Consider the following 115,343-nt stretch of genomic DNA (forward strand, 5'->3'; position numbering starts at 1 on the left):
GGAAATCAAATCGGGCTACGGCCTGGATTTGACGACAGAAGAGAAAATTTTACGCGTCGTGGCTGCGCTGGCGGCAGAAAACACCGTCGAAATAAGCCCAACGCTGTTAGCTGCACATGCCACACCGGCGCAGTATCGCGATGATCCCGATAGCTATATTACGCTGGTGTGCGAGACGATTTTGCCGCAGTTGTGGGAACAGGGTTTGTTTGAAACCGTAGACCTGTTCTGTGAAACCGTGGGCTTTACGCTGGCGCAGAGCGAACGCGTATTTCAGGCCGCGCAGGCGTTGGGCATCCCGGTTAAAGGTCATGTCGAACAACTGTCATTACTGGGCGGGGCGCAACTGGTTAGCCGCTACCACGGATTATCAGCCGATCACATTGAATATCTGGATGAAGCGGGCGTAGCGGCGATGAGCCAAAACGGTACGGTCGGTGTGCTATTGCCCGGCGCTTTTTATTTCCTCAAAGAGAAACAGCGTCCGCCAGTCGAGTTACTACGTCAGTATCAGGTTCCGATGGCGGTGGCGACCGACTACAACCCAGGCACCAGCCCGTTTATTAGCCTGCACTGGGCGATGAATATGGCCTGTGTACAGTTTGGCTTAACGCCGGAAGAGGCATGGGCGGGCGTAACCCGTCATGCGGCCCGGGCGCTGGGGCGCCATGCCACTCACGGACAACTGAAAGCCGGGTTTGTGGCCGATTTTGTGGTGTGGGATGCCGAACTCCCGGTAGAGATCCTCTATGAGCCAGGGCGTAACCCGCTCTACCAACGTGTATTTAAAGGACAACCAGCATGACTAACTGGCAACCTGCTTCTCCTGCGCTCTGGCAGGGGCGTGATGACCGCGCCGAGTCGCCGACTGCGCTACGCCTGTTTCAGACCATTTCGCTTAGCCCGGCATTTACACCGGAAATGTACTCTGAGCAGATAGCACTGCTTGGTTTTGCCTGTGATGAAGGCGTTAAACGTAATCAGGGACGCACGGGAGCCGCCGGCGCACCGGACGCGCTGCGTAAAGCACTGGCCAATTTAGCCAGTCACGCGGGCCATCAACGGCTGGTCGATTTGGGAAACATTGTGGCCCAGGCACCCGACCTTGAAGGTGCTCAGCAGGCGCTGCGTACAGCGGTGCAGCGTTGCCTGCAGGCGGATATGCGTACCTTCGTGTTGGGCGGGGGACACGAAACGGCATTTGCGCATGGTGCAGGAGTGTTGGATGCATTCCCGCAGGCAAAAGTGGGGATCGTCAACCTCGATGCACACCTGGATCTACGCTACGCCGAACAACCCACATCCGGTACGCCGTTTCGTCAACTGGCGCACCTCTGTGAGCAACAGCAGCGTGAATTTCATTACGCCTGCGTGGGCGTCAGTCGGGCTGCGAATACCCAGGCTTTGTGGGATGAGGCGCAACGGCTGGGGGTCATCGTGGTGGAAGATCTGCACTGTCATACGGCTCAGACTCAGCTGGCGCAATTTGTTGCAAACATGGATGTCATCTATCTGACTATCGATCTTGACGTATTACCGGTATGGGAAATGCCGGCCGTATCCGCGCCTGCCGCGTTGGGGGTCCCGCTGGCGACGTTGTTGGGGCTCATTGAACCCCTTTGTCGCAGCGGTAAATTACAGGCGGTGGATATGGTTGAGTTTAACCCGCGTTTTGATGATGATGGCAGGGCGGCGCGCGTTGCGGCACGATTGGGTTGGCAAATTGCGCACTGGTGGCACTGATATGCCTAAGGGAATTGCGCTTATCAGGTCCGGGTTATACCTGTAAACTGCACTTATTAAAATTCTCAGCTTAAGGAAGGCTAACGAATGCACCGAACCCGCCCCCAAACTGCTCCGGCTCCTTTTTACGAAAAGGTCAAAATGGAGATCAGTGAGAAGATTTCCAGCGGTATTTGGCAACCTCACGATCGTATCCCATCGGAGGCGGAACTGGTGGCGCAGTATGGCTTTAGCCGTATGACGATCAACCGGGCGCTACGTGAGCTAACGGATGAAGGATTGCTGGTGCGTTTGCAAGGGGTGGGAACATTTGTCGCCGAACCTAAAGGTCAATCCGCGCTGTTCGAAATTCGCAGCATCGCGGATGAAATTAATGCGCGCCAGCATCAGCATCGATGTGAGGTCCTGACGCTGGAAAGAACCCGGGCAAATGCTCAGCAAGCCACGGCGTTAAACGTCAAAGAAGGCACCCCCATTTTTCACTCCATCATGGTGCACTATGAGAACGAGCTGCCGGTGCAGATTGAAGATCGCTGCGTGAATGCGGAGATTGTGCCGGAGTATCTGTTGCAGGATTACAGCCAGACCACGCCGCATGCTTACCTGTCACTCATCGCCCCTTTGACGGAAGGGGAACATATTGTCGAAGCGGTACGCGCCAGCGCGGAAGAGTGTGCGCTGTTGCATATCAAGGAGCACGATCCCTGCCTGTTGATCCGCCGGAAGACCTGGTCGGCGTCTTCTATTGTCTCTCATGCCCGCTTACTTTTCCCTGGTTCCCGCTATCGTCTGCAAGGGCGATTTATGTCCTGAAAATCGTGATTGCTGCCGCAGTATGGCAAAAATGTAGCTCAGTTGTTAATCTCGATCTTGCGCCTGATTGTATAGACAAGTATATACTTTTAGCTAATGTGATCGTTAATCGTAGGCCTGATAAGACGCGTTAGCGTCGCCATCAGGCGCTGTGCCGGATGGCGGCATACACGCCTGATCCGGCCTACATTCAGCCTGAGGAGTTTTTGTCATGTCTCACAGCAAGTATCGTCAGCAGGATGTGCGTGCCCCACGCGGCACTACCTTAACGGCCAAAAGCTGGCTGACCGAAGCGCCGCTGCGCATGTTAATGAACAATCTGGATCCTGATGTGGCGGAAAACCCGCATGAGTTGGTGGTGTACGGTGGGATTGGCCGTGCAGCGCGTGACTGGGAATGCTATGACGCCATCGTCAAGGCACTGACCGAACTGGAATCTGATGAAACTCTGCTGGTTCAGTCCGGGAAACCGGTCGGCGTGTTCAAAACTCATGACAATGCGCCGCGTGTGTTGATTGCCAACTCCAACCTGGTGCCGCACTGGGCTACCTGGGAACACTTCAACGAACTGGACGCCAAAGGTCTGGCGATGTATGGCCAGATGACTGCGGGGAGCTGGATCTACATCGGCAGTCAGGGCATCGTACAGGGCACTTATGAAACCTTCGTTGAGGCCGGACGTCAGCATTATCAGGGTAACCTGAGTGGACGCTGGGTTCTGACCGCCGGGCTGGGCGGCATGGGCGGTGCGCAACCGCTCGCAGCTACGCTTGCGGGCGCGTGTTCTCTGAATATTGAATGTCAGCAAAGCCGCATTGATTTCCGCCTGCGTACCCGTTACGTGGATGAGCAGGCCACCTCACTGGACGACGCTTTGGCGCGTATCGACAAATACACCCGCGAAGGTAAAGCGGTGTCCATTGCATTGTGCGCGAACGCAGCCGACATTGTACCGGAACTGGTTAAGCGCGGCGTACGCCCGGATATGGTCACTGACCAGACCAGCGCCCATGACCCACTGCACGGTTATCTGCCGTCCGGCTGGAGTTGGGAAGAGTATCAGGCGAAAGCGGTATCCGATCCGCAAGGTACGGTACAGGCGGCAAAACGTTCAATGGCGACGCATGTTGAGGCGATGCTAGCGTTTAGCAAAATGGGTGTACCGACGTTTGATTACGGCAATAACATTCGCCAGATGGCCAAAGAGATGGGGGTGGAAAACGCCTTTGATTTCCCAGGGTTTGTGCCTGCTTATATTCGTCCGTTGTTCTGCCGCGGCATTGGTCCGTTCCGCTGGGTAGCGCTTTCCGGCGATCCGCAGGATATTTATAAAACCGATGCCAAAGTGAAAGAGATCGTGGCTGATGATAAGCATCTGCATCACTGGCTGGACATGGCACGTGAGCGGATCAACTTCCAGGGCTTACCGGCACGTATCTGTTGGGTTGGTCTGGAATGGCGACAAAAGCTGGGCCTGGCATTTAACGAGATGGTGCGCAGCGGTGAAGTATCTGCGCCGATTGTTATCGGCCGTGACCATCTGGATTCAGGCTCTGTTGCCAGCCCGAACCGCGAAACCGAAGCGATGCGCGACGGTTCTGACGCGGTATCCGACTGGCCGTTGCTTAATGCGCTGCTTAATACCGCCAGTGGTGCGACCTGGGTATCACTGCACCACGGTGGTGGCGTTGGAATGGGGTTCTCCCAACATGCCGGCATGGTGATTGTTTGTGATGGCTCTGATGAAGCTGCTGCACGTATTGCCCGGGTATTACATAACGATCCGGCGACAGGTGTCATGCGCCATGCCGATGCCGGGTATGACATTGCAGTGGAATGTGCCGTCGAAGAAGGGCTGAATTTGCCGATGATTGCCGCCACGCAGGGGAAACGCTGATATGAACACAATTACCTTAACGCCTGGCCACCTTAGCTTTGCGCAGTTGCGCGATATCTGGCAACAGCCGGTTCAACTGAGCCTCGATGCCAGTGCGATTGACGCAATTAATGCCAGCGTCGCCTGCGTCAATAGCATTGTCGCGGAAGGCCGCACGGCGTATGGCATTAATACCGGGTTTGGGCTGCTGGCTCAGACACGTATCGCGACTGACGATCTGCAAAATTTACAGCGCTCGCTGGTATTGTCTCATGCAGCAGGTGTAGGCGAAGCGTTAGATGATGCGATGGTGCGCCTGATTATGGTGCTGAAAATTAACAGCCTGGCGCGTGGTTTTTCCGGTATTCGCCTGAACGTCATTGAAGCGCTGATTGCGCTGGTCAACGCCGGGGTGTACCCGCTCATTCCGGCGAAAGGATCGGTGGGGGCATCGGGCGACCTGGCTCCGCTGGCGCATATGTCCCTGACACTGTTGGGAGAAGGCAAGGCGCGCTGGCAGGGAGAATGGCTCCCGGCGGCAGACGCGCTGAAGAAGGCCGGGCTGGAGCCGATTACTCTGGAAGCGAAGGAAGGGTTGGCGCTGCTGAATGGCACCCAGGCTTCCACCGCCTTTGCATTACGTGGGTTGATTGAGGCGCAGGAGCTGTTTGCTTCCGCGACGGTGTGCGGGGCGCTGACCACCGAAGCGGTATTAGGCTCGCGTCGTCCATTTGATGCCCGTATTCATGCGGCACGAGGACAGCGTGGACAAATTGATGCCGCGACGCTGTATCGCCATGTGCTGACCGATTCCAGCGCACTTTCACAGTCGCATCACAACTGTGAAAAAGTGCAGGACCCCTATTCTCTGCGCTGCCAGCCTCAGGTCATGGGAGCCTGTCTGACACAAATGCGCCAGGTCATGGAGGTGTTGCTGGTGGAGGCCAACGCCGTTTCGGACAACCCGCTGGTGTTTGCCGAAGAAGGTGATGTTATTTCTGGTGGTAACTTCCATGCTGAACCGGTGGCAATGGCAGCGGATAATCTGGCGCTGGCGATTGCCGAAATCGGGGCGTTATCCGAGCGACGTATTGCGTTGATGATGGATAAACATATGTCGCAACTGCCGCCTTTCCTGGTGAAAAATGGCGGGGTTAACTCCGGCTTTATGATTGCTCAGGTGACTGCAGCTGCGCTGGCGAGCGAGAATAAAGCCCTCGCGCACCCACACAGCGTGGATAGTTTACCCACGTCAGCAAATCAGGAAGATCATGTCTCAATGGCACCTGCAGCAGGTCGTAGACTGTGGGAGATGGCGGCGAATACGCGTGGCGTGATTGCTGTGGAGTGGCTGGCGGCTTGTCAGGGGATTGATCTACGTGAAGGATTAACCTCAAGTCCGCTACTGGAGCAGGCGCGCCAGACGCTGCGTGAGCAGGTTGCGCACTATACGCAGGACCGTTTTTTCGCCCCGGATATTGAATGTGCGACCGAACTGTTAGCGCAGGGTGCGTTGTTAAAATTGTTGCCTGAGTTTCTGTAATACCCTGCCGGATGCGCTGACGCTTATCCGGCCTACAAAACCAGGAAACCCGTAGGCCGGATGAGGCGAAGCCGATATCCGGCGCTGCGTTTAACTAAACATCGCAGTAATCGATGCGCTGGCGAGCGAATGAAAATGGACGTTAAATCCGACCATCGCGCCGCTGGCGCTCTCATCGACATCAATCCGTTCCACATCCAGCGCGTGAACCGTAAATATATAGCGATGGGTTTCGCCTTTCGGTGGTGCCGCACCGCCATAGCCCGCTTTGCCGAAATCTGTTCGGGTTTGAATGACTCCATCCGGCAGGGCAACCCGTCCGGAGCCATACCCTTGCGGTAGTGCGCGGGTATCAGCCGGCAGATTGACCACTACCCAATGCCACCAGCCGGAGCCGGTAGGCGCATCAGGATCATAGCAGGTCACGACAAAGCTTTTAGCTCCGGCGGGCACATCATCCCATGCCAGATGTGGCGAAAGATTATCCCCGTCGTACCCCATGCCGTTAAAGACATGGCGATGTGGTAGCTTTTCCCCATCGCGCAGATCGTTGCTGATTAATTTCATGCTGACTCCTCTCGTTAGCCAAAAAGTGTAGCCAGAAACTGCAGAGCTTACCGCTGATTAATCGCTAAAAAATGTTGCCTGGCGCACAGCCTCATTGACGGCCTGCGTCAGGCGGCGCAACTGCTCGGGCTGAATAATGTACGGCGGCATCAGATAGATCAGCTTGCCAAACGGTCGTACCCACACGCCCTGTTCGACAAAGAACTTCTGTAATGCGGCCATATTCACCGGACGCGTAGTTTCAATGACGCCAATAGCGCCAAGCACGCGCACGTCGGCGACATAGTCGGAATCCGCTGCGGGGGTGAGTTCTTCACGCAACTGCGTTTCAATGGCCGCGACCTGTGAGCGCCACTCGCCGGTGTTGAGCAGCGACAGGCTGGCCGAGGCGACGGCGCAGGCCAGCGGATTACCCATAAAGGTCGGGCCGTGCATAAAGCAGCCAGCATCACCGTTGCTGATGGTTTCTGCGACCAGGCGGGTGGTCAGGGTCGCGGAAAGGGTCATCGTGCCGCCCGTTAACGCTTTGCCGAGGCACAAAATATCCGGTGTAATACCAGCATGTTCACAGGCAAACAGTTTACCTGTACGACCAAATCCGGTGGCGATTTCATCGGCAATCAACAGGATACCTTCACGGTCACACATCTTACGAATACGCTTCAGCCATTCGGGATGATACATGCGCATACCGCCAGCGCCTTGCACAATAGGCTCAAGGATCACCGCTGCTATCTCGTGGCGATGCGCGGCCATCAGGCGGGCGAACGGTACCATATCCAGTTCGTCCCACTCGCCGCCCATGCGGCTTTGCGGGGCGGGCGCAAACAGGTTTTCTGGCAGATAACCCTTCCACAGGCTGTGCATTGAGTTGTCGGGATCGCAGACCGACATGGCGCCGAAGGTGTCACCGTGATAGCCGTTACGAAACGTCAGGAAACGCTGACGCGCTTCGCCTTTTGCCTGCCAGTATTGCAGCGCCATTTTCATTGCCACTTCGACGGCAACCGAACCTGAATCCGCGAGAAAAACGCACTCCAGCGCCTTGGGTGTCATGTCCACCAACTGGCGACACAATGTAATGGCCGGGGCATGGGTAATACCGCCAAACATCACATGCGACATGGCATCAATCTGCGTTTTCATCGCGGCGTTCAACTGCGGGTGATTGTAGCCATGGATCGCCGCCCACCAGGATGACATGCCGTCAATCAGTCTCTCACCGCTGGCTAAAATCAGTTCGCAACCTTCGGCGCGAGCCACCGGGTAAACCGGCAAAGGAGAGGTCATCGAGGTGTATGGATGCCAGATATGGCGTTGGTCAAAAGCAAGATCGTCCGTTGTCATAATCGACTTGTAAACCAAATTAAAAAGATTTAGGTTTACGAGTCTACACCAAACTTACAACGAAACGTATATCAATATGGCTCACACTTCTCGCTGGACAATGTCGCAAGTCACCGAATTATTTGAAAAACCGCTGCTGGATCTGCTGTTTGAAGCGCAACAGGTGCACCGTCAGCATTTTGATCCGCGGCAGGTACAGGTGAGTACGCTGCTGTCGATTAAAACCGGTGCTTGTCCGGAAGATTGCAAATACTGCCCGCAAAGTTCACGCTATAAAACCGGTCTGGAAACCGAGCGCCTGATGGAAGTTGAGCAGGTTCTGGATTCCGCGCGTAAGGCGAAACAGGCCGGTTCAACGCGATTTTGCATGGGGGCGGCGTGGAAGAATCCGCATGAGCGCGATATGCCTTACCTGGAACAGATGGTCCAGGGCGTAAAAGAACTGGGGCTGGAAGCCTGCATGACGCTGGGCACGCTCAATGAAACGCAGGCTCAGCGTCTGGCCAGTGCGGGTCTGGACTACTACAACCACAACCTCGACACCTCGCCGGAGTTCTACGGCAATATCATCACCACCCGTTCCTACCAGGAGCGACTTGATACGCTGGACAAAGTGCGCGAGGCGGGGATTAAAGTCTGCTCTGGCGGTATCGTGGGGTTAGGTGAAACGGTTACCGATCGCGCTGGTTTATTGCTGCAGTTAGCGAATTTGCCAACACCGCCGGAAAGCGTGCCGATCAACATGCTGGTGAAAGTAAAAGGCACGCCGCTGGCAGATAACGACGATGTCGATGCGTTTGATTTTATTCGCACTATCGCTGTGGCCCGCATCATGATGCCAACGTCATACGTGCGTCTTTCTGCCGGGCGTGAGCAGATGAACGAACAGACTCAGGCAATGTGTTTTATGGCCGGGGCCAACTCGATTTTCTACGGCTGCAAGCTGCTGACTACACCCAACCCGAACGAAGACAAAGATCTGCTTTTATTCCGCAAGCTCGGTCTGAATCCGCAACAAACGGCGGTGCTGGCGGGGGATAACGAACAGCAGCAACGTCTGGAGCAGGCGTTGCGTACCCCGGATACAGACGACTACTACAACGCGGCAACCGTATGACCTGGCAGCAAAAAATTGACGATGCGCTAACGGCGCGTCGTTGTGCTGATGCCCTGCGTCGCCGTTATGCGGTGACGCAGGGGGCAGGGCGCTGGTTGTTGGCCGAGGGGCGTCAGTATCTGAATTTTTCCAGTAACGATTATCTGGGGTTAAGTCACCATCCGCAGATAGTCTGTGCCTGGCAGCAGGGGGCTGAACGTTTTGGCGTCGGTAGCGGAGGGTCAGGCCATGTTAGCGGCTATTCCATCGCGCATCAGGCGCTCGAAGACGAACTGGCGCAATGGCTGGGTTATTCACGAGCATTGCTGTTCATCTCCGGCTTTGCTGCCAACCAGGCGGTGATCGCCGCGTTGATGGGAAAAGAGGATCGGATTGTCGCCGACCGCCTCAGCCATGCGTCGTTGCTGGAAGCGGCCAGCCTGAGTCCCGCCGTGTTACGCCGTTTTACCCATAACGACCCGCAACATCTGGCTCGTCTGCTGTCTGCCCCCTGTCCGGGGCAGCAGTTAGTAGTTACCGAAGGCGTGTTCAGCATGGATGGCGATAGCGCACCGCTGGCGGATATCCATGCCGCAGCGCAACGCCAGGCGGCCTGGTTGCTGGTGGATGATGCGCACGGTATCGGCGTGTGTGGTGAGGAAGGGCGCGGCTCGTGCTCCCGACAGCAGGTCAAACCTGAACTGCTGGTGGTGACATTTGGTAAGGGATTTGGCGTCAGCGGTGCGGCAATACTGTGTTCTGACAGCGTGGCTGATTATCTGCTGCAGTTTGCCCGTCATCTGATTTACAGCACCAGCATGCCGCCAGCGCAGGCGCAGGCATTGCGTGCCGCGCTGGCAGTGATCCGCAGTCGTGAGGGGGATGAACGCCGGGAAAAACTGGCGATGTTGATCCAACGTTTTCGTGCGGGCCTGGATACGCCGGATTTCACGCTGGCAAATTCAGACAGTGCCATCCAGCCATTGATCGTGGGCGATAACCATAAAGCGCTGCAACTGGCGGAGGCTTTACGCGCTCAGGGTTGTTGGGTGACCGCCATCCGGCCTCCTACTGTACCGGTCGGCACAGCCAGATTACGGCTGACGCTGACGCAGGCTCATGAATGCCAGGATATCGACCGTTTACTGGAGGTGCTGCATGGCGCAGGTCAATAAACAGGCCATTGCTGCCGCATTTGGACGCGCCGCTTCCCACTATGAACAACATGCCGGGCTACAGTGCCAAAGCGCCGATGCCTTGCTGACGCTGCTTGGTGAACGGGATTATGCACGGGTACTGGATGCGGGGTGCGGCCCTGGGCGCATGAGTCGCTACTGGCGTGAGCAGGGAAGCGAAGTCAGCGCACTGGATCTTTCTGAACAAATGCTGGCAGAGGCACAGCGGCAAAATGCCGCCCACCATTATCTGCTGGCGGATATTGAAGCCATCCCACAAAACACCGCCACCTTTGACCTGGCCTGGAGCAATCTGGCGGTTCAGTGGTGCGATAATTTACGCGGGGCGCTAAACGAGCTTTGCCGGGTTGTGCGTCCCGGAGGCACGGTGGCGTTTAGTACGTTGGCACATGGATCGATGCCGGAATTACGTCGGGCGTGGCAAGCGGTAGATGACCGGGAGCACACCAACCGTTTCTTGCCCGTGGAGCAACTTGAAAAGGCGCTGCATGGCTGGGACGTCGAGTATCAGCTTCATACGGTGACACTGTGGTTTGACGACGCGCTGAGCGCCATGCGCTCGCTCAAAGGGATCGGTGCGACGCATCTCCATGATGGACGCGAACAGCGCGTACTGACCCGTTCACAACTGCAGCAGTTACAGTTAGCCTGGCCCTCCGTGCAGGGAAAATACCCGCTGACGTATCAACTTTTTTTAGGAGTAATTCAACGTGACCAGAACGTATTTTGTCACCGGGACGGACACTGAGGTCGGTAAAACAATTGCCAGCTGTGCGCTACTGCAGGCAGCGGGACAATTGGGTTATCGAACGGTCGGCTATAAGCCCGTCGCCTCTGGGAGTGAAATGACGGCAGATGGTCTGCGAAACTCTGATGCCCTTGCCCTGCAGCGCAACAGCGCTGTGGCAGTGAACTATACGGCAATCAATCCCTATACCTTTGCCGAACCCACGTCACCGCATATCATCAGCGCTGATGAAGGGCGACCGATTCTGGCTTCAGTGATGTCTGCGGGTTTACAGGCGCTGCAAATGCAGGCCGACTGGGTGCTGGTGGAGGGCGCTGGCGGTTGGTTTACGCCGCTTTCACCCACGCTGAGTTTTTCTGACTGGGTACAGACGGAACAACTGCCGGTTATTCTGGTGGTTGGCGTCAAGCTTGGCTGCATCAACCATGCCATTCTGACTGCGCAAGCGGTACAACAGGCTGGGTTGACGCTGGCGGGGTGGGTCGCCAATGATGTGACTCCGCCAGGGAAACGCCATGCTGAATATATGGCAACGCTGAAACGCGCGATTCCGGCCCCGCTGCTGGGGGAAATCCCCTGGCTGGAAGACGAGCCAGAACGCGCAACGACAGGGCACTATCTTGACCTTAGCGTTTTGCCTCTGGCACCATCCAGGCGTTAAGAAACGGGTCGTTGAACTGCGTCAGTTGTCCCTGGGCCACATTGCGTCCGCGATGTAACAGGCAATAGCAATCAGCGACCCGACGAATAAACGGCAGGCTTTGCTCTGCGAGCATAATCGCGATGCCCAACTCCTGGCTTAGCCTCACAATCAGGTTCCCCAGCTTGTGGATATACGCCTGGCCCGTGCCTCGCGTAGGCTCATCAAGGATCAGCAGGCGTGGGCGTGTAACCAGTGCGCTGGCGAGTGCGAGTTGGTGCTGATCATCCTCTGATAAGACGCCCCCTTTGGCCTGACGCAGACTGTACAACTGTGGGAAGAGGCGGTATATATCGCTGCTGTTCATCGTTTCGCTTTCTTCAACCGCCTGACGCGCAATATGCAGATTTTCCTCGACTGTCAGCTGCGAAAAAATTCGTCTCTCTTGTGAAACGGCGTTAATACCCAGTGCAATGCGATTTGCCGCCGGGATCGGACTCAGATCGCACGGTGGCGCGCCTGCCTGATGCCAGACCATCGTACCGCTTTCGATAGGCAAATTGCCGATGATGCAATTGGCCAGCGTCGTTTTCCCCATCCCTGGAAGTCCCAGCACGCCGGTACACTTGCCGGGCTGCAGGTCGAGATCCACATTCCATAGCGTGTGCTGGTTGCCGTAATAGTGATTCACTGCGCGAAGACTCAACATCGATTTTCTCCATCATGAAGTTATTCGCCCGACAGGCCGGGAAGCAGAAGAAAATTGCAAATCTCTTGCCAGAAAAGGGAAATACGCGAAAAACAGCGGGATAGCGTGATCCACCGGCAGCGATGTCTGGATTTTAACGATCCGGGTTAATTTTGCGCACACTGCCAGTGCCTGGTCGCGTCGGGATGGTGCAGGCAGGTAAATGGTGAAAATGCGAGCAAGATCTCGACCGTCTCCAGGGCTTCGTTGGCTGATAAATATAAAAAAATGCCGATAATTTTTTTTTATCCCACCCGAAAAGGGCAAGTCGGTGTTTTTGCCAGGCGGCAGTCAGCACGGGCTGGAGGCAGTTATCCACTATTCCTGTGGATAACCTTGTGTATTAGAGTTAGAAAACACAATGTAAGCGAGAGAAGACGCGGCCTGCGACTAAATTGATGCGAAAGACGGCTTGAGAGAATAGTCATTGAAATACAGAATGTTAGATAAAAGCAATGGCTGTCACAGAAGCGTCATGCGTTGCCATAAAACTTTCATCTGCCGTCTTGACAAATGTTAAAAAAGTCATTGGTTTGGGGATAACACATTTTTGCTGGTGTTTTATCTCGCCAGTGCCAAAATTTTAGCCTGCTATGACGGGCTTTCTGATGGCGTAACAGAAATATTCTGGTGCGTTACTGTTTTTTCATCCAGTATATTTTACTGGCAAAATATACTGCTGCGAGTAAAATTACACACCTGCCCGCCCATTGCTTCAGGTAGCTGCTCATGAGTAAACCGTTCAAACTGAATTCCGCTTTTAAACCCTCTGGCGATCAGCCTGAGGCGATTCGTCGCCTGGAAGAAGGGCTGGAGGATGGTCTGGCGCATCAGACGCTGCTCGGGGTGACGGGGTCGGGGAAGACATTCACTATCGCCAACGTGATTGCGGACTTACAGCGTCCGACGATGGTGCTGGCCCCTAACAAGACCCTCGCAGCCCAGTTGTACGGCGAGATGAAAGAGTTCTTCCCGGATAACGCGGTGGAATATTTCGTTTCCTACTACGACTATTATCAGCCGGAAGCTTATGTCCCGAGCTCTGATACTTTTATCGAGAAAGATGCGTCGGTAAACGAACACATTGAACAGATGCGTTTGTCGGCGACCAAAGCCCTGCTTGAACGGCGGGATGTGGTGGTTGTGGCCTCGGTTTCCGCGATCTACGGTCTGGGCGATCCGGATCTGTATCTGAAGATGATGTTGCACCTGACGGTGGGGATGATTATCGACCAGCGCGCGATCCTGCGCCGGCTTGCTGAGCTGCAATACACGCGTAACGATCAGGCATTCCAGCGCGGGACGTTCCGTGTGCGTGGTGAGGTGATCGACATCTTTCCGGCCGAATCTGACGATATCGCACTGCGCGTCGAGTTGTTTGATGAAGAAGTTGAGCGCTTATCGCTGTTCGACCCGCTAACCGGGCAGGTTGAATCCACTATTTCGCGCTTCACCATTTACCCGAAAACTCACTACGTGACGCCGCGCGAACGTATTGTGCAGGCAATGGAAGAAATTAAAGTCGAGCTGGCGGAGCGCCGCAAAATCCTGCTGGCGAATAACAAGCTGGTGGAAGAACAGCGTTTAAGCCAGCGTACGCAGTTCGATCTGGAAATGATGAACGAGCTGGGTTACTGCTCGGGTATTGAAAACTATTCACGCTATCTGTCCGGACGCGGTCCGGGCGAGCCGCCGCCGACGCTGTTTGATTACCTGCCCGCCGATGGCCTGTTGGTGGTGGATGAATCCCACGTTACGATTCCGCAAATTGGTGGGATGTACCGCGGCGACCGGGCACGAAAAGAGACGCTGGTTGAATATGGATTCCGTCTGCCGTCGGCGCTGGATAACCGTCCGCTGAAGTTTGAAGAGTTCGAGGCGCTGGCACCGCAAACCATTTATGTTTCAGCGACGCCGGGCAATTATGAGCTGGAGAAATCCGGTGATGATGTGGTCGATCAGGTGGTGCGACCCACCGGGCTGCTGGACCCGGTCATTGAAGTTCGTCCGGTCGCGACGCAGGTTGATGACCTGCTGTCTGAGATCCGCATTCGCGCGGCGATTAACGAACGCGTGCTGGTGACGACACTCACGAAACGGATGGCGGAGGATCTCACCGAATATCTCGAAGAACACGGCGAGCGGGTACGCTATTTGCACTCCGACATTGATACCGTCGAACGCATGGAAATCATTCGTGATTTGCGCCTGGGCGAGTTTGACGTGCTGGTGGGTATCAACCTGTTACGAGAAGGTCTGGACATGCCAGAGGTCTCTCTGGTGGCGATTCTGGATGCAGACAAAGAAGGGTTCCTGCGTTCGGAACGATCGCTTATCCAGACCATCGGTCGAGCCGCGCGTAACATCAACGGTAAAGCGATTCTCTACGGCGATAAAATTACCGCATCGATGGCGAAGGCCATTGGTGAAACCGAACGTCGTCGCGAGAAGCAGCAACTGTATAACGAAGAGCACGGTATTACGCCACAGGGGCTGAACAAGAAAGTCGTTGATATCCTGGCGTTGGGTCAGAATATTGCGAAGACCAAAGCGAAAGGTAAAGGGAAGTCGCGTGCTGGGGCGAAATCCGAGGTGGTTGAGCTGGATATGACGCCGAAAGCGTTGCAGCAGAAGATTCACGAGTTAGAAGGTCAGATGATGCAGCATGCGCAGAACCTTGAGTTCGAAGAGGCCGCGCAGATCCGTGACCAGTTGCATCAGTTGCGCGAGTTGTTTATCGCGGCATCGTAAGTGTGTGCCGGATGCGGGATAAACCCCTTATCCGGCCTACATGCGCACCTGTAGGCCTTATGCGCGGCGTATCAGATAGCGGATGGCGGTGCAGCGCGTTTTGTAGGCCTGATAAGCGCAGCGCATCAGGCAGCGTTTGGTGCCGGATGGCAGAGCAGCGCGTTTTTGTATGCCGAATAAGCGCAGCGCATCAGACGGCGTTTGGTGCCCGATGGCAGTGCAGCGCGTTTTGTAGGCCTGATAAGCGCAGCGCATCAGACAGCGTTTGGTGCCCGATGGCAGTGCAGCGCGTTTTGTAGGCCTGATAAGCGCAGCGCATCAGGCAAAGACGTTCACCCTAACGCCTGCACCGCTTTCTCCAGCGCGCTATGCAGCAACTGACGGTCATGACGATAGGGGATATCGCTGGCTTCCAGTTCATCCTGAATCACAATGCGGTCGGTCACGGCCGAAACATCGACTTTTGGCCCCACAATCACCGCATCAATCACTTTCTTACCAACATATTGCTCAATGATAGCCAGCTTATCGGCAAGGGTCAGGCTGGCGGCAGGCAGGCTAAGTTCGCGTCCCAGATTGCCGATATAAACCATTGGCGCCGGTGTGCGACGTAATGCCTGCGCCATTTCGTCAAGCAGTAATAGCGGCATCAGGCTGGTATAAAAACTCCCCGGTCCTATCAGGATCAGATCCGCTTCCGCGATGGTTTCAATCGCCTCTCGCGTGGCGGGAACTTTAGGTGAGAGCATTAATTCTTGCGGCAGGGTAGTGAGCTGGTCGATATTGACTTCGCCATACACTTCATGTCCCTGATCGTCGAGCGCCATCAGGTCCACCGGCAGTTCTGACATGGGAATTAAATGTGCATCAACTTTTAGCAGGCTGCGAATTAAATTGATGGCTTCCAGAGGCCGCACGCTGAGGTGATCGAGCGCCTTTAACATCAGATTTCCGAGGTTATGACCGGAAAGTTCGCCATTACCGCCAAAACGGTACTCAAACATCGCCGATGCAACGCTTGGTTGGGTAATTAATTGGTTAAGGCAGTTCCGCATGTCTCCCCAGGCAATACCGCCTTCTGAACGGCGAATTCGCCCCGTGGAACCGCCGTTATCGGTGGTCGTGACGATGCCCGTCAGGCGTGAACCTAAAGAGGAAAGTGACGACAGAACGCGTCCTAATCCATGCCCTCCGCCGAGAGCGACAACGCGATCCAGATCTGCCAGCGTACGAGTGCGCATAGTTATTCCTGATATCAATTGATCGGCGCTACAGTAACGTAAATAGCGTGTTTTCAGCAATTATCCAGTCGCCATCGGCAGAAAATAATTTTCTGCGATCTACCCCTTTCTGACGACATCCACCTGATAGCAAGATGATGTATATCAATGCAAAACCATGGCTTTTGCTTATTCTGTAGCGAAATTGCACGATCATGTCGCTATATACATATTTATACAGCGAAAGTGTACATGGCAAAAGTGTCATTTACACGCTAGTATCGGCATAACCACAATGTACTCGAAGCATGACGAGTATAAACACTCTAGCCTCTGCACCTGGGTCAAACGATACGGTGCTTTGGCCGTGACGATACGTGAATACGATTGTCACCAGGGCGCAGGAAGAAATGACTTCGCCTCCCGTATTTGGAAAGGTGTACATGGGCTCTCAACTTACCGATGCATTCGCGCGTAAGTTTTACTACTTGCGTTTGTCGATTACCGATGTGTGTAACTTTCGTTGCACCTACTGTCTGCCAGATGGCTATAAGCCAGGTGGTGTGACTAATAACGGCTTTTTGACCGTTGATGAAATTCGCCGCGTCACACGTGCGTTCGCCAGTCTGGGAACGGAAAAGGTGCGTCTGACAGGTGGCGAACCGTCACTGCGTCGCGATTTTACCGACATTATTGCTGCCGTACGTGAAAACGACGCGATTCGTCAGATTGCGGTAACCACCAATGGTTATCGTCTGGCGCGCGATGCTGCTGCATGGCGCGATGCCGGGTTGACGGCACTTAACGTCAGCGTCGACAGCCTCGATGCCCGTCAGTTTCACGCCATTACCGGGCAGGATAAGTTTCAGCAGGTGATGGCGGGGATTGACGCCGCCTTCGATGCCGGTTTTGAAAAAGTGAAAGTCAACACCGTGCTGATGCGCGATGTAAACCATCATCAACTGGACACCTTCCTGGCCTGGGTTCAACCGCGGCCAATTCAGCTACGTTTTATTGAACTGATGGAAACGGGTGAGGGCAGTTCTCTCTTCCGCAAACACCATATCTCCGGGCAGGTACTGCGCGATGAACTGCTTAAGCGCGGCTGGATCCACCAGTTACGCCAGCGCAGCGACGGTCCGGCTCAGGTTTTCTGCCATCCTGATTATGCCGGTGAAATTGGTCTGATCATGCCTTATGAGAAAGACTTCTGCGCCACCTGCAATCGCCTGCGTGTTTCATCCGTCGGCAAACTTCATCTGTGTTTATTTGGTGAAGGCGGGGTGAACTTGCGTGATTTGCTGACCGACGACGCCCAGCAGGCTGCGCTTGAAGAACGTATCTCTGCCGCGTTGCTGGAGAAAAAGCAGACCCATTTCCTGCATCAGAACAATACCGGTATTACGCAAAACTTATCTTACATTGGCGGCTGATCGCTAAAAGGAGTTTCTCATGAGTCAGGTAAGCGCTGAATTTATCCCGACACGCATTGCTATTCTTACCGTTTCCAACCGTCGTGGCGAAGAAGATGACACTTCCGGCCATTATCTGCGTGATTCGGCGCAAGAAGCGGGTCATCAGATTGTTGATAAGGCGATTGTCAAAGAGAACCGCTATGCGATTCGCGCTCAGGTTTCTGCGTGGATTGCCAGTGACGATGTGCAAGTCGTGCTCATTACTGGCGGTACCGGTTTAACCGAAGGCGATCAAGCACCGGAAGCGCTGCTGCCGCTGTTTGACAGAGAAGTCGAAGGCTTCGGCGAAGTATTTCGCATGCTCTCCTTTGAGGAGATTGGTACGGCGACGCTGCAGTCTCGTGCGGTTGCCGGGGTGGCAAATAAGACGCTGATTTTCGCCATGCCGGGGTCGACCAAAGCGTGTCGTACCGCCTGGGAAAATATTATTGCGCCGCAGCTCGATGCCCGTACACGTCCGTGTAACTTCCACCCACATTTGAAGAAATAAGTATGTCGCAATTAACCCATATTAATGCCGCTGGTGAAGCGCACATGGTGGATGTTTCTGCCAAAGCAGAGACGGTACGCGAGGCGCGAGCTGAAGCATTCGTGACCATGCGCAGTGAAACGCTGGCGATGATTATTGATGGCAGCCATCATAAAGGTGATGTTTTCGCTACGGCCCGCATTGCGGGTATTCAGGCGGCTAAACGCACGTGGGATCTGATCCCGCTGTGCCATCCGCTGATGCTCAGCAAGGTTGAAGTCAATCTGCAGGCCGAACCGGAACACAACCGTGTCCGCATCGAAACGCTATGTCGGCTGACGGGAAAAACCGGTGTTGAAATGGAAGCATTAACGGCGGCTTCCGTAGCGGCGTTGACCATTTACGACATGTGCAAAGCAGTACAAAAGGATATGGTGATTGGTCCGGTACGTCTGCTGGCAAAAAGCGGCGGCAAGTCGGGGGATTTTAAGGTGGATGCACATGATTAAGGTTCTTTTCTTTGCCCAGGTGCGAGAATTGGTCAACACCGATGCGCTAGAGGTGACGGCTGAGTTTCCAACGGTAGAAGCACTGCGCCAGCATCTGGCGGGCAAAAGCGATCGTTGGGCACTGGCGCTGGAAGATGGCAAGCTGCTGGCGGCGGTAAACCAGACGCTGGTTAGCTTTGATCATCCTCTCAGGGCGGGTGATGAAGTGGCTTTCTTCCCGCCAGTGACCGGAGGCTAAAATGGCTGAAACGCGAATTGTTGTTGGGCATGCACCATTCAGCGTCGGTGACGAATACCCCTGGCTTGCCGAGCGCGATGAAGACGGCGCAGTGGTCACCTTCACCGGTAAAGTCCGCAATCATAATCTGGGTGACAGCGTGCAGGCATTGACGCTGGAACACTATCCGGGGATGACTGAAAAAGCGCTGGCGGAAATCGTCGACGAAGCGCGTACGCGCTGGCCGCTGGGCCGGGTAACGGTGATCCATCGCATTGGCGAACTGTGGCCGGGCGATGAAATTGTTTTTGTCGGTGTGACCAGCGCACACCGTAGTAGCGCGTTTGATGCCGGGCAGTTCATTATGGATTACCTGAAAACGCGCGCGCCGTTCTGGAAACGCGAAGCCACGCCAGAAGGTGAACGTTGGGTCGACGCCCGCGACAGCGATAAGCAAGCAGCAAAACGCTGGTAGAGTACAATTGGTTTAGGCACATACTGACTCAGGAGATTGTCATGGACCGATTCCCACGATCCGATTCTATTGTGCAGGCCCGTTCCGGCCTGCAAACCTACATGGCGCAGGTCTACGGCTGGATGACCTGTGGGTTGTTACTGACGGCGTTTATTGCATGGTATGCGGCGAATACGCCTGCGGTGATGATGTTTGTCTTTTCCAGCAAAATTACCTTCTTTGGGCTGATCATTGCACAACTGGTGCTGGTATTTGTCCTGTCGGGAATGGTGCAAAAGCTCAGTGCCGGAATGGCAACGACGCTGTTTATGCTCTATTCGGCGTTAACCGGGCTGACGCTATCGAGTATTTTTATCGTTTATACCTACTCGTCTATCGCCAGCACCTTCGTGGTCACCGGCGGGATGTTCGGTATCATGAGCCTGTACGGATACACCACTAAACGTGATCTCAGCGGCTTGGGTAACATGCTGTTTATGGCGTTAATTGGTATCGTTCTGGCCTCGTTGGTTAACTTCTGGCTGAAGAGCGAAGCGCTGATGTGGGCGGTGACCTACATTGGGGTGATCGTGTTTGTCGGCCTGACGGCCTACGATACGCAAAAGCTGAAAAACATCGGTGAGCAGATCGACTTGCGTGATAGTTCGAATCTGCGCAAGTATGCGATCCTCGGCGCGTTAACGCTGTATCTGGACTTCATCAACCTGTTCCTGATGTTGCTGCGTATCTTCGGCAATCGTCGATAATGCTTGTCGCCGGATGGCGCTGCGCCTGTCCGGCCTTGAAAGTAGGCCGGATAAGGCGTTAAGACGCATCCGGCACTAAAGTCATGATGATTTAGCCATCGCCTCCTCGTTTGATACCCGCAACTTTTTCACCCGACGTCGCCATCAGTTTTTTCCTCCTGCATCCCCGGTTTGAATGCGATCTTGTGTTTCGAGCGCAGGTTGTGCCGGCGGCTCCACTTCAGTCAGGCGTGGAGTGTGTGCCGGTAGCCAACCGACCAGTGCCGGGAAGTGGCGTAAAAAGTGAAATGCCAATACGCTTTTGGTCAGGTTCCACCAGGTTCGTTTTGGCAGCATTGATTCGTCAACCCGCTTGCAGTCCTGCGCAATAATAGGGTTCAGGTTGTCGCGCAGTATCTGATTAAAAGCACGGTCATGAATAATGAGATTGGCTTCCAGATTCAGCGACAGACTGAGCGGGTCAAGATTGCTGGAGCCGACGGTAGCCCAGTGATCGTCCATCAGCGCCACTTTGCCATGCAGCGGCTTGCGGTGATATTCATAGACGTGGACGCCCCCTTTGACCAGATAGTTATACAGCAGCCGGGCACCCACTTTCACAATGGGTATATCAGGCTCGCCCTGAACGATGAGTTTTACCCGTACGCCGCGTCGCGCCGCTTTACGTAGTGCATGCAATAGACGATAACCGGGGAAGAAATAGGCATTGGCAATAATCACTTCCCGCTTTGCCTGCGCGAGCATTTTCAAATAATGGCGTTCAATATCATCGCGATGTTCCTCGTTATCACGCCAGATGAACAGCACCTGCGCTTCACCGGGGCGATGATTTTCGACGGCCCGGTGATGCCGCCGCCACCAGCGGCGTACGGCGCTTTGTCCCGGCAGGCTCTCCAGCACGAAGGTAAGAATATCGACCACAATCGGGCCTTCAACACGCACAGCGTAATCTTGCTTGGCTTCCGGCCCGTAGTCAGACATGTGTTCGGCGGAGTAATTAATGCCGCCGACGAAGGCGATGCGATCGTCAATGACCACAATTTTGCGATGCATCCGGCGAAACAGATTGGTGCGCATCCCGAACAGACGTGGGCGCGGATCGTAATAACGGAAAACAATACCCGCCGCGGTTAACTCTTCGACAAAGCGATCGCTGAGATCTGGTGAGCCATAGCCGTCCAGCAACACCTCTGCGGCGATCCCGCGGTGCGCGGCAGCGAGCAGCGCGGCATGTAGCTGTTTTCCTACCGCATCTTCAAACCAGATAAAGGTCTCCAGAATGATTTTTTGCTCCGCGTGTTCAATCGCGTGAAATACGGCGGGATAGTACTGATCGCCGTTTTCCAGTAGCTGAATTTGATTGCCTTCACGCCAGCCTGTTTTCATACACAAATCTCCGCGCTCAGGGGGGCATGATCGGACAAATGTCGCCAGTGTCGCAGCGCCAGCGCGGTTGGCATACTGGCGTTAGCATTTTTTACATAGATCCTGTCGAGGCGCAGTAGAGGACATCGCACCGGGAACGTTCGTGCCGGGCGACCGTGAGCGCGAGTAAAAATCTCGTCAAGACCGGACTGGCTCTTTAACGGATAATTTGCCTGTTGTCGCCAGTCGTTAAAATCGCCAGCAACTACCACGGGTTCCGTGTCGGGCAGGGCATTGACCCAATTTGTCAGCATGCTGAGCTGTGCCTGGCGATGGGCCTCACGCAAACCGAGGTGGACGCACATCACATGAATCGGACGGGAAAGCATCGGCGGCACAATGCGGCAGTAAAGCACACCACGCTTTTCACTCGTGCCAACGGATACATCACGGTTTTCATAATGTTCAATGGGGTAACGCGATAGCACGGCGTTGCCGTGATGTCCTTGTGGATACACGGCATTGCGCCCGTAGGCGAAATCGCTCCACATGCTGTCGGCCATAAACTCATAGTGGCTGGTATCCGGCCAGTTTTCTATCTGCAGTGCGTGTACGTCGTGAGCGCCCAGCACTTCCTGCAGGCACACAATATCTGCGCCAACTGCCCTGACGGCATCCCGCAGCTCGGGCAAAATAAAGCGTCTGTTAAAGGCGGTGAAACCCTTGTGAGTATTAATGGTGAGCACATTGAATGAAAATCGGTCTGCGGATTCGCTCATGATTCTCCCGTTGGCGTCACTTTCCTGACTCTCTCCGTCATCCTTCGGGATGCGGGGGTTTTGACCGTATCGCGAATTCTGTGGCGAAATAAATAGTGTAGTCGCCGTCACAAAAAGATGCGGTGTTGCGGAATTTTCCGTAAAGTCCGGTACTCTGAATAATTAGTTAAAAATCCTTCAGGAGAAAAGCCATGAGGTGGCAACAACGTGTTCGTGTCGCAACGGGTCTAAGTTGCTGGCAGATTGTGTTGCATTTACTGGTAGTGGCGTTGCTGGTAATGGGCTGGATGAGTGGCAAGTTGGTGCACGTCGGCCTGGGATTATGCGTCGTGTATGGCGTAACGGTTATCTTAATGCTGGCATTGCAACGTCACCATGAACAGCGCTGGCGTGATGTGGCTGACGTGCTGGAAGAGCTGACGACCACGTGGTATTTCGGTGCGGCAATGATCGTACTGTGGCTGCTGTCGCGTGTACTGCAAAACAACGTGTTACTGGCGCTGGCGGGGCTGGCGATCCTTGCCGGACCCGCAGTGGTCTCGCTGTTGGCGAAAGACAAAAAGTTACATCACTTTGCGTCTAAACATCGCATACGCCGCTGAGCCTGTTGTGGCCGCTATCACCAATAGCGGCCACAAACTTCCCCAGACAATCTTCAGACTCGCATCCTTCAGGTAAATCTGTTTTGTGATGTCCGTAAAGTGACGGATCGGGTTTATCCATGTCAGATTCTGCAACCATACCGGCATATTTTCGACCGGAGAGACATATCCGGACAGCAAAATCGCCGGCATCATAAAGACAAAGACGCCGATAAATGCCTGCTGCTGTGTCGCGCACAATGACGAAATCAGCAAGCCAAATCCCACCAGCGATAACCCGTAAATCACCATGGTGAAGTAGAACAAACCCAGTGAACCGGCAAACGGGATGTGATAGGCCCAGATGCCGATGGCCAGTACGATGGTGGCCTGAAAGGTGGCAACAATCAGTGCGGGCACCGCTTTACCGATGAAAATCTGCCAGGTCGTCAGCGGGGAAACCAGCAGCTGATCGAGCGTGCCCTGTTCGCGCTCGCGGGCGACCGACAGTGAGGTGACGATCATCACGCCGATGGTGGTGATCATGGCGATCAGCGACGGAACCACGAACCATTTGTAATCCAGATTAGGGTTATACCAGTTACGCACGACCAGCTCGCTGTTGTTCGGTTTCGGCTTGCCGTCCATCAGCTCCTGCTGATACGCCTTAACGATCTGCTGCAGATAATTCGCGGCAATCTGCGCGCTGTTGGAGTTGCGCCCATCGAGAATGAGCTGCATGGGCGCCTGCTGGAAAGTATCCAGATTACGCGAGAAGTCTGCCGGGAAGCGCACCAGCAACAGTGCTTTTTGCGTGTCGATGGTGGGTTGGATTTCCTGTGGGCTTTTTAGCAGCAGAATATGGGTAAAGGCGCTGGCACGGGCAAAACGCTGGGTTAATTCCACCGAATGTTTACCGTTATCTTCGTTATAGATAGCGATAGTGGCGTTAGTGACTTCCAGTGTTGCGGCGAACGGGAACAGAATGACCTGAATCAGTACCGGTAAAATCAGAATGGCCCGCGTCTGCGGCTCACGCAGCAGCGATTGCAGCTCTTTGCGAATTAATGTCCATAAGCGATGAAACATGCCAGTCCCCTTAATCCAGCCGACGTTTGGTTTTAAGCCACGTCAGGCCAATAAACATCACCGCCGAAGCGATTAAAAACAACACGTTGATAATCAGCACCACCGGAATATTTCCCGCCAGAAACAGGCTTTGCAACGTGCTGACGAAGTAGCGTGCGGGAATAATGTAAGTCACCGCGCGGATAATCGCCGGCATGCTGTCTATCTGGAAGATAAATCCCGACAACATAATTGAGGGCAGGAAGGCGGCGTTCAGCGCCACCTGTGCGGCGTTAAACTGATTGCGGGTGATGGTGGAAATCAGTAAACCCATACCGAGCGTGCTGAGCAGAAACAAGCTGGTAATGAAAAACAGGATCAGTAACGAACCGCGATACGGCACGCCCAGAATAAATACCGAAACCAACATACACAGCAGCATCGCCAGCATGCCAAGAAAGTAATAGGGGATAAGCTTACACAGCAGCAACTCCACGCGGGTCACTTCGGTTGACAGCAACGCTTCCATGGTTCCACGCTCCCACTCACGCGCTACCACAAGCGAAGTGAGGATTGCGCCAATGACCGTCATAATGATAGTGACCGCCCCGGGAATAATAAAATGCTGGCTGATGGCCGCCGGGTTAAACCAGTACCGGGTCTGCACATCGATCAGTGGCTCGAACGATTCACCGCGGTCTTCTGCCCGTTGCTTTTGCCAAATCTGCCAAATACCTTCGACATAACCCTGCACGAAGTTAGCCGTGTTTGGCTCACTGCCGTCGGTGATGACCTGAATGGGCGCTACGTCGTTGGGGCGCGCCATCTGTTGGGCAAAATCTACCGGGATCACCACCAGGCCGCGAATGCGTCCGGCCTGCATTTTCTCAATCAATTCCTGACGGTTATCGCTGATGGTGGCATCAATATAGGGCGAGCCGGTCATGGTATGGGTAAAGTCCAGCGCCTCTTTGCTTTGCTGTTCAAGCAAAATCCCCACCCGCAGCTTGCTGGAGTCGAGGTTGATCCCGTAGCCGAAGATAAACAGCAGCAGTAGCGGGATCACTACCGCAATTAGCCAGCTACTGGGATCGCGGACGATCTGGCGTGTTTCTTTCACGCACAATGCCCGCACGCGCCGCCAGGAGAGAGAGTGGCTACTCATGCGTATGCTCCTTATCCCAGTCATTGATAAGTGTAATAAACGCCTGCTCCATAGTCGGGTCCGGCGTGTCGCTATCGGCTGCTTGTGCTTTCAGGTCATCAGGTGTGCCGCTGGCAATCAGCTTGCCGCGATACACCAGCCCGATACGGTCACAGTATTCCGCCTCGTCCATAAAGTGGGTGGTGACCATCACCGTAACCCCTTTCTCTACCATGCTGTTGATATGCAGCCAGAACTCCCGACGGGTGAGGGGATCGACCCCGGAAGTGGGTTCGTCAAGGAACAGGATATCGGGTTCATGCATCAGCGAGCAGGCCAGTGCCAGGCGCTGCTTAAAGCCCAGCGGCAGATCGTCGGTGGCGTGAGACGCGATGCTTTTCAGGCCGAATGCCTCGCTCATACTCCCAATTTTGTCTTTCTGCGCACGGCCGCGCAGACCGTAGACGCCAGAGAAAAAGCGCAGGTTCTGCTCAACCGTCAGGTTGCCGTACAGGGAGAATTTTTGCGCCATATAACCCAGATGCTGGCGCGCTTTGCCGGAGCTGACTTTCAGATCCATATCCAGCACCAGCGCTTTGCCGGAGGTGGGGACCAACAGACCGCACATCATTTTAAAGGTGGTGGATTTACCGGCACCGTTCGGCCCAAGCAGGCCAAAAATCTCACCACGTTGTACGGCAAAATCCACATGATCGGTGGCCGCAAAATCACCAAATTTCTTGGTCAGTGCTTTGGCTTCGATCACCGTTTCACCAGGCGTTCCTTCCACCGTATGCAGGATCGCGCCCAGTGGGGATTCCGACGTACCAGCCCCCCCCAGTAAATCAATGAAGGCATCCTCGAAGCGGGGAGTCGTTTCGCTGATGTTAATCTCCGGCATCCCGTCGGCCCGACGAATATCGTCCGCAGTGGCTGCTTTTTTCAGGATCAAACGTACCGATTTCCCCTGAATCATCCCGTCGCTGACCTGCGGTAGTTTTAATGCCCGCTGCAGCAACCGACGGTTGTTTTCCTGCGGACTGCTCATCAGGAAACTGCGGCCCGCCATGGTTTGCGTCAGTTGCGTCGGTTCTCCCTGATACAACAGTTCGCCTTCGTTCATCAGCAGCACATCGCGGCACTGCTCTGCTTCATCCAGATACGAGGTACTCCAGAGGATCAGCATGCCGTCCCCGGCCAGTTCGTGCACCATTTGCCACAGTTCACGACGGGAGATGGGATCGACGCCGACACCCGGCTCATCAAGCAACAATACTTTGGGCTCGCCGACCAGCGTACAGGCCAGCCCCAGCTTCTGTTTCATCCCACCGGAAAGTTTGCCAGCCAGACGCCCGGTAAATGGCCCCAACGAGGTAAATTCCAGCAGGCGGGCAAACGTTTTTTCTCGCGCTTCGCCGGTGACACTGCGCAAATCGGCATAGAGATTGAGGTTCTCCATGACGGTTAAATCTTCATACAGGCCAAATTTCTGTGGCATATAACCGAGTACCGCATGCAGCGCACTGTCGTCCTTGATGGGGTCGAAGCCGATCACTGTGGCGCTGCCGTCATCAGGTTTTAGCAGACCCGCAAGCATCCGCATTAGCGTGGTTTTCCCGGCACCATCAGGCCCGACAAGCCCAGTAACGTAGCCTGCATGAATGGTGCAGTCGAGTGGGGCGACTGCCGGTTTTTCCATCCCGGCAAAGCGTTTCGTCAGACCATTCAGCGTAATGACGGCGTCATTCATGCCGCGCCTCGGTACCGAATTTTACCGTCACCGGCATTCCCTGGCGTAGCGCGTCGTCTGCGTCGGTCACGACAATACGCAGACGGTAAACCAGGTCAGTACGCAGGTCCGGGGTTTCCACCGTTTTCGGGGTAAATTCTGCAGTAGGTGACACGAAGCCAATTTTACCGTGATACGGTTTGTCCGGCCGACCGTCGGTGTAGAGCAAAATTTCACGTCCCGGCTGCGCCTGGCTCAGATTACGCTCGTCAACATAGGCGCGCACCCAGACCGGGCGGGTGAGCGACAGCGTCAGTACCGTACCGCCTGCGCTTAGCATACTGCCGGGTTCGACCGCACGGGTAAGCAGCGTACCGTCAGACGGCGAGGCCAGCGTGGTGTCATGCAAATTAAGCTCAGCCTGTGCCAGCTCAGCCTGAGCCTGTTCGAGCGTGGCTTTTGCCTGCGCAATATCCTGCACACGGTTGCCGCTGCGATATTGCGTGAGTTTATCTTGCGCGGATTTTAACGATGCCAGCGCCTGGTCACGCGATGAACGGGCATTTTCCAGATCGTTGGCGGAGATGGTGCGACTTTTCCACAATCCTACCTGGCGATTATAAAAATTCTGCGCGTAATCATAAGCCGCCTGCGCCTGTTTTACCGCCGCGGCAGTTTGCGCGATTTCTTCTTCCCGATAACCTGCCAGCATCAGGTCGTACTGTGCCTGGGCGGCGGCAACATTGGCTTTCGCCTGCATCAGCGCGTTCTCATACGGAGCGTGATCCAGTTCACCCAGCACCTGGCCTGCGGTAATGGCATCGCCTTCGTCAACCGCCAGCGAGGCCAGTCGACCACCGACGCGAAAACTCAGGTTGACGCTACGGATGTCGACGTTGCCGTACAGCGTCAGGCCGTTATCTTGCTGACTTTGATACCACCACGTTCCACCGGCAATCACGGCAACGAGGGCCGCGATAACCAGCCCAAGAACGACAGGTTTTTTCATGACTCCAGACTCCTTTGCGTTAAACCTTGCAGAATAAGATCGATATGACAGGTGACCGTTTGGTAAATCAGCGCGGTTTTATCCTCATCAAATTGTGACCAGCCCGTACGTAACAGAATCGTTTCTTTACCCAGGCGAAAGGCCAGCACTTCGCCAAGTATGGCGTGGGTGTGCAGGATCATTTGGGTATCATGGGCATCGCAGCCAGTATAGGCGGCGATCAGGCGTGTCAGGTGGGTATGCAGTGGATCGATAACCTGGTCATGCACCAGTTGATACGCGGCGGTAGGGGAAAGCTGCTCGCGTGAAATAAATTTGCTCAGGTTAACCGTGTCGTCCTGGGTTAACAGCATGATCATATTTTTGCAGGCGCGCAGGATAAGTTCGCGCATCGCGGCCCGGTCTGGCTTTGGCTGAGAAAACAGTCGCTCTGCTTCCTCCGCGTGAGGGCGAAACTGCGAGCCGATAAAATCAGCAATCCACTGAGCACAGGCGAGATATAAATCCTCTTTTGAGCCAAAATAGTAGGTGATGGCCGCAATGTTTTGTCCGGCCTGAGCCGCAATATCACGCGTAGTGGCGTGCAGGCCGTACTCGCCAAATTGCGCCAGTGCGGCGGCAATGAGCTGATTTTTCGCCTGTTCACCTTTGGTTGTCATGGTGGGTGTATTCATTGCGCGACTCTGAACTTAATCAATCGATTGATTAAGATTATGACTCATACGTCACCTTGTCCAGTCTGTCGACGTATTTTCCGTGGGCGGGAAATTTATGCGGTATATCACAAAAACTGCTACACTCCGCCCCTTCATGACATTGTGGTTTTTGTCATCTCTATTATATGTATCTCCCTGAAAACGACACCGGTAACGGTCAGGGTGGTTCGGAGTTGTTATGTCTTTTGATTCCCTTGGTTTAAACCCTGATATTTTACGTGCCGTTGCCGAGCAGGGTTACCGTGAACCTACCCCTATTCAGCAGCAGGCGATCCCTGCCGTGCTGGAAGGTCGCGATCTGATGGCCAGCGCCCAGACCGGCACGGGTAAAACGGCAGGTTTTACCCTGCCACTGTTACAACATCTCATTACCCATCAGCCGCATGGCAAAAGCCGTCGTCCGGTACGTGCGCTGATCCTCACGCCAACCCGCGAACTGGCGGCTCAGATTGGCGAAAACGTGCGTGATTACAGTAAGTATCTGAATATTCGCTCGCTGGTGGTTTTTGGCGGCGTCAGCATTAACCCGCAGATGATGAAACTGCGCGGTGGTGTGGATGTACTGATTGCAACGCCGGGGCGCTTGCTCGATCTGGAACACCAAAATGCGGTGAAGCTGGATCAGGTTGAGATCCTGGTGCTGGATGAAGCCGACCGCATGCTGGATATGGGTTTTATCCATGATATTCGTCGCGTACTGGCTAAACTGCCGGCAAAACGTCAGAACCTGCTGTTCTCGGCTACGTTCTCTGACGACATTAAATCGCTGGCCGAAAAGCTGCTGCACAACCCGCTGGAAATTGAAGTGGCGCGTCGTAATACCGCGTCAGAGCAGGTGACTCAGCATGTGCATTTCGTTGATAAAAAACGTAAACGTGAACTGCTGTCGCAGATGATTGGTCAGGGTAACTGGCAGCAGGTGCTGGTATTTACCCGTACTAAACACGGCGCGAACCATCTGGCAGAACAGCTGAACAAAGACGGTATTCGTAGTGCGGCGATCCACGGCAATAAATCTCAGGGTGCGCGTACGCGTGCGCTGGCTGATTTTAAATCCGGGGATATTCGCGTGCTGGTGGCGACCGACATTGCGGCACGCGGGCTGGATATCGAAGAGTTGCCGCATGTTGTGAACTACGAGTTGCCAAACGTACCGGAAGATTACGTGCACCGTATTGGCCGTACCGGCCGTGCAGCGGCAACCGGTGAAGCGTTGTCGCTGGTGTGCGTTGATGAACACAAGTTGCTGCGCGATATCGAGAAACTGCTGAAAAAAGAGATCCCGCGTATTGCGATCCCGGGCTATGAGCCAGACCCGTCAATCAAAGCTGAGCCGATCCAGAACGGACGTCAGCAGCGTGGCGGCGGTGGTCGTGGTCAGGGTGGTGCGGGTCGTGGGCAGCAGCCGCGTCGTCAGGATGGCGGTGCGCCAAAAGCGAAACCGCGTAGCAGCGAAGGCAAACCGGCGGGCGATAAGCCTCGTCCACCACGTCGTCCGCGCAAACCTTCGTCTGCACAGTAAGTTACGTTACCGGATGGCAGCGTAAACATGTTATCCGGCCTGCCTGTCGCGTAGGTCGGATACACAATGCATCATTCCCCAGAACTTTGCGATTTCAGCACGATTGAGCAGGTATAGCGTCCTGCCGGATGAATCGAAATCGTCGTTTCAAATACCTTTCCTTCCCTGTCCAGATAGCGACGCACAATTCTCATCGCCGGAGAATCAGGTGCGACGTTAAGGATTTTTGCTATTTTCCTGGGCACGCCGACGGCCGTGATCGTCTGGTGAACTTCATGGCTTTTAATGCCGTAATGCGTTTCGATCAGATCGCTAATTAACGAGTGCGGGTCGTCGCGGATGTACGTGCGCAGCTTGGCGTAATCCGTACTGGCGTAACTGTCGGTCCAGCAGATTGGCGCATCCGGGTTCTGCGCATCTTCACGCGTACTGGCAATGTGCAGCCAGCGGGAGCCTGGCGGGCAGCCAATCATCTGGGAAAGCTCAATATCCGCCACAATCTCGTCGATTTTCTTAATCACGCGCAGGTTGTTTTTTGCCAGCAGTAACAGATCTTCCAGATGCGATAGCGGGTGATTAACACCGTTTGCCTGTGGTTCGCAAACGCGTGTTCCTGCACCTTTACGCCGTGAAATCAGCCCCTGTTCTGTTAATTCCCTCAACGCCTCCCTTATGGTGTGTCGGCTGACCTGCCACGTTTCACACAGCTCCATTTCTGTGGGAAACAGCGAGCCGGGAGCAAAGGTACCCACCGAAATTTGCTGTGCCAGTTCACGTGCTATTCGCTTGTACAGAGATTCTTTCATCGCGGTTTCATCAAAAAATTAATGATCTTCATCACAAAAATATGTACGGACTATTCCATACATTTCTCATGAATACTATAAATGTCCGTACATTTGAATGTACGGACATTTGAATATGTCTGGACATTGAAGCGGTCTTTGTTCATCCAACAAACGACCCGAAACACGCATCTTATCATTATCAGATTTTCCAGGGGGATTTATGGCTTCGAATGTACTTGATTCTGTTCTGTTCAGGGATTCTTTCGGCACACCGGCGATGCGCGCGGTGTTTGACGATCGCGAGCTGGTACGCAAATACGTGGAAGTGGAAGTGGCCTTAGCCAAAGCCCAGGCACGCTGCGGTGTGATACCCGAGGCTGCGGCGCAGGAAATTGCCGAGAAATGTAATGCCGATACGCTGGATTTCGATTTGCTGCGCCATGAAACCGAGATTGTGGGTTATCCCATCCTGCCGTTGGTACACCAGATTTCGAAACAAGCCGGGGAATCTGGTGGTTATGTGCACTGGGGCGCAACCACGCAGGACATCATGGACACCGCGGTCGTTCTGCAAATTCGTGATGCGTTTGCGTTAATTGAAACCGATATGGATAAACTTCGTGCGACGCTCGCTGACCTCGCGCGCCGTTACCGCGATACGCCAATGGCGGGAAGAACCCATCTGCAGCAAGCGCTGCCAGTGACCTTTGGTTATAAAGTCGCTATTTGGCTGGATATGTTCGAACGTCACGCTGAACGTCTTGCCCAGGCGCGTCCGCGTGTGCTGGTTGGCGAGTTTGCGGGTGCGGCCGGTACGCTGGCATCGCTGGGGGATAAAGGGCTGGCGGTACAAAAAGCCATGATGGAAGAGTTAGGGCTCAATGTACCGACCTCCACCTGGCACGTTGCACGTGATGGTTTTGCAGAAGCCGTAAACCTGCTGGCGGTGATGACCGGTTCGCTGGGCAAAATTGCGTATGACGTGATGCTGATGGCATCAAACGAGTTTGGTGAGCTGTATGAACCGTTTGTCAAAGGCCGCGGAGCCAGCAGTACTATGCCGCAGAAACGTAACCCTATTTCCAGCGAGTTGATGCTGGCCTGTGCGAAAGGCGTACGTCAGCAAGCGGGACTGATGCTGGATGCGATGGTGCAGGATTTGGAGCGGGCGACCGGGCCGTGGCATGCGGAATGGATTGCTATCCCGGAAAGTTTCGTCCTCAGCGCCGGGGCGTTGCATCAGGCCAACTTTATGCTAGCGGGGCTGGTGGTTGATGAAGCGGCGATGAAACGTAACCTCGGCATGACCAACGGACTGATTGTGGCTGAAGCGGTCATGATGGGACTGGCACCGTATATCGGTCGTCAGGATGCGCATGATGTCGTGTATGACGCCTGCCGTATCGTCAATGAACACGGGGGGCGACTGGCGGATGTGCTGAATGCGATGCCATCCGTCTCTGAACGACTGGATCCGCAGTTGATTGAAGAACTGACCGACCCGGCGAATTACCTGGGAATGGCTCCTGCAATGGTCGATCAGGTGCTGGCCAAATATCTGTCGCAGAAATGATGGTTCTCGGGTTAACGGAATAAGGATATTTTTATGTCAACGAATTCTGTCGCGGGAAAATCCATTCTGTCGTTCCTGATACCGCTGGTCATTGGGGGGATCATTTGGTTTTATCCCGTACCTGATGGTCTGACGCCTCAGGCCTGGCATATGTTTGCCATTTTTGCCGCGACCATTGCCGCTATTCTTACCCAACCGCTCCCTTCGGGGGCGGTAATGTTGATTGCGCTTTGCGTGGTCATTTTTACCAAAACCTTGCCAGAGGCAAAAGCGCTTTCCGGGTTTGCTTCTGGCACGGTATGGCTTATCTTCTGCGCCTATGTCCTTTCTCTGGGGTTTGTTACCTCAGGGCTTGGGAAACGTATCGCGTACAAAATGCTGTCGCTTTTTGGCGGCAGCAGCCTGGGTATCGCTTACTCGCTGGGGGTGTCCGATCTGATTATGGCCCCGGCAATGCCGTCGGTTACTGCCCGCTCCGGGGGGATTATTTTTCCCATCACCCGTTCAATCAATGACGTACTGGGCTCGGCGCCTGGAGTAACCGGCAAGCGCATCGGTGATTTCTTAACCATGGTGTGCTTTCAGTTTACACCGATAACCGGAGCGATATTCCTGACCGGGATGGCGGCGAATCCGCTGGTGGCCAGTCTGGCAAAATCCTCGTTAGGCGTTGAGATAACCTGGGGGGGATGGTTTATTTCCGCGGTGGTTCCGGCGATGGTCTGTTTCTGCCTGATGCCGCTTCTGGTCTATAAATTGCTGGACCCTGAGCTTAAGCGTACGCCAGAAGCAAAAGCGATGGGCAAGCAGGCGCTGGGTGAACTCGGTGCGATGAGCAGCAACGAGAAAAAGGTCGCCTTTGGTTTTGTGCTGGCGTTGGTTGGTTGGGGCACCAGCTTGATCACGGGATTATCAGCGACCTCTGTCGGGCTGGGGCTGGCCGCGTATCTGTTCGCCTCTGGCGCAGTCAGTTGGAAAAGCCTGCTCAATGATCACGCGGCCTGGGATACGGTGATTTGGTTTAGCGTCATTATTAGCCTCGCGACCGGACTTGCCGATCTGGGCTTTATTAAATGGATGACGATAAAACTGGGCAGCGGTATTCAGGGGTTTGGCGCGATAGAATCCTTTATCATGCTGGGGATTCTTTATATTTACGTTCATTATCTCTTTGCCACGGCGACCGGGCATGTCGCTGCACTGTATGCCCCTTTTGCGGCAACGGCGATCGCAGCAGGCGCGCCGCCGATGATGGTTGCTATCTGCTTTGGTATCTTCAGTAACCTGATGTGGGGTAATACGGAGTACGGTGGTGGGCCAGGCCCGATCTATTTTGCCCAAGGGTATTTTGAACGTCCGCGCTTTTACAAAATCAACCTCTGCGTGGTGACGGCGAATGTGATTATCATTTTTGCCGTGGGCATGCTGTGGTGGAAGTTGTTGGGGTACTATTAACCGACATCCTTATTCGGCCTGCAATGTCCCTCACTGTAGGCCGAATAAGACGCGAACCCGGATGTAGACCGGATAAGGTGTGTAAGCCGCCATCCGGCAGTTTAGGCCGGTGCTGCGAGCCGCTTTCCAGAATGGGGGAAAAAGGTACATTGAGCGTCTGAAATGTGCCACAATGGTGGCTGTTTATACAGTATTTCAGGTTTTCTCATGGCATTAACCGCGGCGCTAAAAGCGCAAATAGCCGCCTGGTACAAGGCGCTTCAGGAACAGATCCCCGACTTTATTCCCCGTGCACCGCAGCGACAGATGATTGCCGATGTCGCGAAAACGTTGGCAGGGGAAGAGGGGCGGCATCTGGCGATTGAAGCACCGACCGGTGTAGGGAAAACGTTATCTTACCTGATCCCCGGTATCGCCATTGCGCGTGAAGAACAGAAAACGTTGGTGGTCAGTACCGCTAACGTAGCGCTGCAGGATCAGATCTACAGCAAAGACCTGCCGTTGCTGCGGAAAATCATCCCCGATCTGCGTTTTACCGCTGCTTTTGGTCGTGGTCGTTATGTCTGCCCGCGCAATTTAGCCGCACTGGCGAGTACCGAACCCAATCAACAGGATCTGCTGGCTTTTCTCGACGATGATCTGACACCCAATAATCAGGAAGAACAAAAGCGCTGCGCCAGGCTGAAAGGCGATCTCGACAGCTATAAATGGGACGGGTTGCGCGATCACACTGATATCGCTATTGACGACGGACTCTGGCAGCGTTTGAGCACCGATAAAGCGAGCTGCCTGAACCGTAACTGCCACTACTATCGTGAATGTCCTTTTTTTGTCGCCCGCCGCGAGATTCAGGAAGCCGAAGTCGTGGTGGCGAACCACGCGTTGGTGATGGCGGCCATGGAAAGCGAAGCCGTACTGCCAGAGCCGAAAAACCTGCTGTTAGTTCTTGATGAAGGCCATCATTTGCCGGATGTCGCCCGCGATGCGCTGGAGATGAGTGCGGAAATCAGCGCCCCCTGGTATCGACTTCAACTGGACCTGTTCTGCAAATTAGTGGCGACCTGCATGGAGCAGTTCCGCCCGAAAACCACGCCGCCGCTGGCGAACGCCGAGCGGTTGAATGGTCACTGTGAAGAGCTATATGAACTGATCGCTTCACTTAATAATATCCTCAATCTCTATATGCCCGCCACGCAGGAAGCGGAACACCGCTTTGCAATGGGAGAACTGCCTGGTGAAGTGATGGAAATCTGCCAGCGACTGGCGAAACTGACGGAAATGCTGCGTGGCCTGGCAGAACTGTTCCTCAACGATCTCAGTGAAAAAACCGGTACCCACGATATCGTGCGTCTGCATCGGGTTATTTTGCAGATGAACCGGGCATTGGGCATGTTTGAGGCGCAAAGCAAATTGTGGCGTCTGGCGTCGCTGGCGCAGTCGTCAGGCGCGCCGGTGAGTAAATGGGCGACGCGCGAGGTGCGCGATGGGCAGATCCATGTCTGGTTCCATTGTGTCGGGATCCGCGTGAGCGATCAGCTCGAACGACTGCTGTGGCGTAGCGTACCGCATATTATTGTGACCTCTGCCACGCTCCGTTCTCTCAATAGCTTCTCGCGTCTGCAGGAGATGAGCGGTCTGAAAGAAAAAGCGGGAGACCGCTTTGTCGCGCTGGATTCACCGTTTAACCATGTCGAGCAAGGCAAAATCGTCATTCCAAAGATGCGTTACGAACCGTTGATGGAGAACGAAGAGCAGCATATTGCGGAAATGGCGGCCTATTTCCGCGAGCAACTGGAAAGTAAAAAGCATCAGGGCATGCTGGTGCTTTTTGCCAGCGGGCGGGCGATGCAGCGTTTTCTTGAGCATGTTACCGATCTGCGCTTGCTGCTGCTGGTACAGGGTGACCAGCCGCGCTATCGTCTGGTGGAGTTACACCGAAAGCGGGTAGAAAACGGCGAACGCAGCGTACTGGTCGGACTGCAATCTTTTGCCGAAGGTCTGGATTTGAAAGGTGAATTGCTGACCCAGGTACATATCCACAAAATCGCGTTTCCGCCCATCGACAGCCCGGTAGTGATCACCGAGGGCGAATGGTTGAAAAGCCTGAACCGCTACCCTTTTGAGGTGCAAAGCTTACCGGCAGCGTCGTTCAATTTGATCCAGCAAGTTGGGCGACTCATTCGTAGCCATGGCTGCTGGGGTGAAGTCGTGATCTACGATAAGCGGTTGTTGACCAAAAACTATGGCAAGCGTTTACTGAATGCGTTACCCATTTTTCCGATAGAGCAACCTGCTGTGCCAGACGTTATAGTAAAACCAAAAGAAAAAGCGAAACCCACGCGCCGCCGTCGGCGTTAACGATGCGAGCAACAGGAAAGGAGTTATCGATGGATTACCGCAAAATCATCAAAGAGATTGGGCGAGGTAAAAATCACGCGCGTGACCTGGACCAGGATACTGCTCGCGGACTGTATACCCATATGTTGAATGGCGATGTCCCTGACCTTGAGATGGGCGGCGTGCTGATTGCGCTGCGTATTAAAGGCGAGGGAGAAGCGGAGATGCTGGGCTTTTATGAAGCGATGCAAAACCATACCATTCGCCTGACGCCGCCTGTTGCCAAACCCATGCCTATTGTGATCCCCAGTTACAATGGCGCGCGAAAGCAAGCCAATCTGACACCGCTGCTGGCTATTTTACTGCATAAACTGGGATTCCCGGTGCTGGTACACGGCGTCAGCGAAGATCCAACCCGCGTGCTGACAGAAACCATTTTTGAACTGATGGGGATCATGCCCACGCTGCATGCCGGCCAGGCACAGGCAAAACTGGATGGCCATGAACCGGTGTTTATTCCGGTGCGCGCGCTGTGTCCGCCGCTGGAGACGCAACTGGCGATGCGCTGGAGAATGGGCGTTCGCAACAGTGCACATACGCTGGCGAAGCTGGCCACACCGTTTGCAGAAGATGCCGCGCTGCGTCTTGCCAGTGTTTCTCATCCCGAATATGTCTCGCGAGTGGCGAAATTTTTCGGCGACATCGGCGGCCGTGGTCTGCTGATGCATGGAACGGAAGGCGAAGTGTATGCCAACCCGCAACGTTGCCCGCAGATTAGCCTGATAGACCCGACGGGAGTGCGTGTGCTACAGGACCGCCAGAGTGAGATGCCTGACGAGCCAGTCCCACTGCCGGTAGCAAAAGATCCGGAAACGACCGCCCGCTGGATAGAACGCTGTCTGGCCGGAAGCGAGCCGATACCGGCCTCATTGAAAATTCAGATGGCTTGCTGTCTGGTGGCCACCGGGGAATCCGCCACGCTGGCAGACGGGCTTGCTCGCGTCGATCATAGCTTCTGACCCTTTCGTCATCCCGACGGGCCTGTCATCTGGCCCGTCAGTCGTTCCTGTCCTGTACCCTCTGCAACGTGAAATTTCTGCACGTTTATTGACCTCCTGGCTACCGTAGCGCAGCATAGTTTGTTGAAAAATAAGAAACACAACAAACACGCAACACAACAGGAGATTACAATGAACAGTGGACATCGCTTTCACGCGCCAACGCTGCATGCGTTTATTCAGGCCGTTTTCCGCCAGATGGGGAGCGACGAGCAGGAAGCGCAGTTGGTGGCCGATCATCTGATTGCCTCAAACCTCGCCGGCCATGATTCACACGGTATTGGGATGATCCCAAGCTACATTCGCTCATTCACGCAGGGGCATTTGCAGATCAATCGTCATGCGAAAGTGGTGAAAGAGGCGGGGGCAGTGGTTACGCTGGATGGGGATTGCGCATTTGGTCAGGTAGCCGCGCATGAAGCTATCGCGCTGGGGATTGAGAAAGCACAGCAGTACGGAATTGCTGCGGTAGCACTGCATAATTCTCACCATATTGGACGCATTGGCTACTGGGCGGAGCAGTGTGCGGAGGCGGGCTTTGTCTCTATACACTTTGTGAATGTGGTGGGGATTCCGATGGTTGCGCCGTTCCATGGTCGTGATAGCCGTTTTGGCACCAACCCTTTCTGCGTTGTGTTTCCACGTAAAAATGATTTCCCGTTGCTGTTGGACTACGCGACCAGCGCCATTGCTTTCGGTAAAACGCGCGTGGCGTGGCACAAAGGTGAGCCGGTTGCGCCGGGCTGTCTGATTGATGCCCTGGGGGCTCCTACCACCGATCCTGCTGTTATGCAGGAATCACCATTGGGCTCGCTGCTCACCTTCGCTCAGCATAAAGGCTATGCGCTGGCGGCAATGTGTGAAATCCTGGGCGGTGCGCTCTCTGGCGGTAAAACGACCCACGAAGCCAGTTTGCAGAACAGTGCAGATGCCATTATTAACTGCATGACCACGATCATCATTAACCCAACACTCTTCGGTGCCCCGGACTGTGACAATCAGGTTTCGGCATTTGCTGAATGGGTCAAAGCGTCGCCGCATGCTGAGGATGCGCCCATCCTGTTACCGGGCGAGTGGGAAGTGAATACCCGTGAAGAGCGGCTGGCGCAGGGTATCCCGCTTGATGCCGGAAGCTGGCAAGCGATATGTGAGGCGGCACGGCAAATCGGTATGCCGGATGCGGTATTGCAGGCGTTTCGCCAACGGCTTGAGCGTTAGATAAAAAAAAGCCCGTCCAGTGGCGGACGGGCAAACAAGGGTAACAAACAGGGTCAATGAGGGTTGGAGCATTGGGTCGTACAGGAATTCTGTTGGTTATTTGTAGATAACCGCGGTGCCGCTCATTTTGTCGTTGCCGACAGCGGAGGTGATGCTGTAACCACTTGCACCAGCAGCAGCTGCTTTTTCAGCCAGTTTTGCTTCCAGGCCGTCCAGCGTGGTGGCGCCATCAGCAGATACCACACCCATTTTATTCATGCTTTGTGCCTGAGTGGAGGTGACCGGCTCAGCAGCGAAAACACCAAATGACAGGGTAGACAGGGCGATAGCAGCAACAGCAAATTTAATGTTTTTCATGATTTTTCTCTCGCAGGTTTATTCGGTTAGTCGATGTTCTGTTCAGTAGACGTTGTTCTGTCGATGTGAGAAGTATCACGTTTTTTTCGGTGAGAGAAAATCGAATAGAATTGACGACATCAATCAAAAAAATTGAATGACAAATAACTTATTGAATATTAATAAATTCAGAAGAGGGATTTACAGTTCTTGTCATTGCGCTTTACAGAGAAAGTGACAACGGCACATTTTGCTACACCGTGAGTGAAAAAGCGTGCTCGTAAAGGAAATCGTATGCGCTGAAACTTTTGGTAAAGATGAGTCAACGTAGCTGGCTGTCTTTCGAACCTCTGCGATTATATCCTGAAAATGCAGAGTTATGTGAATCTTTGTCCTGTTGGCAGGAGATGCACAAACGCACGCCAGGTACCGCTTCACGGCGCGCCTGCGGGATAGGATTGCCACATTCTTCACATTCATGCAGACTTTCTCCCGTGGGTAACTCGCCACGGGCACGGGCAACAGCATCTTCAATCGTATTGTTGATCTGTTCGTTCACGGCGTCGTCATTTGCCCAGCCGGATGCCATGTGTGCCTCCTGTCATTCGTTTTATAGAATTCGTTTATAGAATAATTATAGCGAATGAGATGGGGGAAAAACGAGCGCCTACAGGCGTATCAGATTTCGGACCACTCGCGCAGCAGGTTATGGTAAAGATTAAGCAACGACAGGATCTCTGCACTTTCTCCGTGGCGCGCTTTCAGTGATTGAATGTTCTTATCCAGTTCAAACAGCATGGCGCGTTTTTTGTCATCACGGATCATCGACTGGACCCACATAAACGATGCCACACGGGTTCCACGGGTAACCGGCGTGACGCAGTGCAGACTGCTGGAGGGGTAAAGTACCAGATCGCCAGCCGGAAGCTTCACCGTATGTTGCCCGTAAGTATCATTTACCCGGAGCTCCCCACCGTCATAGCTGTCGGGATGGCTTAAAAACAAGGTCGCGGAAAGGTCAGTTCGCATCCAGCCGTTTTCCGGGTGACTACGCACCGCGCCATCAACGTGAAAACCGTAGGTTTCGTTGTTCTGATAACGATTGAACAGCGGTGTAGAGAGGGTTTTCGGCAGTGCGGCAGCGAAAAACAACGCGCTGTTGTTCACGGCGTTCTGCACCGCTTGTTGCAATGCCATATAGCGCTCGCTTCGCGTGTCAACCTGCTGGTTATTTTTAACCTGTGCTCCCTGAGCGCCCGTTGTGACACGGCCATCAACCCAGTCTATGGTTTCCAGTTGTTCGCGAAACCAGACTACATCCTGCGCCGACAGGACGCCGGGAATGTGGTACATCATCAGAGTTTCTCCTGAAAGTGGGGCTTGCGCCCCACGCGATGGATTAGAAATGCATATTCGCGGTGAGCAGGAAGGTTCTTGGCTCGCCCGGATGGTAACGGTATCCACTTTTGTTAATGGAGGATACGTATTGGGTGTCAAACAGGTTGTAGACGTTCAACTGGAAATCGAGATTGCGGTTTACGCGATAGCCTAACTTGGCATCCGCCACCCAGTAGCCTTCGGTATAGGATGGCGTCCCAACGGCGCCGTCCGAACCGCGATGCATGCTGCCCACGTAACGAGCACCGGCACCAACGGAAACATCATCAGTAGCCTGATACTGACTCCAGAGTGTGAAGGCATGTTCCGGCGTATACGGCAGGGAAGACGAACCATCCTGCGCGACGTCTTGACCGCTATGCACCGTGGCGCGCTGTTGGGTATAACCGCCAATCACCTGCCATGCCGGGGTAATATTTCCTGCCACGGAGAGCTCGTAGCCTTCAACACGTTTTTCGCCATACTGGGAGTATGTCCCGTCATCGTTCTGTTCAACTTCGTTCTCGATATCCGTGCGGAAAACGGCGGCGGTCAACAGCAGGCGTTTATCCAGTACCTCCCATTTCGTCCCGATTTCGCTGGTCTTTGCCTTTTGCGGTTTAAAGTCGGTACGGTTGGCGCTGTTACCGGTCCCACTTTGAGCAAGGGCAAAATTACTGCCACCCGGCGGTTGCTGGGAAACCGCATAGTTGATGTAAACGTTGCCGTTCTCGGTCAAATGGTACAGTGCACCTGCTTTCCAGTTCACCAGATTACCGGATTTCGCGGTGTTGACGGTGGTGACCGGAGAACCTTTGGCAGCGCCTGTTGGGCACGCGACGGCACCGCGACCAGAAGCGCCGCACGCGGTTGCACTGTCATACTGGGTACGGTAGTTATCCAGACGAATACCACCGTTCAGTTCAATATCACGCGTAATTTGCAGAGTATCGAAGGCGTAAATACCGAAGGTATCGGTCTGTCCGTTGGCGTTAGCGCCATTACGGGATAATCCGCCAATGTTTACGTTGCTGTTCGGTGAGTAAATATTGACCGGTGGCGGTGTGAGTGGCGCTACGCCATAGTTGGTCTGTGTTTCACGGGTCAACTCCACGCCGGTACTGATGTCATGTCCGACAGCACCGGTATAAAATTTTGACGTCAGGTTGGTCTGGTTGGTGAGGATTTTGTTGCTGACATCTTTGGTATTCGCCACCCGTGACCAGCTCCAGGTATCGACGTTGCGGGTTGGCTGCGTGATGTTTGATGCGCCGCCCATGACTGCGGTCATCAGATAATCCTGTTTAATGCGCGACCAGCGCGTGGTGTTGCGAAGGGTCGTGCTGTCACTCAGGTCATGCTCGAAACGCATTGTCGCGGTATCGGTCGTCGAGTCGTCGTAATCGGAGTCGGTACCATAGAAATTATGCGTATCTACTTTTCCTGAATGGTTCAGGGCCGATGTTCCAGCAGACGGCGCTGAGTAGCCAGGCAGACCAATAGTCGGAATTCCTCCGTCCGGTGTGTTGTGCTGGGTGACGTGTAGATAGTTCAGATACAGTCGGTTTTCGGTGCCTAAACCAAAGGCAATAGAGGGGGCCACGCCGTAGCGTTCATTTTTAATATTATCGCGTCCGGCATCATGCGTTTTCTCACCCATCAGGTTTAAGCGTGCCGCGGTGGTGTCACCGATGACCTGATTGATATCCAGCGTTCCCCGGCGTAACCAGGCGCTACCGACGCTGGCTGAGGCGTCAATACCTGAATCGGTGCGCGGCTGCTTGCTGATCATATTGATGGAGCCTGTGGGGGCACTGCGACCATAGTCGGTGCCGGAAGGCCCTTTAATCACTTCAACCTGTTCCGTATTGAAGGTGTCACGCGTGACGCTACCAATATCACGAATACCGTCGATATAAATGCTGTTTGAGGTGTCAGCTCCTCGCATATACACCGCATCGCCGGTGGTGGAGTTACCATTTTCACCCGCAAAAAATGCACCAACACCCGGCACGTTTTTCAACGCATCAGTAAGATTGGTTGCTCCCTGATCCTTAATAACCTGCTCAGAAATCACCGTCATGGTGCGAGTGGTGTCAGCCACCGGACGAGAGAACTTCGGGTCGGCAGAGTGCGTTGGGGCATACAGCGAGGGCTTAGCTGCTTCAACGACCAGCGTATCTTCCTGCTTTGTCTCTTGTGAGCCTGCGGCGACGGCCTGGGCTACAGGAGACAGGCCAATACACAGGCCGGCAAAGAAGGTGAGCGAATGAAAACTACAAGACGGCAGATTGCGATTTTTATCCATGTTGATGAATGACTTATTATTTTTGAGTAGAAGGTTTCACTCAAACGAAGGGACATCTCTGTGGACGTTATACCCTGCAGGTCTCGCCTGAATGAAATGCGTAATTGATAATAATTTTGATAAGCATTATCAATAAGTGCGACGTTTTAGCATTCATTACTTCAAAAATAAATACATTTATTTACATTGAATTCAAAATTCCAACATGGCGGTTACAATTCAGGCGGAAGCTTTCAGGAAGAAGAGAACAGCAAACTGCATTCAGGGTGAATGCAGTTGAGCTGAGGGAGAGTTACTTATAGATAGTTGCTGTACCGTACATTTGATTTTTACCGCCAGCGGAATTAACCACAAAGCCTTTCGCGCCTTGCTCTTTCGCTTTTTCTGCCAGCTTACCTTCGAGGTCATCCAGGCTTGATGCTCCGCTCACGGAAATCGTACCGGAGGCTTGTAGTGGACCGGTGGCAGGACTGGTATTGGGCTGTGCAGCAAAAGTCGCAAATGTCATGCCGGTAAGTACGGTAGCGGCAAGGAATGTGAGGCATTTCTTCATGATGATATCCTCTGAGAAACAACAGATCGTGCCTGATAAGTTTAGGTCGTCATTGCAGGGTATTTGCCGCAAAAAATCGACCAACAACAGGCTGTTTTTTGAACGATGCAATTCGCATAAAAAATGAAATTTCCCTGCTGTGTATGTTTACCCCGTGGCGTTATGCGGGTATCTTACGCCGCTGTTAAAAGGAGAATGCTATGCCCCCCCAGAAACCGGGATTACATCCACGCAACCGCCACAATGGCCGTTATGATCTTGCGACGTTATGCCAGGTTACTCCTGAGCTGACGCAATTTCTCATCCTCACGCCAGGCGGCGAGCAGAGTGTTGATTTCGCGAATCCGCAGGCAGTGAAGGCGCTCAATAAAGCACTGCTGGCGCATTATTATGCGGTGGCAAACTGGGATATCCCGGAAGGTTTCCTGTGCCCGCCGGTTCCGGGTCGTGCGGACTACATTCACCATCTGGCCGACCTGTTGGGTGAAACCACCGGAACCATCCCTGCAAATGCCAGCGTGCTGGATGTTGGGGTGGGGGCGAACTGCATTTATCCACTGATCGGCGTGCATGAATACGGCTGGCGTTTTACCGGCAGCGAAACCAGTAGCGAAGCGTTTAGCAGCGCTCAGGCAATTATCAATGGCAACCCTGGCTTAACCCGGGCGATTCGTCTGCGTCGTCAGAAAGATGCTTCGGCTATCTTCAACGGCATTATTCACAAGAATGAGCAGTACGAAGCCACGTTGTGTAATCCGCCATTCCATGATTCTGCTGCCTCTGCCCGTGCCGGAAGCGAGCGCAAACGCCGCAATCTGGGGCAAGACAAAGATGATGCGCTGAACTTTGGCGGCCAGCAGCAGGAACTGTGGTGCGAAGGGGGTGAAGTGGCGTTCATCAAGAAAATGATCGCAGAAAGCCAGGCCTTTGGTCGTCAGGTGATGTGGTTCACCACTCTGGTATCGCGGGGTGAGAATCTGCCTCCGTTGTACCATGCGTTAACCGATGCTGGCGCGGTGAAAGTGGTTAAAAAAGAGATGGCCCAGGGGCAAAAGCAGAGTCGCTTTATAGCCTGGACCTTTATGGATAACGATCAGCGTCGTCGTTTTATGGCGCGTCAACGCTAAATCGTGGGCTCGCTCGGCGGCAGCGGTTCTGCTGCCGTTGATTGTGGGCCTGACACCGGTGCAGGCAGTACCTGATAGGTCTGTACCGGGGCGCGCACGTTGGCCTGATCGAAGTGTTTTTTCACCTGGCTGTCGAGCGCAAAACGCACCGTCCACTGCTTTAGCGGCAGGGTGGTAAACGAGACCCGTAAGGTGAATGCCGTATTGGTCAAACCCACAATCCCGGCGAATGACGGCTCGCCAATGATAAGCCCACGAATATCATCCTTTTCCATCACCGCAGCGACCGCATCCTTCAGCGCCTGATTGGCTTTATCCGCATCTTCATGACGGTCGACGTCGTAATTCGCAACGACCGATCCGATCCCCCGCACGAAGTTGGCGAAGGTCGTTATCGAGGACCACGGGATGATGTGGTATGCCCCTGTGTCCTGGCGTACGCCAACAGAGCGGATCGACATGCGTTCGACCGTGCCGGTTAACGGGCCGATAGTGACCAGATCGCCGGTATTCATGCCGTTTTCAAACTGGATAAATATCCCAGTAATAATATCCTTCACCAGTGTCTGTGATCCGAAAGAGATCGCCAGCCCCAGCGCGCCGGCCCCGGCCAGTAATGGGGCGATATTGACGCCAATCTCTGACAATACAATCATGATCGTGATGGTACTGATGATCACTGCCAGCGCGTTGCGAAATAGCGTCAACAGCGTACGAGTCCGCGCACTGGGCAGCGGACGACCGTGAATATCTGAAGCCAGGCGGTTTTCAATCAGGCTGGCAAGGATCGTCCAGCCGATAGCAGAGAAGAAGAGAATCAGTGCGATGCGGATCAGAATATCGACCGTTTTTTCGCCCGCGCCGTAATGCAGCCAGTTCCAGAAGTCGAACAGTCCCCAGGCGTTGAGTAGCAACATAACGGCGACACACACAGTCAGGATCCTGGCCACGCTTAACGCCGTTGACAGCCAGCCATTTAGTCGCTTCTGTAATTCCGGATAGCTGCGCTGCGTGTGCGGCGACAAGGTAATGGTTTTGGCAATCCAGCGGGATAGCATGCCGGATACAAAGGCGGCGATCCCGATGATCACCAGGCTGCGTAACGTTGCGCCCATCATGAATTTCAGGCTATTGCCCGGATCAAAGAGTGAGAAAAAGAACAACACAATGAAATAGGCGCTGGCCAGCCAATGCCAGACCAGCGCAAAAGCACGGATAAACAGGCTAAAGAAAGCTAAAGAGCGTGCGGCAAGATTCTGTAAGTGCTGGGTAATCTCATTCTTGTTTCTGAAAATCAGGTACAGCGCCCACAGCGTGATGCACAGCATGATGATGACGTTAGCCATTGCGCCGACCTGTACGTTGACCTGATTCGAGATAATGGGGACCGCCACAATAAGCCCGTAACCAATCAGACTGCTTAATGAACTCAGACGCCGGTTCCAGTAGCGTGCGCCTGCATCCTGAATGTTAAATGGTCGCAGCTCTGTCACCGCCGGGCAAAAAATCAGGCGCAAAATGGCCTTAAAAAATTCAATCAGTGCAAAGGCATTGAGAAACAAGCTTTGCTGGAATGCAATCGTGCGGCTACCGGCATTCATTCGGTCGCTCAATATCTGCCCGACAAACAGGGTGAGCGCCAGCAGCAGTAAATCGACAATGAACGCGCCAACGATCATGGCGGGAAGCTGTAACCAGTTACTGCGCTCGCGGTTTTTCCGTCGCGCCCACTGCCCCATTTTGCGATACAGCGGCAGTGCGCAAAGCCGTATCAGCCAGTAAAAGCCAAAAACAGATACCGCCAGCATAAGGAAATGGGTCAGGGCATTCGAGAATGTTTGCGGATTAAAGGTTTTGTGGGGAGCGTCAGTAATGTTGCGATACAGCTGGGCAAAACGGCTTGAGAGAGCCTCGCCATAATGACGGCTGATATCCGTGACATTCTCCAGCACCGTTTTTTCTTCCGTTAACGTTGGCGGGACAATGGTGGGCACCGGTTCGGGAGGTGGCGTGGCCGCCACTTTGCGCAATTGACCGATCAGCTCCTGGCGTGAACTCTCATTTTCCAGCACATCCGCCAGTGCGCCATAGGCCGCCTTTTTTTGTTCGATATCGGGTTCTGTCGTGGGGCCAGTTTGCGGGCTGGTTGAGGCCGGGGAGGGAACGCCGGGTATCGTTACCGCGTGAGTCGGCATGCTCAGAAGACAAAAGAAGATGAACAGGAACCAGCGCATCACTCCTCCCATGAGAAAATAAATTCAAAAGGATAAGTATAGATGTCAGGGCGGGAGAGGATTGAAATGAGAGGATTCTGGTGAAAAACCTCCCTTCCGGCTGAAGGGAGGTATCAGGCATCAGGAAACGTGCTGTAAAAATTCCTGCAAACGCTGGCTGGGTGGATTTTCAATCAGGGCTTGCGGATTACCATCTTCGGCAATACGTCCTTTATCGATGAAAATCAGGCGTGAGGCCACTTTTTCGGCGAAGCCAATTTCGTGAGTCACAATCACCATAGTCATTCCTTCTTCTGCCAGGTCCTGCATGACTTTCAGAACCTCATGACGCAGTTCCGGGTCCAGCGCTGAGGTTGGCTCGTCAAACAGCATCATTTTCGGTTTCACCGCCAGCGCACGGGCAATGGCAACACGCTGCTGCTGACCGCCGGAAAGCTCAGAAGGGTAGTGGTGGGCACGCTCGGCCAGACCGACTTTTGCCAGCAGCTCTTTGGCCAGTTTTTCAGCCTGTTCTTTTTTCGCCCCGCGTACGCGTAGCGGGCCAAACATGACGTTTTCCAGCGCAGTCAGATGGGGGAACAGATAGAACTGCTGAAACACCATCCCGGCTTCCTGGCGGATTAACCGTTCATCGACCTTGGGATCGTTGACTTTCAGACCATCAACAATCAGGTCACCGGAGGTAATTTCTTCCAGCTTGTTAATGCAACGCAGCAGCGTAGATTTACCGGAGCCAGATGGCCCGATAATCACCACAACTTCACCTTGTTTAATATTCAGATCGATGTTGTGTAGCACCTGGGTTGGACCAAAGTGCTTAGAAACGTTTTTAAATTCAATCACAGGATTTTCATCCTTCTTTCCAGACGACGCAGAATGAAGCTCAGCACCAGCGTAATGATCAGGTAGAACACCGCAACGGCGCTCCAGATTTCCAGTGCGCGGAAGTTACCAGCAATGATTTCCTGACCCTGACGCGTCAGTTCCGCGACGCCAATGACGATAAACAGCGAGGTATCTTTGATGCTGATGATCCACTGGTTGCCCAGCGGTGGCAGCATACGACGCAGCGCAAGAGGTAAAATAACGTGGCGGATGGTCTCCGTGCGTGAAAGCCCAAGCGCCAGGCCAGCCTCGCTGAATCCTTTATGGATTGAGAGTACCGCACCGCGCGTGATTTCTGCGATATAGGCACCGGAGTTAATCATGATGGTGACAACAGCGGCACTGAAGGGGTCAATACGTAAATCGTTAAACGCCATTGGCAGGGCGAAGTAGATAAACATGACCTGTACAACGATTGGCGTACCGCGGATGACTTCGATAAAGACCAGCGCTACGTGGTTGGCTATCCAACCGCCGAAGGTACGCGCAAAACCTGCTGCAAGCCCGATAATCAGACCGCCGGCCAGACCGAGGATTGAAATCCACAGGGTCATTTTGGCGCCTTCTATCAAAAGCGGGATGGCGGGCCAGATGGCACTCCAGTCAAACTGCATATGTCGTTCCTGTTACCGTGGTGAAAAGAGTCAAATGCCCGTTTTACCGGATGTACTTATCCGGCCTACAGGTCTCAAAAATGCTGGCGTAGACCCGGTAAGCATTACGCTGCCGGGGCTACGCTGTAGATTATTATTTAGGTTCAGTACCGAACCATTTTTTGTAGATTTCGTTGTAAGTGCCGTTCTCTTTCAGCGTTTTCAGCGCGCCGTTCACTTTATCACGCAGTGCATCGCTGCCTTTCGGGAAGGCGATACCGTACTGCTGCGCTTCCAGGGAATCACCTACAGCTTTGAACTGACCGTTGCCGGCAGTTTTGATGAAGTACAGAATGTTTGGTGTATCGTGCAGTACAGCGTCTGCGCGGTTGGTACCCAGTTCCATATACGCGTTATCAATGTTCGGGAACTGACGCAGGTCTTTGGTTTTGATGTTCGCTTTTGCGTAATCCACTGAGCCGGTACCGCTTTTCACTGCGACGACTTTACCGTCCAGATCTTTTACGCTTTTCACATCGTTATTGTTCGCTTTGACCATCACTAACAGGCCGCTTTTGTAGTAGCCGTCAGAGAAGTCGATGGCTTTTTTACGCTCTTCGGTAATGGTGATACCTGCCAGCGCCAAATCGACGTTTTTAGTTTGCAAAGCCGGGATGATGCCACTGAAATCCATAGGTTTCAGTTCATAATCCAGTTTTAATTCTTTGGCGACGGCAGCCCACAGATCCACATCAAAACCAACGTATTTGTCGCCCTGTTTGAATTCAAAGGGAACAAAGGCGGTGTCGGTTGCGACAACGAGTTTCTTATCTGCGGCATGGGAGGACACCGCAAAAGCCAGGGTAAGTGCAGCCAGTGAAACTTTTAATACAGACTTCATAGGATTTCCTTTTATATCCACGGGGCGATCCCCTGCGAGAACATATGGCTTAATGAAAAAATCGTGCCAATTTTGCAACTCATTGTTTTAAAAAGAGGGTGTCTCATTTTGTTGCACAATAAGTAGGGCAAAGCGGGCTGGTTGCACCGTTTCAGGGCACCCATTTGGTGCGTGACGGGCGTGGTGCAAACGGTATGACTATTTAGCGTAAAAATTGTTGATAAAACAATCTTTCGTTAACGATTGTGTGAAGTGATTATTACAAATAATTTACTTTGGAGTGACGAACGATCAATGTTATGCACCATAGAAGTGCAAAACCCCCGCAAATGCGAGGGTAATATAGGTATTTCTTATATGTCTGTTATTCGATATTCGCTTCGATAAACCACAAGAATTTGTCGAGGTCACGGGAAGCCGCAGTGAAGATATCTGCTGTATCCTCGTCTTTTGCTTCGCTTATCGCTTTACGTACGCTGTTAGCAACCACGGCATAACGTTCAGCCAGCTCTTTTAAGTGGTCCTGTACGTTATGGATATCCAGTGGGTAGCTTTTCAGTGGCGTTTTGCTGTTAATAACCTGAGTTGTCCCCAGCGCAACACCGCCTAACTGTACGGCACGCTCAGCCATGGTATCAAGGTGATCGGTCAGTGCAGTCCGGAAACCATCCAGCATTTCATGTACGGCAATAAAGTTTGCGCCGCGCATATTCCAGTGTGCCTGTTTGGTGATCAGTGACAGGTCGATGAATTGGAGCACTTGCTGATTCAGCAGTTCAACGGTCGCTTTTTTATCGCTGTCTGTTACATCGTTGCGGGTATAAAGGAGGGCAGATGCTTTTGTTTTTACCAGTTTTGCGGTACTCATAATTTCATATCCTCTTGATGTTTACGTCCCAAATCTTCAACGAGGATAAGTATAGCGCTAATTTCAGTTTTATTTTTCCGGTGTTACCTATCACTTTAATAGTGAGGCGAATGAAAATATAAAATATGATTATAAATCAATATGCTAAGTTATTTTGGTGCAATGGAATGTTATTATTGTGTTAATGCTATGCCTCAGCATAAATAGCGTGCTTCAACGGGGAAGTAAAGGGCGATAATAATAGTGGGGATATATAACAAGATATTCTGCATGATTATGCAAACCATGCAGAATATTGGCAGGTTAATTCACGTCAACTTGCTTAATTTGTGGGTCTTTGCGGATGGTGAGCGTAGAGCCCATTGACGCAGCAATAATCGCTCCCAGAGCCAGCGTCTGGACAAGCGTCAGCGTTTCACCGAGGAAAATCATCCCAGACACCGCCGCCAGTGCGGGCTCCATACTCATCAGTGTCCCAAAGGTACGTGTAGGCAGTCGCGTTAATGCGATCATTTCCAGCGAATAGGGAAGCGCAGTTGAGAGGACCGCTACCGCTAAGCCCAACGGGAGAATAGACCAGTGCCACAGCGCATCACCTGCCTGAATGACGCCAATCGGCACAAAAACCAGCGCTGCGATTAATGAACCTACTGCGACCGTTGCCGGACCATGTTCTGCGCCTGCGCGTTGCCCGGTAAGAATATAGATAGCCCAGCAGGCACCAGCCCCTAATGCCAGCGCGGCACCGGTTAAATCAACGTGAGAAACGTCCTGGCCTAACGGCAGCAGGAACCAAAGTCCGAGTACGGCCAGCGCAACCCAAATAAAATCTACCGGGCGTCGGGAGGAAAATAACGCCACTGCAAGCGGGCCGGTAAACTCCAGTGCTACGGCAATACCTAGCGGTACAGTCTGAATTGACAGGTAAAAGAGATAGTTCATCCCACCCAGAGACAAACCATAAAACAGCAGGGGAAGACGTTGCTCTTTGGCAAAACGTAAACGCCAGGGTTTAAAGAATGCAATAAGGATGAGCGTTCCCAGAGCGAGGCGCAGGGCAGTAACGCCTGGCGCACCGACGAGAGGGAACAGCGATTTCGCCAGCGATGCGCCGCTTTGAATAGAGGACATAGCTATCAGCAAAACCAAAATAGGCAACCAGACTGGCGCTTTACGTGACGACCCCGGCATCCTTTCTCCTGTCAAATGATGGTTACACACCTTCCCCACAGGACGCCGCAGATTTGCTGCGATGCGCGTGAGTTTGTGTATAGAAAAGTAAAACAGCGAGTGTAATGGAAATACGCTCGGCTGGTTGAGTATTCGTTGAAAAAAAAATTACTGAGATCCGTACAATGGCATGAAAACGATGGATTAATAATCTGCGCGATTAGGAATCATCTGGATGAATGTGCCGTGTTGTGCGCGCAATAATGGCATAAATCATTAGAAAAGTGATGTTAATTGAAAGAGATAGCGGGTTTCTGAAATGTTCTGTTACATGAAAAGCTCCGTTAGACATCGCGAATCGCAAAGAGTTTCCCATCAGTTTTTGGTATATTTAAAACTTAAGATTTACTTGAAGCACATTTGAGGTGGTTATGAAAAAAATTGCATGTCTTTCAGCACTGGCCGCTGTTCTGGCTTTCTCCGCAGGTACCGCTGTAGCTGCTACTTCTACCGTTACTGGTGGTTACGCTCAGAGCGATGCTCAGGGCGCAGCGAACAAAATGAACGGTTTCAACCTGAAGTATCGTTATGAGCAGGACAACAGCCCGCTGGGCGTGATCGGTTCCTTCACTTACACTGAAAAAGATCGTACCGACTCGTTTGGCGATTACAACAAAACCCAATACTACGGCATCACTGCAGGTCCGGCTTACCGTCTGAATGACTGGGCAAGCGTCTACGGTGTTGTAGGTGTTGGCTACGGTAAATTCCAGGATGCAGCAACGCCTGCTGACAAACACGACACCAGCGACTACGGTTTCTCTTACGGTGCCGGTGTGCAGTTCAACCCGATCGAAAACGTTGCTCTGGACTTCTCTTACGAGCAGAGCCGTATTCGTAGCGTTGACGTAGGTACCTGGATCGCGGGTGTTGGTTACCGCTTCTAATCACTTCGGTGATACAAAAAATCCGCCTTCTGGGGCGGATTTTTTTTGCCTGTAATACAGGAAGGCGTGTCGTTGCAGGCCCGATAAGCGCAGCGCATCAGACATTATTTCGTGCCGGATGGCGGCTAAATGCCTTATCCGGCCAGGAAGGGGACTATTTGGTTTCGAAGATATCAGTGCCCAAATGGTTGTAGTCCACCTTCTGCAATTTAAAGTTGGTGATATACACTGGCCCGGCTTTTTTCTCAGAGATAAAGCGGTAGCTGTTGGTAATTTCCTTCGCGCTGATCCCCGTCCACTGTGAGAAAAAACTCAGGAAATCATTCGCCGAGCGGCGGGCTTTAATCACCCGATGCGCTTTGTCATCGCTGGACAGTACCATAAAGGGGACCTGGAAGTTCTGCTGGAACTGGTCGTCATGGGCAAGGTACTGCACCTCTTTTCCGCGCTCTTTAAAGGCGAGGCCATGATCGGAGAAATAGACCATGGAGAAGCTACTGCCGCTGTTACGCAACTGCTCGTAAAGCTGGCGCAGCAGATCGTCGGTTTGCGTCATGGTGTACAGATAACAGGAGGTCTCTTTCGACTGGACGAACGTGTCATATTTCCCTTGAGTACGATCGCAGGCCTGCGGGTGAGAACCCATTAAATGCAGCACAATCAGTTGCGGCTGGGTGCGTTCGGTAGCCAGCACCTGAGCGGTCATTTTCAACAAGGCTTCATCACGGGTGTTTTTATCAGCTTCGAAGTCACCGTTTTTCAGGAAGTGCACTTCGTCGGCCCGTTTCGCGATGCTGGCTATTGCCGTATCGTATTCACCGATCTGCCCCTGATTGGAAAACCACCACGTCTGGAACCCAGCGCGGTTGGCCAGCGTGACAAAGTTATCCTGGAACTGAGGCTTATTATCGACGACCCGGTTTAGCGTTAAGCCGAGCGATTTTTGCGTGGAGCCGCTGGCAGCAATGTAATCAGTAAAAATGTAGCCATTAACGGTGCTGGAAAACGGCGTGTTATCCCAGTGACCGCCAAACGCGCCTAACGCATCGCGTCGGGCACTTTCACCGATGACCACAACATAGGTGTGATATTTCGGCTTCACTCCGGTGACTGTCCAGCTGTCTTTCACGCTCGACAGCTTTGCCATGCGCTCTTGCTCGTCGAGCACTTCGTTATTGTTGACGATAACGTCCTTGGCAAAGCGGAAAACCGGGTAACCGGTATCTTTTAACTTGAAAACGCCTCCCCATGCCAGGTTTTGTACCGGAGTAACAAAGAATGCAACGATGCTAAACAGCAAACACAGGCTGTCGTACTTGTTCCAGCGACGTTTCTGCTCGTCTTTTTTACGCCGTACGGCGATAACGCCGAGCGCAAAAATAAACACGCCAACCAGGTAATTGTACCAGGGGAAGATGGTCAGGATTTCGGTCGACTCTTCCATGTTAGTCGAGTGCAGCGCCAACAACGTATTGAAGTTTGGCGAGCCGTAAGCCTGGCCGAATGGGAAATACATCGCTGCAATCAGCGAACAGATGCCAATCAGCGTTTTTTGCGCGCGCGGCGCAGTACGCCACAACAGCATCAATACACAGGTAAAGGCAACGCTATAAAGAAGGCTTAGTGGGTAGCCCAGCGCGAGGTTGATCAGCAGAGACTGTAAAAAATAAAAGCCAGTCCACGGACTAATAGCCCGGCTACGAGCAATAAGTGAATCTTTGAGGGTTAAATTCATATGCCACTGTTGCAAAAACGCCATGTGCTACCCCTGGCGCAAAGGGTCATGCCTGCCTGAGAGAGCGAGAAGAGGGAATGGGTCCGCATCCGCGAGCCGCAATATATGCAGGGCTGCGAAAAGATAGAGTGTGTGCATGAGAAGGTCAACTACTACAAAGAAATTGTTTTGAGAGGGCAACAGCAAAACAGACAAAAAGAAGGGTTATTTGGACGAAACCGATCACCGTAATCAGGTTACGACAAAAAAATGAAGCGGCGTACCGCGACGCCGCATTATTTTGCTGAGGGTTTATCCTGCTCTGGTTTGCCGTTAATCATGTCACACAGCATTGAGATCAGCATCAACCGTACTTTAAAGGGAGAGTGGCTAAACACGCGTATACACCTCTTAAATTCATTCATATAAACCTCCTGACTTCACGATCCCATCAGTCCTTGAGGGATGTCTTTATTATATACAGATATAGCACAGGCTATATTATATAGCTATTGCTAAAACGTTAATTTTTTGTGCCCGCGCAACTCTGGTTTACAATGAGCGTTCTCTAATCAGATGCTGTTAACGCGTCACAGGAACGAGGAAGCAGAATGAGTCGTCGCGCAGGTATGCCAACAACAAAAAAAGTGACGCAATTGGTGAATGTCGAAGAACACGTTGAAGGATTTCGTCAGGTCCGCGAGGCACATCGCCGTGAGCTGATTGATGACTACGTAGAGCTGATTTCCGATCTCATTATCGAGGTGGGGGAGGCGCGTCAGGTGGATATGGCTGCTCGTCTTGGGGTTTCCCAACCGACGGTTGCCAAAATGCTTAAGCGCCTGGCCTCCGTTGGGTTGATTGAAATGATTCCCTGGCGTGGGGTGTTTTTAACCGCTGAAGGTGAGCGTCTGGCGCAGGAGAGCCGGGAACGCCATCAGATTGTGGAAAACTTCCTGCTGATGTTAGGTATCAGTCCGGAGATTGCCCGTCGCGATGCGGAGGGAATGGAGCATCATGTCAGTAAGGAAACGCTGGAGGCTTTTAGTCGGTTTACGCAACAGCAAGGAACAGGCTCTGAATGAGTTTTCCTATTCTTCGCGCCTTACAGCGCGATCGTTTTTTCCAGCTGTTAATCCTCATCGGGGTTGTTCTGAGCCTGTTTGTGCCATTTACACCCTGGGCCTGGCCTGGGGCAATTGACTGGCACACAATTATTACACTAAGCGGCCTGATGCTGCTAACCAAAGGCGTGGAGCTAAGCGGTTACTTTGATGTATTAGGGCGCAAGATGACCCGCCGCTTCCACACGGAGCGTCAGCTAGCGATATTTATGGTGCTGGCGGCGGCGCTGCTGTCGACCTTTCTGACCAACGATGTCGCCTTATTTATTGTTGTTCCCCTTACCATTACCCTGAAAAAACTGTGCGCCATCCCGGTAAACCGCCTCATTATTTTTGAGGCGCTGGCGGTGAACGCAGGTTCTCTGCTGACACCGATAGGTAACCCGCAGAACATTCTGATGTGGGGGCGCTCTGGCCTGTCATTTACTGCGTTTACCTGGCAAATGGCACCGCTTGCTGGCACCATGATGCTGACGTTGGTGGTGCTGTGCTGGTTCAGTTTCCCACATAAAACGCTGCACTATCATAGCGGTACGCGCGCACCTGACTGGCAGCCTCGGTTGGTGTGGAGCTGCCTGGCGCTGTATATCGTCTTCCTGATGGCACTGGAGCTCCAGCTTGAGCTGTGGGGCCTGGCGATTGTGGCGACTGGATTCATGATATTGGCTCGTCGTGTGATTTTAAGCGTGGACTGGACGTTGCTGCTGGTGTTTATGGCGATGTTTATTGATGTGCATTTGCTGACGCAGTTACCGGCGTTACACGGAATAACCAGTCAGATTGGCACGCTTTCAGCACCGGAGCTCTGGTTGACGGCAATCGGCTTATCGCAGTTTATCAGTAACGTTCCCAGCACTATTTTGTTGCTCAACTATGTTCCGCCGACGCTATTGTTGGCCTGGGCGGTTAATATCGGCGGGTTCGGCCTGTTGCCGGGGTCGCTGGCGAATCTGATTGCTTTACGCATGGCGAATGACCGACGTATCTGGTGGCGTTTTCATCTGTATTCGGTGCCGATGCTGATATGGGCGGCGCTGGTGGGGTATGGTTTGTTGTTATTACTGTGAAAGCGGCATTGAGGCAATAAAAAAGGCGGATAATTCATCCGCCTTTTTCGTTTCAGGTATGTGCTTAGTTCAGACGAACCGGCATACCAGAGCGGTTCTGTACCGCCTGCTCAACGACGGCCTGATCGACGTCAGACTGGCCGGTGATGCTGGTAATGCTCTTGTTCAGCGTAATCGGTACAATTTCACCGCCTTCGAACTGCGCTTCAGTGGTAGACAGTGGGTTATGTACCTCAATGTAACGGCTACCGTCTGGTTCAGTGGTGGCTTTCACTGGCTCATCGATAAACTGGACGCGCGTACCGACCGGCACGTTTTCAAACAGGAACTTGATGTCATCGTTACGCAGACGCACGCAGCCATGGCTGACGCGTAAGCCGACGCCGAAGTTAGCGTTGGTACCGTGGATAGCATACAGACGGCCGATATACAGCGCGTACAGACCCATCGGGTTATCCGGACCTGCCGGAACAACGGCTGGCAGCGGTTCGCCCGCAGCACGGTATTCCGCATGCATTTTAGCGGTTGGCGTCCAGGTTGGGCCCGCTTTCTTACGTTCAACTTTGGTGGTCCAGTTGATAGGGGTGTCTTTACCTAACTGGCCGATACCGATTGGCAGAACGATGACGGTGTTGGTACCTTTCGGGTAGTAGTACAGACGCATTTCGGCGCTGTTAATCACAATACCTTCATGCACGGTATCCGGCAGGATCAGCTGCTGAGGAATGTTCAGTACGGTGCCGCCTTTTGGCAGGAAGGTATCCACGCCCGGGTTAGCTTCCAGCATGTTGGACAGACCCATCTGGTACTCTGCCGCATAGTATTCCAGCGGCTGGGTGTTGCCTTCAGGAATGGTGATAACCTGGTTTTGGCCAATTAAACGACTACCATCGGTAGGCAGCGGGTACGTGACGGCTGAAGCAGTGTTACAAAAACCAACTACCGCGAGCGCCGCCGCGAAAAGCGTTGTCAATTTCATATTCATTTTTGCGAGATTCTGAAGCCAAGCAGGCTAGTGGGTTGAGATTTATGTAGTGTTGGGCACGCATTATATGTGCATTCTGAGCAACAAGGAATTCGGATGTGTACTAAATCACACTTTTTTCCTTTTGCTTTCACTTTATCTGTGCAGCATGAACGGCGCGATCTTATTGCAGACTTATGGCATAATAAGCAGTTTGTCACATATTTATTTCTCTTTTCAGGATACGCCAGTGTTAGTTTCCAGCAACGTCACTATGCAGTTCGGCAGTAAGCCGCTGTTTGAAAATATTTCCGTCAAATTTGGCGGCGGCAATCGTTACGGCCTGATTGGCGCGAACGGTAGCGGTAAATCCACATTTATGAAAATTCTCGGCGGCGACCTCGAACCGACGCTGGGTAACGTTTCACTCGATCCGAACGAGCGCATCGGTAAGCTGCGTCAGGATCAGTTCGCCTTTGAAGAGTTCACTGTTCTCGACACCGTTATTATGGGTCACGCTGAACTGTGGGAAGTGAAGCAGGAACGCGACCGTATCTACGGCCTGGCCGAGATGAGCGAAGAAGATGGCTATAAAGTGGCTGACCTCGAAGTTCAGTATGGTGAAATGGACGGCTACTCTGCGGAAGCCCGTGCGGGTGAACTGCTGCTGGGCGTCGGTATTCCGGTAGAACAGCATTACGGCCCGATGAGCGAAGTTGCACCCGGCTGGAAACTGCGTGTCCTTCTGGCACAGGCGCTGTTCTCTAACCCGGACATTTTGCTGCTCGACGAACCAACGAACAACCTGGATATCGACACTATCCGCTGGCTGGAGCAGACGCTGAACGAGCGTGACAGCACCATGATCATCATTTCGCACGACCGTCACTTCCTGAACATGGTCTGTACGCATATGGCGGATCTGGACTACGGCGAACTGCGCGTTTATCCGGGCAACTACGACGAATACATGACGGCGGCGACTCAGGCTCGTGAGCGTCTGCTGGCTGATAACGCCAAGAAAAAAGCGCAGATTGCCGATCTGCAATCCTTCGTCAGCCGCTTTAGCGCCAACGCATCTAAATCTCGACAGGCGACCTCGCGCGCGCGTCAGATCGATAAGATTAAGCTCGACGAAGTGAAAGCCTCCAGCCGTCAGAACCCGTTCATCCGCTTCGAACAGGATAAGAAACTGTTCCGTAACGCGCTGGAAGTGGAAGCCCTGACTAAAGGATTCGAGGAAGGCCCGCTGTTTAAAAACTTTAATCTGCTGCTGGAAGTGGGAGAGAAGGTTGCCATCATTGGTGCCAACGGCGTGGGTAAATCCACCATGCTGAAAACGTTGGTTGGCGATTTGCAGCCGGACAACGGTACTGTTAAGTGGTCTGAAAATGCCCAGGTCGGTTACTACGCGCAGGATCACGAATATGAGTTTGAAAACGATCTGACCGTATTCGAGTGGATGAGCCAGTGGAAACAGGAAGGCGACGATGAGCAGGTTGTGCGCAGCTTCCTCGGTCGTCTGCTGTTCAGTCAGGATGACATCAAGAAGCCTGCGAAGGTGCTCTCCGGTGGTGAAAAAGGGCGCATGTTGTTCGGTAAGCTGATGATGCAGAAACCGAATATCCTGGTTATGGATGAACCAACCAACCACCTGGATATGGAATCAATCGAATCGCTGAACATGGCACTGGAAATGTACCAGGGTACGCTGATCTTCGTTTCTCACGACCGTGAGTTCGTCAGTTCGCTGGCAACCCGCGTGATTGAAATTACGCCGGAACGCGTGATCGACTTCACCGGGAACTACGAAGATTATCTGCGGACTAAAGGCGTCGAATAACGTTTCCGTCTTTATGCGCGTTACAGGTGTGTTGGCTGCACCTGTTCACCCCGGTCACTTACTTCTGTAAGTTCCCGGGGATTTACAAGCTGGCCGCCTTCCTGTAACGCGAAATACTTAGGGAAAATGGTGTAAGTTATAAATTAAACAATCCCCAGCGCGCGTTTACCGTGGATATTCAAATCCTCCAGCGTAAAACGGCCTTCCCAGTTTGTTTCATAATCCTCACGCGGGAAATCACCCGGCGACGCGCCTTTTTCCAGGGCCGCCTTCACTTTATGGGCGTAGGCCAGATTCTTCTCACACATCGGTGCGGCAGGGATGTACATCACATTACCCCAGCCCTGTTGATTTTCCACCGGCGCAACGGCGTGAATGACATCACAATGCCACCACACTGAATCTCCGGCCTCCAGTTGTGGAATGCTGGTTAACGCCTCCATCAGTAGTGGGTGCCACTGTTCTGACACCGGCAATACTCTGCCTGGCGCGACGCCACACAGTTCATCATCCGGGACATCGTCCAGCAGGGGACGCAACAGCACATAAGCCATCGCTTCCGGAATAGGAACAACATGCAGTAGCCCCTGGCCTGGCAGCATATCGGACAGTGCAGTCCAACCCTGGAAAGTCCGAAACACTGAGCACTTCGTGGTGTTATCTACCGTGTACTCTTCGACATCGGTGCGATGTGCAGCATGCCACGGATCGTACTCTGCCAGCTTGCCGTTAAAGACATTGGCGAAAACACGCTGATAAGCCGGAAGCAGCCAGCGCTCCAGTGCTCCGGAGTCGGTGTGTGCGCCCAGCCCTTTTGAGGTGGTTCCTGGCGGGCGGCGGCGAATACGGTCAGGATAAATGACGCTGACATCCGGGTTAAACCACTGCTTACCGTCACTTTCAAACGTCCATAAGCGATTGAGAAAGGACTGTGCCGTGGCCATTTCTTCACTCTGACGGGCCTGCATTTGCGCTTGTGACCAGTAGATCGGATAGATCTCTGGACGCGATGCGCTCAGAGTACCGAAGAAATTATCTCCTGGTCCCTTATAGCGTTCATCAAAGTGATTGCGATCCAGATAGTCCAGCATCGATTGATCCCAGCCCAAAGCCTGTTCGCGAGGGAAATGGCCTTTAATAACAGCACAACCGCGACGCTTAATGTCTTCACGCTGCTCTGCACTCACGCGACCTGCTTTGATATCGGCATATGACAACACCGGCCAGACCGCGGAACCTTGCGCTTTAAGGTCGTTGATTTCCGCCACACGGCTGGCGATGCCCTCACTAAGTTGATTGAAAATCAACTGGACGTCCCCGAGCTGTGCCCGCAGCTGTTGCTTCATCTGACGGATTGCCGCTTTGTGGTCGGCGGGCAATGTGTTGCTGGTAAAAGTAAAAGCCATAACCACCTCGCATAACTTTCATTTGAAACTTATTTAACTTACAAATGCAATATAAGTTAAAAATAAGTTAATGCAAGTTTAAAAACTTGATGGCGTGCACGAAATGCAAAAACGGTGAGAACCGGAGCAGGTACTCCGGTCGGCAGGATCAGACGTTGAAAGGGGAGGTGTTATCCAGCACGGCCTGAATCACGTTCAGTGCACCTTGATGGTTATTATCGTCGGTCTGATAACGGGCAATGAATTTGATGTTCTCGGCTGCATTGGCCATGGCGAAAGAGTAGTGCGCCATTTTCAACATTTCCGCATCGTTGCCACTGTCGCCGATGGCGACGACGTTTTGTGGTGACAGGTTCCAGCGTTTTAGCAGGCGGCTGATACCGTTGGCTTTATGTAAACCTGGAATAATCAGATCGATAAACCCGAAGCCGCTGGTGACGGGCTTCATAATGCCATCCAGCGCAGCATGCAGGTGATCGATAACCAATGGGATTTGTTGGTCCGGTAAATTTAGCGAGAACTTGAACAGCACATCGTCGATATCCTGATAATCCTTTACGGGCTTCAGGCGATGGTAGTGTTTTGACATCAACGCCACAAAGGACTCCGGCGCATTTTCGCTAACGTAAGCGCTTTGCAGCCCACAAGCCACAAAGTTGAGCTGTTTATCTTTTAGCAGTTCACCAATGACAATACGGGACTCGTGGCGGGTTAGCTCGCCGTGAAACAGCTGTTTACCATGTTCAAACACCAATGCACCGTTCTCGGCGACAAAAGAGATCTCATCTTTGAGTTCCGGGAAAAAAGAGATGAGCTGGTAATACTGGTTGCCGCTGGCCACGACAAATTCAATGTTGCGTTTTTTCAGTTCCTGATACTGCGCCATAAATCGTACACGATCGTACTTTTTGGCATCATCGAGAAACGTTCCGTCCATATCTGTGACGATAACGTTGATGGTCATACTGGCTCCTGGCTCATTACTGCGACCAGAAATATTCTAATAACAATGTGACCTGAAGCACAAATTTAATTTCGAATGAAAGTTTCACGGTCGTCTTCAACGTCACTGGTGCGTGAAAGACGGGGGGGCGTGCTGTTGTTGTAAGCCGGATAAGCGTCAGCGCATCCGGCAATGGGGAGGGTAGTGTGCCGGATGGCAGTGTGGAGTCTCATCCGGCCAGCAATATTGTTTACAGCATATGTTCAGTTCGCGCGATGATATCGTCCTGCGCATCCGGAGACAGCGCAGTGAAGAAAGCGGAATAGCCTGCGACACGAACGACCAGGTCACGGTACTGATCCGGGTGTTTTTTCGCGTCCAGCAACGTTTCACGAGACACGATGTTGTACTGAATATGCCAGCCTTTGTGCTCTTCAAAGAAAGTCCGCAGCAGGAAAATCAGCTTTTGCTTATCGGATTCATTCTCCAGCGTGGCTGGGTTTAGCTTCTGGTTTAACAACACGCCGCCGAGAATCGAACCGGTCGGCAGTTTACCCACCGAACCAATGACCGCCGTTGGGCCGAGGTGGTCAGTACCGGAAGCCGGGCTTGCACCTTCAGCCAGCGGCGTATGTGCTTTACGTCCATCCGGCGTTGCCATGGTTGCCGCGCCAAAGGGTACGTTTGCGGAGATGGAAGAGGTCCCGGCATAGTAGTTACCGCCAACCGGGCCGCGGCCGTAGCGCGGATTATGATACTGCTTAAGTTCGTCGATGTAAGTCTGATAAGCGCGAGCCAGCAGCGTATCAACAGTGTCGTCGTCGTTACCGTACTTTGGTGCACCGTTGATTAAACGCTGGCGCAACTGCTCGTGGGTCAGACCGTCAAAATCGTCGGCCAGTGCGGCCGCCAGTTGCTGCTGACCGATTGTTCCTTGTTCAAAGACCAGTTTCTTCACCGCAGCCAGACTGTTGCCGAGGTTGGCGATCCCGACCTGTAATCCGGATACCCAGTCATATTTTGCGCCACCTTGCTTAATGCTTTTTGCGCGCTCAATACAATCGTCTACCAGTGCGGAACACAGAATGTCATGCACGTTCTCTTCCAGCATGGTGTCGACGACATATTCAATCTCAATAGATTTACGCGTGTAGTAGCGGATCTGCGTATCCCAGGCATCCATCACTTCGTCGAAATTGTTGAAATTACCGGCTGAGAGCGCTTTTTCCTGTGGCAGGAACACCTTGCCGCTGGTGGCATCACGACCTCCTTCCAGCGCCGCCAGCATTACGCGGGCAAAGTTAATAAAGCTCATGCCCGTGCAGCGGTAGCCCCATTTGCCTCCCACGGCGGTTTCGATGCAACCGATGGCCGCATAGTCATAGGCGTCCTCGGGTTCAATGCCGAGTTTGATAAATTCCGGGATAACGATTTCATCGTTGTTAAAGGCTGGCATGCCAAAGCCGCAGCGGATCACCTGCACGCAGGCGTCCAGGAAGTCATTACTCATCCCTGCGTGATAACGCACGCTCAGGTTTGGCTGCGTAGAACGCAGGCGGCCGCAGGACTCCAGAATGGCGTAGGAAAGTGGATTGACGGCATCCACCGCCTGACCACTGACCAGATTCTGACCACCAATGGTGACGTTCTGATACAACGGGCTGCCCGCCGAGGCTTTCGAGTGAGAGCCGGAGCGGATTTTGTTCACTTCCAGCAGCTTCAACCAGCAGCTGTGCAGCAGCTCAATGGCGTGCTCGCGGTCTAGGCTCTGGTTCAGCTCAATGTCGCGACGGTAGTACGGATAGAGATATTGGTCCATTCGGCCAAACGATACTGAGTGACCATTGGACTCAATCTGCAGGATCAACTGAATGAAGTAGCACAGTTGCAGCGCCTGCCAGAAGGTTTTTGGCGGTTCGTGGGCGATCACCTCGCAGTTTTCCGCTATTGCCAGCAGCTCATTGCGACGGTGGGTACGGGCTTCTGTTGAAGCCATCTTACGTGCCAGGTTGGCAAAGCGGGTAATGTGCAGGCTGACGGCCTCCAGCACAATATCAATTGCTTTCAGGAACTGTTCGCCATGGAGATCTTCAAGGCGGGTCAGATTGATGCGGGAACGGCGCTCATCAACTTTGTGGCGCAGGCCATCAATCCCTTTTTCCAGTAGCAGCGGGAAGTTCACCGCCAGGTGCGCATCCCCGGAGGTCATATTGCCCTCGGCTTTGATAATGCCGGTTTCCAGCAGCCCTTTTTGCTCGTCGGTAAACATCCCGTAGCAGCGATCCTGAACGGTCTGACCCCGCCACCACGGACACACTTCGTGTAATACGCGTTTATTCTCCTCGCTTACCGCGAAGCCTGCGCCCGGTCTGTCGGCGAGGTCGTCGATCTCTTTTTCGATCCACGACACGGTATATTCCGGGAAGATGGGGGCGGCGCGCACTTCGCTTGCCTGGTTGCCGATGATCAACTCGTCATGTTTGATCCAGATAGTGCGCTCCGCCAGGTGATGAGCCAGTGCCAGCGCACGACGTACCGGGATGGGTTTATCCAGGTGCTGCTGGTACATCTCGGTATAGTGCTGGGCGCGCTCGGTACAAACCGGTGGCTTCACGATGTGGATCAGTGCTGTTTTATGCGCGTTGATGCGGTCGCTGAGTGTGTCCAGTTTCAGAGTCGTCATGGCGGTTATCCTCGTAGGGTCGCGGTTAAACCTTTAAGGCTGGCGTACTGCTGGGCAAATTCGAGCAGTGCAGGCGCATCAAGCGGTTTTTCCGGGGCGTTGTAGGGTTGATTGAGTAATAGGTATTTGTTGATGCCCAACGTGTGATAGGGCAAAAAATGGATCTCATCGACGTGCAGTTCGTCGGCAGCAAAATCGGTAATGGCCTGAATATCTTCAGCGTTGGCATTGAATCCCTGAATCAGCGGCACGCGGATAATCATTTTTTTACCCGCGGCGGCCAGTTTTTTCAGATTTTCCAGCACGCGTGCGGCACGCCCATCGGTCCACTGTTTAAACGGGGCGTCAGCCACATGTTTTAAATCAGCAAGAAACAGATCGATATGGGGTAATGAAGGCGCAATATATTTCCATGGGACATGCAGACAGGTTTCGACCGCCGTATGAATACCTGCATCGTGGCTGGCTTTGAATAATTCGGCTGCCAGCTCCGGCTGCATAAACGGTTCGCCGCCGGAAAGGGTGATTCCACCGCCACTGCGGTCGTAAAACGGTTTATCTCGCAATACGGTCGCCATGATATCGTCCACGCTTTTTATCTCTCCGCAGACGGTCAGCGCCTGAGTCGGGCAGCAGTGGGTCAGCGACGTGATGGCCTCATCGGTCAGTTTTTCACGGTGAATAAGCAGGCCATTCAGCGCACGTTCAACCACTTCCGGTGCAGCCTGCGCACACAGATCGCAACCCTCGAGGCACAAACGCGCGTCATAGAGCAGATCCTGCGTACGGGCGCGGCTTTCCGGATTCTGGCACCAGCGGCAGCCCAGGGAGCATCCTTTAAGGAACACCACGGTACGAATACCGGGGCCATCGTGAGTGGAATAGCGCTGAATATTAAAAATCATAAGCGGCCTCTTTTCTTTCGTATAAAGATTAAATTACTTTCGAATGAAAGTTATATTGACGTGCGTCAACTAACCGTGAGGTTTCGCCGTGCTACCTTTTATTCATGCTAATTATTCGTTTGAGGAAAGGTTATGGAACTCTATTTGGATACGTCTGATGTGGCCGCAGTAAAGGCCCTGGCGCGTATTTTTCCGCTGGCGGGGGTGACAACCAACCCGAGCATTGTGGCGGCAGGTAAGCAGACGCTGGACGTGCTACTGCCGCAATTGCAGGAAGCGATGGGAGGGCAAGGGCGTTTGTTTGCTCAGGTAATGGCGACGACAGCGGAAGGTATGGTCAGCGATGCGCGTAAACTGCGGGCAATCATCGCGGATATCGTGGTCAAAGTGCCGGTCACTGCAGAAGGTCTGGCGGCGATTAAGTTGCTGAAGGAAGAGGGTATCCCGACATTGGGGACGGCGGTATACGGTGCGGCACAGGGGTTGTTAGCCGCGCTGGCTGGCGCAGAGTATATTGCACCCTATGTTAATCGCGTGGATGCCCAGGGTGGAGATGGCATCCAGACAGTGAACTCTCTGCAGCGCTTACTGAACATGCATGCGCCTCACGCCAAAGTGTTGGCCGCCAGTTTTAAAACCCCACGCCAGGCGCTGGACTGCCTGCTGGCGGGCTGCGAAGCCATTACGCTGCCGCTGGATGTTGCACAGCAGTTGATTAGCTCCCCGGCTGTTGATGCTGCCGTGGCGAAGTTTGAACACGACTGGCAGAGCGCGTTTGGGCGGACGTCTCTCTGATGCTGTTGCCGGGTGGCGCTAACGCTTACCCGGCCTGCGTTCGGGCCGTTGTAGGTCGGGTAAGGCGAAGCCGCCACCCGACTTTTTTACCGACTACAAACCTCACACCCTGGGTTACGCATCAGCTTCATTTCGCGAAACTGGCAGGTCATGGCGTCATACATCACGATTTTACCGGATGCCGGTTTACCGTAGTTTGCCAGCAGCTTAATGGCTTCCATCGCCTGAAGTGAACCTATCACACCGATGAGCGGAGCCATTACACCCGCTTCTACACAGGTCAGGGCATTTTCACCGAACAGGCGACTCAGGCAGCGATAGCAGGGCTCACCCTCCTGGTATGTGAAGACCGTAATTTGTCCTTCCATGCGGATTGCCGCGCCGGATACCAGTGGAATCTTTGCGGCGAAGCAGCCGGCATTGAGCTGGTTGCGGATACTGACATTATCGGTGCAGTCCAGCACCAAATCATGTTCGGCGATCAGCGCATGAATCGCGGTATCGTCGAGAAGCGCATTCACCGGCGTAATGACGATATAGGGATTAATCCGCGCCAGTGCGTCGCGTGCCGACTCTACTTTGGGTTGGCCAATGGTTGCGTCACTATGCAGCGTCTGGCGTTGCAGGTTTGAAACGGACACGGTGTCAAAGTCGAGCAGGGTTAACTGCCCGACGCCAGCGCCCGCCAGATACTGGGTGGCAGCACAACCAAGCCCACCCAGACCCACGACCAGTACCCGCGCTTCCTTGAGCGCTTCCTGACCTTCAAAATCGAAGCCGCGCAAAATGATTTGCCGGTTATAGCGCATCATCTCCTGGTCGCTGAGTTCCGCCATTACAGGCCTCCAAACAGGGCGTTAAACGGCTCGACCTCAACCCATTCTCCTGCTTCAACGTTGCCGCGATCGCGCTCCAGCACGATAAAGCAGTTGCCCAGGCTAAAGGAGCTAAAAATATGCGATCCCTGATGTCCGGTGGTGGTGACTTCCAGTTCGCCTTCTGCGGTACGCTGTAATACACCGCGCTGAAAATCCAGACGGCCAGGCGTTTTCTTCAGGCGTGATGCGGTGCGCACACGCTGGCGTGGTGGCAGTCCGCAAGCGGTGTTACCGCTGAGTTTCGCCAGCAACGGTTGTACCAGTTGATAGAACGTGAGGGCCGCGGAGACCGGGTTTCCTGGCAGGCCGCAAAACCAGCTGTTGTTCAGTTTGCCGAAAGCGAACGGTTTACCCGGTTTGATGGCCAATTTCCAGAAGGCAATCTCTCCCAGCTCTTCCAGAATGGTTTTGGTGTAGTCTGCTTCACCCACCGACACGCCACCGGAGCTGATGACAACATCGGCCTGGCTGTCGGCTTCGATAAATGCGGCGCGTAGCGCGTTAGGATCGTCGCGGATAATCCCTAAGTTGATTACTTCACAGCCCAACTGTTGCAGCATCAGATGCACGGTCAGGCGATTGGTATCATAAATCTGCCCGTCGCCCAGCGGCTGACCAGGCAGTTGCAGTTCATCACCGGTGGAGAACAACGCCACGCGGACTTTACGCACAACCTGTGCCTGCGCAATACCCAACGAGGCCAGTACCGGAAGTTCTGCGGTTGTCAGGCGCGTTCCGGCGGGGAATACCACCGCGCCGTTGGCGATATCTTCACCGCGCAGACGAATATTTTGTCCGCTGCGGACGTCGGCGGTAAAACGAATACCGTCGTCAGTTTGTTCAGTCTGCTCCTGCATGACCACGGCTTCACAACCGGCGGGTACCGGGGCGCCGGTCATAATTCTAATGCAGGTTCCCGCAGGCCATTCACCATGGAAAGGCTGACCGGCAAAGGCTTTACCTGCAACGGAGAGCGGCTGGCCGGATTGCAGGTCGGCCAAACGCACCGCATAACCATCCATTGCCGAGTTATCGAATCCAGGGACATCAATGGGAGAGACGATATCGGTCGCCAGAATACGGCCAAAGCATTGAACCAGTGGCAGCGTTTCGACGGCGGTGAGCGGGGTAATACGCGAAAGCATCTGAGAGAGAGCCGTTTCAAGCGGCATCAGTCCGGCGGTAAATTCCATGTGAAGACTCCTGCGGGGCAAAATCGAATCCGGTTATTATGTCAGAAAATGGACGCGGACAGTATGCCACCTCAGGCTTAGAATCCGATCTGCTAAAGGTTTTACACCCGAGAGTCACGCTGCAGGAAAAATGCGGTATAAACTCAATATTTCCGTTCTTTTTTGCCCTGGGGGCTAAATGACGAATACGATCCCGGACTCAATTCGACGCCAGGTGAATGCCGCCAGAGTGCTGATTGCACGGATTATCGAGGGCAATCTGGTTGCTATTCATTTGTATGGATCTGCTGTTGAAGGGGGATTAAAACCCCAAAGCGACATCGATTTGCTGGTTACCATCAGGCAACCGCTGGATATGCAGCAAAGAAAAGAATTGATGCAGGGTTTTCTGGAAATATCAGCACCGCCGGGCAGTGCCGATAGCTATCGGGCACTGGAAGTGACTATCGTGGTCTATTCGCAACTGGTGCCGTGGCGATTTCCACCATCAAGAGAAATGCAATTTGGTGAATGGTTGCGTGATGATATTGGTGCGGGAATTTATGAGCCCGCACAGCCAGATCCTGATCTGACTATTCTGCTGACGCAAGCCCGTCAGTGCAGCATTTCGGTATTTGGTGAGTGTGCAGAGACGTTATTCCATGCTATCCCGGCACGCGATGTCTTACAGACTTTTCGTCATATTCTTGAACTGTGGCGCGAGCCGGCGGATTTACAGGGGGATGAGCGCAATATTATCCTGACGCTGGCGCGTATCTGGTATAGCGTCGTGACCGGTAATATTGTTGCTAAAGAGACGGCCGCATCCTGGCTGATACCGCAATTGCCCGCTGAACATGCCGCCATGCTGCAGGCTGCGCGTTCGGAGTATCTGGGGTTAACCACCGTGGATTGGACCGAATCGATGCCGTCGGTTGAACGTTTTGTCGGGTACGCAAAAACACATATTGCCGGGCTACTGAAATAGTTTATCTAACCGCATCGGGAATAAGCCTGGCGTATTCGTGAACAACTGCCGCTTATTTCACCGCTATCCGTAGGTTAATAGAATTGGCTCTGTAGAAGGGGCCTTTACCTTTACATGACGTCTGCATCTTTCTATATTCAAAAATCGAATCAATAACTCACAGAAATTCTGATATTTATAACCCCGTTACCTGCCACCTTAATGGATGAAAAAAATGGGCAAAGCAGTCATTGCAATTCACGGCGGCGCAGGGGCAATAACCCGCGCAGCGCTAAGCCAGGAGCAGGAGTTGCGTTATATACAGGCACTGTCAGATATCGTTGAAACCGGTCAACGTATGCTGGAAGCGGGCCGTAGCGCGCTGGATGTTGTCACTGAGGCTGTGCGCCTACTGGAAGAGTGCCCCTTGTTTAACGCCGGAATTGGCGCTGTGTATACCCGTGATGAAACCCATGAACTCGATGCCTGCGTCATGGATGGTAATACCCTGCAAGCGGGTGCTGTTGCCGGAGTCAGCCATCTACGTAACCCGATCCTCGCGGCGCGTCTGGTGATGGAACACAGTCCTCACGTCATGATGATTGGCGAAGGGGCGGAGAAGTTTGCGATTGCACAGGGCATGGAACGCGTTTCTGCTGATGTTTTCTCTACCCCTGAACGCTATGCGCAACTGCTGGTGGCGCGTGCTGAGGATAAAACGGTACTTGATCATAGCGGCACACCGCTGGACGAAAACAACAAAATGGGCACCGTCGGCGCGGTGGCGCTGGATGTTTTCGGCAATCTGGCTGCGGCGACTTCGACTGGCGGAATGACCAACAAATTACCGGGGCGGGTGGGCGACAGTCCTTTGGTTGGCGCGGGTTGCTATGCCAACAATGCCAACGTTGCGGTTTCCTGTACGGGAACCGGAGAAGTATTCATTCGCGCGCTGGCGGCCTATGACATTGCGGCGCTGATGGATTATGGCGGCCTGAGTCTGTCAGAGGCGTGCGAGCGCGTGGTGATGGAAAAGTTGCCGGCGCTGGGCGGCAGCGGTGGATTAATTGCTATCGATCATGAAGGGAATGTGGCTTTGCCGTTTAACAGCGAAGGTATGTACCGCGCATGGGGATACGCTGGCGATACGCCAACCACCGGTATTTATCGGGAAAAAGGAGATAGCGTTGCCACACAGTGATGAGCTTGATGTTAGTGACGTACTGGCCGTCAGCAACCTGAATATCGCCTTCGAACAGGAGCAGCAGCGTATCAGCGCCGTACGAAATCTGTCGTTTCGCCTGAAACGTGGTGAAACGCTGGCGATTGTTGGCGAATCCGGTTCCGGAAAATCGGTAACGGCCTTATCGCTGATGCGTCTGATTGAACAGGCGGGCGGCGAGGTAAGCTGTGATGCGATGCTGCTACGGCGGCGCAATCGGCAGGTGATTGAACTCGGCGAGCAAAGCGCAGCCCAGATGCGCCATGTGCGCGGCGCTGACATCGCGATGATTTTTCAGGAGCCGATGACGTCGCTCAACCCGGTGTTTACCGTCGGCGAACAGATCGCTGAGTCCATTCGTCTACACCAGGGGGCCAGTCGCGAAGAGGCAATGGTGGAAGCCAAGCGCATGCTTGACCAGGTTCGAATTCCCGAATCGAAGGCCATCTTATCGCGCTATCCACACCAGCTTTCCGGCGGAATGCGCCAGCGAGTGATGATCGCCATGGCGCTATCATGCCGACCGGCGGTGTTGATTGCTGATGAGCCGACAACGGCGCTGGACGTCACTATTCAGGCGCAGATCCTGCAACTGATAAAAGTGCTGCAGCAAGAGATGTCGATGGGGGTCATTTTTATCACCCACGATATGGGGGTGGTGGCAGATATCGCTGACCGTGTGCTGGTGATGTACCAGGGTGAAGCGGTCGAAACGGGCAGCGTTGAGCAAATTTTTCATGCTCCTCAGCATCCTTACACTCAAGCGCTGTTGGCGGCTGTGCCGCAACTTGGGGAGATGCGCGGGCACGACCTTCCGCGACGCTTCCCGCTTATTTCTCTGCAGAATCCTCATCATGTTGAACCTCAAACCGAGCAGGACACGGTGGTTGAGGGAGAGCCGATTCTGCGGGTTCGCAACCTGGTGACACGTTTTCCCCTGCGTAGCGGCATCCTAAATCGCGTGACCCGCGAGGTGCATGCGGTGGAAAACGTCAGTTTTGATCTCTGGCCCGGCGAAACGCTTTCACTGGTTGGCGAGTCGGGTTGCGGTAAATCAACGACAGGGCGGGCATTGTTGCGTCTGGTGGAGTCCCAGCGTGGGGAGATTTTCTTCAATGGACAACGCATTGATACCCTGGCCGCCAGCAAGTTGCAGCCGCTGCGTCGGGATATCCAGTTTATCTTCCAGGACCCTTATGCGTCGCTCGACCCGCGCCAGACGGTGGGATACTCCATCTTAGAGCCACTGCGGGTGCACGGTTTGTTACACGGCGATGCGGCGACGAAACGGGTCGCGTGGTTGCTGGAGCGTGTCGGGTTGCTGCCTGAGCACGCCTGGCGCTATCCGCACGAATTTTCCGGCGGTCAGCGGCAACGTATCTGTATAGCCCGGGCGTTGGCGCTCAATCCAAAAGTGATCATTGCCGATGAGTCCGTCTCGGCACTGGATGTCTCGATTCGCGGGCAAATTATTAATCTGTTGCTCGACCTACAGCGGGAAATGGGTATTGCGTACCTGTTTATTTCCCACGATATGGCGGTGGTGGAGCGTATTAGTCACCGCGTGGCGGTGATGTACCTGGGGCAGATTGTTGAGATCGGTACCCGACGGGCGGTGTTTGAGAATCCACAGCATCCCTACACGCGAAAACTTATGGCGGCAGTCCCGGTTGCCGATCCATCGTATCAAAGGCCACAGCGCGTGCTGTTGTCGGATGATATCCCCAGTAATATCCGCAAACGCGGTGAAGAGATCCCCCCGGTTTCACTCCAGTTAGTGGGACCGGGGCATTATGTTGCGCGTGCGCCAGCGGAAAATGCGCTTTCGCGTTTATGACAGGCAGGCAGGGTTTAAGGAGAATAACATGGCAAAAATTGTTGCTCGTAAATGGCTGGTTGCTCTGGGGGTCGCCTCAGCGCTGGCTGCATCCCCGTCCTGGGCTGCCAAAGATGTGGTGGTTGCGGTAGGGTCCAATTTCACCACGCTCGACCCTTATGATGCCAACGACACGTTGTCGCAGGCGGTAGCCAAGTCGTTTTACCAGGGACTGTTCGGCCTTGATAAAGAGATGAAGCTGAAAAATGTGTTGGCGGAAAGCTATACCGTTTCTGATGATGGCCTGACGTATACCGTTAAACTGCGACAGGGCGTGAAGTTTCAGGATGGGACTGACTTCAATGCGGCTGCGGTAAAAGCCAACCTTGATCGCGCCAGCAATCCGGAAAATCACCTTAAACGCTATAACCTGTATAAGAATATCGATAAAACCGAGGTTGTTGATCCCGCTACGGTGAAGATTACGCTGAAGCAGCCATTCTCTGCCTTTATCAATATTCTGGCGCATCCGGCTACGGCGATGATATCTCCGGCCGCGCTGGAGAAATACGGGAAAGAGATCGGTTTCCATCCGGTAGGGACGGGGCCGTACCAGCTTGAAACCTGGAATCAGACCGACTTTGTCAAAGTTAAGAAGTTCGCGGGCTACTGGCAGCAAGGGTTGCCAAAGCTGGATACGATTACCTGGCGTCCGGTAACGGACAACAATACGCGTGCGGCAATGCTGCAAACCGGGGAAGCGCAGTTTGCTTTCCCCATTCCGTACGAGCAGGCCGCGTTACTGGCGAAGAATAAAAACCTGGAACTGGTCGCCAGCCCGTCTATTATGCAGCGTTATATCAGCATGAACGTCACGCAAAAACCGTTCGATAATCCGAAGGTGCGCGAGGCGTTGAATTATGCCATCAACCGTCAGGCGTTGGTGAAAGTGGCGTTTGCGGGTTATGCCACGCCGGCAACTGGCGTTCTTCCGCCATCGATAGTCTATGCGCAAAGCTACACGCCGTGGCCTTACGATCCGGCAAAAGCACGCGAATTACTGAAAGAAGCGGGTTATCCCAACGGCTTTACCACCACGCTGTGGTCATCCCATAACCACAGTACCGCGCAGAAAGTGCTGCAATTTACCCAGCAACAGCTGGCGCAGGTGGGCGTGAAGGCTCAGGTCACGGCGATGGATGCCGGGCAGCGGGCCGCAGAAGTTGAGGGCAAGGCGCAGAAAGAAAGCGGGGTAAGGATGTTCTACACCGGCTGGTCGGCGTCTACGGGCGAAGCGGACTGGGCGCTGTCGCCGCTGTTTGCGTCACAGAACTGGCCGCCAACCTTGTTTAATACCGCGTTCTACAGTAACAGGCAGGTGGATAATGATTTAACGGCGGCATTGCAGACCAACGATCCGGCGCAAAAAGCGCAGTTGTACAAAGACGCGCAGGATATTATCTGGAAAGAGTCGCCGTGGATCCCGCTGGTGGTGGAAAAACTGATCTCGGCGCACAGTACGAATTTGACCGGATTCTGGATCATGCCCGACACCGGGTTTAGTTTTGATGACGCGGATTTGAAATAAGCTATTCATTCGGCCCTGCATGGACGGGGCCGGCGAAGGGAGTCTGATGCTCAACTATGTTTCCAAGCGCCTGCTGGGGTTGATTCCGACGCTGTTAATTGTGGCGGTGCTGGTGTTTTTGTTTGTTCACTTGCTACCCGGCGATCCGGCGCGGCTTATTGCCGGGCCGGAGGCTGATGCAGAGGTGATTGAGTTGGTACGTCGGCAGTTGGGCCTCGATCAGCCGCTGCACGTTCAGTTCTGGCATTACATGACCAACGTATTACAAGGCGATTTCGGTACCTCGATGGTTTCTCGCCGTCCGGTTGCCGATGAGATTGCCAGCCGTTTTATGCCGTCGCTGTGGTTGACGATCGCCAGCATGGCGTGGGCGGTTTTGTTTGGTATGACGGCGGGGATCATTGCCGCCGTTTGGCGCAACCGCTGGCCTGACAGGTTGAGTATGACGCTGGCGGTCACTGGGATCTCTTTCCCGGCCTTTGCGCTTGGTATGCTGTTAATGCAGATCTTTTCCGTTGAGTTGGGTTGGCTACCGACCGTAGGCGCGGATACCTGGTTGCACTACATTCTCCCTTCAATCACGCTAGGGGCGGCGGTGGCGGCGGTACTCGCCCGTTTTACCCGCGCCTCGTTTGTCGATGTGCTTAGCGAGGACTATATGCGCACCGCGCGGGCGAAGGGGGTGAGCGAAACCTGGGTGGTGCTAAAACATGGTCTGCGTAACGCGATGATCCCGGTTGTCACGATGATGGGGCTGCAGTTTGGCTTTTTGCTGGGTGGCTCGATTGTGGTTGAGAAGGTATTCAACTGGCCTGGGCTTGGGCGATTGTTGGTCGACTCAGTTGAAATGCGTGACTATCCGGTGATCCAGGCTGAAGTGTTGTTGTTCTCCCTGGAATTTATTCTTATCAACTTAGTGGTGGATGTACTCTATGCCGCCATTAATCCGGCTATCAGGTACAAGTAAGGATGCGATTTTTTAACTGGCGCCGACAGGCGATTTTAAATGCGATGCCCCTCGTTAAGCCAGATCAAATACGTACGCCGTGGCATGAGTTCTGGCGTCGTTTTCGTCGTCAACATGTTGCGATGATCGCGGGGTTATTTGTGCTGGCCCTGATCCTGGTGGCCATCTTTGCCCGTTGGTTGACCCCGTTTGATGCTGAAAACTACTTCGATTACGACCGGCTGAATGACGGACCGTCGATGCTGCACTGGTTTGGCGTGGATTCGTTAGGCAGGGATATTTTTAGCCGCGTACTGGTTGGCGCACAAATTTCGCTGGCGGCCGGGGTCTTTGCCGTCTTTATTGGCGCGGCGATTGGCACGGTGCTGGGGCTGCTGGCCGGGTATTACGAAGGCTGGTGGGACCGACTGATTATGCGTATCTGCGACGTGCTGTTCGCCTTTCCGGGGATATTGCTGGCAATAGCAGTGGTGGCGGTGTTGGGAAGCGGGATTGCGAATGTGATTATTGCGGTTGCGGTATTTTCCATTCCGGCTTTTGCGCGACTGGTTCGTGGCAATACGTTGGTTCTTAAGCAACAAACATTTATTGAGTCAGCACGCAGCATTGGTGCCAGCGACGCGACCATTATCTTTAACCATATTTTGCCGGGTACGGTCTCTTCAATCGTGGTTTTTTTCACCATGCGCATCGGGACGTCAATCATTTCTGCCGCAAGTCTGTCCTTCCTCGGTTTAGGGGCACAGCCGCCGACGCCGGAATGGGGAGCCATGCTTAATGAAGCGCGGGCTGACATGGTGATCGCGCCCCACGTGGCGATTTTCCCGGCGGTGGCGATATTCCTGACGGTGCTGGCGTTTAACCTGCTGGGGGATGGGTTGCGCGACGCGCTGGATCCGAAAATTAAAGGGTGAACCGTAGGCCTGATAAGACGCTTTAGCGTCGCCATCAGGCGTTGCCGGATGCGGTATAAATGCCTTATCCGGCCTACGTTGGGTTACGCTATTTAAACGCGCGTGCCCCACAGATCGTATTCATCTGCGTTTTCGACTTTCACGCGGAGGATGTCGCCAGGCTTCACGTTGGTTTCGCCATTCAGATATACCGCACCGTCGATTTCAGGGGCATCAGCCATACTTCGACCAATCGCGCCTTCTTCGTCAACTTCATCAACGATGACCAGAATCTCGCGGCCGACTTTCTCCTGCAAACGTTCAGCAGAGATCTGCTGCTGCAGTTGCATAAAGCGGTTCCAGCGTTCTTCTTTTACCTCTTCCGGGATTTGATCTGGCAGATCGTTGGCTCCTGCACCTTCTACCGGGCTGTATTTAAAGCAGCCGACGCGGTCAAGACGCGCTTCTTTCAGGAAGTCGAGCAGCATCTGGAAGTCTTCTTCGGTTTCGCCCGGGAAGCCAACAATAAACGTTGAACGCAGGGTCAGTTCAGGGCAGATCTCACGCCACTGTTTAATCCGTGCCAGCTGTCGGTCCACAGAACCAGGGCGTTTCATGAGTTTCAGAATACGCGGGCTGGCGTGCTGCAGTGGGATATCCAGATACGGCAGGATTTTCCCTTCCGCCATCAGCGGGATCACATCATCGACGTGCGGATACGGATAGACGTAGTGCAGACGGGTCCAGATACCCAGTTTTGACAACTGTTCGCACAGGTCAACCATGCTGGTTTTAACCGGCTCGCCGTTATGGAAACCGGTACGATGCTTCACATCCACACCGTAAGCAGAAGTATCCTGGGAGATCACCAGAATCTCTTTCACGCCTGCATCGACCAGACGTTTAGCTTCGCTAAGAACGTCGCCAATCGGACGGCTCACCAGATCACCACGCATGGATGGAATAATGCAGAATGTGCAGCGGTGATTACAGCCTTCAGAAATCTTCAAATAGGCATAATGGCGCGGGGTCAGTTTGACACCTTGCTCAGGAACCAGACTCTGGAACGGGTTGTGCTTTGGCTTCGGCACGTAGTGATGCACGTGCTCCAGAACCTGTTCGTAGCTGTGCGGTCCGGTAATTTCCAGCACCTTCGGGTGGACTTCACGGATCTGATCGACTTTGGCACCCAGACAGCCAGTGACGATCACTTTGCCGTTTTCGTTCAGCGCTTCGCCAATGGCTTCCAGTGACTCCTGAACGGCGCTGTCGATAAAGCCGCAGGTGTTAACGATGACCATATCCGCATCGTCGTAACTTGGCACAACATCATAGCCTTCGGTACGAAGTTCGGTCAGGATGCGCTCAGAATCGACGAGGTTTTTCGGACAACCTAGTGATATAAAACCAATTTTTGCCATTTTCTTATACTGTACATTGCTCGTAATCGGGGGATTATACAGATGCCTTCACACGACATCTATATCTGATCGGCATAATACACAGAGAATACCCATCACGTGTTTCTGTTAGTGAAAGGTGTTTAGCGAGTCTAATTCCGGCTTTAAGTGCCACTTCTTGGCTATAGAAACTTATTATCGTAAATTTTATCTCGTCGAGCGTTATTAATGAGGTTTATTTTGAAAGAAATTGTTTTGAAGTCGAAACTTGAAATGGCTAAAACACTGTATGCTAACGGAGTGAGTTTATATTATATCTCCCTGGCTACGGGGCTGAGTTGGCGGGTATTAATGTCGGAATTAAGTTTTCTCGCCAGTCATGAAGTCATTCGAAATAAAGCTGACGTTCGCAAAGCAGATTTTAAATAATTCACCTGTCTGTTACGTATCCTACAATATTATGAAAGGTAATGCCCATATGTATATTTCACCGCTGCCGGTCGCCCCGGATTCTGATGTTGATAAGCTGAGAGATGATATCGCCAATAAGCTTTTATTTACTATCGGTAAAGATCCCGCCATTGCCACGAAACGGGAGTGGTTGAATGCGACGTTATATGCTGTACGCGATCGAATGGTTGAGCGGTGGCACCGCTCTAATCGGGCACAATTCTCTCAGGATGCCCGCCAGGTTTATTATCTGTCGATGGAGTTTCTCATCGGCCGTACGCTCTCCAATGCGCTACTCTCTTTGGGCTTATATGATGAAGTCCGGAGCGCGCTGGAGGCCATGGGGCTGGATCTGGAAGAGCTGATCGACGAGGAGAATGACCCTGGGCTCGGAAATGGCGGCCTGGGTCGTCTGGCGGCCTGTTTCCTTGATTCGCTGGCAACGCTGGGCTTACCTGGATGCGGTTACGGAATTCGCTACAACTACGGTATGTTTAAACAAAATATCATCGATGGTGTTCAGAAAGAGTCACTGGACTACTGGCTGGAATACGGGAACCCATGGGAGTTCAAACGTCATAATACGCATTATAAAGTGCGTTTTGGCGGACGCGTGCAACTGGAGGGGAATAAAGCCCGCTGGATTGAAACCGAGGATATTCTGGCTGTTGCACATGACCAGATTATTCCCGGCTATGCGACCGACACGACGAATACGCTGCGGCTGTGGAATGTACAGGTGAATAGTGAGGTCAATGCCGGGAAATTAAATCCACATGATGACTTTGCAACTGAAGTAGAAAATAAATACCACTTTGATCGGATTTCACGGGTCCTGTATCCGGATGATTCCACCGATGCAGGGCGTGAACTGCGCTTGCGGCAGGCTTATTTTCTGGCCTCGGCAACGATTCAGGATATCCTGAGTCGCCATTACCAGTTACACCGGACTTACGATAATCTGGCGGATAAAATTGCGATTCACCTCAATGATACTCACCCGGTCCTGGCGATTCCGGAACTGATGCGTCTGCTAATTGATCATCACCAGTTCAGTTGGGATAACGCGTTTGATGTGACCTGTCAGATTTTTTCATACACCAATCACACGCTGATGAGTGAGGCGCTGGAGACATGGCCGGTCGAGATGCTGAGTCGACTTTTGCCGCGTCACTTGCAGATTATTTTCGAAATTAACGATCGGTTTCTGAAGACGTTGCAGGAGCGATATCGTGATGACAGTGAGCTGTTGAAACGTGTATCGCTCATTGATGAATCCCATGGTCGCGTGGTGCGCATGGCCTGGCTGGCAGTCGTGGTTAGTCATAAGGTAAACGGCGTGTCGGCACTCCATTCCAAATTGATGACGGAATCGCTGTTTGCTGACTTTGCACGCATCTTTCCGCTGCGTTTCACCAATGTGACCAATGGTGTCACGGCTCGCCGCTGGCTGGCGCTGGCTAATCCTCCGCTTGCAAAAGTGCTGGATGAGAATATCGGTGATAGCTGGCGGACCCGGTTAATGCAGTTGGGCGAGTTGAAGCAGTATATTGATTATCCGTCGGTGAATGAGGCGGTACATCGAGCGAAACGAGTAAACAAGCAGCGACTGGCGCACCATATTGCAACACAGCATGGGGTGGTGGTGGATTCTGGTGCGTTGTTTGATGTGCAGGTGAAGCGTATTCATGAATATAAGCGGCAGTTACTGAATGTGCTCCATGTCATCACTCGCTATAACCGCATTAAAGCGGCACCGGATGCTACCTGGGTGCCGCGTGTGAATATCTTTGCGGGCAAAGCGGCGTCGTCCTATCACATGGCGAAACAGATCATTCGCCTAATTAATGATGTGGCGAGATTAGTGAATAACGATCCGCAAATTGGCGGCAAGCTGAAGGTGGTGTTTATCCCGGATTACAACGTTAGCCTGGCGCAAATGATCATTCCGGCAGCCGATCTTTCTGAACAAATATCCCTGGCCGGGACGGAAGCATCCGGTACCAGCAACATGAAGTTTGGGCTGAATGGGGCGCTAACGATCGGTACGCTGGATGGTGCGAATATAGAAATGCGTGAATACGTTGGGGAAGATAACATCTTTATCTTTGGTAATACGGCGAGTGAGGTTGATGCGCTACGTCGCGATGGCTATGACCCGCGCTGTATTTTTGAAAACGATGCGGAGTTACATCAGGTACTGACGCAAATTGGTACGGGTGTGTTCAGCCCGGAAGAGCCCGGACGCTACAGAGATGTGCTGGATTCGCTAATCAACTTTGGCGACTACTATCAGGTATTAGCGGATTACCGCAGCTATGTGGACTGCCAGGATTCGGTAGATGAGTTATATCGTTATCCCCGCGAGTGGACGACAAAGACGATGCATAATATTGCTAATATGGGGTATTTCTCGTCAGACAGAACGGTACAGGAATATGCTGACCATATCTGGCGTATCGCTAAAATCCGTGTGTAGTTATTAATGGCGACATCTGGCCTCCCGGGAATTTATCACCGGGAGGTCGTTTGTAAATCAGTCAGAATGGGTGACAGTATTTTATGGGCCGCACCATCTTTGCGTGAAGAAGAAAACACACTAAATTGCGGTAATGGAAATGGTGTGTTTATCTTTTTAAGACCATACAGATGCGCGTGTGTTACGAATACCTTTTCCGGGATCACCCCTAAGCATTGGGTTGTGGACACAATAGTCAGTATTGCCGTAAAAGAAGAGGTCAGCAGACAACGTTCACCGGTTCTGAATTTTTTATCCACAATACTCCGGTGGTAAATTATTTTTTCATTCTTGGTATTGTAACCCACCAGATTGGCACTTCTGAACTGCTCCTCTGTAATTGCATTTCCGTATAACGTATTATTCTGCGAGGCGACGAGAACCAGCCGCATATCAGATATTTTCTGGCAGGTGATATTTCCTGACTCAACGGAAAATGTTGAAAACACCACATCAGCCTGGCGCATGTTTAATAACTCAACAATGCTCTGCTCGTTTAAATCAGCGGTGAGGTGCAGGAGACTGATATCCGCATCGGTATTGATTATTCTGGCCGTGACATCGGGAATAACAATCGGGGAAATAAATGACTCGGTATACAGCGTTAGCCTTTTTTTCGCCGCCGGAGAGGAAAGCGGCATCAGCGTCGATAGTTTGTCGATAATTGGGATCGTATTGTCATAAAGTTCATCAGAGTAGACGGTCGGCAACAGCGCGTTTCCGCTACGGACAAAGAGATTATCTCCCATCATTTCTCGCAGTTTTCGTAGTGACTGGCTAACGGCAGAAGGTGAAATGTTCAGCATGTCAGCGACTCTGGAAATACTACCCACGCTATAGATCAAACAGAAAATTGTCAGCAAATTCAGATCGATTTTGGATAGTGTGCGTATTTTTTCTGCATCACTTGCTTTTGACATACATCCCTCATAATCAGCGCTATGGCAGTAATCACTTCAGGTATAGCAAAAAATGTTCGGTATACCAGAAACGCGATGTTTTGCGTAAGTGCAACACCTGCATCAGGCCGAAAGTTGTAACATTGTAAATTATGTTAATCAATTAGGCTTTATTGATATAGAGCATCAATTTGTTCAAAAAACAACCATACTATTAAGTTGCACCATGGTTGGAAAGAGGAGGAACAAGGTATGGTTGTTGACAGACTGAGAACCGATCTTCTCAACAAATTGATAAACGCCCGTATCGATCTTGCCGCTTATCTGCTGTTGAGAAAAGCGAAAGGCTATATGTCAGTCAGCGAGAGCGATCGTCTGCGTGATAGCTTTTTTGAACTGAATCGCGAATTGCACGATCAATCACAGCTCCACGGTATGCATCTTGATCAGGAAGAGTGGAATGCCCTTCGTCGTGCTGAAGGGGCGTTAGCCGCCACCGCTGTTTGTCTGATGAGTGGACATCATGATTGTCCGAACTTTATTGCCGTTAACGCAGAGAAACTGGAAAACTGCCTGACAACGCTGACGCTGAGTATCCAGAGTTTGCAAGCTTATTCAACGCTGGAACACATCTGAACCAGGGGGAGAGCGCTCCCCCTTTTCGTTAAGATTATGTAAAGGTGGCGGGATAATTCCCCTTGCTGGCTACGCTTTAAGCAGAGCCATTAAGGAGGTGCTATGCGTCGACTCTTTCTCTGTGTTGCCTCATTGGCGTTGCTTTCCCCCTATGCCGCTGCCGTCAAGGTGGAGGTCCTGCAAACCAAACTCGACCACCCGTGGTCGCTGGCCTTTTTACCGGATAATCGCAGTATGCTGATTACGCTCAGAGGAGGGCAGCTTCGGCTCTGGCAACCCGATAAGGGGCTTTCCGATCCACTGACTGGCGTCCCTAAGGTTTGGGCGAATGGCCAGGGCGGCTTGCTCGATGTGGTGTTAGCGCCGGATTTTGCCCAATCCCGGCGGGTATGGATTAGCTTTGCGGAAGCTGACAGTGAAGGGAAAGCCGGAACAGCAGTAGGCTACGGGCGGCTAAGTGACGATCGTAAACACCTGCAGGGCTTCCAGACGGTATTCCGCCAAATGCCTAAGTTATCAACCGGGAACCATTTTGGCGGGCGTATGGTATTTGATGGCAAAGGTTATCTGTTTATAGGCCTTGGCGAGAATAACCAGCGCATAACCGCTCAGGAGCTGGATAAATTACAGGGCAAAGTAGTTCGACTAACAGACGAGGGCAAAATTCCACCGGATAACCCGTTTGTGAATCAGACTGGCGCGCGGGCTGAAATATGGTCGTATGGCATCCGTAATCCGCAGGGGATGGCGATGAATCCCTGGAGCGATGCGTTGTGGCTCAACGAGCATGGTCCGCGTGGCGGAGATGAGATCAATATCCCCGAGAAAGGTAAAAACTATGGGTGGCCAATCGCGACATGGGGCGTTAACTACAGTGGTTTCAACATACCCGAAGCAAAAGGCTCTATTGTGGCGGGCACCGAGCAGCCTATCTTTTACTGGGAAAAATCACCTGCTGTCAGTGGGATGGCCTTTTATAACCACGATACGTTCCCACAGTGGCGACACAAACTGTTTATTGGCGCGCTGAAAGAACAGGGGGTGATTGTGTTAAGCGTGAAGGGCAATACAGTGACGGAAGACGGGCGAATTTTGCATGACAGAGGGCAGCGAATCCGCGATGTGCGCGTCGGACCAGACGGCTATTTGTATGTATTAACCGACGAGTCCGACGGGGAATTACTGAAAGTCAGTCCCTGACAGGATTAGCTGACCGGGATCATCACGACTTTCTGGAATGCCGGGCGCTCGGTGAGCTGTTGATACCAACGTTCCAGGTGAGGGCGCGGCGTCCAGCTCAAGCCGACATTAAACAGGTTATAGATGAACGGCGCGACGGCGATGTCCGCAGTGCCAAATTCAGCGCCAGAGAACCATGCCCGGTCGGCCAGTGCGTTGTCGAGAATGGCAAACAGGTTATCGCAGACCTTCGCACCGGCCTCGATGGCTGTCTGGTCGCGTTGATCGGCAGGGGTTCTGACCAGACCAAATAAGATTACCCGATGTGCAGGGCTCAGCGTCTGGTTAGCCCAGTCCATCCATTTTTCGCCCTCGGCGCGTTTCGCCGGGGCGTCAACCCACAGTCGTTTTTGCCCGTACTGGGCTGCGAGGTAGCGGACAATGGTATTGGATTCCCACAGCAATACGTCTGTTTCGTCATCGCGTAGCAGTGGAACCAGCCCGTTAGGGTTCATCGCCAGATAGTCTGCGTCATGATTTACGCCATGCTGTCCGCCAGCCAGAATTTGGCTGTACGGCAGTTCCAGTTCTTCGAGTGTCCACAATACTTTTTTTACGTTGGTCGAATTATTGCGACCCCACAGTGTAATCATAGTAACCCCGCAAATTAATTGAGCAGCGTTATGGCTGCATTCTCTATCTGACTCGCTCACATGGTGGGGTAAACCTAATATTTACGCAACAAGGCGCAAAAAAATCGTGATGAGAGCAGCGCAGCGCAGCGTTATTGCATAAACTTTAAAAACTTTACCAACTTACGGTTTCTTTAAGCTCGTTAGTGCGTTATTACTCACCGCACTTATTTTACACGTCATCCATCAGAACTTTTCTGTATGGTTGGCTGAGGCAACTTGGCCGGTTTTGTGTAAACACGGTGTGGTATGACGTGGTTTTTTGGAATGGATACTCGGGTGGCATTTATGACGCAATACTTCTCTTCCCTACGCAGCCTTGCTGCAGGTTCAGCACTGTTAATCCTTTTTGCGCCGACCGTACAGGCGGCGGAACAACCAACGGCCCCGCCGAGCGTTGACGCACGTGCGTGGATCTTAATGGATTACGCCAGCGGCAAAGTGCTGGCGGAAGGTAATGCCGATGAGAAACTGGACCCCGCCAGTCTGACCAAAATTATGACCAGCTATGTGGTCGGTCAGGCGCTAAAAGCCGGGAAAATTAATCTGAATGACATGGTTACCGTCGGGAAAGATGCCTGGGCTACCGGGAATCCGGCTCTGCGCGGCTCTTCTGTGATGTTCCTCAAGCCTGGCGATCAGGTTGCGGTGTCCGATCTGAACAAAGGCGTGATCATTCAGTCTGGTAATGATGCCTGTATTGCGCTCGCTGATTATGTTGCCGGAAGCCAGGAATCGTTTATTGGTTTGATGAACGGCTATGCGCAAAAACTGGGACTGACGAACACGACTTTCCAGACGGTACATGGCCTGGATGCCGCAGGGCAGTTCAGTACCGCGCGTGATATGGCATTGTTGGGTAAAGCGTTAATCCACGATGTGCCGGAAGAGTACGCCATCCATAAAGAGAAAGAGTTTACCTTTAATAAAATTCGCCAGCCAAACCGTAACCGCCTGCTGTGGAGTACCAACCTGAATGTGGATGGTATGAAAACGGGCACCACGGCGGGAGCCGGTTATAACCTGGTTGCATCCGCGACACAGGGCGATATGCGTTTGATCTCCGTGGTGCTGGGGGCAAAAACCGATCGCATTCGCTTTAATGAATCCGAAAAGCTGCTGACATGGGGTTTCCGCTTCTTTGAAACCGTTACGCCGATTAAACCGGATGCCACCTTTGTTACCCAACGTGTCTGGTTTGGTGATAAGAGTGAAGTCAATCTGGGCGCTGGGGAAGGTGGGTCTGTGACCATTCCGCGCGGTCAGCTGAAAAACCTGAAAGCGAGCTTTACCCTGACAGAGCCACAACTGACCGCGCCACTGAAGAAAGGCCAGGTTGTGGGGACAATCGACTTCCAGTTGAACGGAAAATCGATTGAACAGCGTCCGTTGATGGTGATGGAAGCGGTGGAAGAGGGGGGATTCTTTAGCCGGATGTGGGACTTCGTTATGATGAAATTCCACCAGTGGTTTGGTGGCTGGTTCTCTTAATTGCTGATGCCGGATGACGAGGTGATAGCACCGTCATCCGGCACAAATTCAGTACATCAATTTGATATGTTGCGCTTTGGCATACTCGACAAACGCATCATCCGGGCGGTTATCGCTAATGATGGTATCAAAGCGTTTTAATTCGCCCATCCTCGCGGGACGCACCTTCCCAAACTTGCTGTGATCAACCACCAGAACATGATACTGCGCCATCGACATCGCCCAGTGTTTAACCGGCAATTCCTCGAGGTTAAAACAGGTTGCGCCTTTATCGATATGCACGCCGGCTGCAGAATAAAAAGCGATATCCGGGCAGACGTTATTCAAGGTTTCCTGAAAATCGAGTGGCTTGAAAATAGCATTACTGGCGTGGAATTCGCCGCCACATAAAATGACGCGGCACTGTGGTTTCTCCTGCAACACCAGAAACGTATTCAGTGAATAGCATATTGCGGTGAACGGTAGTTCATTATCGATCGCTTCAATGATCCACGGCGTTGTTGTTCCGCAGTCGAAGAAAACGGTCTGATGCGCCTGGACAAGGCTGGCAGCCTGCTGCGCTGCCCGGCGTTTTTCATCAACCAGGCGGGATTTTTGATCGCTGATTAAATAGTGGCTGGCACTACGGGGTTCCAGAACAATATAGCCCCCAAGCAGTACGACCGGGGCCGTGTTATTATTCAGATCGCGACGAATGGTCATTTCTGATACACCCAGCAGTGTCGCGGCTTCTTTAAGGTGTAATTTATCGCTGCGTTTTAGCGCCTGCAGTAATTGACCAATACGCTCGTCGCGTCGAGTTTCCATAGATCCCCTGGAGAGTAGAATACGTGCTCAGTTTCGCGCTTAATACTACTCTCTTTACCGTGGGTTAGTCACGTACCCAGCCTTTACGAATAGGCAGGGCGAAGCAGGTGCGATAGCAGGTTTGCAAACCGTGGTACAGGGTTTTGCCGAATCGTTGCCAGATCATCTGGGCGCTCAGGCAACCGATCAGACCGGCCAGTAACCCCCCCAGCATATCCAGCGGCCAGTGTACGCCGAGGTAAACACGCGACCAGGCAATCGCCACGGCGACGACCATCAACAGTGCTCCGGACCACAGGCGGTGCCAGAACAGGAAGGCCAACGCGAAGGTAAAGATAACCGTACCGTGATCGCTCGGGAAAGAGTCATCTGCAGCATGGTGCAGGAAGTTGTAGCCGATATGATTGACGAATGGCCGGTCGTGAGGGAATAAATGCCCCATGAACCATGAAATGGTCAGACCGACTGCCAGCGCAATCGCCATTTTTATGACCAACTGGCGCTGGATGGTCACGCGGTTTTGCGGTCCCCAAAGCCAGAGAATGATCGCCAGTAGCGGTACGATGCTAATCAGATCTTTGGCAATAAAAATGGCGAGCGAGATCGTCCATTGCGCAGAGTCCGGCGTGGCGTTGATCAGGTAAAAAAGCGAGTTGTTCAGATTTTCCAGCATAACATCCAACTCAATGTAATCGTTAAAAAGGCCCCTATTGGGGGATCATAAAATTGCTTTCAGGCGATAAAAAGCGGTCTTGTCCTATTTGTCTGTTAAATGACGCTTTTTAAGACAATTAATGAGGCTTATTGAGCATGATAGCGGCCTCAACTTAAATTAACCTTAAAACAAAAAGCTATCGTGCAATTGAGTGTAAAAATGTGCGCATTTTGCTTTCAAATCACATAATTCACTATCACCAGTACGGCGCATTTATTACACTTTGCGCGTTTTTTCATTTGTTAAGAGATTGCATGCAGAACCGTTTATCTTCAGGCGCCCGTTTGGGGCGTCAGGCATTACTTTTCCCTCTCTGTCTGGTGCTTTACGAATTCTCTACGTATATCGGTAACGATATGATCCAACCCGGAATGTTGGCGGTGGTGGAGCAATATCAGGCCGGTTTAGATTGGGTTCCAACGTCCATGACCGCTTATCTGGCAGGCGGCATGTTTTTACAGTGGTTGTTAGGGCCGCTGTCGGATCGTGTTGGTCGTCGTCCGGTGATGTTAACCGGGGTGGTTTGGTTCATTGTGACCTGCCTCGCAACGCTGTTTGCACAAAATATTGAGCAATTTACTTTCCTGCGATTTTTACAGGGAATTCGCCTGTGCTTTATTGGCGCGGTAGGTTACGCCGCCATTCAGGAGTCCTTTGAAGAAGCGGTGTGCATTAAAATCACTGCGCTAATGGCGAACGTAGCATTGATTGCACCGCTTTTGGGGCCGTTGGTTGGAGCCGCCTGGGTACACGTCCTTCCGTGGGAAGGCATGTTTGTCCTGTTTGCCGCACTGGCTGCAATCGCCTTTTTCGGCCTGCAGCGCGCGATGCCGGAAACGGCTACCCGTCTGGGCGAGAAGCTTTCCATCAAAGAGTTGGGCAAAGATTATAAGCTGGTGCTAAAGAATGTGCGTTTTGTCGCAGGTGCACTGGCATTGGGCTTTGTCAGTCTGCCATTGCTGGCGTGGATTGCGCAGTCCCCGATCATTATTATCAGTGGCGAACATCTCAGCAGCTACGAATATGGCCTGCTTCAGGTACCGATTTTTGGCGCACTGATTGCGGGTAACCTGGTGCTGGCGCGTCTGACATCACGCCGCACGGTGCGCTCGCTGATTATCATGGGGGGCTGGCCAATCTCCGTGGGATTGATCATTGCCGCCGCGGCCACGGTTGTTTCTTCTCATGCGTATCTGTGGATGACGGCAGGTTTAAGTCTTTATGCGTTTGGCATTGGCGTGGCGAATGCCGGGTTGGTGCGCCTGACGCTGTTTGCCAGTGAAATGAGCAAAGGAACCGTTTCAGCAGCAATGGGTATGCTGCAAATGCTGATCTTTACCGTCGGTATTGAGCTGAGCAAACATGCTTATCTGCTGGGTGGAAACGGCTTGTTCAGTCTGTTTAATCTGGCGAGCGGTGTGCTGTGGTTGATTCTGATGGTTATCTTCCTGAAAGATAAACGGGTAGGGAATTCCCGGGAAGGTTAAAGCCCGGTTTCCGGGCTTTGCAATCATTAGTGATGGTCGTCAATCTGATGCTCAATGACCATCCCTTCACCTACGCTGGCAACATGACGCGCATACGGATGTGCGCGGTAAACAGGGGCTGGAGTGGCTGCCGGAGCAACATAAACCGTTTGCGGGGCAGTAGTGACACTGACCGCCTGCGGAACGTTGACGGAAGAAGGAACGACCACCACTTTGTACCCGCTTGGCACATCAACAGTAACATTCTGCGCAAATGCTGTTCCTGCAAATCCCAGCAACACTGTTGCCATCAGTACACTTTTCTTCATAATTCGCTCGCCTGAAATATTCACTGGAGTTAATAATCCAGCGGGTTAATTTGAGGCGGATTATGAATAGATCATGCCATCATTTTGTTGCCGTCTGTGCTGATGCGTTAACGAGTAAAGGGCGCTTCATTTTTTAGTACACGATCTATGACATTCAGCACGCCTTCTTCGTTATTCGAACCCGCACGATATTTTGCTGCCTGAACAACAGGTTCGTGAGCGTTGGCCATTGCGAAGCTAAATCCGGCCTGGCGTAGCATCTCAATATCATTTCCACCATCACCAAATACCACGACCTCATCGTCGCTGATATTCCAGCGTTGTTGCAGCAGACGTAAACCGTTGGCTTTATGAACGCCCGGAATAATTAAATCGATACTGCCGTAACCGGTATGCACCGGTACCATAATGTCGCCAATCGCCTCATGAAGATCTGCCTGCACCTGGGGAATGCGATCGTCAGAGATATTCAGCCCAAACTTGAAGAATACATCGTTGATGTTGTCGAAGTTATCGACAAATTCAAGACGGTGATAATACATGGCAGAGATGGATTTATGCTCATCGCTGTACTGTTTCAGAGTGTAGGCGCTGTTTTTACCGCAGGCGATAATCTCGATGTCTGCGCGGGTTAGCAGATGCTCCACGATGGTCTGGAAATCGTCTTTAGCCAGTTCACCGTTAAAAATATCTTCCCCTTCGCTGACCACCCAGCCCCCGTTTTCTGCCACAAATGAGATTTCATTGGCCAGTTCGGGGAAAAAAGAGATCAGCTGGTAATACTGATTGCCGCTGGCGACCACAAAGCGGATCCCCTGCGCTTTCATTTGACGGTACTGCGCCATAAACCGCTCGCGGTTATAGGTCTTTTGGTCACTTAAAAACGTGCCATCCATGTCTACTGCAATTAACTTGATACCCATTAGCCGTTCTCCATCACAGTTGTATTTTTGACATCCGGTTTAGCCACAGCCTTCGCAACGATGGCCGCGACAAGCACCAGCGCCAGCACAACCAGCATGGCGCTGCGCAGGCCATAGTGTTCACCCAAATAACCCAGCAGCGGCGGACCGACCAGGAATGCCAGATAGCCAGTAGTCGCAACAACGCTCACGCGGGTTGGCGCATCAGGGCCGGTATCGCTGGCGGCCGAAATGGTCAGCGGGAAGCCGAGAGAAGCCCCTAGTCCCCAAAGGATCACCGAGACGCCTGCCACCCATGAGCTGTCGACAAAAATGATCAGGCTGATGCCGAGCGCGCCCATCAGTGCACTGGCGCGGACTACTGCCACACGGCTGTAGCGGTCGATGAACCAGCCACCGGTGAAGCGCCCGACGGTCATACCGAGCGTAAAGCCGGCATAAATCAGCGATCCGGATGTCGGGCTAAATCCATGCCCATCAACCATCAGCAAGGGAAGCCAGTCGTTGGCGGAACCTTCGGCAAACGCCATCGCCAGCACCACGACGCCAATCAGCAGCAATTGAATATCGCGATAGAATGGCAACCCTTTTTCAACGGCGTGCGAACCGTCAGTCGCATTCTTACCTGTGCCGTCGGGGATAGCCTTAATAGCGATAAAAATAGGGGTAATAGCCACCATCGCCGCCAGCAGAATATGTGCCGTCGCTGGGACGCTGACGGCGGTAAGTACCATGCCAACACCTGCGCCAGCTAGCGTTCCCAGGCTGTAAAAACCATGCATCATCGGCAGCACAGTTTTGTTCATTTCACGCTCAACCGCTGCGCCTTCGACGTTGATTGCAACTTCAGCAGCGCCAAAACTGGCGCCAAACACGCCCAGACCAAACGCAAACAGCCATGCGGAATGCAACCATAATGCGAGGCTGAGAATTGCCATGCCCAGAACCGCGCATGACATGGTGGTGCGGATGACGTTTCGTGTGCCAAATCGTTTCACCAGCCAGGCCGAACAAAGAATGCCGCTCATCGAGCCAATTGAGAGTCCAAACAACACCGCGCCCATTTCGGCGGTGGAAATAGAGAGGATATCTCGGATGGCAGGAGTACGCGTCGCCCAGGAAGCCATTAACAAACCTGGTAAAAAGAAGAACGTGAAAAGCGCCCACATACGGCGTCTTAAGGCTTTGCGTGATGAGATGCCAGTCATGAATTCGAGCCAAAGAAAAGAGGGAAGAAGACAACATTAGCAAGGTTGTGTACATTTGTACACAAATGCAAAAAGAGGTAATGCAGTGCGACGCGCGAACGACCCACAACGACGGGATAAAATAGTCCAGGCCACGCTGGATGCGGTTATAATCCATGGTATTCATGGGGTTACACACCGGAAAATCGCCATGATTGCCGAGGTACCGCTGGGCTCAATGACCTATTACTTTTCGGGAATAGATGAGCTTTTAATGGAGGCCTTCGCGCGTTTTACTGACACCATGTCTGTGCAATATCAGGCATTTTTTGCCGGTGTTGAAAATGCGTCACAGGCCTGCCATGCCATTACCGATATGATCTATAGCTCCCAGGTCACGACGCCTGGCAATATGGAACTCATGTACCAATTGTATGCGTTTGCCAGTCGTAAACCGGCGTTAAAGACGGTTATGCAAAACTGGATGTTACGCAGTCAGCAGACGCTGGAACAGTGGTTCGAGCCGGTAACTGCACGCGCGCTGGATGCGTTTCTTGAAGGTATGACGCTGCATTTTGTCACGGACAAAAAACCGCTATCGCGGGAAGATATTCTGATGATGGTGGAACGCATTGCTGGCGTGCCGCAGAAGTAAAATCATTAGAATGGCTTGTCGAGGCGGGAAATCGCCTGACGTAAAAAGTCGATGACTTTCATCGCCTCTATTGTCAGCGGTTGAGCCGCTGTTTTTACCGTCCCGACGTCCATCCAGGTAATAAAATCATCAATTGTTCTGTGCATGACGCGCAGGCCATCCAGCGACCACGGGCGATAAACCAGATCAGATAAAATGGTTATTCCTCTGCCTTTAGCGACCAGGCTTCTTATTGCCTCAAAAGAGTTGCTGCGAAAACAGATATTGGGCGTATAGCCACGCTGCCGCCAGTAATCGATGATCACGTCAGGGTATTTATCGGTTTCCAGCAGTAAAAACGGCTGCTTTACGACATCAGTAAGGTGGATCGAGGGCTGGCTCTGGAGCGGATGTCCAACAGACGTCCACAGGCGGCGTTGTGAACGAATGAACGTTTCGATTTCCAGATCGGTGTCGTGGCTGATATTTGAGGTCAGGAGCAGGCAAAAATCGACTTTCTGTGCCCGTAGCGCCTGTACCAGTTCTGGTGCTGTGGCCTCATGAAATACGATCTCCAGCAGTGGGAAACGTCGTTCAATATCGTTGAGTATATCCGGGATAAGATAGGCAGAGAGCGTTTCGGCAATGCCTATACGCACCGTACCGGTGAGAATTTCGCTTCGGTCATGCAAAGCGTCAACGGCAGAACGGCTGCTGTTGATGATGTTGCAGGCATGTGCCAGAAAGCGCTCGCCCTCGGCGGTGAACTTCACGCCTTTGGGGTAACGTACAAATAGCTGCACGTCTAATGCTTCTTCCAGATTCCGCATGGCAATGGTCATTGATGACTGAGAAATATGGCAGCGCGCAGCAGCTTTGGAAATTTGTAATGTTTCTGCAAGTGCGATGTAAAACTCAAGTTGCCTTAGCGTTAATTTCATAGTTTTAATCTATGCACACGGATGAAAACGTTATATTAGCATTCATTCTGACACCGCCGTAGCCTTGTTGCCACATCGTACACCTGACAATAAGGCGCAAATATGCCCTATCTTTTACTCAGTCTGGCTGCCTGTTTTTGGGGTGGGAACTATGTGGTCGGCCATATATTGGTTGCCGACGTTAATCCCATCGTTTTATCAGCAGCACGCTGGATAGTTACCGCATTGCTATTGATGGCGCTTTATTTCCGACAGATCGCCGTGCAGTGGCCCGCGATGAGAAAATCCTTTGGTACTATCGTGTTCCTCGCGTTATGTGGTCAGGTTCTTTTCCCCTTAACGTTGTATATCGGTCTGCAATATACAACATCGCTCAATGCGGCGATTTATATGTCCACCACACCGGCTCTCGTCCTGTTAATCAATAAGTTCTTTTTTAGAGAGCGGATCTTTGCGCGTAATATTGCTGGCGTGATCCTCAGTACCGTTGGCGTTATCTGGTTGATATCACAGGGTGATGTGATGCATACGCGGGTGTTTGAACACCTGAACCAGGGCGATTTCTGGACGATGGGGTCAGCGCTGAGCTGGGCGGTCTATTGCGCTTTTTTACGCATTAAACCGGTTGAGGTAAAGGGAAACGCCTTTGTCGCCGTGAGCGCCCTGCTAGGCGCGATGGTGCTTATTCCAGTATTGGCTCTGGAGTTGATACACAATGGTATGCCGGGCTGGAATAGCTATGCAAATACAGGCGTTATTACTGGGCTGGCATATCTTGTTATCTTTCCTTCCTGGCTGTCATATCTGTTATGGAACAAAGGGATTAGCACCATTGGTGCAACGCGCGGAGAGATCTATTCACACTTGATTCCACTGAGTGGCGGATTATTTAGCGTGATATTTTTGCACGTCACTCTGCATTCATACCATCTGGTCAGCGCGTTGGTTATTATGTGCGGTATAGCATTGTGTTCCCGCCCGAGCGCAAAAAAAGGCTCGCTGCAGCGCATGGCGTGAAAGAGCGGGTAAATTAGCTTACGGTTGCGCCCCCGGTAATATTTACCACCGTAGCGGTCATTGCTCCGGCATGGTCTGAAGCCAGAAAGGCTGCAACCTCAGCGATTTGTGCAAGCGTAGGCAGGCGTCCGATCATGGTGCTTTGTGCTGCACCGCCTAACCATTGTTCGACGGTTAAACCCATTGATTGCGCTTTAGCGGTGAAAATCTCCCCGGTATAGGAACCGGCCGCTACCGCGTCCACAATCGCATGCGAGCGCACGCCGACGACGCGAATGTTTATCGGTCCCAGTTCGCTGGCGAGTGCTTTAATAAAGGCCTCTGTTCCCGCACAGCCGACAATATGGCCGAGATGCCCAGGCATCGCCATCGGGGCCGCGGGCGCGACAACGGTGAGAATGACGCCCGCTCGATTGCCGCCCATGTGCGGCGTTACGGCTTTTGCGATATTGAACTGCGCCGAAAGGAAAGGGGTGATACCGCTCATAAACTCAGAGAGGGATAATGCGTCGATGCGCTTGCCTTGTTCATGCATAAAGCCGGTCGCGTTAACCACCACATCAATTCCACCGATTTGCTGTACCAGGCGGGTAATTTGTGTTGAGGTGTCGTGCTCGTCGAGCACATCGGTGATAAACGTATCGACAGTACCCCCCGCCATTCGCAGGCGACTGGCCGCCAAATCAAGCTTTTCCTGACTGCGCGCGCCCAGGTACACATGGGCACCTTCGCGTGCCATGGCCTGCGCAACCGCACTACCAATAGCCCCGCTGCCGCCGAAGATCACTGCGACTTTGTCAGTAAGTAACATTGCTAACCCCTATTATGGAAACAGCACAGTTTAAAAGTATGTGCCATAACCGGCATGCTGCAAATTAGAGGGGGAATGGGTGATAAAGAGGTGACGAGAGGCAAATTTCAGGCAACAAAAAAACATTTATGTAAACGGGTTAGTAAAAACAACGACTTGCAAGATAATCAATAAGTTAGGTTGGTGGTGAGAGGTGGCGACTACGGGGCATTGCCAACCGCTGCCGCCACTAAAGTTTAACTAACAAATGTCATAAGAGTGCGCGTATTAAAATACCACAACACCTTTGACGGGAGCGCCTGCACCACGGATTTCGCCGCTTCCATAAGAGACGACTTTCCCGTTTTCAAAGGTAACGTAGTAATCACCCTTATCCCATCCCCAACCAGATGTTAACCGGTTGCTGTACTGGATTTGTTCGCTGTTACCTTTAACTGCATCACCATCAGGGGTTCCAAGCAAATCAATTACTTGTTGTTTTGTCATGCCAACCTGAACATTGTGAATTTTTTCACCAGTAGTACAGCTTGCTAAAACTGCTACGGTAAAGCCGATCATCATTAATTTTTTGAAGTTCATTTTCAGTCTCTATGGATTGTGAGCAGTAATTATTTACCAACCAAAATTATGTGATATTGATCACGCACTAGATGATTCAATTATTCCCTGGCTCATTTTTGATTGTCTGCACAAGAGGAACCCTCTGGCTCTTTGCTGATCAAAATGCTGCGGTTCTTTTTGCCCTTAGTTCTGACACCTGTAAGGTGTGTTTCGGTGGTTCAGGTAATCCAGGTTGTCATTTTCACGTATTAATGGCATTCCATTTGTATGCAGAATCACGTCGTTAAAAGATCCCATACCGGCGTAAAGTCCCTTCAGGGAGTGCTATCGCCACACATGAAGTAAGCGATTGATTGGAAGGGGTATGAATTTCAGGCAACAAAAAACCCATCAACCTTGAACCAAAACGGCGGGGTTGATGGGCTCCACAAATTGGGGACATCAAAGAAAAGCAGTGGCAATAGTTATGACTGACGCCTTTAAGAAAAGTTCTGCTTACCTGCAAAAAATTTTCATTAAAAGCAAAAAAAACAGTTCTAACCAATGCCAGGCCAGATGATGACGATGAGTGTCCCCGCCAGCGTCAACAGAACGTTAGCAATCGCGTATGTGCCCGCATAGCCTAAAGCCGGAATGTTGCTGCGCGCGGTATCACTGATGATTTCCATTGCTGGCGCACAGGTACGCGCCCCCATCATCGCCCCGAACAGCAGGGCCCGGTTCATGCGTAATATGTAAGCACCAAATAAGAAACAGATGATCACTGGAACCAGGCTGACAATTAGACCTGAAATCAGCATCTGGCCACCCACTGCGCCGAGGCCATTACCAATGCCGCTACCTGCGCTTAAACCGACACCAGCCATAAAGACCATCAGGCCAAACTCTTTGACCATGTTCAGCGCACCTTGAGGGATGTAGCCAAACGTTGGATGGTTAGCACGCAGGAAGCCCAGCATAATTCCGGCAAAGAGCAACCCGGCCGCGTTGCCGATACCGAAGCTGAAGTTACTGAACTGGAAGGTGATCATCCCGATCATCAGGCCAATAATAAAGAACGCGCAGAAAGCCAGCAGATCGGTCACCTGGCTGTGAATTGAAATAAAGCCGATACGATCGGCAATGGTTTTCACACGGCGCGCATCGCCACTGACCTGTAATACATCGCCTTTATTAAGTACGACGTTGTCGTCAATGGGCATCTCGATCTGGCTGCGGATCACGCGGTTCAGGAAGCAGCCATGGTCAGTCAGCTTCAACTGGGCCAGACGACGACCTACGGCATTGTGGTTTTTCACCACAATCTCTTCGGTGACGATACGCATATCGAGCAGATCGCGATCGAACACCTCTTTACCGTTACGGAAACTGGGGTCGAGGCGAGCATGAGCATCCGGATAGCCCACTAAGGCAATTTCATCGCCCATTTGCAGCACTGCGTCACCGTCCGGGTTGGCCAGAATACCGTTGCGGCGGATACGCTCAATATAACAACCAGTCTGGCGGTAGATGCCCAGCTCGCGCAGATTTTTCCCGTCAGCCCATGCAACCAGCTCTGGGCCGACACGGTAGGCGCGGATCACCGGCAGATAAACCTTACGGTTGGCGTCAGTGTCCAGCCCGCGCTCACGCGCGATTTGTTGGGCGCTGGTTTGCAGATCCTGATGCTGCAGTTTTGGCAGATAGCGAGCACCCACAATCAGACTGACCAACCCAATTAAATAGGTGAGGGCGTAACCCAGGCTCAGGTTATCAAGGGCGGTGGATAGCTGTGTACCTTCCATTCCTGAATGGCGCAAAGTATCGCCCGCGCCGACCAGAACGGGCGTAGACGTCATTGAACCAGCCAACATGCCTGCCGTCAGGCCGATATCCCAGCCAAATAGCTTACCCAGCCCCAGGGCGATCAGCAGTGCGCTACCGACCATCACCAGTGCAAGCATCAGGTAATTTTTCCCATCGCGAAAAAAAATCGAAAAAAAGTTGGGACCGGCTTCCACCCCGACACAAAAAATAAACAGCATAAAGCCAAGATTTAATGCGTCAGTGTTAATACTAAAGTGCTGCTGACCTAATAATAGGGAGACCACTAAAACGCCAATGGAATTACCGAGTTGGACTGAACCCAGGCGTAATTTACCCAGACACAGGCCCAGAGCCAGGACCACAAATAATAACAGGATGTAATTCCCATTTAACAAATCTGCGACGTTTATATTCACGGAGGCTAACTTCTTGTTTACTAGTAAGCTATTGAAAGAAATGGCAATTTACGCTAATGTTTTTGCCAGAAATTAAGGGGCGACAGCATCGTACACAGCCCCAAATAATGCAGCACAACAATATATGCGGCTAGTTTAATCTCATTACGTATCAACGGCTATAAGAATCGTGTGGGTGTGTTTTTGGCATGGAATGCCGAGTAACTTTATCTGACTGGACGCCTGCGGGCGAAAAGAGTGTTCGATAGAGAGGATGTCAGGAGGAACGATTGAAACATAAGCAAAGTTGGGCGGGTGCGATCTGCTGCTTTGTGCTCTTTATTGTAGTGTGTCTTTCATTGACGCTGAATATGAAAGGCGCATTTAGAGCGGCTGGGCATCCTGAGGTCGGGTTGTTATTTTTTATACTGCCTGGCGCTGTGGCAAGCTTTTTCTCCCACCGTCGGGAAGTGCTCAAACCCCTTCTTGGTGCAATACTGGCAGCACCGTGTTGCTTGTTACTGATGCGGTTCGTTTTTATGCCGACGCGTTCGCTGTGGCAAGAGGTGGCATGGCTGTTCAGTGCCGTGTTCTGGTGTGCGCTTGGGGCACTGTGTTTTTTATTTATCAGTAGTTTATTCAACCAGCGTCAGCGGCGGAAAAAAAACTGATGACGCCCTCCAGCGGAGGGCGTAGAAACAGCTATCAGGCGAACAGATTCATATTCTCTTTTGCCCACGCTTCAAAATCCGTGCAGCCGCCGATGTGTTGTTGATCAACGAAAATCTGCGGAACGGTCTCAACTGGCTTACCTACCGTTTTTTCCAGATCGGCTTTAGTAATCCCTTCGGCATGGATATCAATGTAGCGGAAGTTAAAATCGTCATGCTCATTGCTCAATTTTTCTGCTAATTCTTTTGCGCGCACGCAATACGGGCACCCTGGGCGACCAAAAATAACGGCAAACATCTCTATCTCCTCGAACTTATCAGGCCGGATGGCGAATGTTGTTATGATGCCGCGATTTGTGACGGATGGAAAGTAGGTTCAGCCTGTTGCTTTGATATCCTTAGTCTATGCCGCATTTTTGTTAAACATGGGCAGTCGGAACGTTTTACACTAAGCGCCATTTATCGGGAGGCACCTATGCGCACAGTGGGCGTGTTACCCAAAAGCGTATTGATTCTGGAAATCATCGGGATGATTTTGTTATCGCTGGCGCTGCTGTCGCTTAACGATTATCTCACTTTACCCGCACCGCTAAACGGGCCATTGGCCTGTGTGGTAATGATATTTCTGGGTGTACTGTTGATGCTTCCCGCCGCAGTGGTATTGATGTTGCGCATTGCGCAGCTGTTGGCACCGCAGCTGATGTCGCGTGCTCCCGACGCTTCTTCCCATTCAGCCAGAGAAAAAAAAGATGACTCCAACCATTGATTTACTTCGCAGCCACCGTTCCATTCGCCATTTCACCGATGAAGGTATTTCCGATGCACAGCGGGAGGCGATTATTGCTGCCGCCCAAGGGACATCAAGCTCAAGTTTTTTGCAGTGCACGACGATAATTCGTATTACCGATCAAAATCTGCGTGCGTCCCTGGTGACCTTATCCGGCGGACAAAAGCACGTCGCTCAGGCCGCCGAGTTCTGGGTTTTTTGTGCTGATTTTAATCGCCATTTGCAGATTTGCCCCGAGGCGCAACTGGGGCTGGCTGAGCAACTCTTGCTTGGCGTGGTTGATACGGCGATGATGGCGCAAAATGCGCTGACAGCGGCTGAATCACTGGGTCTCGGTGGTGTGTTCATTGGCGGCCTGCGTAACAATATTGAGCCGGTAACGGAATTGCTGATGCTGCCGAAACATGTTTTGCCGCTGTTTGGCCTGTGTCTCGGCTGGCCTGCGGATAACCCGGACATCAAGCCCCGGCTGCCAGCAACACTGGTGGTGCATGAAAACCAGTACCAGCCGCTCGATCAGGATGCATTGTCGCAATATGATGAACAGCTTGCGCAGTACTATCTGACCCGGGGTAGCAACACGCGTCGCGATACCTGGAGCGATCATATCCGCCGCACCATCATTAAAGAAAGCCGCCCCTTTATCCTGGAATATTTACATAAACAGGGATGGGCGACGCGCTAAAGCGTTTAACCCAGTGTATGATACGCCAGCTTTTACCAGGTCTTTTAGAGAGGTGCAGGGTGAAAATTGCCATTTTGTCCCGGGATGGAACGCTCTATTCTTGCAAACGCCTGCGTGAAGCGGCGATGCAACGCGGTCACCTGGTTGAAGTTATCGATCCTCTTTCTTGTTATATGAACATTAGCCCGGCGGCGTCTTCTATCCATTATAAAGGCCGTCAGCTTCCCCATTTTGACGCGGTCATTCCACGAATTGGCTCAGCCATTACCTTCTATGGTACGGCAGCACTACGCCAGTTTGAGATGCTGGGTAGCTACCCGCTGAATGAATCAGTAGCGATTACCCGCGCACGCGATAAGCTGCGCTCGTTACAACTGTTGGCGCGACAGGGTATTGACCTGCCGATTACCGGAATAGCCCACTCGCCGGACGATACCAGCGATATGATTGATATGGTCGGGGGTGCGCCGCTGGTGGTGAAGCTGGTGGAGGGGACTCAAGGGATCGGTGTGGTATTGGCCGAAACGCGCCAGGCCGCAGAGAGCGTAGTGGATGCATTTCGTGGTCTGAATGCCCATATTCTGGTCCAGGAATATATCGAAGAGGCGAAGGGGCGAGATATTCGCTGTTTCGTGGTGGGCGATGAGGTGGTTGCGGCGATTGAGCGGCGGGCTAAAGAGGGCGATTTCCGTTCTAACTTGCATCGCGGCGGAGTTGCTACGATTGCCAATATCACGCTGCAGGAAAGGGACATTGCGCTTAAAGCGGCCCGCACGATGGGGCTTGACGTTGCTGGCGTCGATATCCTGCGTGCAGAACGCGGACCGCTGGTTATGGAGGTCAACGCCTCTCCAGGGCTTGAAGGCGTGGAGAAAACCACTGGGATAGATATTGCTGCGCGAATGATCCAGTGGATCGAGCGTCATGCTACTCCTGAATTTTGTCTTAAAATCGGCGGCTAAACGCAATATCGATAGCGATCGTGGTATGACACGGTCTTTTTGCGTAAGCTGTGCCGGTAATTTTTTCATCAATAGAGGTCGCACATTATTATGACATCACTGGTCGTTCCCACTCTGGATACGTTGCGTCAATGGCTCGACGACCTGGGCATGAGTTTTTTTGAATGTGATACCTGTCAGGCGCTGCATCTACCGCACATGCAGAACTTCGACGGCATTTTTGATGCAAAAATTGATCTGGTGGATAACGTCATTCTGTTTTCCGCGATGGCGGAAGTCAGACCTTCAGCGCTGCTACCGTTGGCCGCCGATCTGTCCGCTATCAATGCGAGCTCGCTGACGGTAAAAGCCTTTCTGGATATGCAGGATGATAATCTGCCAAAGCTGGTGGTTTGCCAGTCTTTATCCGTTATGCCGGGTGTGACGTTTGAACAGTTTGAATGTTTTGTGCGTCAGAGCGAGGAACAGATATCGATGGTGATCCTTGAAGCCGGGGCACATCAGTTATTGTTTAACGCCGAAGAAGACGGGCAAAACAGCAACGCAGAGGTTCATTTCCTCCACTAATAGTTCCTGAATATGGGGACCTATAGCGCAGCCGCTGCCAGAGCGGTTGCGTATTTCACGTTTTTATTCTGCATTTAACCTTTTCTTAAAGAATTATTCACTTCGATTCCGCCCCTTCCGCTTTACGTCATAGACAAAACCTGCATAAAAAATTGATAAAAGACGTTTTTTTATCTGGGCTATATCCACAATTCCTGGCTAAAGTTATTCTTGCAAAGCTTGTAAACGTCACCGTTCAATTTGCCCATTATGAGCTATCTGTAGCTGTATGCATGTTGAATGAGCCAGCGGATATCAGCGAGCAATAGCGGCGGGGAGAGAGACCACTCTTTCATTGATGCCGCATGAAATAATATGCACGTTTCTTGCATATCATTAGAGTGTGACTTTTTTGTTCGTTTGTTAACGAACTTTCAGAAGGAAAGAGATTATGACCGCCTTAAATAAAAAATGGTTATCAGGCCTGGTTGCAGGTGCTCTGATGGCCATCTCTGCCGGCACGCTCGCTGCTGAACAAAAAACACTGCATATTTATAACTGGTCTGACTATATTGCTCCGGACACGGTGGCTAATTTTGAGAAAGAGACCGGCATTAAAGTCATTTATGATGTATTTGACTCCAATGAGGTGCTGGAAGGTAAGCTCATGGCTGGCAGTACTGGTTTTGACCTCGTTGTCCCGTCAGCCAGTTTCCTCGAACGGCAACTGACTGCGGGTGTATTCCAGCCCCTGGATAAGAGCAAACTGCCTGGCTGGAAAAACCTCGATCCTGAACTGCTGAAACTGGTGGGTAAACACGACCCAGACAATAAGTTTGCTATGCCGTATATGTGGGCAACCACCGGTATTGGCTACAACGTGGATAAAGTTAAAGCGGTGCTGGGTGCGGATGCCCCGGTTAACAGTTGGGATTTGATCCTGAAACCGGAGAATCTGGAAAAACTCAAAAGCTGCGGTGTCTCTTTCCTCGATGCGCCTGAAGAAGTGTTTGCTACTGTGCTGAACTATTTGGGTAAAGATCCAAACAGTACTAAAGCGGATGATTACACTGGGCCGGCAACCGATTTGCTGTTGAAACTGCGTCCGAATATTCGTTATTTCCACTCCTCGCAATACATTAACGACCTGGCAAATGGTGATACCTGTGTCGCGATTGGCTGGGCAGGGGATGTATGGCAGGCTGCAAACCGCGCGAAAGAAGCGAAAAATGGCGTCAATATCTCCTTCTCGATTCCCAAAGAGGGGGCGATGGCGTTCTTTGATGTGTTCGCGATGCCTGCAGATGCGAAAAACAAAGACGAAGCCTACCAGTTCCTCAATTACCTGCTGCGCCCTGATGTGATTGCGCATATTTCCGACCACGTGTTCTACGCCAATGCTAATAAAGAAGCGACGGCTCTGGTCAGCCCGGAAGTTCGTGATAACCCAGGTATCTATCCGCCGGCGGACGTGCGCGCGAAACTGTTCACACTGAAAGTTCAGGATCCGAAGATCGATCGTGTACGTACCCGTGCCTGGACGAAGGTGAAAAGCGGGAAATAACCCGATGTTCGGGACACGACCCGGCGGTGCTTGTGCCTGCCGGGGATGTCGCGATCCCGAACACACAAAACCCGGCAATACGCACCAATAAGGTGCGTTATTTGCACCGTTTCTTTGTTTTATGCCGGAGAGCACTTGAGTGAATGATGCAACCCCACGCCCACAAGCGAAAATCCGTAAGGCGCTGACCCCGCTGCTTGAAATTCGCAACCTGACGAAGTCATTTGACGGTCAGCATGCTGTCGATGACGTCAATCTCACTATCTACAAAGGCGAAATATTTGCCCTGCTTGGTGCATCCGGTTGTGGTAAATCAACCCTGCTGCGCATGCTGGCGGGGTTTGAGCTGCCAACCACTGGGCAAATCATGCTGGACGGTGTCGATCTGGCGCACGTTCCACCTTATCTGCGTCCAATTAATATGATGTTTCAGTCCTATGCTCTGTTTCCACATATGACGGTGGAACAGAATATTGCCTTTGGACTCAAACAGGACAAGCTACCGAAAGCGGAAATCGCTAGCCGGGTGAATGAGATGCTCGGGCTGGTGCACATGCAGGAGTTCGCCAAACGTAAGCCGCATCAGCTTTCAGGCGGTCAGCGTCAGCGTGTGGCGCTGGCCCGGAGCCTGGCCAAACGCCCTAAGCTGCTGTTACTGGATGAACCGATGGGCGCTTTGGATAAAAAACTGCGTGACCGCATGCAGCTGGAAGTGGTTGATATTCTTGAGCGAGTAGGGGTGACCTGCGTGATGGTGACGCACGACCAGGAAGAAGCCATGACCATGGCGGGCCGTATAGCCATCATGAACCGCGGAAAATTTGTGCAGATTGGCGAGCCGGAAGAGATCTACGAGCACCCGACCACCCGTTACAGCGCTGAATTTATCGGTTCGGTAAATGTTTTTGAAGGGCTGCTAAAGGAGCGTCAGGAGGACGGTCTGGTGATTGATTCTCCAGGGCTGGTGCATCCGCTAAAAGTGGATGCTGATACTTCCATTGTCGATAACGTACCGGTGTATGTCGCGCTTCGTCCGGAAAAAATCATGCTCTGTGACGCTCCTCCACCGGATGGCTATAACTTTGCGGTGGGCGAGGTGGTGCATATTGCCTACCTGGGTGATTTGTCTGTGTATCACGTGCGTTTAAAAAGCGGCCAGATGTTGAGTGCCCAGCTGCAAAACGAACATCGCTATCGCAAGGGGCTACCGACCTGGGGTGACGAGGTACGTTTGTGTTGGGATGCAGACAGCTGTGTGGTGTTGACGGTTTAAGGAGTAAAGATGAGTACACTTGAACCTCCGGTACGTGCCGAAAAAGCGAGCCGTTTCACGCTGTATATGTCGCAGTTGCAAATGAAACATGGTCGCAAGCTGGTGATCGCGCTGCCGTATGTGTGGCTGGTTCTCCTGTTTTTATTGCCGTTTCTGATTGTCTTCAAGATAAGTCTGTCAGAGATGGCCCGGGCGATACCGCCATACACAGACCTTGTGGCATGGGCCGATGGTCAGCTCTCTATTACGCTCAATTTAGGTAACTTCCTGCAACTGACGGATGACCCGCTCTATTTCGATGCTTATCTGCAGTCTTTGCAGGTCGCGGGGATTTCGACGATCTGCTGTCTGTTGTTGGGGTACCCACTGGCGTGGGCGGTGGCACACAGTAAGCCTTCTACACGCAATATTTTGCTGTTACTGGTGATCCTGCCTTCCTGGACCTCTTTCTTGATTCGCGTCTATGCCTGGATGGGGATCCTGAAAAATAACGGGGTGCTGAACAACTTCCTGATGTGGCTGGGCGTTATCGATCAGCCATTGACGATCCTGCATACCAACCTGGCGGTTTATATCGGTATTGTTTATGCCTATTTGCCCTTTATGGTGCTGCCGATTTATACCGCACTGACGCGCATTGACTATTCGCTGGTGGAGGCGGCATTGGATCTAGGCGCACGGCCATTGAAAACCTTTTTTAGCGTGATTGTGCCGTTGACAAAAGGCGGGATTATCGCCGGTTCAATGCTGGTGTTTATCCCGGCAGTAGGGGAATTTGTTATTCCGGAACTGCTTGGGGGGCCGGACAGCATTATGATCGGCCGTGTGCTATGGCAGGAGTTTTTCAATAACCGTGACTGGCCGGTGGCGTCTGCTGTTGCCATCATCATGTTGCTGTTACTGATTGTGCCAATCATGTGGTTCCATAAGTATCAGCAGAAAAGCGTGGGGGAACACGGATGAATAATTTGCCGGTCGTCCGCTCGCCGTGGCGGATCTTTATCCTGGTCGTGGGGTTTACGTTCCTGTACGCCCCTATGCTGATGTTAGTTATCTATTCGTTTAACAGCTCCAAGCTGGTGACGGTGTGGGCGGGTTGGTCAACACGCTGGTACGGTGAACTTTTCCACGATACTGCAATGATGAGTGCCGTCGGCATGAGTTTAACGATTGCTGCCTGTGCTGCGACGATGGCAGCCATTCTGGGAACGATTGCTGCCGTAGTGATGGTTCGTTTTGGCCGTTTTCGTGGTTCGAATGGTTTCGCCTTTATGATCACCGCGCCGCTGGTCATGCCGGATGTCATTACCGGTTTATCATTGCTGTTGCTGTTTGTGGCCCTCGGACATGCAATTGGCTGGCCAGCCGATCGCGGTATGTTGACCATCTGGTTGGCGCACGTCACCTTCTGTACGGCGTACGTAGCGGTAGTGATTTCCTCGCGTTTGCGCGAACTGGATCACTCCATTGAGGAAGCGGCGATGGATCTCGGTGCGACACCGCTGAAGGTCTTTTTCGTCATTACGCTGCCGATGATTATGCCGGCGGTCATTTCCGGTTGGTTACTGGCCTTTACGCTGTCACTGGATGATTTGGTTATCGCCAGCTTTGTTTCTGGCCCTGGGGCGACAACCTTGCCAATGCTGGTATTTTCCAGTGTGCGTATGGGGGTTAACCCAGAGATCAACGCACTGGCGACGTTGATCCTTGGCGTGGTAGGAATTATCGGATTTATCGCGTGGTATCTGATGGCGCGAACAGAAAAACAACGGATACGCGATATCCAACGTGCAAGACGCGGCTGAAAAAACTAAAATCTGCCAATCTGTCTATACGGCGCAGCTGTGGTGGTTGCGCCGTTTTCATGGAAGACGACGCGTTGGGATTTTTTAAGAAATCATCCACATCACATGCCCGCTTAAACGTCCCTGCTTTGGTGCAGGTGGCGGCGCTGGCTATCATCATGATCCGCTGTCTCGATCTGTTGATGATTTTTAATACGCTTGGGTTCCGTGGAACCAGTGAGTTTATTCATCGCAGTGTGCAGACCTGGAATTTGACGCTGGTATTTCTGGGCAGTCTGGTGCTGCTGTTTATCGAAATTTTCTGCGCATTTTCGCTGGTCAAAGGACGGAACTGGGCGCGCTGGATCTATCTGCTGACCCAGATTATCGCTAGCGTCTATCTGTGGGCGGCTTCGCTGGGCTACGGATATCCGGAACTGTTCAGTATTGCGGGGGAGTCCAGACGTGAAATTCTGCATACGCTGGTGATGCAAAAATTGCCGGATATGCTGGTGTTGCTACTGCTGTTTATTCCTGCGTCCAGCAGGCGGTTTTTCCGTTTGCAATAACGCGCATACCCTAAATAATTCGAGTTACAGGAAGGCGGCAAGTGAATGAATCCCCAGGAGCTTACATAAGTAAGTGACTGGGGTGAGTGAGCACAGCCAACACACCTGTAACTTGAAGTATGACGGGTATATAATCTTCGCCCCCTGTTAATTTGTAGGTCTTTGTATGCAGTGCGCACTTTATGACGCCGAACGCTGCCGCTCTTGTCAGTGGATAACACAACCCATAGCCGAACAACTCTCTGCAAAAACAGCTGATCTGCAGAATCTGCTGGCCGATTTTTCGGTCGGGGAATGGTGCGCGCCGGCCAGTGGTGCGGAAAGCGCGTTTCGTAATAAAGCCAAAATGGTGGTCAGCGGCAGCGTGGAAAAACCGCTGCTGGGAATGCTGCATCGTGACGGTACGCCTGAGGACTTGTGCGACTGTCCGCTCTATCCTGAGTCTTTTGCGCCTGTATTTTCCGCGCTTAAGCCGTTTATCGCTCGTGCGGGGCTGACGCCCTATAACGTGGCGCGCAAACGCGGGGAGCTGAAATATCTGCTGTTAACGGAAAGCCGATACGACGGCGGTATGATGCTGCGTTTTGTCCTGCGTTCTGACGCAAAACTGGCACAGCTGCGCGCGGCGCTACCCTGGTTGCAGGCACAACTCCCACAGTTAAAAGTGATCACTGCCAATATTCAGCCGGTGCATATGGCGATTATGGAAGGGGAGGCAGAAATCTTCCTAACCGAACAACAGGCGCTGGCGGAACGCTTTAACGATGTACCGTTGTGGATCCGCCCGCAGAGCTTCTTCCAGACTAACCCGGTGGTGGCGGGACAATTATATGCCACGGCGCGCGATTGGGTGCGTCAGCTTCCGGTTAATCATATGTGGGATCTGTTTTGCGGCGTCGGGGGCTTTGGTCTGCACTGCGCCACACCGCAGATGAAACTGACGGGGATTGAAATTGCACCAGAGGCGATTGCCTGTGCGAAACAGTCTGCGCAGGAGCTTGGGTTGCAGAATCTGCATTTTCAGGCGCTGGATTCAACCCAGTTTGCTACCGCTCAGGGCGAAGTACCGGACCTGGTGCTGGTGAACCCGCCGCGTCGCGGGATTGGCAAACCGCTGTGCGATTTTCTTTCCCAAATGGCGCCACGTTTTATTGTTTATTCCAGCTGTAATGCGCAAACCATGGCGAAGGATATTCGCGAGTTGCCAGGGTATCACATTGAACGTGTTCAGCTTTTCGATATGTTTCCGCACACTGCACACTATGAAGTGTTGACGCTGCTTAGCCGACAATAACTGCCATGCCTGATGGCGCTTCGCTTATCAGGCCTACGACGAGATGGAAGAAATGTAGGCCGGATAAGGTGCTTGCACCGCATCCGGCAAATGCAACAGGCGAAAAAAAAGCCCGTACTTGCGTACGAGCTCTTTCTCGAATATGGCGGTGAGGGGGGGATTGACTCGCTTTGCTCGCCCCTACGGGGCAGCCCGTTCGCTGCGCTCCCGGTCTGTCCAACTGGCTGCGCCAGTAGTTGAACCCCGGTCGGGGGTTTCTCATCCCCCCGCAGATGTGCAACAAGCGAAAAAAAAGCCCGTACTTTCGTACGAGCTCTTTCTCGAATATGGCGGTGAGGGGGGGATTGACTCGCTTTGCTCGCCCCTGCGGGGCAGCCCGTTCGCTGCGCTCCCGGTCTGTCCAACTGGCTGCGCCAGTAGTCGAACCCGGTCCGGGCTTCTCATCCCCGCCAGGCTGTGAAATATGCGAAAAAAAAAGCCCGTACTTGCGTACGAGCTCTTCTTAAAATATGGCGGTGAGGCGGGGATTCGAACCCCGGATACGTTGCCGTATACACACTTTCCAGGCGTGCTCCTTCAGCCACTCGGACACCTCACCATATTGTATTGCTGCCTGACCGCTTGGGGGGCAACGGGGCGCTACTATAGGGAGTTGCGCTAAAACGGTCAAGCAGAATTTACGTGTTCATATTCGTTTGGTTACGCAATGTACATATTCCCCCACCCGGACGGGCATGGGGGAGACGATTAGCGCTGAGAGTCCAGTTTTTCACCGTTGGTGACGACTTCCTGAGCTTTGCCGTAGCTCTCGATCAGCAGCTGATAAGCCGGGAAGACTTTGGTATACACTTCCGCCCATTCGGCGGCGTCTTCACGGTTCCATGTGCCCTGAATTTCAGAAGCGACGGCGGCAGTATCCATCGGCACGACGCCAGCCTGAACAACACGTGCCAGGGTAATTTCCTGCGCCATTTTACTGTAGGTGCCGGAAGCATCGATAACTGCGAACACTTTGTAACCTTCCGCAACCGCACTAATGGCTGGGAAAGCCATGCAAACACTGGTGATAGTACCAGCGATAATCAGCGTCTTACGACCGGTCGCTTTCACGGCTTTAACAAAATCTTCGTTATCCCAGGCGTTGATTTCACCTTTACGCGCCACGTATTGGGCGTGCGGCGCATTGGCGTGGATCTCAGGGATCAACGGACCGTTCGGTCCCTGCGGTACTGATGCGGTGGTAATCACCGGCATCTTCGCCAGAGAGGCCATTTTAGCCAGCGCGGCAGCACGTGCACGCAGTTCAGGCATTGGCATATCACCTACGGTCTGGAAAAGTCCGCTTTGGTGATCGATAAGCAACATAACGGAATCATTTACATCGATGACCGGGCGTGAACCATTAAAGTTTGCAGGACTGGACATAGTATTCTCCTTTGATTCAGATTTGGCCAAAGCGGCCGGAGTTAAAATCGCGTACGGCTTCTGCGATTTCTTGTTTCGTGTTCATGACAAACGGACCGTAACCCACAATCGGTTCGTTTAACGGTTCGCCAGACAGCAGCAGCACGATGGCATCGCTGGTGGCTTCAATGTGCAGCGTTTTCCCTTGCTGGCTTAGCACCACCAGTTGCGCTTCGCTGGCTGGCGTGGTGCCGTTGACGGTGATATTGCCTTTCAATACCACCAGGGCGGTGCTCCATCCTTCCGGCTGGGACAACGTAAGCTGATGATTACGCTGCAGACGCATATCCCAGACGTTCAGCGGCGAGAAGGTATGTGCTGGCCCTTTTATATCCTCGTAGCTACCCGCAATAACGCGAACACTTCCTGCGTCATCAGGCAGAGCAACCGTGGGGATAACATCGCTGGTGATGCCCTGATAACCCGGCACGGCCATTTTGTCTTTTGCCGGCAGGTTGACCCATAGTTGCACCATTTCCAGCTCGCCACCCTTCCGGGTAAATTCCGGAGAATGGAATTCTTCGTGTAATATGCCTGCACCTGCAGTCATCCACTGCACGTCGCCTGGGCCGATAATCCCACCGCGGCCAGTTGAGTCACGATGTTCAACTTCACCGCTGTAAACGATGGTCACCGTTTCGAAACCACGGTGAGGGTGTTCGCCCACGCCACGTTTTTCATTACCTGGGGTGAAGGTATGTGGCCCGGCGTAATCCAGCAGCAGGAACGGACTTAACTGTTCAGCATGAGACTGGTAAGAGAACATCGAGCGAACCGGGAATCCATCGCCAACCCAGTGTGGGCGAGGTGCGGTGTAGACGCCTGTTACTTGTTTCATATGTATCTCCTCAGTGGCGTTATCTTGATGTGAATAAGCTTATATTCATGACAGAGAACTGAGTAGTAGCTAAAATAGCCTTCACAGTCTCATAAATAGGACAATAAGATGACTAAGCCGGATCTCAATGATTTCGCGTGGTTTGTTCACGTAGTTGAAGAGGGAGGATTCGCTGCGGCCGGTCGGGCGCTCGATGAACCGAAATCAAAACTGAGCCGCCGAATTGCACAACTGGAGGAGAGGCTGGGGGTGCGGTTGATTCAGCGAACCACCCGGCAGTTTAATGTTACTGAAGTTGGGCAAACGTTCTACGAACACTGTAAGGCTATGCTGGTGGAAGCGCAGGCAGCGCAGGATGCCATCGCGGCGTTGCAGGTAGAGCCGCGAGGTATTGTGAAGCTGACCTGTCCGGTCACTTTACTGCACGTGCATGTCGGTGCCATGCTCGCCCGTTTTATGGCACGTTATCCCGATGTATCCGTACAGCTTGAGGCTACAAACCGCCGGGTTGACGTGGTAGGTGAAGGCCTTGATGTCGCGATTCGCGTCAGACCCCGTCCTTTTGAGGATAGCGATCTGGTAATGCGCGTGCTGGCGGACAGGGGGCATCGTTTGTATGCCAGCCCGCAGCTAATTGAGCAAATGGGGGCGCTACACTCTCCGGCGGAACTGACACGCTGGCCGGGTCTGAGCCTGGCAACGGGTAAGCATGTGCATCGCTGGGAATTATTTGGCCCACAGGGCGCGCGTGCGGAGGTGCATTTCACACCGCGTATGATTACCACCGATATGCTGGCTTTACGCGAAGCGGCAGTGGCAGGCGTAGGGGTCGTTCAGCTCCCGCAATTGATGGTAAAAGCGCAAATAGCGGCGGGCGAGCTGGTGGCATTACTGGACGGTTGGGAACCAAAGCGAGAGATCATTCACGCGGTCTTTCCATCGCGCAGGGGGTTATTGCCGTCGGTTCGTGCATTAGTGGATTTCCTTACGGAAGAATATGCACGAATGAACGAGGATTAAATACGTAGCATCAGCCCACAAAAAAGGCCGGTTAAACCGACCTTTTATTATCTGGACGCCATTCGGGCGTTTAAACAATCAGCGACTACGGAAGACAATGCGGCCTTTGCTCAGGTCGTACGGGGTTAGTTCAACAGTCACTTTGTCGCCCGTCAGGATGCGGATATAGTTTTTACGCATTTTACCGGAGATGTGTGCAGTAACCACGTGACCGTTTTCTAACTCTACGCGGAACATGGTATTAGGTAACGTATCGAGAACGGTACCCTGCATTTCAATATTGTCTTCTTTGGCCATCTAATCCTCTGGGGTATCACTACCGTAATTTGAACCGGCAAGATAATGCCGAAGTTCTTTTAATAAGTAAAGATTTGTGCGTTTAAAACGCAGCAAATCGGGTTTGGCGCATTACTCTAACCGCACACAACAAAGCCGCACTAAAAGCGCAACGTGTAAGGGAACGATGAGATAAACGATAGGCGTTGCCTGACGCGAACTGTTCCTTAACGGCGGCGGGGTAATGGGCTAAACCGACTCTGCGGCACCAATTATAACACCCCGACAAAAAATGTGCCGAAAACATTCACTCCTGAGGCGAAAATAACGTCCTGGGCACCCAGAAGTGGCTCGGTAGGCGCTGCTGGCGTAGCCTGCTTAAATGTTCAAGGTAGTCCCTGCGCGGAGTCTCAATGGCTCCCAGTGACGCGGTGTGGGTATTTAACACCTGGCAATCGATTAATTTTCCGCCCTGATGGATAAATTCAGCGCAAAAAACAAGCAGTGCGGTTTTGGATGCATTTTCCTGGCGACTGAACATCGATTCACCGCAGAAAAGGGTACCTTGCGCAACACCGTACATCCCGCCGACTAATTCATTTTGTCGCCATACTTCAATAGAGTGCGCGTGTCCAAGTTCATGCAACCGATGATAGGCATCCACGACATCATGCGTTATCCAGGTGCCTTCTTCCCGGTCGTTTGCACATCCTTCAATGACCTGACCAAACGCGTAATTAAGCGTCACGCGATACGGTGAGTGTTTATGAAAGCGCTTCATGCTGCGACTTACGTGAAATTTGTCAGGCCAGAGAATGGCGCGTGGGTCGGGCGACCACCAGAGAATAGGGTCGCCAGGGGAAAACCACGGGAAAATACCGCGTTGGTAGGCCATTAGCAGGCGGGCAGGGCTGAGATCGCCCCCCAGCGCTAATAAACCGTTAGGCTCGCGTAAAGCGCCTTCCGGTGAGGGGAAGGCGATAGAATGGCGGGACAGTTGCACCAGGCGCATGACAGCGAAACTCCACTACGCGAGTTGGATCGTTCAATAATAGCTTACAGACGTTGCTTAAACTGGTAATAACGCCCCTGCCTGGCTAACAGATCTGCGTGATTACCTTGCTCAATTATGTGTCCGTTGTCCATCACTATTATTTGATTAAATCGCGACAGTCCGCGCAGGCGATGTGTGACCATGAGTACGGTTTTATTGCGCATCACATCGTTAATCAATTCAAGCATTTGACTTTCCGTTGTCGCATCCAGACCTTCAGTAGGTTCATCCAGAAGCATCAGCGGCGCATCGTGCAGCAAGGCTCGCGCGATAGCCAAACGGCGTAGCTCTCCGCCTGAAAGCTGACGACCGCCTTCACCCAGCCAGGCATTGAGCCCGTCACCTTCAAGTAGTTTTTCCAGACCGACACGGCACAGCATCCCGGATAGCGCTTCATCGCTGGCGTGTGGCGCAGCCAGCAGCAGATTATCGCGCAATGTCGCACTGAACAGATGTACTCGCTGTGGTACGACGCTGATGCATTGGCGTAAAGCGGCTTCGTTCAGCGTTGAAATCGGATGATCGTTAATCAGGATTTCGCCGCTTTGTGGATCCCATGCACGGGTTAATAATTGCAGTAACGTTGATTTCCCACAGCCTGTCCGACCCAGAATCGCAATGTGTTCACCAGGTTTAGCGAGCAAAGAAAGGGTGTCCAGCGCTTTTTGTGTTTGCCCAGGATAGCTGAAAGACACCTCACGCAATGTCAGAGTAATTTGTTCCGAAACGGTAGCTTCCGTATCCGGGAAGGTGACTTCCGGTTTCTGCTCTGTCAGCTCGGTAATACGTAGTGCTGAAGCAATCACCTGGCCGAGATGTTGAAATGCGCCGGTAACAGGGGCCAGCGCTTCGAAAGCGGCCAGCGCGCAGAACACAAACAACGCTATCAGTGCGCCGGGTTGTGTGTTTCCACCTACGCCACCTGAAGCCATCCATAACATCATCACCACAGCCAGAGCGCCAATCAGCAGCATGACAGCCTGAGACAAGGCCGTTAATTCGGACTGACGACGCTGCGCTTCGTGCCACTGTAATTCGGTGGTTTCCATTTGTGTGCGATAGCGATCGCTGGCACCAAAAATGGTCAGCTCAGCCTGACCCTGTAACCAGGAGGTCAACTGCTGACGATATTGCCCTCGCAGATGCGTCAGGTTCTGCCCGGTGCTTTTACCTGCCTGGTAAAACAACGGAGGCAAGATAAACAGAGTCAGCAGCATAATGCCGCCAAGGGTGATGGCGAGCGTGAGATCGAGAACGCTCAATCCTAGCGTGACCACCACAATAACGACAAACGCGCCAACCAGCGGGGAGAGCACACGTAAATAGAGATGATCGAGTGTGTCGACATCCGCCACAACGCGGTTGAGCAGTTCGCCCTGACCGTATCGGGCGAGCCCGGCAGGGGAGAGCGGCAGCAATTTGCTGAAGGTGTAAATACGCAAATGCTGCAATACACGAAACGTCGCGTCGTGACTGACCAGTCGTTCGAAATAACGACCTGCGGTTCGGGTAATTGCCGCCCCGCGAACGCCAGCCGCCGGGAGCATGTAGTTAAAACTGTAGATCCCGGTGACACCGACAACGGCGGAAGCAGACAGGAACCAGCCTGAAAGCGTCAGCAAACCAATGCTTGCCAATAATGTGACGATCGCCAGAACGATCCCCAGTGTTAACATCCATTTATGACGTTTATACAGCGTCAGATAGGGTAGCAAAGCGCGCATTTAGATGTCCTCCTGACGGTGAGCCAGTAATGTCGCAAAAGCCCCGTTGGCTGCGCTAAGTTGCGCATAGGTACCTTGTTCGACAATCTGACCGTCTTGCATGACCCAGATGGCGTCCCAGTCGGCAAGATCTTCCAACTGGTGCGTAACCATCAGTGTGCTCTGGCGGCGCGATGCCGCATTCAACGCCTGCATCACGCGTTGTTCGCTGTGTGCATCCAGACTGGCTGCGGGTTCGTCGAGCAGCAGTAACTGACACGGGTTGAGTAAGGCGCGGGCAACGGCAACGCGCTGTGCTTGTCCGACAGAAAGTCGACCTGCCTGGTCGCCTACAGGGGTATCCACACCCTGAGGAAGCAGCGGTAAAAACTCACTGACCCAGGCGCTATCGAGCGCGGCCTGTAGCTGTTCTTCGCTGGCATCAGGGCATGCCAGCAGCACATTTTCGCGCAATGTAGCAGCCGGAAGCTGCGGGTTTTGCCCAACCCATGAGAGTTGTTTACGCCAGGCGTCAGGCGACAAGTCACGAAGTTCAAAGCCATTAATACGCAATGAGCCCTGATACGAGAGAAAACCGGACAGGACATTCAGCAACGAGCTCTTACCGGACCCACTACGCCCAACCAGCACCGCGCGCTGGCCTGCGGGTAGGGAGAAGTTAAGCGGGCCAGCCAGAATTTTGCCTTCGGGTGAGGTGATGATCAGATCTTCGGCTTCAATTGCAACCGCGTCTTTGGTCGCCAGCTCAATATCGCCACGCTCAGGATGCGCGAGCGGGGTTTCCATGAACGTTTTCAGACTGTCGGCAGCGCCTACCGCTTGCGCCTTGGCATGGTAAAACGTCCCCAGGTCGCGCAGTGGCTGGAAAAATTCCGGTGCCAGAATCAGTGCCAGGAAACCTGCCGCCAGCGTGACGCCGGTTCCGTAGTGACCGAAATCAAGCTCGCCGAGATAAGAAAAACCGAAGTACACGGCTACCAGGGCAATAGAGAGCGAAGTGAAAAACTCCAGCACACCCGAAGAGAGGAATGCCAGGCGAAGCACTTCCATCGTGCGCTGACGGAAATCCTGCGATGCAGCCCGGATGCTTTCCGTCTCCGCTTCGCCGCGACCAAAAATTCTCAGTGTTTCCATGCCGCGCAAGCGATCGAGGAAGTGACCGCTGAGTCGGGCAAGTGCCTGAAAGTTACGCCGGTTGGCATCGGCAGCGCCCATACCGACCATCGCCATAAACAGAGGGATCAGTGGTGCGGTTCCCAACAGGATAAGGGCTGCAACCCAGTTTGACGGGAAAACGGCAGCCACAATCAATAACGGGACGCAAACCGCAAGCGCCATTTGCGGCAAATAACGCGCATAGTAGTCATGCATATCGTCAATCTGTTCCAGAATCAGCGTGGCCCAGCTTCCGGCTGGCTTCCCCTGTATCCATGCTGGCCCCGCCTGTTGCAGACGGTCCAGAACCTGACGACGAATCTCAAAACGAATATGTTGGCCCGCGTGAAACCCTATTCGCTCACGTAACCAGACAACCCACGCCCGCAGGATAAAAATCAAGACCAGCACGACGAAAGGGAACAGCAGCGCTTCACGGGGAATATTTTCCATGATCATGTGCTGCAGAATCCGAGCCATGAGCCAGGCCTGAGCGACAATTAACAGGCCACTCACGAACCCCAACAGGCGTGAAATATTCAGCCAGCGTTGAGAAATGACACTTTGCTGTTTTAACCAGCGGGTAAGCTCTTTTTGACGGGTTTTATTCATTGCACGCTTAGCAGGTGAGTTATTGGAATTTTTGGGCAGGACAATGTTACAACGGGGCAAAAATAAAGGCGACTTATAGTCGCCTTTTTTACTTTTGTTACTGATTTGTAAAAACTATTTGCAGGCGTCCGCCAGACCGTCGAGATAACGTTCAGCGTCCAGGGCGGCCATACAACCTGTGCCAGCTGAGGTAATCGCCTGACGATAAATATGGTCCATCACGTCACCGGCAGCGAACACACCAGGAATGCTGGTTTGTGTCGCATTGCCGTGAATACCGGACTGAACTTTGATATAGCCGTTTTCCAGTTCAAGTTGACCATCGAAAATAGCCGTGTTCGGGCTGTGGCCGATGGCGACAAACAATCCGGCGACGTCGAGAGATTCAACGTTGTCAGTATTTTGCGTATCGCGCAGACGCAATCCGGTTACACCCATTTGATCGCCAGTCACTTCTTCCAGTGTGCGATGCGTGTGCAGCACGATGTTGCCGTTTTCAACTTTATCCATCAAACGTTTGATGAGGATTTTCTCGGCACGGAAACTGTCGCGGCGGTGAATCAAGTGAACTTCGGAGGCGATATTCGCCAGGTATAACGCTTCTTCCACAGCGGTGTTGCCGCCGCCGATCACCGCAACTTTTTGGTTACGATAGAAGAAACCGTCACAGGTTGCGCAGGCGGAGACACCGCGGCCTTTAAAGGCTTCTTCTGAAGGTAAGCCCAGATAGCGTGCTGAAGCGCCAGTGGCGATGATCAGTGCGTCACAGGTGTATTCGCCGCTGTCTCCGGTGAGACGGAAAGGACGGTTTTGCAGATCAACCTTACTGATGTGATCGAAGATGATCTCCGTTTCAAATTTCGTTGCGTGCTCGTGCATGCGCTCCATCAGCAGTGGGCCAGTGAGATCGTTTGGATCGCCAGGCCAGTTCTCCACTTCTGTTGTGGTGGTCAGTTGACCGCCTTTTTCCATACCGGTAATCAGCACCGGCTGCAGGTTTGCGCGCGCAGCGTAGACGGCGGCGGTATAGCCCGCAGGGCCTGAACCCAGAATAAGAAGTTTACTGTGTTTGGTCGTGCCCATGAGATCCCCATAGTTGTTGGTAGGCAATGGGCAGGATTGTAGGGAATTTGCAGACGTAAAAAAAGAGTATGGCGATTTTGTTAACAATATGTGTAATAGCGGAAACCGATGACGGGCAAAATTGAGGGCCGTACACTTCTCTAACTCATTCGAGTTGGGGGACGCGTGAAGCCAACGCACAGACAACGTGAAGTATGGCGGGGGTATAATGATTTCTACTTAAAATCGGTCAGTTATAAGGTGATAAAATGACGATTTTCCATCACTCCCAATGAATAACTGGCATGTTGTACTAAAAATCGATGTTTTGCTTTGACAATCACCTGCTGTTTTGCGAAAACATTCAAGGAAGAAAAAA

General features: G+C 52.7%; 108 protein-coding genes, 1 tRNA gene and 1 riboswitch (1 of these 110 running past the window's edge). Of the genes, 55 read left to right on the forward strand and 54 right to left on the reverse strand.

Going from position 1 to position 115,343, the window contains the following annotated elements:
* The 5 genes from hutI to hutH form a co-directional block, all read left to right on the forward strand.
* Window positions 1-805, forward strand: partial view of an imidazolonepropionase gene (gene hutI / locus QMN38_RS08080; RefSeq protein ID WP_318047763.1) — the 3' portion only. 419 nt of this gene lie to the left of the window's left edge; the window shows 805 of its 1,224 coding nt (coding positions 420-1,224); its start codon lies beyond the left edge, outside the window; its stop codon occupies window positions 803-805.
* The gene (hutG, locus tag QMN38_RS08085; protein ID WP_323604810.1) at window positions 802-1,743 is read left to right on the forward strand and encodes a formimidoylglutamase; all 942 of its coding nucleotides are present in this window, start codon (window positions 802-804) and stop codon (window positions 1,741-1,743) included. The genes hutI and hutG overlap by 4 nt, the downstream gene beginning before the upstream one ends.
* Before the next feature lie 87 nt (window positions 1,744-1,830).
* Window positions 1,831-2,556: a histidine utilization repressor gene (locus QMN38_RS08090; RefSeq protein ID WP_271441241.1), complete on the forward strand. Its 726-nt coding sequence runs from the start codon at window positions 1,831-1,833 to the stop codon at window positions 2,554-2,556.
* 211 nt (window positions 2,557-2,767) lie between these two features.
* Window positions 2,768-4,453: a urocanate hydratase gene (hutU, locus tag QMN38_RS08095; RefSeq protein ID WP_137384353.1), complete on the forward strand. Its 1,686-nt coding sequence runs from the start codon at window positions 2,768-2,770 to the stop codon at window positions 4,451-4,453.
* A 1-nt stretch (window position 4,454) separates the two neighbouring features.
* A complete protein-coding gene (gene hutH / locus QMN38_RS08100) occupies window positions 4,455-5,975 on the forward strand; it encodes a histidine ammonia-lyase (RefSeq protein WP_271454205.1) in 1,521 nt (506 codons plus the stop codon).
* A 90-nt stretch (window positions 5,976-6,065) separates the two neighbouring features.
* Here hutH and QMN38_RS08105 read toward each other — a convergent pair whose 3' ends face one another.
* Window positions 6,066-6,542, reverse strand: coding sequence for a kinase inhibitor (locus QMN38_RS08105; protein WP_271449730.1), 477 nt, complete (start codon window positions 6,540-6,542; stop codon window positions 6,066-6,068).
* Between the two features lie 57 nt (window positions 6,543-6,599).
* Window positions 6,600-7,889, reverse strand: coding sequence for an adenosylmethionine--8-amino-7-oxononanoate transaminase (gene bioA / locus QMN38_RS08110; RefSeq protein WP_323604811.1), 1,290 nt, complete (start codon window positions 7,887-7,889; stop codon window positions 6,600-6,602).
* A gap of 76 nt (window positions 7,890-7,965) precedes the next feature.
* Here bioA and bioB point away from each other — a divergent pair, with 76 nt between their 5' ends.
* From bioB to bioD, 4 genes are read left to right on the forward strand one after another with little or no spacing between them, the layout of a single operon-like run.
* A complete protein-coding gene (bioB, locus tag QMN38_RS08115) occupies window positions 7,966-9,006 on the forward strand; it encodes a biotin synthase BioB (protein WP_271441246.1) in 1,041 nt (346 codons plus the stop codon).
* Window positions 9,003-10,160 (forward strand): 8-amino-7-oxononanoate synthase, encoded by a 1,158-nt coding sequence (bioF, locus tag QMN38_RS08120; protein WP_137384348.1) that lies wholly within the window; start codon window positions 9,003-9,005, stop codon window positions 10,158-10,160. The genes bioB and bioF overlap by 4 nt, the downstream gene beginning before the upstream one ends.
* Window positions 10,144-10,929 carry a malonyl-ACP O-methyltransferase BioC gene (bioC, locus tag QMN38_RS08125; protein ID WP_271441248.1) on the forward strand — a complete coding sequence of 262 codons (786 nt, stop codon included), beginning with the start codon at window positions 10,144-10,146 and terminating at the stop codon, window positions 10,927-10,929. Before bioF ends, bioC begins: the two co-directional genes overlap by 17 nt.
* Window positions 10,892-11,590 (forward strand): dethiobiotin synthase, encoded by a 699-nt coding sequence (gene bioD, locus QMN38_RS08130; RefSeq protein WP_323604812.1) that lies wholly within the window; start codon window positions 10,892-10,894, stop codon window positions 11,588-11,590. The genes bioC and bioD overlap by 38 nt, the downstream gene beginning before the upstream one ends.
* Here bioD and QMN38_RS08135 read toward each other — a convergent pair.
* Entirely contained in the window at window positions 11,556-12,278 is a 723-nt protein-coding gene (locus tag QMN38_RS08135) for an ABC transporter ATP-binding protein (RefSeq protein ID WP_323604813.1), read from the reverse strand. The genes bioD and QMN38_RS08135 overlap by 35 nt on opposite strands.
* Window positions 12,279-13,046: 768 nt before the next feature.
* Here QMN38_RS08135 and uvrB point away from each other — a divergent pair.
* Window positions 13,047-15,068 carry an excinuclease ABC subunit UvrB gene (gene uvrB / locus QMN38_RS08140; protein ID WP_271441251.1) on the forward strand — a complete coding sequence of 674 codons (2,022 nt, stop codon included), beginning with the start codon at window positions 13,047-13,049 and terminating at the stop codon, window positions 15,066-15,068.
* Between the two features lie 332 nt (window positions 15,069-15,400).
* On the opposite strand, the gene yvcK is transcribed toward uvrB, so the two are convergent.
* Window positions 15,401-16,309, reverse strand: a complete 909-nt coding sequence (gene yvcK, locus QMN38_RS08145; protein WP_101741867.1) for a uridine diphosphate-N-acetylglucosamine-binding protein YvcK — start codon at window positions 16,307-16,309, stop codon at window positions 15,401-15,403.
* A gap of 289 nt (window positions 16,310-16,598) precedes the next feature.
* Window positions 16,599-16,744: riboswitch (molybdenum cofactor riboswitch) on the forward strand.
* Here yvcK and moaA point away from each other — a divergent pair.
* The 6 genes from moaA to QMN38_RS08175 all read left to right on the forward strand — a co-directional run bounded on the left by moaA (window position 16,732) and on the right by QMN38_RS08175 (window position 20,179).
* Window positions 16,732-17,721, forward strand: coding sequence for a GTP 3',8-cyclase MoaA (gene moaA, locus QMN38_RS08150; RefSeq protein WP_115602345.1), 990 nt, complete (start codon window positions 16,732-16,734; stop codon window positions 17,719-17,721). It overlaps the preceding riboswitch by 13 nt.
* Before the next feature lie 19 nt (window positions 17,722-17,740).
* Window positions 17,741-18,253, forward strand: coding sequence for a molybdenum cofactor biosynthesis protein B (gene moaB, locus QMN38_RS08155; protein ID WP_115643677.1), 513 nt, complete (start codon window positions 17,741-17,743; stop codon window positions 18,251-18,253).
* Between the two features lie 2 nt (window positions 18,254-18,255).
* Window positions 18,256-18,741: a cyclic pyranopterin monophosphate synthase MoaC gene (moaC, locus tag QMN38_RS08160; RefSeq protein ID WP_137384341.1), complete on the forward strand. Its 486-nt coding sequence runs from the start codon at window positions 18,256-18,258 to the stop codon at window positions 18,739-18,741.
* Window positions 18,734-18,979, forward strand: a complete 246-nt coding sequence (moaD, locus tag QMN38_RS08165) for a molybdopterin synthase sulfur carrier subunit (protein ID WP_137384340.1) — start codon at window positions 18,734-18,736, stop codon at window positions 18,977-18,979. The genes moaC and moaD overlap by 8 nt, the downstream gene beginning before the upstream one ends.
* A 1-nt stretch (window position 18,980) precedes the next feature.
* Window positions 18,981-19,433: a molybdopterin synthase catalytic subunit MoaE gene (moaE, locus tag QMN38_RS08170; protein WP_271441256.1), complete on the forward strand. Its 453-nt coding sequence runs from the start codon at window positions 18,981-18,983 to the stop codon at window positions 19,431-19,433.
* 41 nt (window positions 19,434-19,474) lie between these two features.
* The gene (locus QMN38_RS08175; protein WP_323604814.1) at window positions 19,475-20,179 is read left to right on the forward strand and encodes a Bax inhibitor-1/YccA family protein; all 705 of its coding nucleotides are present in this window, start codon (window positions 19,475-19,477) and stop codon (window positions 20,177-20,179) included.
* A 144-nt stretch (window positions 20,180-20,323) separates the two neighbouring features.
* On the opposite strand, the gene clsB is transcribed toward QMN38_RS08175, so the two are convergent.
* A complete protein-coding gene (gene clsB, locus QMN38_RS08180) occupies window positions 20,324-21,565 on the reverse strand; it encodes a cardiolipin synthase ClsB (protein WP_323604815.1) in 1,242 nt (413 codons plus the stop codon).
* A complete protein-coding gene (locus tag QMN38_RS08185; protein WP_323604816.1) occupies window positions 21,562-22,323 on the reverse strand; it encodes an endonuclease/exonuclease/phosphatase family protein in 762 nt (253 codons plus the stop codon). Before QMN38_RS08185 ends, clsB begins: the two co-directional genes overlap by 4 nt.
* A 191-nt stretch (window positions 22,324-22,514) precedes the next feature.
* Here QMN38_RS08185 and QMN38_RS08190 point away from each other — a divergent pair, with 191 nt between their 5' ends.
* Window positions 22,515-22,925: a YbhQ family protein gene (locus tag QMN38_RS08190; protein ID WP_048212208.1), complete on the forward strand. Its 411-nt coding sequence runs from the start codon at window positions 22,515-22,517 to the stop codon at window positions 22,923-22,925.
* Here the strand turns inward: QMN38_RS08190 and QMN38_RS08195 are convergent.
* The 5 genes from QMN38_RS08195 to cecR are packed head-to-tail and all read right to left on the reverse strand — an operon-like array spanning window position 22,887 to window position 28,528.
* Window positions 22,887-23,993 (reverse strand): ABC transporter permease, encoded by a 1,107-nt coding sequence (locus QMN38_RS08195; protein WP_271449721.1) that lies wholly within the window; start codon window positions 23,991-23,993, stop codon window positions 22,887-22,889. The two genes, QMN38_RS08190 and QMN38_RS08195, sit on opposite strands and share 39 nt — an antisense overlap.
* Before the next feature lie 10 nt (window positions 23,994-24,003).
* On the reverse strand, window positions 24,004-25,137 hold the full coding sequence (locus QMN38_RS08200; protein ID WP_121584394.1) for an ABC transporter permease: 1,134 nt from the start codon (window positions 25,135-25,137) through the stop codon (window positions 24,004-24,006).
* On the reverse strand, window positions 25,130-26,866 hold the full coding sequence (locus QMN38_RS08205) for an ATP-binding cassette domain-containing protein (protein WP_271454215.1): 1,737 nt from the start codon (window positions 26,864-26,866) through the stop codon (window positions 25,130-25,132). The genes QMN38_RS08200 and QMN38_RS08205 overlap by 8 nt, the downstream gene beginning before the upstream one ends.
* Window positions 26,859-27,854, reverse strand: a complete 996-nt coding sequence (gene hlyD / locus QMN38_RS08210) for a secretion protein HlyD (RefSeq protein ID WP_323604817.1) — start codon at window positions 27,852-27,854, stop codon at window positions 26,859-26,861. Before hlyD ends, QMN38_RS08205 begins: the two co-directional genes overlap by 8 nt.
* Window positions 27,851-28,528 (reverse strand): transcriptional regulator CecR, encoded by a 678-nt coding sequence (gene cecR, locus QMN38_RS08215; RefSeq protein ID WP_271441261.1) that lies wholly within the window; start codon window positions 28,526-28,528, stop codon window positions 27,851-27,853. Before cecR ends, hlyD begins: the two co-directional genes overlap by 4 nt.
* A 220-nt stretch (window positions 28,529-28,748) precedes the next feature.
* Here cecR and rhlE point away from each other — a divergent pair, with 220 nt between their 5' ends.
* Window positions 28,749-30,092, forward strand: a complete 1,344-nt coding sequence (gene rhlE / locus QMN38_RS08220; protein ID WP_202039076.1) for an ATP-dependent RNA helicase RhlE — start codon at window positions 28,749-28,751, stop codon at window positions 30,090-30,092.
* Window positions 30,093-30,163: 71 nt separating this feature from the next.
* Here rhlE and QMN38_RS08225 read toward each other — a convergent pair whose 3' ends face one another.
* A complete protein-coding gene (locus QMN38_RS08225) occupies window positions 30,164-30,898 on the reverse strand; it encodes a GntR family transcriptional regulator (protein WP_271441263.1) in 735 nt (244 codons plus the stop codon).
* Window positions 30,899-31,100: 202 nt separating this feature from the next.
* On the opposite strand from QMN38_RS08225, the gene pcaB reads away from it, so the two are divergent.
* The 5 genes from pcaB to QMN38_RS08250 all read left to right on the forward strand — a co-directional run bounded on the left by pcaB (window position 31,101) and on the right by QMN38_RS08250 (window position 38,521).
* A complete protein-coding gene (gene pcaB, locus QMN38_RS08230) occupies window positions 31,101-32,453 on the forward strand; it encodes a 3-carboxy-cis,cis-muconate cycloisomerase (RefSeq protein WP_271456477.1) in 1,353 nt (450 codons plus the stop codon).
* Between the two features lie 33 nt (window positions 32,454-32,486).
* The gene (locus QMN38_RS08235; protein ID WP_271449718.1) at window positions 32,487-33,908 is read left to right on the forward strand and encodes a DASS family sodium-coupled anion symporter; all 1,422 of its coding nucleotides are present in this window, start codon (window positions 32,487-32,489) and stop codon (window positions 33,906-33,908) included.
* A gap of 207 nt (window positions 33,909-34,115) precedes the next feature.
* Window positions 34,116-36,266, forward strand: a complete 2,151-nt coding sequence (dinG, locus tag QMN38_RS08240) for an ATP-dependent DNA helicase DinG (protein WP_323604818.1) — start codon at window positions 34,116-34,118, stop codon at window positions 36,264-36,266.
* A 29-nt stretch (window positions 36,267-36,295) separates the two neighbouring features.
* Complete coding sequence (ybiB, locus tag QMN38_RS08245; protein WP_323604819.1) at window positions 36,296-37,264, forward strand: DNA-binding protein YbiB; 969 nt, start codon at window positions 36,296-36,298, stop codon at window positions 37,262-37,264.
* Window positions 37,265-37,435: 171 nt separating this feature from the next.
* Complete coding sequence (locus QMN38_RS08250; protein WP_271454221.1) at window positions 37,436-38,521, forward strand: malate/lactate/ureidoglycolate dehydrogenase; 1,086 nt, start codon at window positions 37,436-37,438, stop codon at window positions 38,519-38,521.
* Window positions 38,522-38,617: 96 nt separating this feature from the next.
* On the opposite strand, the gene ybiJ is transcribed toward QMN38_RS08250, so the two are convergent.
* From ybiJ to mcbA, 5 genes are all read right to left on the reverse strand, one after another.
* Window positions 38,618-38,878 carry a DUF1471 family protein YbiJ gene (gene ybiJ, locus QMN38_RS08255; protein ID WP_048212199.1) on the reverse strand — a complete coding sequence of 87 codons (261 nt, stop codon included), beginning with the start codon at window positions 38,876-38,878 and terminating at the stop codon, window positions 38,618-38,620.
* 301 nt (window positions 38,879-39,179) lie between these two features.
* Window positions 39,180-39,446 carry a DksA/TraR family C4-type zinc finger protein gene (locus tag QMN38_RS08260; protein WP_048212198.1) on the reverse strand — a complete coding sequence of 89 codons (267 nt, stop codon included), beginning with the start codon at window positions 39,444-39,446 and terminating at the stop codon, window positions 39,180-39,182.
* Between the two features lie 89 nt (window positions 39,447-39,535).
* Complete coding sequence (gene ybiX / locus QMN38_RS08265; protein ID WP_271449714.1) at window positions 39,536-40,213, reverse strand: PKHD-type hydroxylase YbiX; 678 nt, start codon at window positions 40,211-40,213, stop codon at window positions 39,536-39,538.
* A 43-nt stretch (window positions 40,214-40,256) separates the two neighbouring features.
* Window positions 40,257-42,542 (reverse strand): catecholate siderophore receptor Fiu, encoded by a 2,286-nt coding sequence (locus QMN38_RS08270; protein ID WP_323604820.1) that lies wholly within the window; start codon window positions 42,540-42,542, stop codon window positions 40,257-40,259.
* 292 nt (window positions 42,543-42,834) lie between these two features.
* Window positions 42,835-43,095 (reverse strand): DUF1471 family periplasmic protein McbA, encoded by a 261-nt coding sequence (gene mcbA / locus QMN38_RS08275; protein ID WP_137384321.1) that lies wholly within the window; start codon window positions 43,093-43,095, stop codon window positions 42,835-42,837.
* A 200-nt stretch (window positions 43,096-43,295) separates the two neighbouring features.
* On the opposite strand from mcbA, the gene rlmF reads away from it, so the two are divergent.
* The gene (gene rlmF / locus QMN38_RS08280) at window positions 43,296-44,222 is read left to right on the forward strand and encodes a 23S rRNA (adenine(1618)-N(6))-methyltransferase RlmF (RefSeq protein ID WP_202039068.1); all 927 of its coding nucleotides are present in this window, start codon (window positions 43,296-43,298) and stop codon (window positions 44,220-44,222) included.
* Here the strand turns inward: rlmF and ybiO are convergent.
* From ybiO to rhtA, 6 genes are all read right to left on the reverse strand, one after another.
* Window positions 44,219-46,456 carry a mechanosensitive channel protein gene (ybiO, locus tag QMN38_RS08285; protein WP_323604821.1) on the reverse strand — a complete coding sequence of 746 codons (2,238 nt, stop codon included), beginning with the start codon at window positions 46,454-46,456 and terminating at the stop codon, window positions 44,219-44,221. The genes rlmF and ybiO overlap by 4 nt on opposite strands.
* Window positions 46,457-46,576: 120 nt before the next feature.
* Window positions 46,577-47,299 carry a glutamine ABC transporter ATP-binding protein GlnQ gene (glnQ, locus tag QMN38_RS08290; protein ID WP_271441272.1) on the reverse strand — a complete coding sequence of 241 codons (723 nt, stop codon included), beginning with the start codon at window positions 47,297-47,299 and terminating at the stop codon, window positions 46,577-46,579.
* The gene (gene glnP, locus QMN38_RS08295; RefSeq protein ID WP_005123684.1) at window positions 47,296-47,955 is read right to left on the reverse strand and encodes a glutamine ABC transporter permease GlnP; all 660 of its coding nucleotides are present in this window, start codon (window positions 47,953-47,955) and stop codon (window positions 47,296-47,298) included. Before glnP ends, glnQ begins: the two co-directional genes overlap by 4 nt.
* A 133-nt stretch (window positions 47,956-48,088) precedes the next feature.
* Complete coding sequence (glnH, locus tag QMN38_RS08300) at window positions 48,089-48,835, reverse strand: glutamine ABC transporter substrate-binding protein GlnH (protein ID WP_271441273.1); 747 nt, start codon at window positions 48,833-48,835, stop codon at window positions 48,089-48,091.
* Window positions 48,836-49,199: 364 nt separating this feature from the next.
* Window positions 49,200-49,703: a DNA starvation/stationary phase protection protein Dps gene (dps, locus tag QMN38_RS08305; protein WP_323604822.1), complete on the reverse strand. Its 504-nt coding sequence runs from the start codon at window positions 49,701-49,703 to the stop codon at window positions 49,200-49,202.
* 303 nt (window positions 49,704-50,006) lie between these two features.
* Entirely contained in the window at window positions 50,007-50,894 is an 888-nt protein-coding gene (rhtA, locus tag QMN38_RS08310) for a threonine/homoserine exporter RhtA (protein ID WP_271442741.1), read from the reverse strand.
* A gap of 410 nt (window positions 50,895-51,304) precedes the next feature.
* Here rhtA and ompX point away from each other — a divergent pair, with 410 nt between their 5' ends.
* Window positions 51,305-51,820, forward strand: a complete 516-nt coding sequence (ompX, locus tag QMN38_RS08315) for an outer membrane protein OmpX (protein WP_048212190.1) — start codon at window positions 51,305-51,307, stop codon at window positions 51,818-51,820.
* 154 nt (window positions 51,821-51,974) lie between these two features.
* Here the strand turns inward: ompX and QMN38_RS08320 are convergent, their stop codons facing one another.
* Together QMN38_RS08320 and mntS are read right to left on the reverse strand one after the other, a co-directional pair.
* A complete protein-coding gene (locus QMN38_RS08320; RefSeq protein WP_271449738.1) occupies window positions 51,975-53,555 on the reverse strand; it encodes a phosphoethanolamine transferase in 1,581 nt (526 codons plus the stop codon).
* Window positions 53,556-53,830: 275 nt separating this feature from the next.
* Window positions 53,831-53,959: a manganase accumulation protein MntS gene (mntS, locus tag QMN38_RS08325; RefSeq protein ID WP_137384317.1), complete on the reverse strand. Its 129-nt coding sequence runs from the start codon at window positions 53,957-53,959 to the stop codon at window positions 53,831-53,833.
* Between the two features lie 186 nt (window positions 53,960-54,145).
* Here mntS and mntR point away from each other — a divergent pair, with 186 nt between their 5' ends.
* On the forward strand, window positions 54,146-54,619 hold the full coding sequence (gene mntR / locus QMN38_RS08330) for a manganese-binding transcriptional regulator MntR (RefSeq protein ID WP_003831586.1): 474 nt from the start codon (window positions 54,146-54,148) through the stop codon (window positions 54,617-54,619).
* Window positions 54,616-55,725: an anion transporter gene (locus QMN38_RS08335; protein WP_323604823.1), complete on the forward strand. Its 1,110-nt coding sequence runs from the start codon at window positions 54,616-54,618 to the stop codon at window positions 55,723-55,725. Before mntR ends, QMN38_RS08335 begins: the two co-directional genes overlap by 4 nt.
* Window positions 55,726-55,789: 64 nt before the next feature.
* Here QMN38_RS08335 and ldtB read toward each other — a convergent pair whose 3' ends face one another.
* Window positions 55,790-56,710 carry a L,D-transpeptidase gene (gene ldtB / locus QMN38_RS08340; protein WP_126318723.1) on the reverse strand — a complete coding sequence of 307 codons (921 nt, stop codon included), beginning with the start codon at window positions 56,708-56,710 and terminating at the stop codon, window positions 55,790-55,792.
* A gap of 229 nt (window positions 56,711-56,939) precedes the next feature.
* On the opposite strand from ldtB, the gene QMN38_RS08345 reads away from it, so the two are divergent.
* On the forward strand, window positions 56,940-58,532 hold the full coding sequence (locus tag QMN38_RS08345) for an ABC-F family ATPase (RefSeq protein ID WP_137384314.1): 1,593 nt from the start codon (window positions 56,940-56,942) through the stop codon (window positions 58,530-58,532).
* A gap of 143 nt (window positions 58,533-58,675) precedes the next feature.
* On the opposite strand, the gene QMN38_RS08350 is transcribed toward QMN38_RS08345, so the two are convergent.
* The 4 genes from QMN38_RS08350 to QMN38_RS08365 form a co-directional block, all read right to left on the reverse strand.
* On the reverse strand, window positions 58,676-59,938 hold the full coding sequence (locus tag QMN38_RS08350) for a DUF1479 domain-containing protein (RefSeq protein ID WP_323604824.1): 1,263 nt from the start codon (window positions 59,936-59,938) through the stop codon (window positions 58,676-58,678).
* Window positions 59,939-60,086: 148 nt separating this feature from the next.
* Complete coding sequence (locus QMN38_RS08355) at window positions 60,087-60,902, reverse strand: Cof-type HAD-IIB family hydrolase (protein ID WP_271449709.1); 816 nt, start codon at window positions 60,900-60,902, stop codon at window positions 60,087-60,089.
* A 229-nt stretch (window positions 60,903-61,131) separates the two neighbouring features.
* The gene (locus QMN38_RS08360) at window positions 61,132-63,564 is read right to left on the reverse strand and encodes a formate C-acetyltransferase/glycerol dehydratase family glycyl radical enzyme (protein ID WP_323604825.1); all 2,433 of its coding nucleotides are present in this window, start codon (window positions 63,562-63,564) and stop codon (window positions 61,132-61,134) included.
* A 5-nt stretch (window positions 63,565-63,569) separates the two neighbouring features.
* Window positions 63,570-64,469, reverse strand: a complete 900-nt coding sequence (locus tag QMN38_RS08365) for a glycyl-radical enzyme activating protein (RefSeq protein WP_271456488.1) — start codon at window positions 64,467-64,469, stop codon at window positions 63,570-63,572.
* A gap of 132 nt (window positions 64,470-64,601) precedes the next feature.
* Between QMN38_RS08365 and fsa the strand changes: the two genes are divergently transcribed.
* Window positions 64,602-65,264 carry a fructose-6-phosphate aldolase gene (gene fsa / locus QMN38_RS08370; RefSeq protein ID WP_323604826.1) on the forward strand — a complete coding sequence of 221 codons (663 nt, stop codon included), beginning with the start codon at window positions 64,602-64,604 and terminating at the stop codon, window positions 65,262-65,264.
* Between the two features lie 86 nt (window positions 65,265-65,350).
* Here the strand turns inward: fsa and moeB are convergent, their stop codons facing one another.
* Both moeB and moeA read right to left on the reverse strand, forming a co-directional pair.
* On the reverse strand, window positions 65,351-66,100 hold the full coding sequence (moeB, locus tag QMN38_RS08375) for a molybdopterin-synthase adenylyltransferase MoeB (protein WP_271449705.1): 750 nt from the start codon (window positions 66,098-66,100) through the stop codon (window positions 65,351-65,353).
* Complete coding sequence (gene moeA / locus QMN38_RS08380; RefSeq protein WP_323604827.1) at window positions 66,100-67,335, reverse strand: molybdopterin molybdotransferase MoeA; 1,236 nt, start codon at window positions 67,333-67,335, stop codon at window positions 66,100-66,102. Before moeA ends, moeB begins: the two co-directional genes overlap by 1 nt.
* 178 nt (window positions 67,336-67,513) lie before the next feature.
* Here moeA and QMN38_RS08385 point away from each other — a divergent pair, with 178 nt between their 5' ends.
* The 6 genes from QMN38_RS08385 (at window position 67,514) to gsiD (ending at window position 74,788) form a co-directional block, all read left to right on the forward strand.
* Window positions 67,514-68,302, forward strand: coding sequence for an aminoglycoside adenylyltransferase family protein (locus QMN38_RS08385; RefSeq protein ID WP_323604828.1), 789 nt, complete (start codon window positions 67,514-67,516; stop codon window positions 68,300-68,302).
* Between the two features lie 214 nt (window positions 68,303-68,516).
* Window positions 68,517-69,482, forward strand: a complete 966-nt coding sequence (gene iaaA / locus QMN38_RS08390; RefSeq protein ID WP_271440612.1) for a beta-aspartyl-peptidase — start codon at window positions 68,517-68,519, stop codon at window positions 69,480-69,482.
* Window positions 69,469-71,340: a glutathione ABC transporter ATP-binding protein GsiA gene (gene gsiA / locus QMN38_RS08395; protein WP_323604829.1), complete on the forward strand. Its 1,872-nt coding sequence runs from the start codon at window positions 69,469-69,471 to the stop codon at window positions 71,338-71,340. The genes iaaA and gsiA overlap by 14 nt, the downstream gene beginning before the upstream one ends.
* 28 nt (window positions 71,341-71,368) lie before the next feature.
* Window positions 71,369-72,907, forward strand: a complete 1,539-nt coding sequence (gene gsiB, locus QMN38_RS08400) for a glutathione ABC transporter substrate-binding protein GsiB (RefSeq protein ID WP_323604830.1) — start codon at window positions 71,369-71,371, stop codon at window positions 72,905-72,907.
* 46 nt (window positions 72,908-72,953) lie between these two features.
* Complete coding sequence (gene gsiC, locus QMN38_RS08405; RefSeq protein WP_323604831.1) at window positions 72,954-73,874, forward strand: glutathione ABC transporter permease GsiC; 921 nt, start codon at window positions 72,954-72,956, stop codon at window positions 73,872-73,874.
* Between the two features lie 2 nt (window positions 73,875-73,876).
* Complete coding sequence (gene gsiD / locus QMN38_RS08410) at window positions 73,877-74,788, forward strand: glutathione ABC transporter permease GsiD (RefSeq protein WP_137384301.1); 912 nt, start codon at window positions 73,877-73,879, stop codon at window positions 74,786-74,788.
* Window positions 74,789-74,880: 92 nt separating this feature from the next.
* Here the strand turns inward: gsiD and rimO are convergent, their stop codons facing one another.
* Window positions 74,881-76,188 carry a 30S ribosomal protein S12 methylthiotransferase RimO gene (gene rimO, locus QMN38_RS08415; RefSeq protein WP_137384300.1) on the reverse strand — a complete coding sequence of 436 codons (1,308 nt, stop codon included), beginning with the start codon at window positions 76,186-76,188 and terminating at the stop codon, window positions 74,881-74,883.
* Between the two features lie 219 nt (window positions 76,189-76,407).
* On the opposite strand from rimO, the gene QMN38_RS08420 reads away from it, so the two are divergent.
* Window positions 76,408-76,596: a glycine cleavage system protein T gene (locus tag QMN38_RS08420; RefSeq protein WP_271440615.1), complete on the forward strand. Its 189-nt coding sequence runs from the start codon at window positions 76,408-76,410 to the stop codon at window positions 76,594-76,596.
* 49 nt (window positions 76,597-76,645) lie between these two features.
* Window positions 76,646-79,096 carry a glycogen phosphorylase gene (gene glgP, locus QMN38_RS08425; RefSeq protein ID WP_323604832.1) on the forward strand — a complete coding sequence of 817 codons (2,451 nt, stop codon included), beginning with the start codon at window positions 76,646-76,648 and terminating at the stop codon, window positions 79,094-79,096.
* Window positions 79,097-79,131: 35 nt separating this feature from the next.
* Here the strand turns inward: glgP and QMN38_RS08430 are convergent, their stop codons facing one another.
* On the reverse strand, window positions 79,132-80,055 hold the full coding sequence (locus QMN38_RS08430) for a LysR family transcriptional regulator (protein ID WP_323604833.1): 924 nt from the start codon (window positions 80,053-80,055) through the stop codon (window positions 79,132-79,134).
* Between the two features lie 231 nt (window positions 80,056-80,286).
* Between QMN38_RS08430 and bssR the strand changes: the two genes are divergently transcribed.
* Together bssR and QMN38_RS08440 are read left to right on the forward strand one after the other, a co-directional pair.
* A complete protein-coding gene (gene bssR, locus QMN38_RS08435) occupies window positions 80,287-80,670 on the forward strand; it encodes a biofilm formation regulator BssR (RefSeq protein ID WP_202039054.1) in 384 nt (127 codons plus the stop codon).
* Between the two features lie 102 nt (window positions 80,671-80,772).
* Window positions 80,773-81,870 carry a PQQ-dependent sugar dehydrogenase gene (locus QMN38_RS08440; protein WP_271440618.1) on the forward strand — a complete coding sequence of 366 codons (1,098 nt, stop codon included), beginning with the start codon at window positions 80,773-80,775 and terminating at the stop codon, window positions 81,868-81,870.
* Between the two features lie 5 nt (window positions 81,871-81,875).
* Here the strand turns inward: QMN38_RS08440 and QMN38_RS08445 are convergent, their stop codons facing one another.
* Window positions 81,876-82,502, reverse strand: a complete 627-nt coding sequence (locus QMN38_RS08445; protein ID WP_271449695.1) for a glutathione S-transferase family protein — start codon at window positions 82,500-82,502, stop codon at window positions 81,876-81,878.
* 327 nt (window positions 82,503-82,829) lie between these two features.
* Here QMN38_RS08445 and dacC point away from each other — a divergent pair, with 327 nt between their 5' ends.
* Window positions 82,830-84,032, forward strand: coding sequence for a serine-type D-Ala-D-Ala carboxypeptidase (gene dacC / locus QMN38_RS08450; protein WP_137384369.1), 1,203 nt, complete (start codon window positions 82,830-82,832; stop codon window positions 84,030-84,032).
* Between the two features lie 48 nt (window positions 84,033-84,080).
* On the opposite strand, the gene deoR is transcribed toward dacC, so the two are convergent.
* The gene (deoR, locus tag QMN38_RS08455) at window positions 84,081-84,839 is read right to left on the reverse strand and encodes a DNA-binding transcriptional repressor DeoR (protein ID WP_048212169.1); all 759 of its coding nucleotides are present in this window, start codon (window positions 84,837-84,839) and stop codon (window positions 84,081-84,083) included.
* A 64-nt stretch (window positions 84,840-84,903) separates the two neighbouring features.
* A complete protein-coding gene (gene ybjG / locus QMN38_RS08460; RefSeq protein WP_271440619.1) occupies window positions 84,904-85,512 on the reverse strand; it encodes an undecaprenyl-diphosphate phosphatase in 609 nt (202 codons plus the stop codon).
* 296 nt (window positions 85,513-85,808) lie between these two features.
* On the opposite strand from ybjG, the gene QMN38_RS08465 reads away from it, so the two are divergent.
* Complete coding sequence (locus tag QMN38_RS08465) at window positions 85,809-87,041, forward strand: MFS transporter (RefSeq protein WP_323604834.1); 1,233 nt, start codon at window positions 85,809-85,811, stop codon at window positions 87,039-87,041.
* A 26-nt stretch (window positions 87,042-87,067) separates the two neighbouring features.
* On the opposite strand, the gene QMN38_RS08470 is transcribed toward QMN38_RS08465, so the two are convergent.
* From QMN38_RS08470 to QMN38_RS08480, 3 genes are all read right to left on the reverse strand, one after another.
* On the reverse strand, window positions 87,068-87,349 hold the full coding sequence (locus tag QMN38_RS08470) for a hypothetical protein (protein WP_271440620.1): 282 nt from the start codon (window positions 87,347-87,349) through the stop codon (window positions 87,068-87,070).
* A gap of 107 nt (window positions 87,350-87,456) precedes the next feature.
* Entirely contained in the window at window positions 87,457-88,272 is an 816-nt protein-coding gene (locus QMN38_RS08475) for a Cof-type HAD-IIB family hydrolase (protein WP_271440621.1), read from the reverse strand.
* Window positions 88,272-89,480: an MFS transporter gene (locus QMN38_RS08480; RefSeq protein ID WP_271454504.1), complete on the reverse strand. Its 1,209-nt coding sequence runs from the start codon at window positions 89,478-89,480 to the stop codon at window positions 88,272-88,274. Before QMN38_RS08480 ends, QMN38_RS08475 begins: the two co-directional genes overlap by 1 nt.
* A gap of 85 nt (window positions 89,481-89,565) precedes the next feature.
* Between QMN38_RS08480 and QMN38_RS08485 the strand changes: the two genes are divergently transcribed.
* On the forward strand, window positions 89,566-90,114 hold the full coding sequence (locus QMN38_RS08485) for a TetR/AcrR family transcriptional regulator (protein ID WP_271440623.1): 549 nt from the start codon (window positions 89,566-89,568) through the stop codon (window positions 90,112-90,114).
* A 5-nt stretch (window positions 90,115-90,119) separates the two neighbouring features.
* Here QMN38_RS08485 and QMN38_RS08490 read toward each other — a convergent pair whose 3' ends face one another.
* Window positions 90,120-91,034, reverse strand: coding sequence for a LysR family transcriptional regulator (locus QMN38_RS08490; RefSeq protein ID WP_323604835.1), 915 nt, complete (start codon window positions 91,032-91,034; stop codon window positions 90,120-90,122).
* 102 nt (window positions 91,035-91,136) lie between these two features.
* Here QMN38_RS08490 and QMN38_RS08495 point away from each other — a divergent pair, with 102 nt between their 5' ends.
* Entirely contained in the window at window positions 91,137-92,051 is a 915-nt protein-coding gene (locus QMN38_RS08495; RefSeq protein ID WP_323604836.1) for a DMT family transporter, read from the forward strand.
* 13 nt (window positions 92,052-92,064) lie between these two features.
* On the opposite strand, the gene QMN38_RS08500 is transcribed toward QMN38_RS08495, so the two are convergent.
* From QMN38_RS08500 to QMN38_RS08510, 4 genes are all read right to left on the reverse strand, one after another.
* Window positions 92,065-92,862: an SDR family NAD(P)-dependent oxidoreductase gene (locus QMN38_RS08500; protein WP_323604837.1), complete on the reverse strand. Its 798-nt coding sequence runs from the start codon at window positions 92,860-92,862 to the stop codon at window positions 92,065-92,067.
* A gap of 267 nt (window positions 92,863-93,129) precedes the next feature.
* On the reverse strand, window positions 93,130-93,441 hold the full coding sequence (gene bamE / locus QMN38_RS08505; protein ID WP_052951303.1) for an outer membrane protein assembly factor BamE domain-containing protein: 312 nt from the start codon (window positions 93,439-93,441) through the stop codon (window positions 93,130-93,132).
* Window positions 93,442-93,606: 165 nt separating this feature from the next.
* A complete protein-coding gene (locus QMN38_RS26980) occupies window positions 93,607-93,741 on the reverse strand; it encodes a DUF6966 domain-containing protein (protein ID WP_416348258.1) in 135 nt (44 codons plus the stop codon).
* 218 nt (window positions 93,742-93,959) lie between these two features.
* Window positions 93,960-95,645 carry an aspartate:alanine antiporter gene (locus QMN38_RS08510; protein ID WP_323604838.1) on the reverse strand — a complete coding sequence of 562 codons (1,686 nt, stop codon included), beginning with the start codon at window positions 95,643-95,645 and terminating at the stop codon, window positions 93,960-93,962.
* A gap of 269 nt (window positions 95,646-95,914) precedes the next feature.
* On the opposite strand from QMN38_RS08510, the gene QMN38_RS08515 reads away from it, so the two are divergent.
* Window positions 95,915-96,295 carry an inner membrane protein YbjM gene (locus tag QMN38_RS08515; protein ID WP_271456561.1) on the forward strand — a complete coding sequence of 127 codons (381 nt, stop codon included), beginning with the start codon at window positions 95,915-95,917 and terminating at the stop codon, window positions 96,293-96,295.
* Between the two features lie 34 nt (window positions 96,296-96,329).
* Here the strand turns inward: QMN38_RS08515 and QMN38_RS08520 are convergent, their stop codons facing one another.
* Entirely contained in the window at window positions 96,330-96,593 is a 264-nt protein-coding gene (locus tag QMN38_RS08520; protein ID WP_005123606.1) for a GrxA family glutaredoxin, read from the reverse strand.
* A gap of 177 nt (window positions 96,594-96,770) precedes the next feature.
* Between QMN38_RS08520 and QMN38_RS08525 the strand changes: the two genes are divergently transcribed.
* The 10 genes from QMN38_RS08525 (at window position 96,771) to rlmC (ending at window position 105,759) form a co-directional block, all read left to right on the forward strand.
* Window positions 96,771-97,061, forward strand: a complete 291-nt coding sequence (locus tag QMN38_RS08525; RefSeq protein ID WP_271440628.1) for a YbjC family protein — start codon at window positions 96,771-96,773, stop codon at window positions 97,059-97,061.
* Window positions 97,045-97,767: a nitroreductase NfsA gene (gene nfsA, locus QMN38_RS08530; RefSeq protein WP_323604839.1), complete on the forward strand. Its 723-nt coding sequence runs from the start codon at window positions 97,045-97,047 to the stop codon at window positions 97,765-97,767. The genes QMN38_RS08525 and nfsA overlap by 17 nt, the downstream gene beginning before the upstream one ends.
* Window positions 97,768-97,826: 59 nt before the next feature.
* Window positions 97,827-98,729: a 30S ribosomal protein S6--L-glutamate ligase gene (gene rimK / locus QMN38_RS08535; protein WP_005123604.1), complete on the forward strand. Its 903-nt coding sequence runs from the start codon at window positions 97,827-97,829 to the stop codon at window positions 98,727-98,729.
* Window positions 98,730-98,819: 90 nt separating this feature from the next.
* The gene (locus tag QMN38_RS08540) at window positions 98,820-99,296 is read left to right on the forward strand and encodes a type III secretion system chaperone family protein (protein ID WP_202039038.1); all 477 of its coding nucleotides are present in this window, start codon (window positions 98,820-98,822) and stop codon (window positions 99,294-99,296) included.
* 430 nt (window positions 99,297-99,726) lie between these two features.
* Window positions 99,727-100,839 (forward strand): spermidine/putrescine ABC transporter substrate-binding protein PotF, encoded by a 1,113-nt coding sequence (gene potF / locus QMN38_RS08545; protein ID WP_048212156.1) that lies wholly within the window; start codon window positions 99,727-99,729, stop codon window positions 100,837-100,839.
* A gap of 139 nt (window positions 100,840-100,978) precedes the next feature.
* A complete protein-coding gene (potG, locus tag QMN38_RS08550) occupies window positions 100,979-102,112 on the forward strand; it encodes a putrescine ABC transporter ATP-binding subunit PotG (RefSeq protein ID WP_061067606.1) in 1,134 nt (377 codons plus the stop codon).
* Between the two features lie 9 nt (window positions 102,113-102,121).
* Window positions 102,122-103,075, forward strand: a complete 954-nt coding sequence (gene potH / locus QMN38_RS08555; protein ID WP_323604840.1) for a putrescine ABC transporter permease PotH — start codon at window positions 102,122-102,124, stop codon at window positions 103,073-103,075.
* Window positions 103,072-103,917, forward strand: coding sequence for a putrescine ABC transporter permease PotI (potI, locus tag QMN38_RS08560; protein ID WP_271440632.1), 846 nt, complete (start codon window positions 103,072-103,074; stop codon window positions 103,915-103,917). The genes potH and potI overlap by 4 nt, the downstream gene beginning before the upstream one ends.
* 59 nt (window positions 103,918-103,976) lie before the next feature.
* Window positions 103,977-104,465 carry a YbjO family protein gene (locus QMN38_RS08565; protein WP_137384280.1) on the forward strand — a complete coding sequence of 163 codons (489 nt, stop codon included), beginning with the start codon at window positions 103,977-103,979 and terminating at the stop codon, window positions 104,463-104,465.
* A gap of 166 nt (window positions 104,466-104,631) precedes the next feature.
* On the forward strand, window positions 104,632-105,759 hold the full coding sequence (rlmC, locus tag QMN38_RS08570) for a 23S rRNA (uracil(747)-C(5))-methyltransferase RlmC (RefSeq protein WP_323604841.1): 1,128 nt from the start codon (window positions 104,632-104,634) through the stop codon (window positions 105,757-105,759).
* A 510-nt stretch (window positions 105,760-106,269) separates the two neighbouring features.
* Here the strand turns inward: rlmC and QMN38_RS08575 are convergent.
* From QMN38_RS08575 to QMN38_RS08585, 3 genes are all read right to left on the reverse strand, one after another.
* Window positions 106,270-106,357, reverse strand: a tRNA-Ser gene (locus QMN38_RS08575).
* A 149-nt stretch (window positions 106,358-106,506) separates the two neighbouring features.
* Entirely contained in the window at window positions 106,507-107,184 is a 678-nt protein-coding gene (locus tag QMN38_RS08580) for an isochorismatase family protein (protein WP_323604842.1), read from the reverse strand.
* Window positions 107,185-107,200: 16 nt separating this feature from the next.
* Window positions 107,201-108,061 (reverse strand): pirin family protein, encoded by an 861-nt coding sequence (locus tag QMN38_RS08585; protein WP_271454952.1) that lies wholly within the window; start codon window positions 108,059-108,061, stop codon window positions 107,201-107,203.
* 108 nt (window positions 108,062-108,169) lie between these two features.
* Between QMN38_RS08585 and QMN38_RS08590 the strand changes: the two genes are divergently transcribed.
* Complete coding sequence (locus QMN38_RS08590; RefSeq protein WP_323604843.1) at window positions 108,170-109,081, forward strand: LysR family transcriptional regulator; 912 nt, start codon at window positions 108,170-108,172, stop codon at window positions 109,079-109,081.
* A gap of 78 nt (window positions 109,082-109,159) precedes the next feature.
* Here the strand turns inward: QMN38_RS08590 and infA are convergent, their stop codons facing one another.
* The 5 genes from infA to trxB form a co-directional block, all read right to left on the reverse strand.
* Window positions 109,160-109,378, reverse strand: coding sequence for a translation initiation factor IF-1 (gene infA, locus QMN38_RS08595; RefSeq protein ID WP_002211347.1), 219 nt, complete (start codon window positions 109,376-109,378; stop codon window positions 109,160-109,162).
* Between the two features lie 286 nt (window positions 109,379-109,664).
* Window positions 109,665-110,369 (reverse strand): leucyl/phenylalanyl-tRNA--protein transferase, encoded by a 705-nt coding sequence (gene aat / locus QMN38_RS08610; protein ID WP_323604844.1) that lies wholly within the window; start codon window positions 110,367-110,369, stop codon window positions 109,665-109,667.
* Window positions 110,370-110,413: 44 nt separating this feature from the next.
* Complete coding sequence (gene cydC / locus QMN38_RS08615) at window positions 110,414-112,135, reverse strand: heme ABC transporter ATP-binding protein/permease CydC (RefSeq protein WP_271450431.1); 1,722 nt, start codon at window positions 112,133-112,135, stop codon at window positions 110,414-110,416.
* Window positions 112,136-113,902, reverse strand: a complete 1,767-nt coding sequence (gene cydD / locus QMN38_RS08620) for a heme ABC transporter permease/ATP-binding protein CydD (RefSeq protein WP_271454950.1) — start codon at window positions 113,900-113,902, stop codon at window positions 112,136-112,138. It lies immediately after the preceding gene.
* A 114-nt stretch (window positions 113,903-114,016) separates the two neighbouring features.
* Window positions 114,017-114,985, reverse strand: coding sequence for a thioredoxin-disulfide reductase (gene trxB / locus QMN38_RS08625; protein ID WP_005123580.1), 969 nt, complete (start codon window positions 114,983-114,985; stop codon window positions 114,017-114,019).
* Window positions 114,986-115,343: the final 358 nt, after the last annotated feature.

The sequence above is a fragment of the Citrobacter sp. R-1.5.2 genome (assembly GCF_035064245.1).
Taxonomy (GTDB): domain Bacteria; phylum Pseudomonadota; class Gammaproteobacteria; order Enterobacterales; family Enterobacteriaceae; genus Citrobacter.

Excerpts from the sequence above, each read along its gene's own strand:
- bssR (WP_202039054.1), top strand. The coding sequence starts at position 80,287 with ATGGTTGTTGACAGACTGAGAACCGATCTTCTCAACAAATTGATAAAC.
- moaC (WP_137384341.1), top strand. The coding sequence starts at position 18,256 with ATGTCGCAATTAACCCATATTAATGCCGCTGGTGAAGCGCACATGGTG.
- cydD (WP_271454950.1), bottom strand. The coding sequence starts at position 113,902 with ATGAATAAAACCCGTCAAAAAGAGCTTACCCGCTGGTTAAAACAGCAA.
- QMN38_RS08590 (WP_323604843.1), top strand. The coding sequence starts at position 108,170 with ATGACTAAGCCGGATCTCAATGATTTCGCGTGGTTTGTTCACGTAGTT.
- gsiC (WP_323604831.1), top strand. The coding sequence starts at position 72,954 with ATGCTCAACTATGTTTCCAAGCGCCTGCTGGGGTTGATTCCGACGCTG.
- QMN38_RS08355 (WP_271449709.1), bottom strand. The coding sequence starts at position 60,902 with ATGACCATCAACGTTATCGTCACAGATATGGACGGAACGTTTCTCGAT.
- ybiJ (WP_048212199.1), bottom strand. The coding sequence starts at position 38,878 with ATGAAAAACATTAAATTTGCTGTTGCTGCTATCGCCCTGTCTACCCTG.
- QMN38_RS08195 (WP_271449721.1), bottom strand. The coding sequence starts at position 23,993 with ATGTTTCATCGCTTATGGACATTAATTCGCAAAGAGCTGCAATCGCTG.
- QMN38_RS08500 (WP_323604837.1), bottom strand. The coding sequence starts at position 92,862 with ATGTTACTTACTGACAAAGTCGCAGTGATCTTCGGCGGCAGCGGGGCT.
- QMN38_RS08360 (WP_323604825.1), bottom strand. The coding sequence starts at position 63,564 with ATGACGACTCTGAAACTGGACACACTCAGCGACCGCATCAACGCGCAT.
- QMN38_RS08350 (WP_323604824.1), bottom strand. The coding sequence starts at position 59,938 with ATGGCTTTTACTTTTACCAGCAACACATTGCCCGCCGACCACAAAGCG.
- bioC (WP_271441248.1), top strand. The coding sequence starts at position 10,144 with ATGGCGCAGGTCAATAAACAGGCCATTGCTGCCGCATTTGGACGCGCC.
- clsB (WP_323604815.1), bottom strand. The coding sequence starts at position 21,565 with ATGAAAACAGGCTGGCGTGAAGGCAATCAAATTCAGCTACTGGAAAAC.
- QMN38_RS08585 (WP_271454952.1), bottom strand. The coding sequence starts at position 108,061 with ATGAAACAAGTAACAGGCGTCTACACCGCACCTCGCCCACACTGGGTT.
- gsiD (WP_137384301.1), top strand. The coding sequence starts at position 73,877 with ATGCGATTTTTTAACTGGCGCCGACAGGCGATTTTAAATGCGATGCCC.
- QMN38_RS08540 (WP_202039038.1), top strand. The coding sequence starts at position 98,820 with ATGACATCACTGGTCGTTCCCACTCTGGATACGTTGCGTCAATGGCTC.
- moaD (WP_137384340.1), top strand. The coding sequence starts at position 18,734 with ATGATTAAGGTTCTTTTCTTTGCCCAGGTGCGAGAATTGGTCAACACC.
- dacC (WP_137384369.1), top strand. The coding sequence starts at position 82,830 with ATGACGCAATACTTCTCTTCCCTACGCAGCCTTGCTGCAGGTTCAGCA.
- mntS (WP_137384317.1), bottom strand. The coding sequence starts at position 53,959 with ATGAATGAATTTAAGAGGTGTATACGCGTGTTTAGCCACTCTCCCTTT.
- glgP (WP_323604832.1), top strand. The coding sequence starts at position 76,646 with ATGTATATTTCACCGCTGCCGGTCGCCCCGGATTCTGATGTTGATAAG.
- QMN38_RS08260 (WP_048212198.1), bottom strand. The coding sequence starts at position 39,446 with ATGGCATCCGGCTGGGCAAATGACGACGCCGTGAACGAACAGATCAAC.
- QMN38_RS08565 (WP_137384280.1), top strand. The coding sequence starts at position 103,977 with ATGGAAGACGACGCGTTGGGATTTTTTAAGAAATCATCCACATCACAT.
- hutG (WP_323604810.1), top strand. The coding sequence starts at position 802 with ATGACTAACTGGCAACCTGCTTCTCCTGCGCTCTGGCAGGGGCGTGAT.
- potI (WP_271440632.1), top strand. The coding sequence starts at position 103,072 with ATGAATAATTTGCCGGTCGTCCGCTCGCCGTGGCGGATCTTTATCCTG.
- QMN38_RS08335 (WP_323604823.1), top strand. The coding sequence starts at position 54,616 with ATGAGTTTTCCTATTCTTCGCGCCTTACAGCGCGATCGTTTTTTCCAG.
- bamE (WP_052951303.1), bottom strand. The coding sequence starts at position 93,441 with ATGAACTTCAAAAAATTAATGATGATCGGCTTTACCGTAGCAGTTTTA.
- bioF (WP_137384348.1), top strand. The coding sequence starts at position 9,003 with ATGACCTGGCAGCAAAAAATTGACGATGCGCTAACGGCGCGTCGTTGT.
- ldtB (WP_126318723.1), bottom strand. The coding sequence starts at position 56,710 with ATGAATATGAAATTGACAACGCTTTTCGCGGCGGCGCTCGCGGTAGTT.
- QMN38_RS08270 (WP_323604820.1), bottom strand. The coding sequence starts at position 42,542 with ATGGATAAAAATCGCAATCTGCCGTCTTGTAGTTTTCATTCGCTCACC.
- yvcK (WP_101741867.1), bottom strand. The coding sequence starts at position 16,309 with ATGCGCACTCGTACGCTGGCAGATCTGGATCGCGTTGTCGCTCTCGGC.
- QMN38_RS08525 (WP_271440628.1), top strand. The coding sequence starts at position 96,771 with ATGCGCACAGTGGGCGTGTTACCCAAAAGCGTATTGATTCTGGAAATC.
- potF (WP_048212156.1), top strand. The coding sequence starts at position 99,727 with ATGACCGCCTTAAATAAAAAATGGTTATCAGGCCTGGTTGCAGGTGCT.
- rlmC (WP_323604841.1), top strand. The coding sequence starts at position 104,632 with ATGCAGTGCGCACTTTATGACGCCGAACGCTGCCGCTCTTGTCAGTGG.
- trxB (WP_005123580.1), bottom strand. The coding sequence starts at position 114,985 with ATGGGCACGACCAAACACAGTAAACTTCTTATTCTGGGTTCAGGCCCT.
- ybiB (WP_323604819.1), top strand. The coding sequence starts at position 36,296 with ATGGATTACCGCAAAATCATCAAAGAGATTGGGCGAGGTAAAAATCAC.
- nfsA (WP_323604839.1), top strand. The coding sequence starts at position 97,045 with ATGACTCCAACCATTGATTTACTTCGCAGCCACCGTTCCATTCGCCAT.
- QMN38_RS08200 (WP_121584394.1), bottom strand. The coding sequence starts at position 25,137 with ATGAGTAGCCACTCTCTCTCCTGGCGGCGCGTGCGGGCATTGTGCGTG.
- QMN38_RS08135 (WP_323604813.1), bottom strand. The coding sequence starts at position 12,278 with ATGTTGAGTCTTCGCGCAGTGAATCACTATTACGGCAACCAGCACACG.
- moaA (WP_115602345.1), top strand. The coding sequence starts at position 16,732 with ATGGGCTCTCAACTTACCGATGCATTCGCGCGTAAGTTTTACTACTTG.
- mcbA (WP_137384321.1), bottom strand. The coding sequence starts at position 43,095 with ATGAAGAAATGCCTCACATTCCTTGCCGCTACCGTACTTACCGGCATG.
- QMN38_RS08365 (WP_271456488.1), bottom strand. The coding sequence starts at position 64,469 with ATGATTTTTAATATTCAGCGCTATTCCACTCACGATGGCCCCGGTATT.
- cecR (WP_271441261.1), bottom strand. The coding sequence starts at position 28,528 with ATGAATACACCCACCATGACAACCAAAGGTGAACAGGCGAAAAATCAG.
- moaB (WP_115643677.1), top strand. The coding sequence starts at position 17,741 with ATGAGTCAGGTAAGCGCTGAATTTATCCCGACACGCATTGCTATTCTT.
- glnH (WP_271441273.1), bottom strand. The coding sequence starts at position 48,835 with ATGAAGTCTGTATTAAAAGTTTCACTGGCTGCACTTACCCTGGCTTTT.
- QMN38_RS08105 (WP_271449730.1), bottom strand. The coding sequence starts at position 6,542 with ATGAAATTAATCAGCAACGATCTGCGCGATGGGGAAAAGCTACCACAT.
- gsiB (WP_323604830.1), top strand. The coding sequence starts at position 71,369 with ATGGCAAAAATTGTTGCTCGTAAATGGCTGGTTGCTCTGGGGGTCGCC.
- glnP (WP_005123684.1), bottom strand. The coding sequence starts at position 47,955 with ATGCAGTTTGACTGGAGTGCCATCTGGCCCGCCATCCCGCTTTTGATA.
- QMN38_RS08445 (WP_271449695.1), bottom strand. The coding sequence starts at position 82,502 with ATGATTACACTGTGGGGTCGCAATAATTCGACCAACGTAAAAAAAGTA.
- QMN38_RS08480 (WP_271454504.1), bottom strand. The coding sequence starts at position 89,480 with ATGACTGGCATCTCATCACGCAAAGCCTTAAGACGCCGTATGTGGGCG.
- deoR (WP_048212169.1), bottom strand. The coding sequence starts at position 84,839 with ATGGAAACTCGACGCGACGAGCGTATTGGTCAATTACTGCAGGCGCTA.
- mntR (WP_003831586.1), top strand. The coding sequence starts at position 54,146 with ATGAGTCGTCGCGCAGGTATGCCAACAACAAAAAAAGTGACGCAATTG.
- QMN38_RS08465 (WP_323604834.1), top strand. The coding sequence starts at position 85,809 with ATGCAGAACCGTTTATCTTCAGGCGCCCGTTTGGGGCGTCAGGCATTA.
- moeA (WP_323604827.1), bottom strand. The coding sequence starts at position 67,335 with ATGGAATTTACCGCCGGACTGATGCCGCTTGAAACGGCTCTCTCTCAG.
- rlmF (WP_202039068.1), top strand. The coding sequence starts at position 43,296 with ATGCCCCCCCAGAAACCGGGATTACATCCACGCAACCGCCACAATGGC.
- hutH (WP_271454205.1), top strand. The coding sequence starts at position 4,455 with ATGAACACAATTACCTTAACGCCTGGCCACCTTAGCTTTGCGCAGTTG.
- infA (WP_002211347.1), bottom strand. The coding sequence starts at position 109,378 with ATGGCCAAAGAAGACAATATTGAAATGCAGGGTACCGTTCTCGATACG.
- ybiO (WP_323604821.1), bottom strand. The coding sequence starts at position 46,456 with ATGCGCTGGTTCCTGTTCATCTTCTTTTGTCTTCTGAGCATGCCGACT.
- dinG (WP_323604818.1), top strand. The coding sequence starts at position 34,116 with ATGGCATTAACCGCGGCGCTAAAAGCGCAAATAGCCGCCTGGTACAAG.
- QMN38_RS08205 (WP_271454215.1), bottom strand. The coding sequence starts at position 26,866 with ATGAATGACGCCGTCATTACGCTGAATGGTCTGACGAAACGCTTTGCC.
- QMN38_RS08320 (WP_271449738.1), bottom strand. The coding sequence starts at position 53,555 with ATGAATTTAACCCTCAAAGATTCACTTATTGCTCGTAGCCGGGCTATT.
- QMN38_RS08185 (WP_323604816.1), bottom strand. The coding sequence starts at position 22,323 with ATGAGCGAATCCGCAGACCGATTTTCATTCAATGTGCTCACCATTAAT.
- ybiX (WP_271449714.1), bottom strand. The coding sequence starts at position 40,213 with ATGATGTACCACATTCCCGGCGTCCTGTCGGCGCAGGATGTAGTCTGG.
- bioA (WP_323604811.1), bottom strand. The coding sequence starts at position 7,889 with ATGACAACGGACGATCTTGCTTTTGACCAACGCCATATCTGGCATCCA.
- QMN38_RS08475 (WP_271440621.1), bottom strand. The coding sequence starts at position 88,272 with ATGGGTATCAAGTTAATTGCAGTAGACATGGATGGCACGTTTTTAAGT.
- moeB (WP_271449705.1), bottom strand. The coding sequence starts at position 66,100 with ATGGCGGAACTCAGCGACCAGGAGATGATGCGCTATAACCGGCAAATC.
- QMN38_RS08250 (WP_271454221.1), top strand. The coding sequence starts at position 37,436 with ATGAACAGTGGACATCGCTTTCACGCGCCAACGCTGCATGCGTTTATT.
- bioB (WP_271441246.1), top strand. The coding sequence starts at position 7,966 with ATGGCTCACACTTCTCGCTGGACAATGTCGCAAGTCACCGAATTATTT.
- dps (WP_323604822.1), bottom strand. The coding sequence starts at position 49,703 with ATGAGTACCGCAAAACTGGTAAAAACAAAAGCATCTGCCCTCCTTTAT.
- iaaA (WP_271440612.1), top strand. The coding sequence starts at position 68,517 with ATGGGCAAAGCAGTCATTGCAATTCACGGCGGCGCAGGGGCAATAACC.
- moaE (WP_271441256.1), top strand. The coding sequence starts at position 18,981 with ATGGCTGAAACGCGAATTGTTGTTGGGCATGCACCATTCAGCGTCGGT.
- hlyD (WP_323604817.1), bottom strand. The coding sequence starts at position 27,854 with ATGAAAAAACCTGTCGTTCTTGGGCTGGTTATCGCGGCCCTCGTTGCC.
- rimO (WP_137384300.1), bottom strand. The coding sequence starts at position 76,188 with ATGGCAAAAATTGGTTTTATATCACTAGGTTGTCCGAAAAACCTCGTC.
- QMN38_RS08235 (WP_271449718.1), top strand. The coding sequence starts at position 32,487 with ATGTCAACGAATTCTGTCGCGGGAAAATCCATTCTGTCGTTCCTGATA.
- QMN38_RS08440 (WP_271440618.1), top strand. The coding sequence starts at position 80,773 with ATGCGTCGACTCTTTCTCTGTGTTGCCTCATTGGCGTTGCTTTCCCCC.
- hutU (WP_137384353.1), top strand. The coding sequence starts at position 2,768 with ATGTCTCACAGCAAGTATCGTCAGCAGGATGTGCGTGCCCCACGCGGC.
- pcaB (WP_271456477.1), top strand. The coding sequence starts at position 31,101 with ATGGCTTCGAATGTACTTGATTCTGTTCTGTTCAGGGATTCTTTCGGC.
- QMN38_RS08470 (WP_271440620.1), bottom strand. The coding sequence starts at position 87,349 with ATGAAGAAAAGTGTACTGATGGCAACAGTGTTGCTGGGATTTGCAGGA.
- QMN38_RS08090 (WP_271441241.1), top strand. The coding sequence starts at position 1,831 with ATGCACCGAACCCGCCCCCAAACTGCTCCGGCTCCTTTTTACGAAAAG.
- aat (WP_323604844.1), bottom strand. The coding sequence starts at position 110,369 with ATGCGCCTGGTGCAACTGTCCCGCCATTCTATCGCCTTCCCCTCACCG.
- rhtA (WP_271442741.1), bottom strand. The coding sequence starts at position 50,894 with ATGCCGGGGTCGTCACGTAAAGCGCCAGTCTGGTTGCCTATTTTGGTT.
- potH (WP_323604840.1), top strand. The coding sequence starts at position 102,122 with ATGAGTACACTTGAACCTCCGGTACGTGCCGAAAAAGCGAGCCGTTTC.
- rhlE (WP_202039076.1), top strand. The coding sequence starts at position 28,749 with ATGTCTTTTGATTCCCTTGGTTTAAACCCTGATATTTTACGTGCCGTT.
- QMN38_RS08175 (WP_323604814.1), top strand. The coding sequence starts at position 19,475 with ATGGACCGATTCCCACGATCCGATTCTATTGTGCAGGCCCGTTCCGGC.
- QMN38_RS08520 (WP_005123606.1), bottom strand. The coding sequence starts at position 96,593 with ATGTTTGCCGTTATTTTTGGTCGCCCAGGGTGCCCGTATTGCGTGCGC.
- QMN38_RS08580 (WP_323604842.1), bottom strand. The coding sequence starts at position 107,184 with ATGTCCAGTCCTGCAAACTTTAATGGTTCACGCCCGGTCATCGATGTA.
- ybjG (WP_271440619.1), bottom strand. The coding sequence starts at position 85,512 with ATGCTGGAAAATCTGAACAACTCGCTTTTTTACCTGATCAACGCCACG.
- QMN38_RS08495 (WP_323604836.1), top strand. The coding sequence starts at position 91,137 with ATGCCCTATCTTTTACTCAGTCTGGCTGCCTGTTTTTGGGGTGGGAAC.
- uvrB (WP_271441251.1), top strand. The coding sequence starts at position 13,047 with ATGAGTAAACCGTTCAAACTGAATTCCGCTTTTAAACCCTCTGGCGAT.
- QMN38_RS08430 (WP_323604833.1), bottom strand. The coding sequence starts at position 80,055 with ATGTCAAAAGCAAGTGATGCAGAAAAAATACGCACACTATCCAAAATC.
- cydC (WP_271450431.1), bottom strand. The coding sequence starts at position 112,135 with ATGCGCGCTTTGCTACCCTATCTGACGCTGTATAAACGTCATAAATGG.
- ompX (WP_048212190.1), top strand. The coding sequence starts at position 51,305 with ATGAAAAAAATTGCATGTCTTTCAGCACTGGCCGCTGTTCTGGCTTTC.
- QMN38_RS08225 (WP_271441263.1), bottom strand. The coding sequence starts at position 30,898 with ATGAAAGAATCTCTGTACAAGCGAATAGCACGTGAACTGGCACAGCAA.
- fsa (WP_323604826.1), top strand. The coding sequence starts at position 64,602 with ATGGAACTCTATTTGGATACGTCTGATGTGGCCGCAGTAAAGGCCCTG.
- QMN38_RS08490 (WP_323604835.1), bottom strand. The coding sequence starts at position 91,034 with ATGAAATTAACGCTAAGGCAACTTGAGTTTTACATCGCACTTGCAGAA.
- QMN38_RS08385 (WP_323604828.1), top strand. The coding sequence starts at position 67,514 with ATGACGAATACGATCCCGGACTCAATTCGACGCCAGGTGAATGCCGCC.
- QMN38_RS08190 (WP_048212208.1), top strand. The coding sequence starts at position 22,515 with ATGAGGTGGCAACAACGTGTTCGTGTCGCAACGGGTCTAAGTTGCTGG.